Source organism: Actinoplanes sp. NPDC051859, assembly GCF_044452725.1.
Taxonomy (GTDB): Bacteria; Actinomycetota; Actinomycetes; order Mycobacteriales; family Micromonosporaceae; genus Actinoplanes.
Genome location: NZ_JBITBX010000006.1, coordinates 287755 through 403097, shown reverse-complemented (window position 1 = coordinate 403097; position 115343 = coordinate 287755). Strand labels below are relative to the sequence as shown.

Sequence of the window (115343 nt, the reverse complement as noted above, 5' to 3'; positions counted from 1 at the left end):
ATCGCCGAACCGGTCGAGCGCTCGGCCTTGGTTTTCTCGTCGTCGGTGAGCTTGTCGCCGCGCAGAGTCCAGGCCCCGAAGGCCAGGAAGGCGATGCCGGCGACCAGGGAGATCCAGCCGGTGGGCAGGGATGCGCCGAGGCCGTACCCGATGCCGACCGACACCGCGTGCACCACCGCGGTCGCGATCGTGATGCCGATCAGGACCGGGACAGGCTTGAACCTGGTGGCGAAGGTCATCGCCATGAGCTGGGATTTGTCGCCGAGCTCGGCGACGAAGATGACGGCGAAGCTGACCGCCGTCGCGATGAGGAAACCATTCATGCCGTGCTACTCCCGGTGCATTGTCCGACCGGGGCTCAGGCGCGGGGCGACCTCGACCCGGCCAGGATGTCGTCCCGCGCGCGGACGCGCGGCCTTGGCCAAGTCGAAGGTCTCGCTCGCCCCGGTTAACCGAGGCCGCGTGGCCGGACCCATCAGGCCGGAAGGCCTGGTGGATCAGTATGTCGACCACGACGTTGGGAGCTACTCCCCTTCGCAGCTCTCGAGCATAGCCGAACGCCGGCCTGCCGAGGCAGACCGGCGTTCGGGATCACCGTCAGTGCTCGGTGATCAACTTCTGGAGGTCGAGGCGGGTGAGCTGAGTGCCGCTCTCGCGCTTCGCGTCGGCGGCCGACGGGTCCGGTGCGGTCAGCGGCGCGCACCGCTTGTCGGACATGTTGGCCTTGATCCGCTTCGGCAGCTTGCCGCTGGTCAGGTACTCGGCGATGGTGTCGTCGACGCAGGCGTTGCCGAACAGCGAGCCCGAGTGGGTGGTGCCGCCGACGCCCTCGATCAGCGCGGACCGCGGGAAGCGCTTGCGCACCTCGAGGCTGCCCGTGTACGGCGTGGCCGCGTCCAGGGTCTCGCTGATCAGCAGGATCGGCGGGGCGTCCTTGCCGTTCACCTTGACCGGCACGCCGGGCTTGGCGGCCCAGTTCAGGCAGGGCGCGTTGAACCAGGCGTTGCCCCACGTCTCGAACGGCGCCTTCTTGTGCACCTTCCAGTTGTCGGCCTTCCACGTGGACCACGAGGACGGCCACTTGACGTCGGTGCACTGCACGCCGAGGTAGACGGCGTAGCCGTTGTCGGCACCCTCACCCTGCGGGTAGCTGCCGTCGTAGAGCGCCTTCAGCTCCTTGTGGTCGCCGTCGTTCACGAGTGCAGAGAACGCCCGGCCGACCGCTTCCCAGCCGAACACGTAGTAGCCGGCCTGGAGGAAGACGTCGGTCAGCTCGTCCGGGCCGATCACGCCACCCGCGGGCTTCTTGACCAGCTTGGCCTGCTCCTTGTAGAAGCGCTTCTCGACCGACTTGGCCGTCTTGCCCAGGTGGAAGACGTCGTGGTGCTCGGCCAGCCAACCGAAGTAGATCTTGATGTTGCGGTCGAAGGCGATGTCCTGGTCGAGGTTGGCGTCGTACCAGACCCGGCCGGGGTTCACGTTGCCGTCGAGCACCATCCGGCGGACCTTGTCGGGGTGCAGGGTCGCGTAGACCTGGCCGAGGTAGGTGCCGTAGGAGAAGCCGTAGTAGTTGATCTGCTCCGCGCCGAGCGCCTTGCGGATCAGGTCCATGTCCTGCACGGTGTCGGTGGTCCGCAGGTGTCCGAGGAGGTCACCGCCGGCCTTGGCGCAGTCCTTGGCGTACCCCTTGGCCTTGGCCCGCCAGGTCGCCTCGATCTCCGCGGTGCTGGGCACGTACGGCGGCCGGTTGTAGCTGGAGTAGTCGCCGTCGCACGCCAGGGCCGGCTCGCTGGAACCCACGCCGCGCGGGTCGAAGCCGATCCAGTCGTACGCGCCGCCCGCCCCGTTGGGCACGAAGTCGCCGAGCACCGAGAGGGTGAGGCCGGAGCCGCCGGGACCGCCGGGGTTGACCAGCATGACGCCTTGGTACTTCTTCTCGGACACGGTGTGCTTGATCCGGGACACTGCCAGCTTGATCCGCTTGCCGCCGGGCTCCGCGTGGTCGAGCGGGACGCTGATCCAGCCGCACTCGGCCTTGCGCGCCTGCAGGACCACGCTGTCGCACTTGCCCCAGTTGATCTTCGGTTGTCCGGCCGCGGCCCGGGGTGGCTCGGCCGTCGCGGCGGTGGCCGCGACCGCGCCGCACCCCACGAGCGCGAATGTGGCGGCGACCGCCAGAACTCTTCTCATGCCTAGCCCTTCGTGTGGTTTCGCCCCTTATGCTCCGGGGCGGAGCAGCGGATGACCGCTGTCCACGCCGGGGCACTACCACGAAAGAGCCGGTTCAGGCGGCGCTTTCCTCAGATCTGCCGGGCACACCGAATCCGCTGGGCAAACAAGGCGCAACCACCGAGCGCACCCCCGCCGCGGCCAAGACCGCGCGCAGCCTCACCGCGACGCTGCTGACCACCGCTTTGACCTGACCTGCGCAATCAGCGGCGTGGGCAAGAATTCGCCGATATTTCTTGCGATATGCACCCGTACGCGCCCGGGGAATATGCGCCGACTCGGGGTAATCGTGGTGTCACGATGCGGTGATGGAGTTTTGGGGCCGGCAGCCGTGCTGGCTGCACCCGCACATGGGGACGACCGTCGACGGCCGCGCTCCCCAGGCGTACATGGTGGCGTTGCAGCACGTCGTGGTGACACTGGACGCCGACCCGGAGTGGCTGCGGTGGTGGCGGGCGTCCGGCGTACCCGAGTGTGAGCTGGGGATAGTGGCCGAGGAACAGGTCGAGCAGCTGCGGCCGAGCGCCGACATCCGCAAGGTGACCGGCAAGGTCCGAGCCAACTTCACCTGTGCGGCCCCGACCACGCTGGACCGCCGCCCGGCCGAGTTGTTCCCGCTGGCCGTGCGCGAGGTCACCGGCATGTTCGAGGTGATCCGGGAGGCCATCGGGCTCGGCGACCTGCCCCCGGTGCCGGACCTGCCCGACCTGCCCGACCAGGTCGAGGAGCTCGAGGTGACGCGCAAGCCGCTGCAACCCGATGTCAAGCTGACCCAGATCCAGGAGTTCTTCGGCGACGGCGACGGGCCACCTAACGGTTGACCCGCTCCGGCCGATGCGCGCCCGGGGTGCGCGGCCGCGGCACCGATGCGGATGGCGGAGTCACCACGACGGCCGCACCATCGAGTCCGATCCCCGCATAGACAACCGGCCGCACGAACCGCAATGCCAGGCCATAGAGCGCGCCGAGCAAAGCGACACCACCCGCAGCTACGGTCAGGACCGGAAAGTCCACATAGGCCAGGTACGCCAGCACGCCCAGCGCTACGGTCGACACGGCAGGTGCCACGAACCGCCGCCATACACTCTCCCCTGCCGGATGACGGTTGAGGAACAGCAGCGCAGCGAGCGAGGTGGCCGTGAGCAGGAGCACGATGCCCAGGCTGCCACCGATCACGAGCCGACTGCCGAACGTTTCGACCGAGCGACCGGAGAGCACGCCGCCGCCGATGAACAGCCCAGCGGTCAAGCTCTGCGTCAGTGACGCCGGGCGGCGCGCGGCGAGTTCGGCCGACAGCACCCGCTCCCGACCCAGCACGACGAGATAGCGGACGACGGTGTGGTGCAGGGCCAGCATGGCGGCAAGCAAACCGGCCACCACCAGCGCGTGACCGAGCATGGCTGTCCACTGCGGCAGGCGGCTCGCTGACACCGTCCCGCTTGCTGCGGCGTACAGAATGGTCAGGACCAGGACCGCCCACCCGGCCGGACGGGCCGACACTCGGCGGGCTTCTGCGGCATAGGCGGTCGCCGTCTCGACACCCACGAAGGCCACGATGCCGACGAGCAGTTGCCGAGGTTGCCACCCTTCCGCGGCGACCGGGCCAGGGCCGGCGCTCAGCAGATCTGCGGCGCCCCAGGCGACGAGCCCGATCCCACCGAGCACCGGTACGGCCACCAGCCCCACGGTGAGCTGCGGATGCACCATCCCACCCACCGCGACGACGACCCAGCAGGCGGCAGCGACCGCCCACCAGGGCACGTCGATCAGCGGGGCGGCCGCCGCGCCGAGAAGACCGTAGAGCCCGATCTGCGCCGCGTTGTAGGAGACCAGAGCCAGGCAGGCCGCACCGACACCGAGCGGGCGGCCCAGCCCGTGCGCGACGAAGGTATAGAGCGCACCCGGGCCGGGCAGGCGCCGAATCATCGCCGCGCAGCCCACCAGGAAGATCAGCAACACCGCGCCGACGGCCAGGAAGAGCATCGGGAAGGCCGCATCGGTGCTGCCGGCGGTCAGCGGCGTGGCCGCGGCGAGCGCGAGACACGCGACGGACGCGCCACCGAGGCGTCTCGCCGCCGCAGGAGGCGGAGGCACCGCTCTAGCTGAACCCCCGGCACGCTGCGCCAGCAACCCTTTGTCATCAATTACTAACTGCACGTGCGGAAGTTGGCACGAGCCCGTCACCGGTACTTCGTCGCCACCGCATCGGCGAGCCGCTGTCCGTCGGTCAAGGCCTGATCGACGGTGGTGGTGCCCACGATGGCCGCGCTGATCTCCTGCGACACCTTGGTGCCCAGCTCGGCGAACTCGGGGATGCCGACGAACTGGATGCCCAACGCCGGACGCGGTTGCAAGCCCGGATTCTGCGGCTTCGCGTTCTCGATCGAGCCGAGCGTCACGCCGGCGAAGGCCTTCGCGGACTCCTGGTACTCCGGGATCGCATAGGTCGACTCGCGTTTGCCGGACGGGACCCGGGACCAACCGAGGGTCTTGCCGACCAGCTGCTCGTACTCCTTGCTGGTGGCCCAGGAGATGAACTGCCAGGCGGCGCCGTCCTTCTTGGTGGTCCGCGGCATGGCCCACGCCCACGTCCACAGCCACCCCGAATATTCGGTACGCGCCACCGGGGCGTACGCGTAACCGACCTTGCCGGCGACCTTCGATGCCTGTGGGTCCTCCAACGGGCCGGCGGCCGACGTGGCGTCGTACCACATGGCGGCCTTGCCCTGGCCGAACGTGTTCAGGCACTCGGTGAAGCCGGACTGGGCGGCGCCGGGCTGGCCGTACCGCTTGACCAGGTCGACGTAGAGGCTGGTTGCGGTGCGGAACTCCGGTGCGTCCAGCTTCGGCGTCCAGTCCTTCTCGAACCAGGTGCCGCCGTAGGTGTTGACCACGGTGGTCAGCGGGGCCAGCATCTCGCCCCAGCCGGGCAGGCCGCGCAAGCAGATCCCCGCCACGCCGTTCCTCTTGTCGTCGAGCTTGCGGGCAAACCCGACGACCTGCGCCCACGTGGGCTTCTCCGGCATGGTGAGCCCCTTGGCCGCGAACAGCTCCTTGTTGTACATGAGAAAGGACGACTCGCCGTAGAACGGCGCGGCGTAGAGCTTGCCGTCGTCACCGGTCAGCGACTGCACCATCGGCTTGATCAGATCGCCGGCGTCGTACCCGGAGTCGGCGGCGGCCTGCGTCGACAGTTCGTGCAGCCAGCCGTTCTTGGCCCAGATCGGCACCTCGTACGCCCCGACCGTGGCGACGTCGTACTGCCCGCCGGCGTTCGCGACGTCCCGCGTCACCTTTTCCCGAAGCTCGTTCTCGGGCAGCGTGGTGAACTGCACGGTGATGCCGGTCTGTCGGGTGAAGTGCTCCGCGGTGAGTTTCTGGATGTCCGCCATCTGCGGGTTGCCGACCATCAAGGCGGTGATGGTCTTGTCGGCGGTGGTGTCATCGGGCACATCGTCGCCGGTGCACCCGGACAGCGCGAGCACGCCGAGGGCCACGCCGGCGATCGACAGGGCGAACTTCCTGGGTTTTTGCACCGCGAAACCTTCATGGGAAGACAGGTAAAGGACATCATGTCATCGCCGGATAAATGTGGACGAACTTTCGCGGAGGAGATCACCACCGGGAAAAGCTCAAGTCCCGCCGGGCCAGGCCGACAGACGACGTCATGGGCATGCTCGCTACTCAGCAGCAACTGACGGCGTTTCTCTCCGCCGTGGCCGACCGGCCGGACGGACCCGCGGCACAGTACGCGGCCGTCGAGTGTGCTGCGCGTGCCCTGGACACGGACGCCGCCGTCCTGATCATCGACGGCGGGGTGGTCGCCTCCGTGGGCCTGCCCGCCGAACAGGTGCCCGTCGCCGCCCTGCACCGGGCCGCCGACAACGGCAGCGGCACCCTCGACCTGGCAGGCACCACCTACGACATCGCGTACGCCCAGCTCAGCGGCCCGGCCACCGGCATGCTCGTGGTCGGCCGCTACCGCAACCCGTTCTCCGAAGCAGACGTCTCCCTGCTGCGCGGGATGGCCCGGGTGCTCGAACTGGGCCTGCAGGCGTTGCACCTCACCGAGGCGGAACGCCGGCTCGCCGACTCGCTGGACGAACGGCAACGGCTCTTCGAGAACCTCAGCCGGATCCAGCGCCTCATCGCCCGCCGCGCCCCGCTGCAGAAGATCCTCGACTCGATCACCACCAGCGCCACCGACCTGCTCGGCCTCGAGATCGCCTCGCTGAACGTGTTGGAGAAGGACGACCCGTCGCTGGGCAGCATGATCTCCAGCGTCGGCTTTCCGCCCGACATCCTGCCGAAGATGAAACGCGTCCCCTTGGGCTCCGCGGGCGCCGCTGGGCAGGCCGTCCTGACCAACGAACTGATCCTGGTCGAGGACTACGAGAACAGCCCGTACGCCATCCCCGAGGTCGTCCGGTCCCGGATGCGGGCGGTCATGGCGATTCCCGTGCACGAGAACGGGGCGGTGGTCGGCTGTCTCACCGTCGGCACCTACAAGGGCACGCGGCAGTGGGATCAGCACGCACAGGAGATCCTGCGGGCGTTCGCCGAGCACGTCAGCCTGGCCCTGACCGACGCGCAGACCCTGGAGGCGATGCACCAGGCATTCCACGACTCGCTGACCGGGCTGGCCAGCCGCGCCCTGTTCCTGAACCGGCTCGATGAGGCGTTCCGGGCGGCCCAGGAGGCCAGCACCGGGCTCGCGGTCCTCTTCGTCGACCTGGACCGTTTCAAGGTGGTCAACGACTCGCTCGGCCACGCCGCCGGCGACCTGCTCCTCGCCGGGGTCGCCGACCGCATCACGGCCTGCCTGCGCCCCACCGAGTCGGCGGCCCGGCTCGGCGGCGACGAATTCGCGGTGCTGCTCCCGACCGCGGACGACATCGACGAGGCCGTGCCGGTAGCAGAGCGGATTCTCGAGGCGCTGCGGGAGCCGTTCGACCTGGCGGGCAAGGAAACGTACATCAGCTGCAGTGTCGGCATCGCCTACAGCGCGGCTGCCGACATCACCGGCGCGCAGGACCTGATGGTGCAGGCCGACCTGGCGATGTACCAGGCGAAGAAGACCGGCAAGGACCGGCTGGAAATCTTCGAGCCGGCGATGCAGGCCGCATTCCAGGCCGGGCTCCAACTCGAAGCCGACCTGCGCCGCGCGGTCGTACGCCACGAGTTCGCGTTGCGCTACCAGCCGATCGTGCACCTGCGCACCGGGGACATCACCGGCCTCGAAGCGCTGGTCCGCTGGCAACACCCGGACCGCGGCATGATCCCGCCGCTGGACTTCATCCCGCTCGCCGAGGAAACCGGGATGATCGTCCAGATCGGCGAATGGGTGCTCCGCGAAGCCTGCCGTCAGGCCGCCGACTGGAACTCCCGGCGCGCAGGCCTGCGCCCGCTCAGCGTCAGCGTCAACCTGTCGGCCGTCCAACTCGACCAGGCCGACCTGCCCGAGATGGTGGCCGCCGCCCTGGCCGACAGTGGCCTACCGGCCGCCTGCCTGGTGCTCGAGCTGACCGAGTCGCTGGTCGTGGACCACCGACCCGCCACGCTGCGCCAGCTCACCCGGATCAAAGAGCTCGGCGTCCGGCTCGCCATCGACGACTTCGGTACGGGCTACTCGTCGCTCGCGTACCTGCGCCGTTTTCCCGTCGACATCATCAAAATCGACAAGAGCTTCGTCGACGACGTCGGCGACGTCCCGGCCGCGGCCGCCCTGACGCTGGGCATCATCCAGCTCGGCCAGGCCCTCAGCCTCTCCACCGTCGCGGAAGGCATCGAGCACGCCGGACAGCTCAACGAGCTCGCGGACGGCAACTGCGAGCTCGGCCAGGGCTACTACTTCGCCGAACCCCTCACCGACCAGGCCATGAGCGACCTCCTGTTCCCCGAGCAGTCACCCCGCTGATCTGCCGCTCAGTTGGCCGCCCGGGCGATCAGGAAGCCGAGCGTTGCCGCGCCGAGTCCGGTGAGGACACTGCCGAGGGCGTAGAACAGGGCGAGGAAGGGCTTGTTCGCACGGGCCAGGTCCAGGGTCTCCAGGCTGAAGGTGGAGTAGGTCGTCAGCGCTCCGCACAAGCCGGTGCCCAGCAGAGCGCCGAGCGCCGGACTGACCGGCAGGCCGACCAGGACACCGAGCAGCAGCGACCCGGCGACGTTGACGATCAGCGTGCCCCACGGGAACGGCGATTGCTGCCGGGCGCGGAACCATCGGTCGGTGAGGTATCGCAGCGGTGCACCGACTGCCGCGCCCGCCGCGACCAACAGCACCGTCACCGACGCACCGCGACCTCAGTGAGGACGGTGCCGAGCCACACCGCGACGAGCGCGCCGACGAGGGTCGCGGCAAGGTAGCCCACGGCGATGCCCGGGCTGGTGCGGAGAACGTCGACGGTCGCGGTGGAGAACGTCGTGTAGCCGCCGAGAAAGCCGGCTCCCCAGAACGGGCGGATCAGGCGCTGGTGCGGGCGGAAGCGGGTGATCAGCGCGACGAGCACGCCGATGAGGAAGCAGCCGGTCACATTGATGGTCCACGTCGCCCAGGCGAAACCGTCCGGTGCGGCGGGCCAGGCGACCCCGATGCCGTAGCGGGTCAGGGCGCCGAGCACCCCGCCCGCCGCGACCACGACGACCGGCCACAGCTTTCCTGGTGGGTGCACGGTGATCACGCTAGCGCGAGGCGGCCCGCCCGTACTGACGGATCGCGAGGGGCATGAAGATGACGAGGGCGGCGGCTATCCAGATGAGGCTGTAGCGAACGGGGTTCTGCAGAGCCCAGGTGTCGGGGACCAGAACCGCCGGGCTGGTGTTGCCGAAGAGGTCCCGGGCGGCCTGGGTCACCGAGGAAACCGGGTTCCATTCGGCGATGAACTTGACCACCGAGGGCAGGTTGCCGGTCGGCACGAACGTGTTGGCGATGAAGGTCAGCGGGAAGATGACGATGAAGCTGGCGTTGTTGACCACCTCGGGCGTACGGACCGAGAGGCCGACGACCGCCATGATCCAGGAGATCGCGTAGGCGAAGGCCAGCAGCAGCACCACGCCGAAGATCGCCTCGGGCACCGACGAGCGGATCCGCCAGCCGACCGCCAGGCCGGACAGGGCCATGACGACGAACGTCACCAGGTTGATGCCGACGTCGGCGGCTGTGCGGCCCAGCAGCACCGCCGAGGCCGACATGGGCAGGGTGCGGAACCGGTCGATGATGCCCTTCTGCAAATCTTCCGCGAGACTGGCGCCGGTCCAGGTGGCGCCGAAGACGACGGTCTGCACGAAGATGCCGGCCATGAGGAACTCGCGATAGTTGATGCCGGGCACCTGGATCGCGCTGCCGAAGACGTAGGCGAACAGCAGGACGAACATGATCGGCGAGAGAGTCGAGAAGACCAGGACGTCGGGGACCCGCTTGATCTTCAACAGGTTGCGGCGGGTGATGACCGCGCCGTCGGACAGGGCGGAGAGCAGCGGATTCATGCCGTGACCACCTTTGCGGCCTCGGCCGCGTGGCCGGTGAGGGTGAGGAAGACGTCATCCAGGGTCGGCCGGCGGACACCGACGTCGAGCACCGCGATGCCGTCCTCGTCGAACCGGCGCAGCGAGTCGACGAGCACGGCCGCAGCGGGCCGACTGCCGTCCACCGGCGCGGACAGTTTGCGGGTGTGATCGTCCACGCTGACCCGGCCGCCGCACACCGCGCCCAGGGCGTTCATCGCGTCGCGGATGCGGCCCGGGTCGGCGATCACCACCTCGATGACCTCGCCGCCGACCTGCGACTTCAACTCGTCCGGGGTGCCTTCGGCGATGACCCGGCCGCGGTCGACCACCACGACGACGTCGGCGAGGCGGTCGGCTTCCTCCAGGTACTGCGTGGTCAGCAGCACCGTGGTGCCGCCGGCAACCAGCTCGGCGAGGGTGCCCCACATCTCGGTACGGCTGCGCGGATCGAGGCCGGTGGTGGGCTCGTCGAGGAACAGCACCCGCGGGCGGGCCACCAGCGCACCGGCCAGGTCGAGGCGCCGCCGCATGCCGCCGGAGTACGTCTTGACGGGCCGGTTGGCCGCATCCTCGAGCCGAAACTGTTCCAACAGCTCACGGGCTCGGGCCGCGGACGGCTTCCGGCCCAGGTGGTAGAGCCGGCCCACCATGTCGAGGTTCTCGAAGCCGGTGAGGTATTCGTCCACCGCGGCGTACTGGCCGGAGACGCCGATGCGTTCGCGGACCCGTTTCGGCTCGCGCAGCACGTCGATTCCCATGACCTGAGCGCTGCCGGAGTCGGGGCGCAGCAGGGTTGTCAGCACGCGTACGCACGTGGTCTTCCCCGCGCCGTTGGGGCCGAGCAGACCCAGCACCGTGCCCTCGGGGATCGTCAGATGCAGCCCGTCCAGGGCCTTGACCTCGCCATATGTCTTTACGAGGCCGTCCGCTTCCACCGCCATCGTCGTCATGGGCCCGACGCTACGCCCGGCCACCGACAAGTTCCGCCGAATACGACTCGAACGTGGACCAGGAGGCCGGGAGCGGTCGTGGCGGCGCCCACTCCCGGCCTCGTTCCAGACACGCGGGCCGGCACACCCCCTCCGTGTGAACGGTCGCGTGGTCGTCCACTGTAGGCGAGCCGGCCGGGTGGCGCAGCGAGCTTGTCAGCCGACGGCCGTCGATGCGCGTGGGCAGCAAGGCTCGGCCGAAGAGACGCTTGCGGATTCGATGAGGTTGTTGCGGAGGACGACCCCGTCCGCTCGTTCGACGACGATCGGAGCCCAGGAATCGCCGGTGCCGGCCCCGCGGAGGCGGCAGTCGCGGATCGTCGTGTCTCGGTAGTGGAGTTCGCTGACCTGGCCGTCGACCTCGCTGCGGCCCCAGCCGGCGATCCGCACGGCATAGCGGGGGCCGTGCCAGCGTACGCAGATGTCGGAGATGTCAATGGCGGTGCCGATCACGCCGGCGTCGGGGACGAACCGGTCGGTGTTGTCGCCGGGTAGCAGCCGGAAGCCCATGTCGACGTCGCGCAGGCAGGCGCCCGTGACCCGGACGTCGTGCACCGAGCTGAGGTAGAAGCCTTCGACCGCGTCGCTGACCCGCAGGTCGGTGAGCGTGAGCCGGTGCGGGTGGAAGGTGGGGCCGGTAATCGTCGAGACGTCCGCACCGACCGCACCCCAGTGCACGGCAACGCCGGTGTAGCCGCCGCGGATGGTGAGATCGTGCAGGGTGACGTCGTGCACCGCACCCATGAGCGCGACGCAGTTGGCGTGTTTCTCGTCGGTCCGTTCGATGTGGACGCGGCGGATGTCGACGCGGGTGATCCACTCGGGTGGTGCGGCGTAAAGGTAGTCGCCGACGGTGATCGCTGTGCCGCGGTCGCCGCCGTGTTCGCCCGGGTCGGCCGGGGGCGGGCGCAGGCCGAGGTCGCTGATCGACACGTCGGAGCCGGCGACGTGCAGGACCGGGTGCCCGGTGCTGCCGGTCGACGCGAGCCAGGTGCCGGGCGGGCCGCCGTTCGCGCCGGCTACCTCCGTGCCGCGGATGGTCCAGCCGCCGGGCACCCGCAGTCCGTCGTCGATCGCATAGGTGCCGGGTGGCAGTTCCAGCTTGCCGGGCGCGGCCGCCAGCGCGGCACGCAGCACATGCCGGTTGTGGCCGGGGTCGCTGCCCAGGGTCGGCCGGTGGATCATCGGGTCGCGATCCGGCAGGACAGCTGCCGGTTGGCCCGCGCAAGGCCGATCAACACCGGACCCCGGGCCGGGTCGGTGCGACGCAGCTGCAGGGCTCCCGCTTCGCGACCCACCACCTCCACCGCCACGGGTACGCCGGTCAGCAGGTCGATCGCCTGGACGGCCGCACCCGGGGCGGGCCGCAGCACGGTGGAGCGCATGGCGAGGGTACGGATCGCAGCGCGGCGGGCGATCCGGAGCACTTTGAACCCGGCGCGGGCGGGCTTGCGACGGGTCCACCTGTTCGACGGCGAGCGCGGTACGGGCGGCGCCGGCGGCACGGGAGTCGTCTCGAGCCGGAACTGCTCGGGTCCGTCGGCGGGCAGCAGCGCCAGGTCGCAGCCCGTGAAACCGGCCGGCACCGGGCTTGCGGTTGTGGGGGGCTGCGGGCGTACGGAAATGTGGTCTATCCGGACGCCAAGGGCGGGCCGCGCGGCGATCCGATCGTGCACCCACTCGGGTCGCGGGGGTTCGGCGAGCTCGACCATCAGCAGGCCGTCGCCGTCGAGGTCCGCCGCGGCCAGGTCGAACTCGACCGTGACCTGGGCGCCCGCGGCGTGGCGGAAGCCCTGGTGTCGCGCCAGCAGAGCGGCGCCGCGGAGCTTGCCCTGGGCGCGGACGAGGACGAGGCGGGGCAGTTCGGGGGCGAGCCGGGGCGGGCGGACCCGGTCGGCCCACCACCGGGTGGAGGTCTCGTCGAGCTGGATTCCCACCGAGACCCGGGTGGCAACGCCGGGGTCGCGCAGTTTCAGGCCGACCGCACCGTGGTCGCCGGTGACCCGGCCGAGGATCGCGACGCCGCGGACCACCTGGTCGACGATGCACACACCGGAGTCCTGACCGCTGGCGACCTCGATCGGCAACCCGTCGAGGACCTGCGCGGGCTCGTCGAAGTCGGTGCCGAACCAATCCCCGATCATGGGAAATCCGTCCGGGTGAGCATCGGCTCCTGCCGGGTCCACATCCGCTCGACCGCGGCGAACAGCGGGTCGGCGTCGGCTTCGATGTGCCGGAATGCGGCCCGCATGGTTTTGAACAGGGTGTCGGCGGGCCACACTTCCCACTGCGGGACGAGCGGGGTCACCACGTCGGTGCCGCTGCGGTAGAGCCACAGCCACAGCCGCGCCCGCCGTACCTGTTCCTCGCTGACCAGGTCGGTGCCGTCGGCGATTGCGGAAATGCTCTGGTCGAGAGTTTTCCAATATGCGTCCTGATCCTCGACGACCGTCGACAGCCCGCACGAGCTCCACTCCGACCAGCCCGCCTGAATGACCGGGATGCCGTACGCGGGCAGTTCGTTGCTGACGCTGCCCCGCACGGTGACACCGAGGTCGGTCAGGCTCCACAGCGCGTTCTTGCTCAGCGTGGCGCTGGGTCGGAACGCCAGGTGCCGGACGCCCTGGTGGCGCTTGGCGACCGAGTCGAAGAAGCGGGTGGAGTCGTAGAGCGCCTGGCTGGGGTGATCGAGGAAGATCCACTGCGCGCCGGTGTGCTCGGCGGCGTAGGCGGCGGTGTCCGCGAACCAGTCGGCGAGGCTGGGGAACAACTCGCGGTTGGTGCCGAGGGCGTCGGAGACGGCGTGGTTGAAAACGGTCACCACCGGCCGGTCCGGGTCGAAGCCGAGCCGGTCGACGACGTGTTTGCGCAGCCCGGCCCGCTCGGCCGGGTTGTTCAGGTCGACGGAGGCGGCCACTCCCCCGCGCCACCAGCTCGGCCGGCCGAGGTTGACCTTGGCCCGCCAGGCGACCAGTTCGGCGCTGGACCGCAATTCGTCGCGCTTCGGCCAGACCTGGCTTTCGAAGACGTCACCGATCTGCCGGGTCAGTTCCGCGCGGAACGTGCCGGTCTGGGTGTCGTGTTCGGGGAACAGCCCGTATGCCTTGAGGCAGCCGGTCTGCTGGGTGTGAATGATCGGGATGCGTGCCCGGCGGGCCGTCTCGACGGCGAGCCCCCACTGGTCGTAGTCGACGTGGCTGGTCACCAGGGCGACCACGTTGCGCCGCATCAGCTCTTGATAGAGATCGAAGAGCCTGGTCGCGTACGCGTGCCGCAGCCGATAGTCGGACCGCACCCGATAGGAGTCCGGCAGCCGCGGCACTTTGGCCAGCCGGCAGTAGGTCGCATCGGTGTACGCGACGATCGTCTCGTCGTCCCGGGCCGGGGTGTCCTGCCGGCGGACCCGGTCCCAGACGTCGATCACCTCGGTGGCGCCGTACGCCTCGGCCACTTTGCGGACCACGCCGACGTCGAAGCCACTCCACAGCGTCTTGCGCCACTGGTCTTCGACGCCGGTCAGCACCACCAGCCGTGCCGGCCTGATGCGCCGGATGGCGTTGGCGAACGCCAGGTTGCGCAGGTTCACCCGGATGTCCTGGTGGAACGCCTCCACCACGACCACCGCGTCGTCAGCGGGTTGCGGGAGGTGCTTCTCCCAGTACACCGCCGCCGAGTCGAGGAACCACTGGAATTCCTTGCCGTTCGCGTTCAACCACACCGGTGTTCGTGCCTCTCAGATCAGGTCCCAGGACAGCGGTGTGCCCTTGGCCGCGTCCCGCTGGAAGGTGCGCCCGAGCACCGTGCCGATCGTGTCGGGGGCGAGGCCGCCGGCGGGGCGGATGGACCGGACGTTGTGCTCGGTGAGCCGGTCGCCCGCCCGTACGTCGGCCACCACGTAGAGCGAGCGGCGGAACCGTAGGCCCTCCCGTTCGACCTCGGTCGCTCCGATGGTCGCCGTACCCAGCGCCGCCCAGGCCCGTTCGGTCTCGACGACGAGCTCGGCCAGTTCGAACGGTTCGAGGGAGAACGCCGAGTCGACGCCGCCGTCGGTGCGGTCCAGCGTGACGTGCTTCTCGATCAGGCAGGCGCCGAACGCCACGGCCGCCACCGGCACTCCGATGCCGAGGGTGTGGTCGCTGAGCCCGACCGGCACGCCGAACGTCTCGGCCAGCACCGGAATGCGCCGCAGGTTGGTGTGCTCGGGCGGTGTCGGGTAGGACGCGGTGCAGGACAGCACGACAAGGTCGGTGCAGCCGGCGCCGCGTGCGGCGTCCACGGCGGCGGCGATCTCGGCGACGTCGGCCATGCCGGTGGAGATGATCAGTGGCTTGCCGGTGCCCGCGCAGAGCCGGATCAGCGGCAGGTCGGTGATCTCCGAGGAGGCGATCTTGTACATCGGCGCGCCCAGCTTCTCCAGCAGCTCCACCGCAGTGCGGTCGAACGGGCTGGAGAACGGCGTCAGCCCACGCGCGCGGGCGCGGTCGAAGATCGCCTCGTGCCAGTCCCACGGCGTGTGTGCGCGCAGATAGAGGTCATAGAGATACTCATCGCCCCACAGCTCGTGACCCTCGGAGATCCGGAAGCGCGGCTGTCTGACGTCCACGGTCATGGTGTCAGCCGTGTACGTCTGGATCTTGATGGCGTGCGCGCCGGCGTCCGCGGCCGCGTCCACCAGGGCCAGCGCCCGATCCAGCGAGCCGTTGTGGTTGCCGGACATCTCAGCCACCACGTACGGCCGCCGGCCCGCGCCGATCTCCACGTCGTCGACGATCACTGCTCGGTTCCCCTCTCGGTCCACACCACGGTCCGCGGTGTGCCGTCGATCAGCCGTTCATAGCGCCGCTTCTCGACGAAGCCGAAGCGCCGGTGCAACGCCAGCACCTGCGTGTTGCTGGCTAGCGTCTCGCCGCCCAGCCGGGTCAGGCCCAGGTCGTCGAACGCGTACCGGACGGCTGCCTGCTCCAGCCGCAGCCAGGTCGGCAACAGCTCGCCGCCCAGCCCGGCCACGTCCAGATAGAAACTCCAGCTGGGCGGGTCCGCGCGCAGGTCGAAGAGCACGACGCCCTTGTCGTCGAAGATCAGCACGTGTCGCCACGGATCCGTGGTGGCGGCTTCCCACCACTTGGCGTGCTCCTCCGGCGTGATGACGTGGGTGGTCAGGCTGACCGCGCGCACGTCGGGGTGGTTACGCCAGGCCAGTACGGTGTCGCGATCGGTCTCACCAGCAGCACGCAGCACGCGCGTCACCGTAGGGTCGCTGTCGAAGCCGGTTGTGGCGCCGAAGCGATCGCCGGGCGAACCTCAGGTGACGGCTCGGGGTGGGTCTTGGTCAGTCGGTACGCCTGCCGCAGCCCGGCGTACAGCGGGTAGCTGCCGACCCGGACCAGGCGGTGCTTGAGTCCGGGGTGGCCCGGATAGCCGGCGGGCAGGTGCCGGCGGTAGTGGGTGACCATCCGCTTGAAGAACGCCCGGCGCCGGTTCGGGTGCAACCGGCCGTCGTTACCCGCGACCACCAGCAGGTGGTTGACCATCAAGGTGAACAGCTGGTGGACGAGCCACGGCTCGGGGTTGCGCGCGGCGACCCAGGACAGCATCCGGTCGTACTGGTCGAAGGCCTCGAAGTGGCGGTCGCTGCGGGTGGCGGTGATCGCGCCGAGCCGGCCGACCCGGTAGTGGTAACAGACCCGGTCGAGGACGGAGATCCGCTGTGCCGCGATCAGGACCGGATTGCTGAACGGCAGGTCTTCGTACCAGCCGGGGAGGAAGCGCAGGTTCAGCTCGTCGAGCAGGCCGCGGCGCACGATCCGGTTCCACGCCGTGTGCTGCAGTTTGATCAGGCTGGCGAGCTGGGGATCCTTCAGGACGCCGCTGCTCGCGTCGGGCTCCAACTGGCCGTTCTCGTGCACCCGCAGGTGGTCCACGAGCAGGACATCGGGGCGATCGGAACGCAGTCTGGCGAGAACCTCGCGAACTGAACCGGCGGGGAGCCAGTCGTCACTGTCGACAAACCAGACGTATTCGCCCTGCGCCTCGGACAGGCCGGCGTTGCGGGCGAGGCCCAGGCCCACGTTGTGACTCAGGTGCACGACGCGGACGTGACCGTGCCGGGCGGCGTACGCGTCGAGCATGTCTCCGCAGCCGTCCGGCGATGCATCGTTCACCGCGACGACCTCGACCAGCGCCGATTCCTCAGCGGTCAGACCAGCGCGTATCGACTCCAGGCACTGATAGAGGTAGCCCTCGACCCGGTACACCGGCACGACCACCGAGAGCAGCGCGGTATTCATGCCGATCACGCTCGACCCCTTAGGTGACGGGCGTGGAAACAAGGGTTGGCCGGAGTACGTCGGGGGTGAGGCGAGGCGCAAATTCTCACGCCCGGCGCGCCGCGACCGATGGAGGCGTTGTCGGAGCGCATATCTGGGGGGTAGGGACTGTGGGCACAACGGACCGGCTGCTACGCGCCTCAGGCGTCAGTGCGCTGGCGGCGGCCCTGTGGTTCCTGGTCAATCTGGTGCAGCCGGTGGGCCCGCGCTTCCTGCTCTGGGTGCCAGCGGTCGCCGGCGTCGGGCTCGTCATCGCCGGGTTCTGGCGTACGGCGCGGACCGAGACCCTCTCCGACACCACCCGGCGCTTCTGGGGTCACCTGACCGTTGCCGCGATCTTCATCGCCGTGGGCGTCGCCTCGCAGGCCGTCGACGTGCTGGCGCAAGAGCGGCCGCACGGGCCGCAGACCGGCCCGGTCATGCTGGTCACCTGCGGCATCGGCGTCCTCATCATCATGTACGCGCTGTTCCGACTCCCGCTGGACCGGCAGTCGCACGGCGAGCTGTTCCGGGTCGTGCTCGACGCCGGCACCCTGATGCTCGCTGCCGCCGTGTTCTTCTGGCACTTCTCCACCCGCGCGGCGCTGCGCGGCGGCGAGGAGAAGGACCTCTACCTGTCGCTGTTCGTCACGATCATCGCGCTGCTGGCCGTGTTCGCGGTGTCCAAGTTCGTGCTGTCCAGCCACGCCCACATCGCCAACGACGCGCTGCGGCTGCTCGCGGTCGCCATGTTCATCGGTGCCGTGGCACCGATGTTCCGCGCGCCGTTCGAGGCCGTCGACCCGCACCTGTTCCCGGACATGTGGGCCAACCCGGTCGTCTACTTCCTCGCCCTGCTGGCCGCCGCCAAGCAGCGCACGGCGCAGACCGGCAAGCGGCGTGGCGTGGCCGCACCCCGGCGCCGGACGTTCAGCTTGCTCCCCTACGTGGCCGTGGCCGCCGTCGACTCCCTGCTGATCTACGTCACCTGGACGGACGGCGAGGACGAGGCGATCATCGTCGGCTCCGCCGTGCTGCTCACCGCGCTCGTGGTGCTGCGCCAGCTCACCGCGTTCCGGGACAACAGCCGGCTGCTGGCCCGCCTGGACCACACCGCGACCCACGACGCCCTCACCGAGCTGCCGAACCGCATCCTGTTCCACGCCCGGCTGCAGAAGGCCCTGACCGCGGACGGCGACCGGCCGGTGGCGGTGGCGCTCATCGACCTCGACGACTTCAAAGAGGTCAACGACACCCTCGGGCACGAGGTCGGCGACCTGCTGCTGATCGGCGTCGCGAAGCGCCTGGAAGCCTGCGTACGGGTCGAGGACACGGTGGCCCGCCTCGGCGGCGACGAGTTCGTCGTGGTGCTGGACGACGCCGACCCGGCCGCCGCCGACCTGGCCGCCGACCGGATGATGCGCGCCCTGCAGCAGCCCGTCTACGCCGACGGCCACGAGCTGCCGATCCGCGCCAGCATCGGCATCGCCGACGGCCGCACCGGCGACCAGGCCTCCACCCTGCTGCGGCACGCCGACATCGCCATGTACGCGGCCAAGAACGTCCCCGGCACCGCCAGCCTGCACTACGAGCCGAGCATGTCGGTGACCGGCAACGACCTGGGCGCCGAGCTGCGGTACGCCATCGACAACGGCCAGCTCTTCCTGCTCTACCAGCCGATCGTGTCGCTGGACGACGGCCACATCATGGGCGCCGAGGCCCTCGTCCGCTGGGCCCACCCGGTCCGCGGCACCCTCGCACCGGACGCGTTCATCCCGGTCGCCGAGCGCACCGGCCTGATCGTCCCACTGGGGCACTGGGTGATGCGCACGTCGTTCGCCCAGCTCGCCGAGTGGAACGCCGAGCACGGCGACGCCTCCCCGCAGGTGCTCAACGTCAACGTGTCGGCCCGCGACCTGCGCGAGCCGGGCTTCGCCGAGCACGTGGCCGGGCTGCTCACCGAGTTCGACCTGAAGCCGGAGAGCGTGGTCCTGGAGATCACCGAGACGATGGCGCTGGAGCCGGGCCCGTCGGTCATCAACCTGCTTCGGCTGCGGGCCATGGGTGTACGCGTCTCGCTGGACGACTTCGGCACCGGCCACTCGACGCTGACGCTGCTGCACGACTGCCCGATCGACGAGATCAAGCTGGACCGCTCGTTCACCCAGTCGCAGGTCGACGACCGCCCGCCGGTGTCAGCCGCGGTGATCCACCTGGCGCAGGCGCTCGGCCTGCACGCGGTGGCCGAGGGCGTGGAGACGGCGGACCAGGCGGAGCAGCTGTTGTCGCTGGGCTACATCGCGGCGCAGGGCTACCACTTCGCTCGGCCGATGCCGCCGGCCCGGCTCAGCGAGCTGCTGGCTGCCAAGCGGTCCCTGATGCCGTCCGCTTCGGAGACTGTGCCGACGGCCGGATGATTGGGCGGCGCGCACCGGGGTATGGGAGCGGTCGTAGCCAACACCCCACCCCCGGAGGTCATCATGGGCGCCGACGACAAGATCGACAACAAGGCCGAAGAGCTGGGCGGCAAGGTCAAGGAGGGCGTCGGCAAGGCGACCGACAACGAGCGCCTCGAGGCCGAGGGTAAGGCCGACCAGACCAGCTCGAAGCTCAAGCAGGCCGGCGAGAACATCAAGGACGCCTTCAAGAGCTGATGTTTTCCGTACGCAGGAAAGGGCGGTTGCCGATGCGGCGGCCGCCCTTTCGTCAGCTCTGCAGGTAGGCGAGCACGGCCAGGACCCGGCGGTGCTGCTCGGTGTCCGGAGCCAGGTCGAGCTTCGTGAAGATGTTGCGGACGTGCTTCTCGACCGCGCCCTCGGTGACCACGATCTTGCGGGCGATGGCGGTGTTCGACCGGCCCTCTGCCATCAGACCCAGCACCTCGCGCTCCCGCGGGGTGAGGTTGCGCAACGGATCGTCCCGGCGGCGGCGGACCAGCAGCTGGCCGACCACTTCGGGGTCGAGCACCGTCGCGCCGTTCGCCACCCGGCGCAGCCCGTCCAGGAAGTCGGCGACTTCAGCGACCCGGTCCTTCAGCAGGTAACCCACCGCGCCCAACCGGTCGGCGAGCAGGTCGTCGGCGTATTCCACCTCGACGTACTGTGAAAGCACCAGAATCGGGCTGCCGGGCACCTGCTTGCGTGCCTCGACGGCCGCCCGGAGGCCCTCGTCGGTGTGTGTCGGCGGCATCCGAACGTCCACGATGGACACGTCTGGCTTGTGCCGGGCGATCGCGTCGACCAGCGCGGGACCGTCGCCGACAGCCGCGACGACGGTGCACCCGTTCTCTTCCACCAGCCTGACCAGGCCCTCGCGCAAGAGCACGGCATCGTCAGCAATCACCACCCGCATGCCGACGAGCCTAGCTAAGCCGCGCTCCTACAGCGGCAGAGCAACCGTCAGGGTGGTGCCGGCTCCCTCGGGGCTGCGGACATCCATGACGCCACCCGCGGCCTGGACCCGGTCGGCGAGGCCGGCGAGGCCGTGCCCCTTGGCGAGGCTCGCGCCGCCTACGCCGTCGTCGGCCACGGTGATCGTCAGGCCGGTCGGCTCCCGCCGCACGCTGACCTGCACCTCGGCCGCGTAGCTGTGCTTGGCGACGTTGGTCAGCGCCTCGGCTACCACGAAGTAGGCCGTCGTCTCCACCGCGGGCTCGAGCCGTTCCATCGGCGGAGCGTCCAGGTCCACGGGGATCGTGCACCGCCCGGCCAGCGCTGTCAGCGCCGCTTTCAGACCGCGGTCGACCAGGATCGGCGGGGCGATGCCGCGGGACAGGGCACGCAGCTCGTCCAGGGTTTCCCGGGTCTGGGCCAACGCCTCGGCGACCGTGGCGCGCGCCGCTTCCGGGTCGGTGCTGAACTGCTGCTCGGCGCGACCGAGATCCATCGCCAGCCGGACCAGGCGCTGCTGCGGCCCGTCGTGGATGTCGCGCTCCAGCCGGCGCAGCGCGGTGGCCTCGGCCGAAACGGCGGCTGCCTTCTGCGCCTGCGCGGTGTCACGGGCCGCTTCCGCCTCAGCGACCTGCTCGCGCAATTCGTTCACGCCGCTGAGCAGTGCCCGGGCAAACAGTCCCTCGAGCAGGGCCGAACCGCGCAGCACCGGGTACAACGTGCCGGCAAAGAAGAAGCCGATCGCCAGGTGGAAGATGATCCGGGTGCTCATCGCGTCGCCCAGGCCGAGCAGCTCGGGCAGGTCCGAGTTGTCCGGGCCGGTCGGGATCGACCACGCCCACAGCGGGTAGCTCAGCCCGCCGAGAGTCCCGGCCCACCAGGTCACCCCGAAACAGAACGCGATCGTGCTCGGGATGAAGCGCAGGACGCCGTGCAACAGGTCGAGCCAGGCCTGGCCGTCAGTCAGCGGCGTCACCATGCGGCGCACGGCACCCGCGCCGGCGGGCACCCGCTTGTAGGCGGGATGCGGCATCCGGCGGCCGATCACCGGGGCGATCCGCGCCCGCTCGACCGTCGCGAGGCCCCGGGCCAGCATGAGCGTGCCGATCAGGATCGGCAGCCCGACCCAGATGACCACGGTGCCGATACCCACGGCGAAACCGGTCACGCACAGGATGACAGCGACCAGACCGAGCGGGAACCCGAGCAGGATGTACTGGGTGTCCAGCCCGAGCTGCCGGAATACGCGGCGGGCCGGGCTGCGCGGCGCCGCGGGCGCGATCGTGGTGGTCATGTCCTAGAACTTAGGCAGCCGGGGCTCGCACGCCGATCCCGCCTGCCGCCGGATCGACGGTAGGGATAACCCCACCTCCGCCGCCACCTGGGGCGATTCGGCCTCGCAGCGGCCCGCCGGTGCGCGATGCTGGACGACGTGAAGGACTGGACCGACCTCCAGCAGCAGGTTCGGCGGCAGGCCGAGATCCTGGTCGGCTCCGGCCAGGAAATGGGCGTGCAGATCGCCGCCTATCTGCACGGGCAGCCGATCGTGAACGTCGTGGCGGGTGTGGCCGACGAGTTGACCGGCACCCCGGTCACCCCGGACACCACCTTTTTCAGCCCCTCGGTGGGCAAGGGCATCGCCAGCACCGCCGTCCACGTTCTCGCCGAGCGGAACCACCTGCACTATGACCAGCGCGTCGCGGATCTGTGGCCGGAGTATGCCCGGCACGGCAAGCAAGACACCACGCTGCGGCACATCCTGCTGCACGCGGCCGGGGTTCCGGAGCTCCCGTCGTACATGACGGCCGAGGAACTCCTGGACTGGGACCGGATGTGCCGGACGATCGCCGGGGCCACTCCGGCCTGGCCGCCGGGCACCCGACACGGCGTGCACGAGTGGACGTACGGCTGGCTGGTCGGCGAGGTGGTCCGCCGGGCCGCGAACCGGCCGATCAGCTGGGTGCTCGCCGAGGACATCGCCCGGCCCCTGCACGCCGACCGCGAGCTGTTCTTCGGCGTACCCCCGACGCAGTTGCACCGGGTGGCCCGGCTGAAGGACCGCAACTGGACCGCCGCGCAGGACCTGTCCAGCGCCACCCAGCCTAACCTCGCCAAAGTCGTGCCGTCCGACATCCGTCCCGGCCCGGCCCTCGGCAACCGCAAGGACATCCTCCGGGCGGACCTCCCCGCCGTGTCCACGGTGAGCGCCCGCGGCGTGGCCCGCATGTACGCCGCCCTGCTCGGCGAGGTCGACGGCGTCCGCCTCATCTCCGCGGACCGCCTGGACCTGATCAGCACGGTCGCCACCCAGGGCCCAGACTGGACCACCGGCGGCGACCTGCCCAAGACGTTGGGGTACCTGGTCCAGCCGGACTCAGGGCGGATCGGCTGGGGTGGCAACGGCTGCGGCCTGGCCGGCTTCTATCCCCGGCTGGGTCTGACGGTCGCGGCGACGAAGAACTACTTCGGGGTCAGCGACCCCGACCCGTTGGAAGCCTGCGCCACCCTGATCCACGACTCCGTGGCTGCCAGCAAGGTGCCCTGACCTGCAAGCCGTCCACACTGTATCGACGCACATCCCCGTGCCTGCCAGGTGCGGTACCTCATCGGCCCCGGGTCAGTAGGAAAGAGTGGTCAGTCGGGTGAACTCGGCCGGCAGGTCGTAGCCATCCCAGATCGCGCTGAAGGTCAGGGCCGCACCGAACGGGACGATCCGGTCGACGCCGCGCCCGGCCAGGTCCACGGCGAAGGCGCGCAGGTCGGCGGGGGCGAACCCGAAATGGCTGACCGTCTGGTCTTGCCGTTGCAGCCCGGGCACCAGCTCGCCGAGGCTGGTCACGTGCGCAAAGGGAAACGCGCCTGCACCGATCCACCGGCGCGGAGCGGCCGACGGATCATCCAGCGTCAGAGCAGTGATCTCGTTGCTGGGGAACGCCAGCCCGGTCGACGCTCCGGTGGCCGCGAGGCTGTAGGCGTGGACGCGCTTCTCCACCGCCATCGCCGCGTCGACAGTCCAGCCGCGCTGGGCGACGACGGCACTCAGCAAGGTCAGGAACTCGGCCCGCGCTTGTTCGGCTGCGGCCGGCGCACCGCCGACGAGGAACACCGTGCGGGGGGAGGAGCAGGCGGCCTGGTCGAACCAGTACGAGTCGTTGGCGAACCCGGTCACGGCGGCGGTCCGGGTGGCCGGGTCGGCGGCGTGCCAGCCGGGCACGGACAGTGCCGCCCAGGAGGTCCGGTCGGGGAACGTCAGGTCGCGAGCGGCGGGACCCAGCGGGTGGCGGCGGATCGCTTCCACGGCCGCATCCCCGCCCCAGATCACTCGCAGATCGCACCACGCGCTCAGGTTTGCGGTGAGTTGGTCGTCCCGGCCGTAGGTGACCATCCGCTGGGTACGCCCGATCACCGGGTCGGCGTCCGTGGCGTTCAGCGCTTCGAGGACGACGTCGGCGGCGCCGGCCGAGCGGGACGAGATCCGCACAACGTTGTGGTTACCGGCGAGCGCGGACAACGCCCACGAGTACACGAAAATGGTATCTACATTGGCTGGTGGGACATGGAAGACGTTGCCCCGTGGGAAGATCCAGGTGTTGTCGTCGCGGCGCATGCGGTCGACGACCCGGCTCAGCTCGGCGGGACGCAGGAAGTAGCCGAGCGAACCGAGCTCCGGATGACGCCGGGCAACCGCGGGTGCGAGCAGCCGCCGGGCGAATCGGCTCAGGAAGTCCACGACCCGCGGGTCGCCGACACTCAGGCGCTCGCCCGAGGGCGCGGTGAGCTCACCCGGGGCACCGAATCTGATCCTCATGATGCTGTCTCCCGGTAGGTGTCGCTGCACCCGCGGGCCTCAGCGCGGGGCAGCCGACCCAGCACGGAGAACCGCTTACCGGGCCAGTCGCCGTCGTCGATGCCGTCGAGAACGCCCAGGTCCTCGGTGAGCAGCACGTGCCCGGGGTACGAGGTGGGCAGCGTGCTCACCACCTCGATCAGGCCCGGCTCCCCCACCGGCTGCTCGGCCCAGGTGTGCGGATTGCGGATGACGACGTCAGCGAAGTCGGGGCAGTGCAGCGAGCCGCCGGACGGGCCTTCCAGGAAGACCGTGCCGATCTGCTCGACCATGCCGTAGAAGTTGTGCATCCGGGTCAGGCCGGTGTCGTCGCGCAGCCGCCGCCGGAACTCCGCGGGCGGTACGGCCTGGTCGACCAGCTTCTTCCAGCCGCCGGAGTGGACAAGGATGCCGTTGCTCAGGTCGAGCGCATGCTCCCGGGCGACCTCATACAGGTGCAGCCACACCAGGTAGGTGAAACCGAAGATCAGGAACGGCGCGTTGCCGTGCTTCGCCAGAAATTCGCGCAGCGCCGCGACATCCGGCTGGCCGTCGGGGTCGAGCGTCCACGCGTGGTCCCGGCCGAAGGTCGCCATGCCGAGCACCCCGGCGCCGCGGGCGCTGAACGAGCGGCGGTCCTTCAGGATGCCCCGAGAGTCGGCGAGGATCATCGGCAGCCGCTGCGGGCCGAGCACGCTGTGCAGCGTGGCAGCGAGGTGCCGCGTCTGTGCTGCCGCCGCGGCCTTGTCGAGGAAGATCCGGCTCACGTCGCCGGTCGTGCCGCTGGAGGTCAGCACCTTGAAGACCTCGTTGTCCGGCACGCTCTTCAGTGCCAAGTTCTTGAAGAGGCGTACGGGCAGCCACGGCAACTCCGCCACGGTCTGCGCGGAGGTGAAGCCCTGAGCGGCAAGGATCCGGTCGTATTCGATGCAGTGCGCCCGGTGGTGTTCGGTGAGTTCGGCAAGCTCCTTGAGCAGCCTGGCTTCCCGTTCCTCCTGCGACAGAGTAAAGACACTCACACCAAAGCCTCCAGGGACCGGTAGTCGATCTTGCCGGTGGGCAAGAGCGGCAGGGCGTCGATGCCGCGGACGTCGAGGCCGGTGAAGTGGGTGTCGAGGAAGCCCGCGAGCTCGCCGCGGACCGAACGGGCCAGGGCCGCGTCGGCGCCTTCGACGAACACGTGCAGCTTGTCGTCGCCGGCAACCGCGGCAACAGCGCCGTGTGCGGCGAGGGTGCGTTCGACGTCGTCCAGGTTCACCCGGACACCGAACACTTTGCCGATCCGTTTGCGCCGGCCGGTGAGGAACAGGAAGCCCTCGTCGTCCAGGTGGCCCAGGTCGCCGGTGCGCAGGACGCCACCCAGGTCGTCGCCGCGGGCCAGATCGGCGGCGCTGTCGGCGTACCCGAGCATGACGTTTGGTCCTTTGTAGACAATCTCGCCGCCAGCGATCGAGAGTGACCCACCGGGGATGGGCAGGCCGGCGGAGCCGAGCTTGTCGGCGATCCGGTCGCTGGGGAGGACGGTCATGCGGGCGGTCGCTTCGGTCTGGCCGTACATGATGAAGAGCCGGCCGTCGACGGCGGCCATGCGCTGCGCGAAGTCCTCGACCAGCTCGGGTCGCAGTCGCCCGCCGGCCTGGGTGAGGGTACGCAGGCTTGGGTACACGGCCGGGTCGAACCGCAGCCGCCGCAACATCTCGTATTGATACGGCACCGCCGCCAGCGACGTGACGCCGTGCGTCTGCACCGCTGACCAGAAATCGCGTTGGAGCATGCCGCCGCGTTCCAGCACCACGGTCGCACCACGCAGCAGGTGGCTGTTCAGCACCGACAGGCCGTACGTGTAGAAGAGCGGCAGTGTCGTCGGCGCGACGTCGGCGGCGGTGATGCCCAGGCTTTCGCCGATCGCCGCCGCGTTGGCTTCGACGGCCGTGCGGGACAACCGAACCAGTTTCGGGTCGCCGGTCGAGCCGCTGGTGGTGAGCAGCAGAGCCAGCTCGGGGTGCGGCACCACCGCTGGCGTCTCGCGGATCCACGTGTCCGCCTCGGCGCGGTAGCCGGTCGGCGGCTCGGTGCTGACCCCGGTGACCTGGATCGGCTCGAACCGGGTGACCAAGGCGAGCAGGGCCGACCGGTCGATGCCGGGGTCGAGCAGGGCGATCGGCCGCTGCGCGGCGAGTGCGCCGAGGTAACGCGCAACCGCACCGACCTCGGTCGAAGTCAGCGCGAGGACGATGCCCGGCGGCAACGCCGCAAAGGCAGCCGCCGCGGCGTCGACCTGGCTGGTCTGCAGAACCTCGCCGGTGGCGGCGTCGACCACGCGGGCGCCCGGATGGAGCAGGTTCACAGCACGAGTCCTCCGTCGACGCCGAGCACCTGCCCGGTCACGAACCGGGCCTGCTCGGACAGCAGGAAAGCGACGACGTCGGCAACGTCGTCGGCTTCACCGAGCCGGCCGAGGGCGGTATCGGCGATCCGCCGGGCCCGGCCGTCGTCGTCGAGCGTGTCCAGCATGTCCGTGGCGATGAAGCCGGGCGCCACCGCGTTGACCCGGATGCCGCGCGGCCCGAGCTCCTTGGCGGCCGAGCGGGCGAGCCCGCTGACCGCGGCCTTCGACGCGGCATAGACAGCCTGACCCGCGATGCCTTCCGTGCCGGTGATCGAGGAGAGCAGCACCACCGCGGGTTGGTCACCCCGACGGAGCAGCCGCAGGCTTTCCTGCAAGGTGTACGCCGCGCCCGCCGCGTTGACGGCGAAGAGCCGCTGCACGGTCGCGGGGTCGGTCATGCCGAGCATGCCGCCGGCGTGGATCCCCGCGTTGACCACGAGCGCGTCGAGCCGCTTGAACCGTTCGAAGGCGATCCGCACCAGCGTCCGGCTGGTCTCCGGTTCGGCGATGTCGCCGTGGGCCGGTACGACGGTGCCGCCGTGCTTGGCGGCGAGCTCGGCAGCAGTTTCGGCGATCGCCTCGGGGCGCAGGCCGTGCACGACGAGGTCGTGTCCCTGCTCGGCGAGTTTGTGGGCGGTCGCGCGGCCGATGCCCCGGGAGGCACCGGTCACCAGCGCGACCCTAGGCATCGAAGTCCACCCCGTATTTACCTAGAATTCGCATCGCCTCACCGAAGCTGGACAGGTTGATGACGTCATCGGTGTCGATCATTACCGAGAATTCATCTTCAATGGCCGCAATGAGCGACATGTGCGCCAGCGAATCCCACTTGTCGTTGTCCTGGTAGTGCAGGTCGTCGACGGGCGCATCCGGTGGCAGGTCCAGTGAAGTGCGGAAAGTCTCCCGCAACCTGTTCAGCTCAATCACGTCGCCCACCATGCCGGAGCCGGCGCGACCGGGCGACAAATCGAAGCTGAACACCGCGTGAATAGCCCCTGGCAATTGTCGCGACCACTGGAATCAACGGCGTACGCGGTTATGCTCCGCTGGCGTTCGTTCGCACATTCCCCCTCGCCCGTGACACCCCCGGGAGCAATCACCCATGAGCGTCTTGAGTGGATCGTCGATCCTGGTCACCGGTGCGACCGGCTCGTTCGGCCGGGCCTTTCTCGGCCACGCACTGACCCACCTCGACCCGCAGCGCATCGTCGTGTTCAGCCGCGACGAGCTGAAGCAGTACGAGGTCCGCCAGATGTTCGGCGACGACCCGCGGCTGCGTTTCTTCCTGGGCGACATCCGCGACAAGGCGCGGCTGGACCGGGCCATGCACGGCGTGGACCACGTGGTCCACGCGGCGGCCCTGAAGCAGGTCGACACCGCCGAGTACAACCCGTCGGAGTTCGTGGCGACGAACATCAACGGCTCGCAGAACGTCATCGACGCCGCGATCAGCGCGGGGGTGCAGCGGGTCGTCGCCCTCTCCACCGACAAGGCGTCCAGCCCGGTCAACCTGTACGGCGCCACGAAACTGGTCGCCGACAAGCTGTTCATCGCGGGCAACCACTACGCCGCCACCCACCCGACCCGGTTCGCGGTCGTGCGCTACGGCAACGTGATGGGCAGCCGCGGCTCGGTGGTGCCGTTCTTCCGCAAGCTCAACGCCGAAGGCAAGAGCCTGCCGATCACCGACAAGCGGATGACCCGCTTCTGGATCACCCTCGACCAGGCGGTCCGGTTCGTCGTCGACTCGTTCGACGTCATGCAGGGCGGTGAGCTGTTCGTGCCGCGCATCCCCAGCATGCGCATCCATGACCTCGTCGAGGCGGTCGCGCCGGACGCGCCCACGCACGAGACCGGCATCCGGCCCGGCGAGAAGCTGCACGAGGAAATGATCGCCGCCGACGACAGCCGGCGGACGCTGCGTTTCCCCGACCGCTACGTGGTCCAGCCGGTCGTCGCAAGCTGGGGCTACCGGACCCCCGCGGGCGGCGAGGCGGTCGCCGACGGCTTCAACTACCGGTCCGACAACAACGACCTGTGGCTGGAGGTCGACGAGATGCGCGACCTCATCGGAGACAAATGATGCTTCCGTACGGGCGGCAGAACGTCACCGACGCCGACCTCGAGGCGGTCTCGGCGGCGCTGCGCAGCGACTGGCTCACCACCGGCCCGCGCGTCGACGATTTCGAGCGGGACCTCGCCGCGGTCGCGGGCACGGGGTGCGTGGCGGTCAGCAGCGGCACCGCGGCCCTGCACACCGCTTACGCCGCCGCGGGCATCGGCCCCGGCGCCGAGGTGATCACCACCCCGATGACGTTCTACGCCACCGCGGGCACGGCCTCGATGCTCGGCGCGACAGTGGTCTTCGCCGACGTCGAGGAGGACACCGCCAACCTCGACCCGTACGCCGTCGAGGCGGCGGTGACCTCGCGGACCCGGGCGATCGCGGCGGTGGACTACGCCGGACATCCCGCCGAGTACGACGCGCTGCGCAAAGTGGCGGACAGTGTCGACGCCGTGCTGATCGCGGACGCGGCGCACGCGATCGGGTCGGCGTACCGGGGCCGACCGGTCGGCTCGCTCGCCGACCTGACCACGTTCTCGTTCTTCCCCACCAAGAACCTGACCACCGGCGAGGGCGGCGCGGTCGCCTCGACCGATCCTGAACTGCTGCGTCGGGCCCGGGAGTTCCGCACGGTCGGGCTGGTCCGCGACCGGTCCCGGATGCGTTACCCGGACGAGGGCGCCTGGCATCAGGAGGTCCACGAGTTCGGGCTGAACTATCGGCTGCCCGATGTGCTGTGCGCGCTGGGCAGCTCCCAGTTGCGGCGGCTGGCCGCGTTCAAGGCCCGGCGGGCATGGCTCAGCGCCCGCTACGACGAGTTGCTCGCGGGAGTGCCGGGGCTGCGGCTGCCGGTGACGCGGGCGCACGTCGATCCGATGCGGCACCTCTATCCCGTACGCATCCTCGACGGTCGGCGCCGTGAGGTGTTCGACCGGATGCGCGCGGCCGGCATCGGGGTGCAGGTCAATTACATCCCGGTGTACTGGCACCCGGTCTACGAAGACCTCGGCTATCGGCGGGGCATGTGCCCGAACACGGAGGCCTTCTACGCCGAGGAACTGTCGCTGCCGTTGTTCCACGATCTCAGCGATGGCGACCAGGAACGCGTGGTCGAGACGCTGCGGACCGTACTGGAGAGCTGAGACCGTGCACCACGGGAACCACTTCTACGGCCACGCGCACATTCTGGCCGCGTACTGCGGGCTGGGCACCGATCCGCCCCGCATCAACGGGTACGTGCAGCACGGCTGGAACGTCGTGGACGGACTGGGGGCGGGCACGCCGTACGTGTCCGGCCGCCCGATCTTCGTCTGGTCGGAGCAGACCCGGCGCCGCGCCTGGTCTCTGGGCCGCCGGTACGCGACCACGATCGGGGCCCCGTTCCAGTACCTGCTGGCGATGGAACCGGATGAGGCGACACCGCGCGAGGGCACGATCTGGTACCCGTTCCACGGCTGGGAAGGTCAGCACGTCGCCGGCAATCACCAGCGCCTGATCGACGAGATCCGGGCGACCGAGGACGGCCCGATCACCTTCTGCCTGTACTGGCACGAGTTCCGCGACGACCGCATCCGGCGGCGCTACGAGCGGGCCGGGCGGGTGATCTGCCACGGCTATCGCGGCCTGCACTGGCACGACACGAACACCCGGTTCCTCTACCAGCAGCTCGCCGAGCTGCGTCAGCATCGCCGCGTTGCCGCCAACCGACTGAGCAGCGCGGTCCTCTACGGCGCGGCGGCCGGCTGTGAGCCCGCCGTCTACGGCGACCCGATGCAGCTAGCCGGCGAGGATCGCGCGACGGCCGGGCGCATCCGTCGCCAGTGGCCGGAACTGCACGGCACTCATCCCGATCCCGTGTCGGCCCGCGCCTCGGCCCAGGCCGAGCTGGGCGCCGACGTCCTCGCCTCCCCCGCCGAACTCCGCGCCACCCTGGGCTGGTCGCGATGACACTCCGATTCATCGGTGGCGAGATGGCCGGCTGGTCCGACCCAGCGCCCGCCGGCGGTGCCACATACCGCTGTCTCGTCCGCGCATTGCATCCTTTGCTCACCGCGGGCTCCCGGGTGCTCGTCGCCGGCCCACACCAGCCCGAGCTGATCGCGGCCCTGCCCGCAGCCGCGGACGTGACGTGTCTGATCCGCGGCGACCGCGACGCCAAAGCACTGCCACCCGACCGCAGCAATGTCCTGTGTGGATCTGTTGCCGAGCTGACCGATTCGTTCGACGTCATCATCGCCCTCGACGGGGTAGCCCGGCTGTGCACGGTCGAAGGGCCGCAGTACCGCTGGACCGAGAGCCTGCAGGTCTTGCGCCGGCTGATCCGGCCCGGTGGCGTACTGCTGCTCGCCGTGGAAAACGAGCTGGGTGTGCACCGGCTTGTCGATCGCCGCCCCGCCACTTCGGCACCCCAGGACGCTGACTGGCATCCCCTCGGCGACTACGACACCAAGCCGAGCAGCCCCGCCCGGCTTCGCGAGCACCTCGCCGCGGCAGGGCTCACTGCCTCCTGGCTGTCCACCGCCTGGCCGCTGCCCGCCACCCCCACGGTCCTCGTGGCCGAACCGGCACTGCGGACCGACGCGGCTGATCCGGCCGGCACGACGGGCGCCCTCGCCGCCACCGTGTCCGCCGCGACGGGCGCCGCCTTCGCCGGGCTCCCGGTCCTCAGCGATCCCCGGCGCCTCGCCGCCGCGGCAGTCCGCGGCGGAATCGGCCCCGAGCTGGCACCCGCTCTGGTGGTGCTCGCCTTCCACGGCCCCGCGCAGACCGTGACCCTGCCGACCGTACTCGTCGGCGACGGGCCGCCAGCCGCGTTACCGCCAGGCCGGATGTTGGAGGAGCTGCTGATCGGCGCCTGCCTCCGGCATGACCTGCCGACGATCCGGCGACTGCTGTCGGAATGGACTACCCGGCAGCCCGCGGCCACTGCCGACAACGTGCTGGTCGACGGCGACGCGTTCGCCGTGCTCGACCCGACCCGACCCGAACTCACGCCGGAGGCGGCGGTCCGGCGGTTCGCCGCGACGCTCCTCGAAGGCGGCTACGAGCATCCCTGGCCCGCCACGGACGACCTGGCAGCGATCCTGCTGGCGGCCGCCGGACTCGACCCTGCGCCATCCGGCGGACCCGCTCCCGTCCCCCATTCGTTGCGTGAGAACGGCGACCCGCTGCCTGTCCCGCATTCGTTGCGTGAGAAAGGCGACCCGCTGCCTGTTCCGCATTCGTTGCGCGAGCAAGGCGAACGGCTGCGGCGGCTGGAAGTGCAGCTCGCGGACTCGACCGCGCAACTACGACAGGTCGAGGCCGAGCTGACCGAGCGAGACGGCGAACTGCGCCGGGCCCGGCTGCAGATCGACCTGTTCCGCGACCGGGCCAGCTACCGCCTCGTCACGTTCGGGGTGCGCGCCGCCCGCAAGGCTTTCCGAACCCTCCGGCACCGATAGGACCCCGGCATGCGAAACCTCGGCATCATCCAGGCCCGGATGGGCTCCACCCGGCTGCCCGGCAAGGTGCTGCGCCGCCTCGGTGGGCGTACGGTCCTGGACCGTGTCGTCCGCGCCGCCCGGGACAGCGGAGTGCTGGATGATCTGGTCGTGGCAACCACCACCGAGGACCGCGACGACGCGGTGGCGGCCGAATGCGCCGCCCTCGGTGTGGCCGTCCACCGGGGGCCGGTGGACGACGTGCTCACCCGGTTCCTGGGCGTGCTGGACGAGCGGGACGACGAGGTCGACGCGGTGGTGCGCTTCACCGCTGACTGCCCGCTGCTCGACCCCGAGCTGGTCATGCTGGCCGCCGACGTGTTCGCTGCCACGCCCGGCCTGGACTACCTGAGCACCTCGATCGCGCGCACACTGCCACGCGGCCTGGACGTGGAGATCGTGCGCGCAGAGGTGCTGCGGGAGATCGACTCGCTCGCCACCGCGCACCACCGCACACACGTCACGTCGTACGTGTACTCGCACCCGTACGATTTCGAGGTGCTGGGTCTGACTTTGCAGCCGGATCTTTCGCACCTGCGGCTGACCCTGGACACCGAGGACGACTGGCGGCTGATCGAGGCGGTCGTGGCGCACTTCGGGGACCGCCCGGTGCCGGTTCGCACCCTCGCGACCTGGCTCGCCGACCGGCCGGAGCTGGTGAACCTCAACTCGCACGTACGGCAGAAAGAGCTGGCACAGGCTTGAGCACGCGCATCCGCGTCGGTATCCGCTGCGACGCCGGACCACACACCGGAGTGGGGCATCTCGTCCGCTGCGTCGCGTTGGCCGAGGAGCTGACCGCGCGCGGGGTGGCCGTGCACTTCCTCGCGGACCTCGGCGGCTTGGACTGGGCGTTGCAGCAGCTCACCCGCCGAGGGCTGCCCCTGCACCCGGCGCCGGGCGACCCCACCGGGCTGGTCGCGGCCGCCGACCGGCTCGGGCTGGACGCCGTCGTGGTGGATTCCTACGTGCTGCCGCCGGAGCACTCGGCCGCGCTGCGGGCCGCCGCCCGCACGGTGTTCGCCATCGTCGACGGCGACCGACGCGGCCAGGAAGCGGATCTCTACGTCGACCAGAACCTCGACGCCGAGCTGAGCCCGCCCCCCGACCTGCCGCCCGGTGCGATTCGGCTGGCCGGGCTGGAGTATGCGCTGCTCCGGCGCGCGATCCGCGACCTGCGCCCGGCGGCACCGCCGTCCGCGTCGGCCTGCGCCGCGCCGCGGGTGAGTGGTACCGCGCGGCGGATGGGCGGCGACGTGCCGCGGGTGGTGGCGTTCTTCGGCGGCACTGACGCCTACCGGGCGGCGCCGGTGGTGGCCCGACTGCTGCGGGACACCGGCGCTGCCTTTGCGGCCACGATCGTGGCCGCGGACGCCGGGCTGCGCGCCGAGCTTCAGGCCGTGACGCCCGCTCCCGGCCAGCGTCTGGAGATCATCGACCCGACGGACGAGCTGCCGAAGGTGCTCGCCGACGCCGACCTGGTGCTCAGCGCCAGCGGCACATCGACCTGGGAATTGCTGTGCCTGGGACTACCCGCCGCGCTGGTGTGGGTGGTCGACAACCAAATCCTCGGGTACGAGCGCACCACCGCTCGCGGCCTCGCGGCCGGCCTCGGCCACCTGCCCGCACTGCGCGACTCAGCCGCCGGCGCCTCGGCAGCCGTGACCGTGCTGCGGGACCTGCTCACCAAGCCAGCCGACCGGGCCGCGCTGGCCGCCCGCGCGTGGGCCGCCGTCGACGGGCGAGGCTGCGCCCGAGTGGCCGATGCCCTCATAAACGCCGTCTCGTAGTTTATGCCCGGTTCACCGAGGTGGGTCGGGCGGAACCGCTAAGCGGTATGGCGGGCAGGCCGAACAGTCCTGCGAACCGGATCCCGGATGGAGGTGCAGCCATGGCGACCGTACTCATTGCCGACGATGACGTGGACCACCGCGAGCTGCTGACGCTCGCCCTGCACCGGCTGGGGCACGAGGTGGTCGCAGCCGCCGACGCCGAACAGGCTCAGGCGGCGGTGACGGCCGGCGGGATCGACGCTGCCCTGCTCGACGTCCGCATGCCCGGCGCCTCCGGTATCGACCTGTGCCGTGAGTTGCGGCAGGACCCGGACACCGCCCGAATGCCGATCATGCTGGTCAGCGCCGACGTTTTCAGCGAGCGGATCACCGCCGGGCTGGAAGCGGGCGCCGACGACTACCTGACCAAGCCCTACCACCGGGCCGAGCTGGCCGCCCGCCTCGACACCCTGCTGCTGCGCGCCACCCGGCCGAAGCCGGTCACGGCCGCCGCGGCGATGGCTGCTCTGGTCGCCGCCCGCGCCGCTGTCCGGTGCCCCGCGCCTGTCGCCGTACGTTCCGAGGAGCCGTTGCGCCGCACCGCGTAAGGTCGCTGGCATGGCTCTGGAGCTGGTGAAATATCGCAGCGCGACCGGCCGCTGGGTGCTCTTGGCAACCGTCCTCGGTTCCAGCCTCGCCTTCATCGACGGCACCGTCGTCAACATCGCGCTCCCGGCAATCGGCACCGAATTCGACGCGACCGCCGCCGGTCTGCAATGGACCGTCAACGGGTACGCCCTCAGTCTCGCCGCCCTGATCCTGCTCGGCGGCTCCCTCGGTGACCGATACGGCCGCAAGCGCATCTTCATGATCGGCGTGACCTGGTTCGCCGCGGCCTCCCTGCTCTGCGGCGTGGCCCCCTCGATCGAGCTGCTGATCGCCGCCCGGGTCCTGCAAGGCATCGGCGGCGCCCTGCTCACCCCGGGCGCGCTGGCCATCCTCGAAGCCTCGTTCGTGCCCGAGGACCGCGCCCGGGCCATCGGCGCCTGGTCCGGCCTCGGTGGCATCGGCGGCGCGCTCGGCCCGTTCCTCGGCGGCTGGATCGTCGAGGTCGCCGACTGGCGACTCATCTTCCTCATCAACGTCCCGATCGCGGCGCTGGTGCTGCTGGTCACCGCCCGACACGTCCCCGAGTCCCGCAACGCCTCGGCCGCCCGCTCCCTCGACGTCACCGGCGTGCTCACCGGCGCGGTGGGGTTGGGCGGCCTCACCTACGGCTTCACCGCCTGGCCCGCCGCCGGTCCGGGCAGCCCGGTCGTCCTGGTGTCCCTGGCCGTCGGCGTCCTCGGCATGGCCTGGTTCGTCGTCGCCGAACGGCGATCCCAGCACCCGATGCTGCCCCTGGACATCTTCACGTCCAAAGCCTTCACCGGCGCCAACCTCGTGACCTTCCTCGTCTACGGCGCCCTGGGCGGCGTGTTCTTCCTGGTGGTCCTCAACCTCCAGGTGGTGTCCGGCTTCAGCCCCCTCGCCGGCGGCCTCGCCCTGCTCCCGATCACCGTCCTGATGCTCTTGCTGTCCGCCCGCGCCGGCTGGCTCGGCGGCAAAATCGGCCCCCGCATCCCGATGACCGTCGGCCCCCTGATCTGCGCAGGAGCCCTCATCTGGATGTCCCGCATCGACGCAAGCGCGTCGTACCTGACGGACGTCCTCCCACCGGTGATCGTCTTCGGCCTCGGCCTGTCCCTGCTGGTGGCACCCCTGACCGCGACAGCCCTGGGCGCGCTGGACGACGCGCACGCCGGCATCGCCAGCGGCGTCAACAACGCGGTGGCCCGGGCCGCCGGTCTCCTCGCGGTCGCGGTGCTGCCGCTGGCCGCCGGCATCGGTACGGGCGACCTGACCGACCCGACCGCCCTCGCCCCCACCTACCGCACGGCCATGCTGATCGGCGCCGGACTGATGGTCGGCGGCAGTATCCTCGCCGTGACCATGGTCCCCCGCCGGATGCCCACCAAGGACGCCTCCCAGTAGTCGGCCGGTGATTCAATAACCGGATGCGCCCCGCCATGACCACCCCGCCGAAGCTCTCGCCCGGCGACCGCGTCGCGGTCCTCTCGCCGTCATCCGCCGCGCCCGCCCTGTTCCCCGCGGTGCACGAGCAGAGCCTGCGACGTCTGCGGGCGGAACTGGGCCTCGAACTCGTCGAGTTCCCGAGCACCCGGCGGCAGTCCACGCCGCAGGAACGGGCCGCCGACCTGACGGCCGCGTACGCCGACCCGACGATCCGGGCAGTCTTCGCGACCATCGGCGGCGACGATCAGATCACCGTGCTGCGGCACCTCGACCCGGCGCCGTTCCTAGCCGACCCCAAGCCGTTCTTCGGTTTCTCGGACAACACCAACCTGCTCAACTGGCTGTGGCACCACGGCATCGCCGCCTATCACGGCGGATCCACGATGGTCTTCTTCGGCCGCGCCGCCGGCCCCGGACCGCAGATGTCGGCGTCACTACGGGCCGCACTGTTCACCGGCGGCGAGCTGGAAATCGCTCCCGCCGAGACGTTCCGCGAAGAAGAGTTGGACTGGGCCGACCCGATCGCGCTGACCGGTTCGGTGCCGTCGTACCCGAGCCCCGGCCGACACTGGCACCGCCCGGACCGGGTGGTGAGCGGGCCGACCTGGGGTGGCTGCCTCGAAATTCTGCACTGGACACTCGCAGCCAACCGGTGGATGCGGCCAGTCGAGGACTACGCCGGCTGCGTCCTCCTGCTGGAAACCTCGGAGGAGATGCCGTCCGGCGCTGAGGTCTTCGACATGCTGCGCAACTTCGGCGAACGCGGCCTGCTGGAACAGTTCCCGGCCGCCCTCGTGGCAACCGCCAAGGCGACGGCGTTGTTCAATCCGCGCACGATCGAGCAGCGGACCGCCTTCCGGGAGGAGCAGCGGGAAGCCGTGCTGCGAGCGTTCGCGACGTACAACCCGGAGGCGATGGTGGTTTTCGGGGTGGACTTCGGCCACACGGATCCGCAGTGGGTGCTCCCGTACGGCGGTCGGGTAACCATCGACGGCCCGGCCCGGCGAATCACCGCTGCCTACTGAACGAGACATCTCGCTGTCGGCGCCGCCATCGGACAGCAACGGTGATGGCGGCTGCGCTCCAGATCACCGCGTGGACGATGAGCAGGCCGTGTAGGTAGTTCAGCGGCAGGATCGACGGGTTGTCCGGCACCCGTCCTCGACCCAGGGCCAGGGGCAGCGCCACGATTGTGACGGCGAGGCTGAGCACTGCGGCGACGCGGACCGGCGTACGGAGCTGGGGTGGGTGGAGTCGGTTGATGAGGACGCCGGCGCCGATGGCGAGCGGCAGGAGGAGAGCGTCGTGGGCGACGAGGACGGCGACGAGGAAGACCAAGGCGCCGGCGTCGAGGTCGGTGTCGGCTATTGCGCCGCTGAGGGCGTACGCAATAACGAGCGTGCCCGACCCGATCAGCATGCGTTGGACGGTTTTCATGGGGCGCTCCGGACCGTGATCCGGTTGACCCACTTGGTTTGCAGCACTCCGGGACGGTTCGGCGCGATGAGCCGGGCCGGGTAGCCGTGGTCGGGGTGCAGGATTTCCCCGCCGAGGCGCAGTGCGATGAGGGTGTACGGGTCGCGGGTGTGCGGCGGCGGCACGGTCGTGGACCGGTATCGGCCGCGGGTCTCGAGAGACTCGACGTAGGCCTCCGCGTCGTCCGGATCGACGTCGACGAGGGCGACCAGGTCTCGGAGCCGTACCCCGGTCCAGGTGCCGGTAGAGCTCCAGCCTTCGACGCAGCTAATCGGCAGGACCACCGTGTGTTGGGGTAGCGCGGCGAGTTCGGCCAGCTGCAGCGTCCGGCTTTGGGCCGGCCCGATCACGGTCAGGCGGTACGCGGTGGTGAAGATGGCGTCGCGGACGCCGGCCGCTGCTGCTGTCTTGTTGACCGGAAGGTGTTGGGGTCCGGTCCGCGGGCGACGTGGGGCGAGTACGGAGACGGGTGCGAGCGGGGCGACGGTCTGCCCGACGGTGGTGACAGTGATGACTCCGGCCGCCGCGGCGACGGTGCCGAGCAGACCACGTCGGCTGAGGGCACCGGGGCGGGTTCGGTCCGGGGTGTTGCGGGCGAGTGCGGCGCGGACGATCGGCAGTTTGACGCCGATGTGCGTGATCAGGGCGCCGACGGCGAGCCACGCCGACCAGTAGTGCCCGGCCGTGAAGAAGAACGGCATCGGGGTGTACCAGCGCGCGATGTTGAGGACACCGCTGATCAGCTGGAACAGGGCGGAGGCGACCAGCGCCGCGATGCTGGCCCGTTCGATGGCGTGGGCGAGGTTGCGGGCGGGCGGCCAGCCGAAGAGGCGGGGGTAGACCGACCAGAGTTTCGCGCCGAGCAGCGGCACCGAGGCCAGGCCGGTCGCGACGTGCAGGCCCTGGGTGACGCGGTAGAGGCCAACGGGTCGCGACGGCCACCCGAACCAGCCTGGTGGGTGCTGAATGAAGTGACTGAGAACCCCGGTTAGGAAACAGACGGCGAAGGCCACGGCCAGGGCCAGCCCGAGCAGGCTGGTCAAGCGGGGTGAGCGCAGCCGGGAGTCGAAAGCTCCCCGCTGCAGCGGACCTCGGCGCAGCGCCGCCGGCGGCGGAGGTAGCGGCGCCTGCATCCAGTGGTTGGCTCTTCTCGCCCACTCGGCGAGCCGGGCCGGCAGGGACTTTCCGGTCAGTGGCGAGCCAGCGTCGCGAACCATCGGTTCGCCTCCGTCCATTCGGTCAGGATCCGCAGAGCGCTCGCGTCGGCAATAGCCGCCAGGTCGCCGGCGGCCAGCTGACCCCAGCGGAACGGGGCAGGCGCAAGCCCGGCTCCGTCGCCGATTCGGGCCTCGCCACTCCAGCTCCGGGTGCCGGGTGGCGCCAGTTCGACATGGAGGCGACCGTCGGCGTGCAGGAGTTCCCGGCATCGGCGAAACAGCATCACTGGATCGCCGCCGATGCCAACGTTGCCGTCGGCCAGCAACACGTGTCGCCAACGGCCCTGGCCGGGCAGCGGGCCGAAGACGTCTCGGCGGAGGGCCACGGCACCGCGGGCGTGGGCGAGCCCGATCGCCGCTGCGCTCACGTCGATGCCGAGCGCAGGATGTCCCCGCCGATTCAACGCGCTGGTCAGCCGACCTGGACCGCAGCCGACATCGAGGGTGGGGCCGACGCACCGCGCGATGAGTCCGCGGTCGCCCGGCAGCTGGTCGCGACACCAGGCGGCGGCATCCACGCGATGATCGCGACCATGATCGTCGGTGAGTGTCAGGACGGCCGGCTGTCCCGCCCCGGCTTTGCCTAGGACAGCGTCGAAGATCGCCAAAGCGGTGGGTGCGGTCGCTGTTTTCACGCGAACTCCAGCGGTGAGATCAGTTCGGCGACCGTGCGCGCGAATCGGCTGTCGGGGGAACAAAGCTTGGCGACGGCGGACGCGTCCGCCGAGGTGTCCACGTCACGCTGGGCGGGCAGCTCGACGATCCGAAGCCCCCGGTCGGCCAGCGCGGCACGGGTCAGAGCGCCGGTGTCCGATCTGGACATGGGTACGTGGCGCAGCGCTCGACCGTGGGCAGGGTCACGCAGTCCCAGCACCCACCAGCCGCCATCCTCCGCGCAACCGAGCACCGCGTCGGCATCGTCTTCAGCCAGCCGCCGAGCGGCAGCGCTGAGCAGTCCCGCATCGACCTGCGGGGTGTCCATACCGATCAGCAAGCTTCCGGTGCCGCTGACTCTCGTGTCAGCGAAGGCGTGCGCCAGGCGCTCACCCAGCGACACACCCCGCTGGGCTACGCGATGCCATCCCTCCGGCGCCGGATGATCCCCCTCGACGACCAGGCAACGCCGCTTGATCGTCGCCGCGGTGCCGGCATCCAGCGTGTCCGCGAGCGACGCTGCGGCGATCCGTGCTGCCTGCTCGGGGGTGCACGGCGGGCAAAGCCTGGTTTTCACCCTGCCAGGCACGGGCGTTTTGGCTAGGACAAGCAGTTGCGCATTCACCGGGCAAGCACCACGCTCATGTCGCGGATGGCCCGGGCGGTGCCGCGCACGCTGCCGGTGACTTTGGACTTCGTGCCGACCGTACGACGCAGGTAGGTCACGTCGACCTCGGTGACCGTCCAACCCGCTCGAGCCGCTCTGATCAACAGTTCGAGTGGGTAGCCGAAGCGACGATCCTGGAGCTGAAGAGCGATCAGGTCGTTTCGGTACGCGGCGCGCATCGGCCCGATGTCGTGCACCGGAAGACCGGTGGTGTGGCGCAGCCGGTGAGCGAGCACGGCGTTGCCGAGGCGCGCGTGCGGCGGCCACACGCCACGACCGACCGGCCGGCGCCGGCCCACCACCAGATGCGCGGCGCCCGCCCGGATCGGATCGGCGACCAGCGGCAATTCCGCCGGGTCGAAAGATCCGTCGGCATCCATCACGCAGACCACCCCGTCCGCCGGGTCAGCAGCAACAATTCCCGCATGTACGGCGGCGCCATAACCCGGCTGCGGCACGATCACCACCCGGGCGCCGAAACTGCGGGCAACATCAACGGATCCGTCCGTCGAGCCGTTGTCGGCAACGACGGGACGATATCCAGCCGGCATGCGTTTCAGCAGCCAGGCCAGTGCGGGAGCCTCATTGAGGCAGGGCAGAACAACGTCGGTCACGGACAGAACCGTAGTCCTGTTCTTGCGGCCAAAAGGGCCCGAGAAATCTTACGAAGCTCTTACGAATAGCCAATTCTTACCATCTACTTACGAGCCTTATCGGCCCGCTGTCGACGTACCGTAAAGCGGTTAAGGTCCTTCGAATGACTCGCGTTCTTGTGACCGGTGGCGCCGGATTTATCGGCACCCAAGTGACCTTCGCTCTGCAGGAAGCCGGGCATCAGGTCACCGTTCTCGACCTCGGCCATCCGGCCGCCCACCGGGCTCCGCTGCCAGCTACCATTCACGATGCGCCAGTACGCCGCGCGGACGTTCGCGACCGGCACGCTGTCGCCGAGTCCCTGCGCGGGATCGAAGCAGTCGTGCATCAGGCAGCCATGGTGGGTATGGGCACCGACCTGGCCGACCTGCCGGAATACGTCGGCTGCAACGATCTCGGCACCGCGGTGCTCCTCGCCGAGATGACCCGCGCCGGCGTCCGGCGTCTTGTGCTGGCCAGCTCGATGGTCGTCTACGGCGAAGGCGCCTACGTGTGTCCCGTCGACGGCCCCACCCGCCCGGCCGCCCGCACCGTCGCCGACCTCGCCGCGGGACGATTCGAGCCCAGCTGCCCCCACTGCGGGCGTGAGGTCGCCTCGGCCCCGGTCACCGAGGACGCACCGCTCGACCCCCGCAGCGTGTACGCGGCCACCAAACTCGCCCAAGAGCACCTCAGCGCAGCCTGGGCCCGACAATCCGGCAGCGCGGTGGTTGCCCTGCGTTACCACAACGTCTACGGCCCGGGAATGCCCCGCGACACGCCCTACAGCGGAGTCGCCGCGATCTTCCGTTCGGCGTTGGAAGCCGGCCGCGCACCACACGTCTTCGAGGACGGCGCCCAACGCCGCGACTTCATCCACGTCAGCGATGTGGCCCAGGCAAACGTCGCCGCACTCCAGGCAACGGCCAGGGCAGAATTTCGGGCGTACAACGTGGCCTCGGGAACGCCCACGACGGTAGGCCAGATGGCGACGGCGCTGGCCGACGTCATGGGCGGCCCGGAACCCGTCGTGACCGCCGAGTTCCGGCCCGGCGACGTACGCCACGTGGTCGCTTCGCCGGCCCGCGCCGCTGACGAGCTGGGATTCCGGGCTGACGTCGACCTCAAGGCCGGGCTCACCGAATTCGCCCACGCAGCTCTGCGCGGATGACCCACAGCCCTCGGTCCACACGCGCCGACATCATCACCGCCGCCTCCGCATTCGGGCTGATCGCACTCGCCGCCGTGGTCGGTGCCGTTCTGTACCTCCTGGGAGATCCGGTACGCGCAACATCCGCACCGTTCACAGCCCAGTGGCTACCCCACGTTGGTCCCGGCACACCGCTCGCCATCGCCGTCGCCGCCTTAGTGGTGTGGCACGGTCCCCGCCTCACGAACGTGTTGCGGTGGCGGTGGCTGATGCTCGCGGCGTACGCAACGGCGGTTGCCTGGATCCTCTCCCTCGCCCTGGTGGACGGCTGGCAACGTGGGCTGGCAGGCCGGCTCACCACCCCCCACGAGTACCTCAGCGAGGTCGATGGCGTCACCGACGTACCCGCCATGCTGCGCGGATTCACCGACCGCATCCTCGACTTCCAGCCCGACTCGTGGACCACCCACGTCGCCGGCCACCCGCCAGGCGCCCTCCTGGTCTTCATCGGCCTCGACCGAATCGGCCTCGGCGGCGGGGCCTGGGCAGCACTGGCCTGCGTCGGAGTCGGTGCGCTGATCGCGGTCGCCGTACCCGCCACGATCCGCACCCTCGGCGACGAAGGCACTGCCCGCGCTGCTGTGCCATTCCTCGTACTGTTCCCCGGCGCGGTCTGGATCGGCGCCTCGGCCGACGGCCTGTTCGCCGGCGTCACCACCACCGGTGTGGCCCTGCTCGCCATTGCCTTGACCCGCCGGCGCATCTGGGCGGGCCTGGCCGCCGGAATCCTGCTGGCCTTCAGCGTCTACCTGTCCTACGGACTCGTCCTGATCGCCATTCCGGTCGTTGCCGTGGTGCTTCTTGCCCGCCGCATCGGCCCGCCAGCCTGGCCTGCGCTCGGTGCGGCAGCCGTCGCAGTCGTCGCCGTGGTCGGCGCGTTCACGCTTGCCGGCTTCTGGTGGCTCGACGGCTATGACCGCCTCGTCGTGCGCTACTACCAGGGCATTGCGAGCGACCGGCCGTACGCATATTGGGTGTGGGCGAACCTGGCTTTGGTCTTCGCCTGCGCCGGACCGGTCGCGGCGGTAATCCTGCGCCGAGCCATCCTCCGCACCGAGCCGATGATGCTCCTGCGGCATCCGTCGAAGCTGTTCACCATCGAACCGGTCGCGCTGCTGCCCCTCGCGGGCCTCGCGGCGATCCTGGCGGCGGACGTATCCGGCCTCAGCAAGGCTGAAGTCGAACGGATCTGGCTCCCCTTCGCCGTGTGGCTGCTAGCCGGTGCCGCTTTGCTCCCGTCGCAGAGTCGGCGGGGCTGGCTGGGTCTGCAAGCGGCCGTCGCGCTGGTGGTCAACCATCTGCTCTTCACGACCTGGTAACCAGCGGCCGCGCGCGGCCGCTGAACGACTAGCCTCCAGCCACGATGTTCGGACAATCCGGGTCGTGGGCGCCTCGCGCGCTTGGCGCATCACCGTGCTTCCCGTCTGGCGCTACTCAAAATCGGATTCTCCTCCCGGGCTGCTTCGCACCCAGCCGAGGAAGCGCTCGTACAGGTTGTCGACTCGACCCCACTCGTGGTCGGTGATGGCTTCACGGAGCGCGCTGTCCATGTAGGTGCCCAGGTAAATCGTCAAACCTGTTCGATTGCCGTGGAACTCCTCGGACAGCTCGACCTTGGCCGGGGCGCAGGGCCAGGGTTGATCGCATACCGAGCAGTCGAGGCTCGGCTGGCGAGGGGTGTGCGTCAGCTCGCGCACGACGGTTACTTCCCGCCGCGCGCACGCTGATCGCCGAGTCGGGTCAGGTAGCCCGCTTGGCCGATCTGCGCGGACGGCGTCGGGTCCGGCCATGCGCCGGTCCGACCATGCGCGGCGATCGACAATCGGATGCGCGCCAGTTTCGCTTCGTCGCACGGCCAGTGCACGCCGCACGCCGCGCAGCGCCGCTGACGCCACCAAGCCAGCCGTTCCCACCATGCATACGTTCGGGGGCAATGCATATAGATCACCTCGATCGCGACTCGAGCAGGTGAATGTTCCGCGCCAGAACAGGCCGCACAAAGATCGAATCCTGTCCATCGCTCGGCGATAGCAAGACCGTACGCATAGCAAGGTCTATCTGCAAGCTCGCACAGAGTGCAAACTCGAGAGAGGTCGACCGCGGCTTAAGGCCATCGACGGAATTTGCAAGACTGGACACCAAGTTGTGCAACTGGCGCAGCATGCACAGGAGGTGACAGTGGGTTCAGCAAGCAGCCGCAGCCTTGGCGCCGCCCTGCGCAAGCTGCGCACCGAGCACAATCCGCCGCTCACGCTGGACGACGTGGCGAAGCACATGGAGTGGTCGCAGTCGAAGGTGTCCCGCATCGAGCGCGGCCTCATCGGGGTGGCTGCCCGTGACGTGCGATCACTGACAGCTTTCTATGGCACCGACGACCAGGACATGGTCGACACCATGGTCAAACTGGCGACCGCCGGACGTCGTCGCAACGACTGGCACCAGTACACAGACGTCTTGCCCAGGCAGTTTGCGACCTACCTCGGCCTGGAACCGGAAGCCAAAAGCTTGCACTCGTGGGAGCCGAACTTCGTTCCCGGGCTCTTGCAAACGGAGTCATATGCTCGCGCCCTGGTCGCGGTCTACCGCAAGGGACAGACTGAGGCAGAGGTAGCTCGACGTGTCGAGGCACGCATGGAACGGCAGGCACTGATCAGGGGAATGAGCGCACCGCTGCTACACGCCATCGTCGGCGAGAGCGTTCTGCACCAGGTTGTCGGCGACCGGGAGATCACCCGAAATCAGCTCGACAGTCTGATCACGATCGCGAATCGCCCGAACGTCGACGTGCAGGTCCTACCCTGGGCGGCTGGGGCCGCCATGCCCACCGAGGGCGGGTTCCAGATCCTTAGGTTCGCCGACGACGCTGCCGGCGAGGTCGTATGCGTTGACCTGCGAACACAGGTGAGCTACATCGACAAGCCGGCCGAGGTAAGCGCCTACCGGGATGCCTGGGAGGATCTATTGTCGAAGGCCGCGCCACCGCAAGATTCGCTCCGGATGATCAGGGCGGCAGCCGAGGAGTTGGACCCATGAACGAGAAGACGTACGCCGAGACGTTCGACCGCGATGCGGTCACCTGGCGCACGGGAAGCCGTACCAATGGCGGCGGCAACTGCGTCGAGGTTACCGACCTGCCCGACGGCGGTTTTGCCGTCCGCGACAGCAAGGACCCCAACGGGCCGATCCTGTTCTTCACACCCGGCGAACGCGAGGCGTTTGTCCTGGGCGTCAAGGACGAGGGCTTGCTTGGTTGACATACTTGTCACAAGTCTACGAAAGCGCCCCGGCTACCAGCGATGCCAGCGGGGCGCTTTGCGTGATCTAGATCAGGCGCCGGACGCAGACGTATCCCAGGTCCTGCGCCTCGCCGAGAGCCCGGCCGCGGAAAGCATCGTGTCCTGATTTCCTTAAGCGGCCCGAGTATGTGGACGATCCCAAGGAAGTCGAGCAATATCGATACTTTGGGAAGGCGTTCCGGGTAGGGCACAAACCCTCCGCCATGAGGTTCGCGGCAGGCAAGGAGTTGAAGCAATGAACGACGAGATCAATCAAGGTCCAGTTGACCCGACTAAGGGATACGGGCACATCGACCCGAGCAGCCTGGCCTGGCGAAAAGGTGAACGCTCGAACGGGAACGGCGGGGACTGCGTCGAGGTGGCCGACCTCCCAAATGGCGGCTTTGCGCTACGAGACTCGAAGAACCCGTCGAGCCCGGCGCACTTCTTCACGCCTTCAGAGAAGGCGGCGTTCGTACACGGAGTGAAGTTCGAGGGTCTTCTCGACTAAGCCGCCGACGCGCTCCAGTCCCAACAAATGATCGAGAGGGCGGCCGAGGAGATGAAGCGATGAATACCATGGATCTCTCCCAGGCGGTGTGGCGTACGTCCAGCCGCAGTACCGATAACGGCGGGGCATGCGTCGAGGTAGCCAGGAATCTACCCAGCATCGTCGCTGTCCGCGATACGAAGGACCGCAAGGCGGAAGCTTGATCTTTACCCGCGAAGAGTGGGCTACGTTCCTCATCGGAACCAAGAACAGCGAATTCGACCTCTAGGATCTTCAGACCGAAAGTGCCCCGCTGGCAGCGCTGCCAGCGGGGCACTTTCGGTCTGAGACGGCAACCGCGACCGACTAAGACAGGTAGCGGCGCGGGACGCGGGCGCCGATACCCGTCAGGATCTCGTGCGGGTTGGTGCCGGCCCAGCCCGCCCACTCCCCCGCAGTCGGCTCGCCCTGATCGCCAGGACCAAACATGACGGCCCAGTCGCCCGCACGGACCGGCAGGTCGCCCACGTCCAGCACGATCTGGTCCATGCTGACCCGCCCGGCGATCGGGCACCGCACCCCGCCCACCGACAGCGCCGCCTGCCCTGCCGCCACCCGCGGCACACCGTCGGCAAAACCCAGCGGCACCAGCGCGAGCGTCGTCTCCCGGTCGGTGTAAAAGTCCGGCCCGTACGAAACGCCGGTGCCTGCGGGCACACGCTTGGTGAGCAGGATCTGCGCGCGTACGGTCATCGCGGGCCGCAGGCCGAAGGTTTGACCTGGCACCGGCTCGATGCCGTAGAGGGCGATCCCGGCTCGCATGAGGTCGTGGCGGGCCGGCGGCAGGTGCAGTGCGGCGGCCGAGTTGGCGAGGTGCAGGATCGGCGGGTCGAGTCCGGCGACGGCGGCGGCTTCCCGGCCGAGGTCGAATTCGCGGAGTTGGGTGTGCAGGCCGGGGTCGCTGCGGTCTTCGGCGTTGGCCAGGTGGGACCAGAGGCCGCGGATGTGCAGCAGCCCGGCGTCGGACAGCTTACGGGCCCAGGTGAAAAGTTCGGACCATTCTTCGACGGGGGCGCCGCCGCGGGACATGCCGGTGTCGAGCTTGAGGTGCACGTTGGCGACGAGCCCGGTGCGTTCGGCCGCGGCGGCGAGCGCTTCGAGGGCGGTGACAGATCCGGCGGATACGTCGATGTCGGCCTGGAGGACCTCGTCGAAGGTCTCGGCGGGTGAGTACAGCCAGCACAGCGTGGGAGCGGTCAATCCCTGAGCGCGCAGGGCGAGGGCTTCGGCGACGGAAGCCACGCCGAGCCAGGTGGCGCCGTGGTCGAGGGCCGTGCGGGCGATCTGCGGGGCGCCGTGTCCGAAGCCGTTGGCCTTGACTACCGCCATCATCCCGGCGGGGCCGGCGGTGGCGGCGAGGACGCGGGCGTTGTGGGCGATCGCGGCCAGGTCGATGACGGCTTCGGTCATCGCCGTCATCGGCGGGTTCCGGGCAGCGTTGACGTCGACATCCGGCGGATAGTGGCCGAATGATCTGCTCATTCTGAAGACCATTTACTGGTCAATCGGCAACACCGTCACGGACAGTTCCCAAACCGCCACGCGGTTGCCCTGCCGGGGCATCATGAGAGGTTCTGGCCTGCGCGGTCGCTCGCATGCGCGCGATTGACGAAAACCATACAGGCCGGCGGGAAGAATGGCGGCTATGTCTGGTCAGGAACGCGCGGTGACGCGGCTGGAGGAATATCTCCGGTCGGCACGCGATCGGGCATTCGTGGGCCGGACGGCCGAGCTGGGTGCTTTCCGCTCCGCCCTCACCGGCGAGCCCGTTTTCACCGTTTTGTTCCTGCATGGCGCCGGCGGTACGGGTAAGACCACCCTGCTGCGGCGCTTCGCGGTGGAAGCCGAGCGGGCTGGGCGACTCGTGGCTCGGGCTGACCGCTTCGAGCCCGGCGGCCTCATCCCGGCGCTGCTGGCGGCGGTCCCGCCGGTTGCCCCCGGACCGGCCGGCCCGGTCGTGCTCATCGACGAGTTCGACCAGTGGCAGCCGGCCGAGTCGTGGCTGCGTGAGGAGTTCCTGCCCGGCCTGCCGGTGGGCACTGTTGTCGTGCTCGCCAGCCGCACCCCGCCGGGCCTCGAATGGACCACAGATCCCGGCTGGAACGAGGTCCTGCGCGTCCACGAGGTCGGTGACCTGTCGCCGGCCGAGGCCGAGATGCTGCTCGACCGGTACGCGGTCCCTCGCCGCCGGCAGCCGTTCCTTCTCGAGCTGGCCGGCGGCAACCCGCTGGCGCTGCGGCTGGCGATGGAGGCGGCCGGGGAGGACGACGAGGTTCGGCTTTCCGTGGCGCAGGCCGTCGTGCGGCAGGTCATCGGGGAGCTTCCGTCGGCCGCGCACCGGCAGGCTCTGGAGGTCTGCGCCTACGCGGAGCCCACCACCGAGGCGATCTTGCGGGCCACGGTCGCCGACGCCGACGCGGTCGAGTTGTTCCGCTGGCTGTGCGAGCTGCCGTACGTGGAGTGCGGCGCGAACGGCGTTCAGGTGCGGCCTTTTGTGCGTACGGCGGTGCGGACCGAGTTGCGGTGGCGGGACCCGCAGCGGCACGAGGCGGCGCAGGCTCGGCTTGCGGAGGATGCGCCGGTTGTCGAGACGCTGCCTCGGCCCGAGTTTGACGTGGCTGTCCGGGACGCGTTGCGGTCCTGGCGCCGGCCTGACCTGCTCGCCGACAATCCGCTCGCCCACAGCCGGATGGTGGCCGCGGCGGAGACCGCGGCGGAGCCGGTGGAGGCGCTGCGCGGGGTGTTGCAGTCCACTCTGGACGCACTCGGTGAGGATCCGCGGCAGGGCAAACCGCATCGGGCGCTGATCGCCACCTATCTCGGGGGTGCACCCACCCAGGAGGCCGCGGCGGAGCGGCTGGGGCTGCCGTTCAGCACTTACCGCCGACACTTGAACCGCGGCCTTGAAGTGCTGTGTAGCCTGCTGTGGCGACGCGAGTCGACCGGTCTGGACCTGATTTAGCGGCTCCGGCAAGCGCGGTGGCGATCATCAGGTCCAACAGCTCCGGGTACGTCGTTCCGGCGGCCTGCCACATCCGCGGGAACTGCGACGCCGCGGTGAAGCCGGGCATCGTGTTGACTTCGTTGACGGTCAGCCCGTGCACCGGGTCGACGAAGAAGTCGACGCGGAGCAGTCCGGCGCAGCCGAGCGTACGGAAAACGCGGATTGCTTCGGCGCCGAGCCACTCGGTGGTGTCCGGGTCGAGGTCGGCCGGGACGACGAATTCGGTGCGGCCTTCGCGGTATTTGGCGTCGAAGTCGAAGAAGCCCTCGCCGACCATCCGGATCTCCAGCGGGGGGCTCGCCACCAGCCGGCCGTCCGGGAGTTCCAGCACGCCCACGTCGATTTCGCGGCCGGGTACGCCGGCCTCGACCAGCACTTTGGTGTCGCAGAGCTGCGCGGCTTCGAGCGCGGCGGGCAACTCGGCCCAGTCGTCGACGCGGGAGACGCCGATGCTCGACCCGCCGCGGGACGGTTTGACGAAGGCGGGCAGTCCGAGCCGGCTCTGCTCGGCGCGGGTCACCACGTCCTGCTCGCTGCGCAGCACGACGCCGGCGGCGACCTGGATGCCCTCCGCGGCCAGGATCTTCTTGGTGAACTCTTTGTCCATCGAGGCGGCGCTGGCCAGGACGCCGCTGCCGACGTACGGGATGCCGGCCAGTTCGAGCACGCTCTGCACCGTGCCGTCTTCGCCGTACGGGCCGTGCAGGATCGGCATGACGACGTCGACGTCGCGCAGGGCTTCCAGGGCGCGGAACAGGCTTTCGACGACGGCGGGGCGCGGGCCGGGCGGTTCCGGGGTCATCGCGCGCAGTGCGGCGTCGTCGACGGTGCCGGCGGCCTGGTCGGTGCCGACGATCCACTCGCCGTCGACGGTGATGCGGATCGGGACGACCTCGTAACGGTCACGGTCGAGGCTCTGCACCACGCTGGCCGCCGACTTGCAGGAGACGTCGTGCTCGGTGCTGCGCCCGCCGAAGAGAACCGCTACCCGGGTCTTTGGGGGCACGTCGCATCACTCCAGGCTCGAGGTCGACGCCCGCGGGCCGGGCTCGTCGTCAGCGTGGATCGTGCGCCATCCGGCTGCTCACCCGGAAGGTCAGTTATTGATCAATCGAGCGGACCTCGGCGGCGAAGAGCAGGTCGGGGTCGAGGCCCATGGACCGAAAGTTGCCTTCGATCTCCAGGCTCACCAGGCCGTGCAGGCGGCTCCACGCGGTGATCGCGCGCAGCAGCGCGGCGGGGTCCGTGGCCGCGTTGTGGGCGGCGAGCTGCCGGGCGAGCGCGGGATCCGGAGCAGGCCCGGGGCCGACTGCTTCGAGCAGCACGTTCATCGCCTGCTGAGCCGCGGTGACCAGGCGCGGGTCTTGCGCGTCGTAGCCGGGCAGCGGCGCGGCGAAGAGCAGCCGGTAGCGGTGCGGCTCGGCGACGGCCCAGGACCGGTATGCCGCGGCCAGCTCGGCGGGCCGGCGCGGCACGGCGGTGATCACCGCCGTCAGATCCGCGTACGCGTCCAGGATGAGTTCGGTGAGCAGCGCGTCCCGGCTGGCGAAGTAGCGGTACAGCGCGGGGCCGGAGACGCCGAGTTCCTTGGCGATCGCGTTGAGCGAGAGCGCCTGCGGGCCGCCCTCGGCGAGCTGGCGGAGCGCCGATTCCTTGACCTCCTGCCGCATCTGCGCCCGGAAGCGATCGCGGATCCCACTCGAAGCCATGCCACGACGCTACAACCCCTGCGTCAGGCGAGAACCTCTAGCGGTCGGGAGCGGTCAGATCATGCCGGTGCGCAACGCGTACGCGACGGCGTGTGACCGGTTGCGCAGCTTGAGCCGGTGGGTGAGGCCGTAGATGACGTTCTTGACCGTGCGCTCGGAGTAGCAGAGCTCCCCGGCGATCTCGGCGGTGTCGAGCCCGTCAGCCATCAGCCGCAGCACGTCGATCTCGCGGGGCGTGAGGCCGGAGGAGTTGAGTCCGTGCGGGGTGAGCACGTCGCGCTGCAACCGTTCAATGTGCTTGAGCAGCTCGCCCACGAGGTTCGGCGGCATGACACCGCCACCGGCGGCAGCGGCGAGCACAGAGTGGGCGAGCCGTTCGGGGGTGACCGCCGCGCGCGGCAGCACCGCGACGACCCGGCACTCGACCACGGTCAGCAGCTCGGTCTCGTTGATCTCGTTGGTGACGAGCACCACCGGGACGCCGATCTCGGCGGCGGAACGGCGCAGCGTGGCAACCACCTCAGTGGTCAGCCGGTCGGCTGCCACCACGAGGACCTTGGCCGCGGCGCGCTCGGCGGTGGGCAGCAGCACGATCTGGGGCCGGGACTGAAGAAGACTGGCCAAGCCGGCTTGACTGACCGCGTCCATCGCTTGCAGGGCGACGGTGACCTGCTCCACTGCTACCTCCTCGGCTGGTGTCGATGCGGGAGCAGTCTGCAGGAAACAACCTTCAGAAAAGCTTCACAGCCGGCGCGTGGACCTTCATTCTTCGCGTACGCCCAGGTCAGCACGCTTGCTGGCGCGGCGCAACGCCATGATGTACTTCGGCAGCTCGATCGCCGCCAGCTCCAGCTGGCCCGGTGCGAGCTGGTCGATGAAGAGTGCCTCGACGACGTCGTGCGCTAGTTCGTCCGGCAGTTCCCCGACCCGCCGCATCGGGGTCTGCTGCCAGATGTGCCGCACCCGCATCCGGGATCTGACCTGGTCGAGCGTGCGTTCCAGGTCGGCGATCACCGCGTCCGCCCGGTCCGGGTCCACGACGAGCCGCCCCTCGTCAGCCAGGGTGAGGAACAACTCCCCGGCAAAGTGAAGGGGAGAGGTGTCGCCGCTCATGCCTTCCCCTCTCGTACGGCTGCCCGCGAGTCCACCAGATACGGTGGCCGCTCGGGAACCCTCCGATGGTCGAATGTGCCCCGCTCGACCGGTAGCTCTGCCCGGGACCGCCGAATTATTAGCCCCATTGCCAATCATGAAGATCACTCACGACCGCCGCGCGCCCGACAAGTCGCGACGATATGCTTGCCCGCGCTGGCACGTGATCGGTTGCGGGCGTCGGCTAGAAAGTGACCCGTGGATCGGCGAGCAGCGGTTCCATCTGACGCGGGGGAACGTCGGCAATCCCACGACCACGAGATTGGGTGGCCATGTCGGGTGCGCGCGAAGGCATGGACCTTCGCCTGCTGGGTCCCGTACGAGCCTGGCGGGACGAAGCCGAACTCCCCCTCGGTTCGGCGCGGCGGATGGCAGTTCTCGCCGTGCTGGCCTTGCACGCCGGGCACGCCGTTTCTCGGCAACAGCTCGTCACCGCGCTGTGGGGCGACGATCCGCCGGCCAGCGCCATCGGCAACGTCTATACCTATGTGTCGACGCTGCGTCGCGTGCTGGAGCCGGCCCGTGACCGGTGGTCCGCCGGCCAACTGCTCACCTCCGGCGGCGGCTCGTATTGCTTGCACATCCGCAAGGAAGATGTCGACGTCTTCCGGTTCGAAGCCCTGCGCGAGGAGAGCCGCCGGCACCGCGCCGCGAACGACCGGCTCGCCGAACTGGCGGCGCTCGAAGTTGCACTGGGGCTGTGGCACGGCGATGCCCTGTCCGGCCTGCCCGGCCCGTACGCCGAAGCGCAGCGGTTACGGCTGGCCGAGCTGCGGCTGGCAACCGCCGAGCGGCATGCCGCGGTCCTGATCGAACTGGACCGCCACGACCAGGCCGTCGGCACCCTGCACACGCTCGTCGAGGCGTACCCGTTGCAGGAGAACCTGCACGGCATGCTGATGGCGGCGTTGCAGGCGACCGGCCGCCAGGCCGAGGCGCTGCGCGTGCACGACGACCTGAGCAAGATGCTCCTCGAAGAGACCGGCACCGAGCCCAGCGCGCCACTGCGAGCCATCCGCGACCAGATCCTCACCGTCAGTACGCGCGACCAGCAACCGGCGGCGCGGCCCAGCAGTACGAGCGATCCGGTGGCGCTGGTCGGCCGGGATGCCGAACTGGACCTGTTGCGGCGTGCCGTGGCTGACGTCGCCGCCGGAAACGGTGGCAGCATCCGGGTCGAGGGCGCCCCCGGCCTGGGCAAGTCGGCGCTGTTGACCGTGGCGCTGCGCACCCGCACGCCCCGGGGTTGCCGCACCGGCTGGGGCGCCGGCGACGAACTGGCCCGCCGCATGCCGCTGGGCGTTCTGCTGGAATGCATGGAGTCAGCGATGTCCGGCGACGCCCCGCCGGACGTGGTCCGTCAGCTCTTCATGGTGGCCGCGGACGCCATCGACGGTCCACACCCGCGCATCGTGGAACAAGCCGTCGACCTCGTCCGGCAGGCCGCAACAGCCGCGCCCCTGATCCTCGTCGCCGACGACCTCCAGCGCGCGGACGTCACCACGTTGCGGGTGTGGAGCGCGCTGCACGAGCTGACCCGCGAGTTGCCGCTGCTGCTGGTCGCGGCCACCCGGCCGGGCGCACCAGAACTGGCCGGCGTTCCGGCCAGCCTCATCGTCACACTCGCACCGCTGGCGATGGGCCCGGCAGGTGCCCTGGCCCGTGCGGTGGCAACGGGTCCGCGCGACCGGCAGGCACTGCACCGCCTCCTCACTGACGCGGGGGGCAATCCGTATTACCTGCGACTACTCGCCGCCGGCGGTCGCGAGACGCTCGCCCCCGAGCTCATCGCCGCGGTCAATGCCCATCTCGCGGCCTTCGGCGAGGGCGCCCGACAACTCCTCCGCGCCTGCGCGTTCCTCGGCGACAACTGCACGCTGGCCGAGGTCGCCGCGGTGACCGGACGGGCCGCCGCCGAGCTGGCCCGCGCCGTCGCACCGGTCCGCACCGCGGGCGTGCTCACCGCCGATGAGGAAACCCTGACCTTCCGGCATCACATCGTGGCCCGCGTCCTGCACGAGAGCACCCCGATGGCACTTCGCGTCCTGCTGCACCGGTCCTTCGCCGAGAAGATCGCCGAACAGGACGGCGCAGCGGACAAGGTGCTCGACCAGCTGCAGGCCGGCCCGGTGCCCCTCGACGCGGCGGTCACCCGCTGGCTCACCCGGTTCGTCGAACGGCTCGCCGGCCGTACGCCCCGGGCGGCGATCGACATGCTGCGCCGGATCCGCACGGACTTCTCCCTGGACGAGCCCACCCGCCTGCGGCTGACCGCATGCCTGGCCCGGTTGCGTTACGGCCAGGGTGACAACGCGGTCGCCGACGCCGGCTGGGTGGTCGCCCGCACCTCCGATGTGGACCTAGAGGCCGAGATGCAGTGGATCATCGCGTGCAGCCTCGGCCGGCACAACGACCACGCCGCCGCCGCGGACGTCGCCCGAGCTGCCCTGAGCAGCCGCGCCTACCCGGAGCCTTGGCTCGGCCGGTTCCGGCTGCTGATCGGCCGGCTTCGCCCGCACCTGCCCGGCCCGCCCACCGTGCCGCACCTGAGCAGGTCGGAGCTGTTCGGGGACTACGCCCCGGCCACCCGCTGATGGCGGGCACGCCGGCCGCGCAGCTCCGGGTCTCGGTGCTCGGCCCGGTCCGCGCCTGGTCCGGCGACCGCGAACTGCAGCTCGGCCCGGCCCGGCAGCGGGCACTCTTCGCGGTCCTGGCGGCCGACGCGAACCGACTGGTGAGCCGGGAAGAAATCATCGCGGCGGTCTGGGGCACGACGCCGCCCGCTACGGCGTCCGGCAGCGTCTACACGTACATTTCCGGGCTGCGCCGGGTGCTCACGCCGGGCCGGGACCGCAGCGCAGCGGCGGAGGTGCTCACCTCAGGTCCGAAGGGCTACTCGCTGCACATCGCGGCGGGCCGGCTCGACAGCGAACGGTACGAACAGCTCTGCGTCGAGGCAGCGAAATGCCACGACGCGGGTGACGTGCCGGGTGCGGCGGCCCGGCTCGACGAAGCCCGCCGGTTGTGGCACGGCGAGGCGTACGCGGGGCTCACCGGCGACCGTATCGAGGTGGAACGCACCCGGCTGGTCGAGCGCCGGCTGACCGCCGCCGAGTTGCAGGCCCGGATCGCCATGGAGTTGAACGACGACGGCCTGGTCGGCGACCTGGCCGGCCTGGTCCGGGACTACCCGCTGCACGAGCCCCTGCACGAGCTGCTCATGCTCGCGCTGTATCGGGCTGGGCGGCCCGCCGAGGCGTTGGAGGCATTCCGGGCGGCCCGCCGGACGCTCGTGGCGGAGCTCGGCGTGGAGCCCGGCGCCCGCCTGCGGGAACTGCACAGCCGGGTGCTGGCCGGCACAGTGGACGGCGACCCCACCCCGGCGCAGGGTGCCGCGGTCGTGCCGACCCAGGTGGCTCGGGCCATCCGTGAGGGGGTGGCGGAACAGCCGCTGTTCGGGCGTACGGTCGAGGTGACGCTGCTACGGGAACTGGCCCGCCGGGCAGCCGGCGGTCAGGGCGCGGCCGTCTGGATCGAGGGCGAGCCGGGTATCGGCAAGACCGAGCTGCTGACCCGCGCGCTGTCCGGTGCGAACGCGGAAGGCTGTCAGCTGTTCTGGGGTGTGGCTGACGAACTGGACCAACACGTGCCGCTGCAGGTGATCACCCGGGCGCTGGGTCTGGCCGCCCCGTCGACGGGTTTCGCCGGCGACTTGCACGCGGCGTCCCGCGGCGACACTGATGACGCGGGGCCGGGAATCGCCGCCGAGCGCATCCTGGCGTACCTGCGGACCGCTTGCGCTGCCCACCCGGTGGTCCTGGTGGTCGACGACCTGCAGTGGGCGGACGAGGCCAGCGTGCTGCTGTGGGACCGTCTGGTCGCGGCCACTCGGCACCTGCCACTGCTGCTGGTGGCGGCGACGCGGCCCGAGCCGAACGGGCGAGACCTGGCCCGGGTACGCCGCGTCATCCGGCTGGGCGACGGTCACGTGCTGGTGCTGGACGCGCTGCCGCCGGACGCCACCGAGGAGCTGGTCGCGGCGGTGGTCGGCGCCCCGGTCGGCCCGCATCTGCGCGCAGTGGTCGGCCACTCCGGCGGAAATCCGCTGTGCGCCCGGGAGATGGCGGCAGCGCTGGTCCGCCGCGGCGCGGTGACGGTGACCGACGGCCGCGCGGACATCGACGGGTCGGTGCCGGTGGAAGCCCCGGATTCGCTGCTGTCCGTCGTACGCACCACATTGGACTTCCTGGGCGAGGAAACTCAGGAAGTGTTACGGCTGGCCGCGTTGCTCGGCGCCGAGTTCGCCGTCGAGGACGTCGTGGCGGTCACCGGCCGTACGCCGTTCGAGCTGCTGCCGCACCTGGAGGAGGCACTGGCGGCGAACGTCGTGGTTGACGCGGGTCACCTCTGGGCGTTCCGACACCCGTTCCTGCGGGCAGCGCTGTACGACGGCATCCCGCGGCAGGCTCGCACCTTGTTGCACCGCCGCACCGCCGAGGTGTTGGACCGGGGTGGCAGTCCGGTGACCCGGGTGGCGGAGCAGCTGGCCGCGGAGACACCGGTGGTCGACGAGTGGGTCGTGTCGTGGCTCGCGGACCATCACGCCGAGGTGGTGAAGCGGGTGCCGCAGATCGCGTGCACGCTGATCCGGCGGGTGCTGGGCACCGAGCTGCCCAGCCCGACGCAGCGCGAGGCTCTGCTGATCGCCTTGGTGAAGCTCGACTTCCGGTACGAGCGCTATCCCGTCGAGGAGGCGCGGGCGGCGTACGGCATCGCCACCGATCCGGCCGACCGGGCCGAGATGCTGCATCTGTTGTCGGCCATGCGCTTCCGGCAGGGGCACACCGCGGAGGCCATCGACCTGTTGACCCAGGCGGTGGACGATCCCGGCTCACCGGAGATCTGGCGGACCCGGCACCGGGTGCTGCTGGCGAACTTCCGCCGGGGCGCCCTGGACGATCTGGACCGGGCTGACCGCCGCGCCCATCAGGTGTACACCGAAGCGATCGCCACGGACCACCCGTACGAGGCGGCGTTCGCGTTGCAGACGACGTGGCTGACGAACTCGATCCGGCGCGACCACGAACGGGCCCTCGAATACGTCGACCACGCGCTGGACATCATGCGCGATCACGCCGAGTTCGCCGGCATGTATTTCGACCTGCTGGACAACCGGATGTTCACGTTGCAGAACCTGGACCGGCTGGACGAGGCCGAGCGCACGTTGCGCGAGGCGGCGCTGTTCGCGATCCGGCACCGGTTGCCGGCCAGCCTGCAGGTCGCGTCCGCGGTGCAGTTCTTCTGGCTGGGCCGGTGGGATGACGCGACGGCCGAGGTGAGCGCGGTGGCTGAGGACGGCCCGGGGCTCACCTTCCTGGGCATGCGCGAGCCGGGTGCGGTGGGGATGCTGCTGCACGGCGTCGCGGCGCTGATCGCCGGGCACCGGCAGGACCAGGCGTTGGCCGCAGCGCATCTTGATGCGGCGAACGCGTTGCCGGTCACCGACGCCGAGCGGGAGAGCTGCGACTTTCTGCTGGTCGCCCGGGCACTGATGGCGGAGCAGCAGGGGCGCCCGGCGGATGCGCTGACGGAGATCGGCCCGCTGCTCACCCCCGAGTACGCCCCGATGATGTTGCGACACCAGTGGCTGCCCGACGCCGTCCGGCTCGCGTTGAGCACCGGTCAGCGGGACGTGGCCGAGGCAGCCGCGGCGATCTGCGCGACCGAGGCGGCCAAGGAGGTGCGGCCGGCGCGGGCGTTCGCGGCGTCGGCGCGCTGCCGAGCCCTGCTGTCGGATGATCCCGCGCCGGCGATGCGGGCTGCCGGGCATTACCGGGCGGTGGGCCGGGTCCCGGAGCTCGCGGCTGCGCTGGAGGACGCCGCGGTGCTGCTTGCCGCCGCCCGCCGCCCGCACGAGTCGGCTCGGGCCGGCGCCGAGGCGGCCGAGCTCTACACCGTGCTCGGTGCACAGTGGGATTTGCGCCGCGCGCGGGAGCGGCTGGATGCGTACGGCATCGACGTGCGTCGTGATGCGGTCGCGCCGCGCGGTCTCCGCTGAGGGCAGCCGCGTTCATTTCTGGTCGGTTACGACGTTAACCTTGACAGGAAAAGTTCGATAGTGCGTGAATGTGTTTCTGTATGGAAAGACTTCGATGTCAACCCCCACAGGAGCACATGCCATGAGCGCCATGTCCGGTCGCTGGAGGCCGGCTGTCACCGCCCTCGGGGCGACCCTGTTGCTGATCAGCGCCTGCGCGAAAGCCGAGGACAGCGGCGCGCCCGCACCCGGCAGCGCCAATCCGTCCGCGGGCGCGCAGGTCGTCCAGTCCGCCGCGCCCGGCGCCAAGACCTGCACGTTGACCCAGTTCGGCGGGCAAAAGGTCGATCTCAAAACCGCACAGATCGGCTTCTCCCAGTCGGAGAAGGAGGCCAACCCGTTCCGCATCGCCGAGACTCAATCCATCAAGGACGAGGCGGCGAGGCTCGGCATCCCGGCCGGCAACCTGCGGACCACGAACGCAAACTCACAGTTCAACAAGCAGATCAGCGACGTCGAGCAGATGCTCGATGCGGGCGTGCAGCTGCTCATCGTCGCGCCGCTGAACTCCGACGGCTGGGACTCGGTCTTCGCCAAGGCCGCCGCCAAGAAGGTCCCGATCATCACCATCGACCGCAAGATCAACGCCACGCCTTGCAAGGACTACCTGACCTTCATCGGCTCGGACTTCGCGGAGCAGGGCAAGCGTGCCGCCGACAAGATGGCCGCGGCGCTCGGCAACAAGGGTTCGGTGGCGATTCTGCTCGGCGCGCCGGGCAACAACGTCACGACGCTGCGTACTCAAGGCTTCAAGGACCAGATCGCCAAGATCGCGCCCGACGTCAAGATTGTCTTTGAACAGACCGGCCAATTCTCCCGCGAGGAAGGCCAGAAGGTCACCGAGCAACTACTCCAGTCCAACTCGGACATCAACGGCATCTACGCCGAGAACGACGAGATGGCCCTCGGCGCGCAGGTCGCCCTCAAGGGCGCGGGCAAGACCAAGGGCGACGTCAAAATCGTTTCGATCGACGGTACGCGCGGCGCCGTCCAAGCCATCGCCGACGGCTGGATCTCCGCGGTCATCGAGTCCAACCCGCGATTCGGCCCGCTGGCCTTCGCCACGGCCACCACGTTCTTCGCCGGCGAACCGATCGCCGAGGACATCGTCATCAGCGACCGCGAATACGACGAGAGTACCGCGAAAACCGATCTGAACAGCGCCTACTGAGCCTCCTTTCCCCGACAAGGAGAACCGCAGTGAGAGCATGCATTGCTGCCCTGATCTGCGCGGCGAGCACCCTCGTCGTCGCCGGTCCGGCCACGGCAGCGCCGAAGCCTCCCCCGCTCAGCACGCCGTGGACCGCTCAGGTGTCCACCACCAACCCGCTGCCGGAGTATCCTCGCCCGCAGCTCACCCGCACCGAGTGGCAGAGCCTCAACGGCACCTGGCAGTTCGCGGGCGCCAGCAACCTGAACAACCCGCCGGTGAACACCCCGCTCGGGGAGGAAATCCTGGTGCCGTACCCGATCGAGAGCGCGCTCAGTGGGATCGTGCGGCGCCAGGACCACTCGTACTACCGGCGTACCTTCACCGTTCCGGCCGGCTGGTCCGGCCGGAACGTGCAGCTCAATTTCGGCGCCGTGGACTGGCAGTCGAAGGTGTGGGTGAACGGCCGGCTGCTCGGCACCCACGAGGGCGGCTACGACAAGTTCTCCTACGACATCACCGCGGCACTGCGGTCCGGCGCCAACGAGCTCATCGTCGGCGTGTGGGATCCCACGAACAGCCAGGACATCCCGGTCGGCAAGCAACGCCTGCAACGCGGCGGCATCTGGTACACGCCGTACTCCGGCATCTGGCAGACCGTCTGGCTGGAACCGACGCAGGCCGCGCGGATCACCCGCCTCGACACCACCCCGAACCTCGCGGCGGGCGGCCTCGACCTGGTCGTGCAGACCGCGAACGGCAGCGGCCGGGCGGTCACCGCCCAGGTTCTCGCCGGCGGCACGGTGGTCGGCCAAGCCACCGGCACCGCCGGCACGTCGTTCCGCGTCCCGGTCCCGAACGCCCGGCTCTGGACCCCTGACCAGCCTTTTCTGTACGACCTGAAAGTCACCCTCGCCGGCGGTGACACCGTGGGCGGCTACTTCGGGATGCGCTCACTCGGCAAAGCCATGCTCGGCGGCGTCCTGCGGCCCACCCTCAACGGCAAGTTCGTCTCCCAGCTCGGCACCCTCGACCAGGGCTACTGGCCGGACGGCATCTCCACCGCGCCCACCGATGCCGCCCTGCGCTTCGACCTGGAACAGCAGAAAGCCCTCGGCTTCAATATGGTCCGCAAACACATCAAGGTCGAGAACGACCGCTGGTTCTACTGGGCCGACCGCCTCGGTCTGATGGTGTGGCAGGACATGCCCGCCCTGGCCAGCGGCCGCGAACCGTCCACGCTCGGCCGTCAGCGCTTCGAACGCGAGCTCAAAGAACTGATCGACGAGCACAAGGGCATCACCTCGATCGTCCAGTGGGTGCCGTTCAACGAAGGCTGGGGCGAATACGATGCCGGCCGCATCGCCGACCTGGTCAAGAGCTGGGACCCCACCCGGCTGGTCAACCACAACTCCGGCTCCAACTGCTGCGACTCCGACCCGGACCCGGGCAACGGCGACGTCATCGACGACCACATGTACGTCGGCCCCGGCATCACCCGCGCCCCCACCGCCACCCGCATCGCGGTCAACGGCGAATACGGCGGGCTCGGCCTGCGCGTCCCCGGACATGAGTGGCCGACCAGCGGCAAGTTCGCGTACGAGTGGCTGCCGACTCCGACCGCGTTGACCGACCGCTATGTGCAGATCACCAGCAAGCTCGTCGACCTGATCAACGGCAACGGACTGTCCGGGTCTGTCTACACCGAACCGACGGACGTGGAGGAGGAACTCAACGGCTTCTACACGTACGACCGGCGGGTGCAGAAGATGGACTTCGCCCGCGTGCGTGCGGTCAACCTTCGGGTGCTCGGCGCAGCCCAGGGCACGACTTTGCCGACGAACCGGCTGGCGTCGCTGCGGGTCACCACACCCGGCTACACCGACCGATATCTGCGGCATCGCGACGGCCTGGCCCGGACCGACGTGATCAGCCCGGCAAGCGGCAGCACCGACCGGCAGGACGCCACGTACTTCGTTCGGCCCGGCCTGTCGAACAGCGCGTGCTACTCCTTCGAGTCCCGCAACTTCCCCGGCCGTTACCTGCGCCACCGGGGCTACCGTGTCTACAGCGAGGCCAGCACGGGCGGCAGTTTCACCGCGGACGCCACGTTCTGCGCCCGGCCGGGCCTGTCCGGCGGCGGGACCTCGCTCGAGTCGGCCAACCTGGCCGGCTACTACCTGCGGCACCGCAACGCCGAGATCTGGCTGGACCGCGACACCGGCGGCTCGTTCCGCGACGATGCCACCTGGGCCGTCTCAGCGCCGTTGTGGCGCAGCGGGGCCACGCTCGCCACCGGGCAGAACCGGTCGTTCCGGGTCACCACGGCCGGCTACGACGACCGCTACCTGCGGCACTACGACGGGCACGTGCGCACCGACGTCATCACGCCCGCCAGTCCGGCCACCGATCGGGCGGACGCCACCTTCACCGTACGGCCGGGCTTCGCCGACACCAGCTGCTATTCCTTCGAGTCGGTGAACTTCCCAGGCGAGTACCTGCGGCATGCCGGCTATCGGCTGCAGCGGGCGGCGAACGACAACTCGCCGGTCTTCCAGCAGGACGCCACGTTCTGCGCGCAACCACCCCTCACCGCCGTCCCCGGCCAGGTTTCCCTGGAATCGATCAACTACCCGGGCTACTACTGGCGGCACTACGCGGAGGCGGTCTACATCGCTACCAACGGCGGCGGCAACGCCTGGGACAACCCGGTCAGCTATGCCGCGGACGTCACCTGGGCCGACTCCACCCCGCTGGGCTGAAGCGATGGCGCTGCTCGAAGTGGTCGACGTGACCAAGACCTTCCCAGGTGTCCGCGCCTTGGACGGCGTCTCGTTCACCGTGCAACCGGGCGAGGTGCACGCCCTCGTCGGCGAGAACGGGGCGGGCAAGTCCACGCTGATCAAGGTGCTGACCGGCGTATACCAGCCGGACAGCGGCGAGCTGCGCTACCGCGGCGAACCGGCTCGCTTCGACTCCCCGCTGGGCGCGCAGCGGGCCGGTGTCTCCGCGATCTATCAGGAGGTCAACCTCATCCCACTGATGAGCGTGGCTCACAACCTCTTTCTGGGTCGCGAGCCCCGCACCAGACTGGGGTTGCTCGACGAACGCCGCATGTTCCGCGAAGCTCACGACGTCCTCCGCCAGTACGGCGTCAGCACCGATCCACGCCGCCGCCTGGGCACCCTCCCGCTCGGCGGCCAACAGATGGTCGCCCTGGCCCGAGCCGTCATGATCGACGCCCGCGTCGTCGTGATGGACGAGCCGACCTCGTCCCTGGAACCCCGCGAGGTCGACACCCTCTTCGAGGTGATTCGCGCCCTGCACGCCCGCCAGATCGGCGTCGTCTACGTCAGCCACCGCCTCGACGAGCTGTACCAGATCTGCGACGCCGTCACGATTCTCCGTGACGGTCGGGTGGTGCACACCGGGCACCTCGCCGACCTGCCTAGGCTGCGCCTCGTCTCCCTCATGCTGGGCCGCGACATGTCCACGGTCCGCCAGCAGGGCTTCACCACCTTTCACCAATCGGCCGAAGAGACGTCGCCAGCGCCGGCCGACAGCGGCCCGGTGCTGCGGGTGAGCGGGCTCCGCAGCCGGCACAAGCTGCACGACATCGGCTTCGAGGTGCAGCCCGGTGAGGTGGTCGGGCTGGGTGGGCTGCTCGGCGCCGGACGCAGCGAGACACTGAAGGCGATCGGCGGTGCGTACCCGGTCGAGGCGGGCGCGGTCACCGTCAACGGGCACAAGCTGGGCCGGCTCAGCCCAGTCCGAGCCGTACGGGCCGGAATCGCGATGCTGCCCGAGGATCGCAAAGCCGAAGGGATCGTCCCCGGCCTGTCCGTCCGCGAGAACATCGCGCTCGCCGTCCTGCCGCGTCTGGCGCGATGCGGCCTGGTGTCGGAGCGCCGGATCGACGAGATCGTGCAGTACTACCTGACCCGGCTGCGCATCAAGGCGTCCAGTCCGAACCAGCGCGTCGGCGACCTCTCCGGAGGAAACCAGCAGAAGGTCCTGCTCGCCCGGTTGCTCGCCACCCGGCCGCGGGTTCTGCTGCTCGACGAGCCGACCCGCGGCATCGACGTGGGCGCCAAAGCCGAGGTCCAGGCCCTCATCGACGAGCTGGCCGCCGACGGCCTCGGCGTCGTCCTGGTCTCCTCCGACGCCGAAGAACTGGTCGAAGGCGCCGACCGGGTCCTCGTCCTGCGCGACGGCACCATCGTCGGCGAACTGCACGGCGATACCGTCACCACCGAAGCCCTGCTGGAAACCATCGCGGCCGCGGCGCAGCCCGCGCCGGACAGCGGCGAGGTGACCAGCCGATGAGGACAGAAACCACCGCGGTGCTCCGGGCCTGGCTCCCGAAGTACGGCGTCTACGCCGCGATCCTGCTACTGATCGCCTACAACCTGTTGTTCACGCCGAACTTCCTGACCTGGAGCAACCTGCGCATCCAACTCGTCCAGGTCGCCCCGATCGTCATCGTGGCGCTCGGGATGGCGCTGGTCATCGGCACCGAGGGCATCGATCTGTCGGTCGGTTCGGTCATGGCCCTGGCCGCCGCGCTGATCCCCCTCTACCTCGGGTACGGCGTCGGCGCCGCGTTCGCCGTAGCTCTGCTGGCCGGCATCGCGGTGGGCCTGGTCAACGGCGTCCTGGTGGCCCGGGTCGGCTTACAGCCCATCGTGGCGACGCTGGCCTTGTTCGTCGGCGGCCGGGGCTTGGCCCTGGTGATCTCGGACGGCCAGTTGAAAGACATCCGCAACGAGAGCCTGATCTTTCTCGGCTCGGGCGACCTGCTCGGCATCCCGGTCCTGGTCTGGATCGCCGCGCTGCTGGTCGGCGTCATCGCCTTCGTGGTCCGCCGGACCGTGCTGGGTCGCCGCCTGCTGGCCATCGGCGGCAATCGCGCTGCCACCACCCTGGCCGGAGTGCCCGTCACCCGGGTGCTGATCACCGTCTACGTGCTCTGCGCGGTCCTCGCTGCGCTGGCCGGCCTCCTGGCCGTGGCCCGGATCCAGTCCAGCGATGCCTCCTCGGTCGGCCTGCTCATCGAGCTTTCCGCGATCACCGCGGTGGTGGTCGGCGGCACGCCGCTGACCGGTGGCACGGTCCGCATCCTCGGCACCGTCGCCGGCGCCCTGCTCATGCAGCTCGTCATCGCCACGATGATCAAACACAACCTGCCCGCCTCCACCACGGAAATGATCCAGGCGGTCATCATCCTGCTCGCCGTCTACGCCGCCCGCGAACGAAAGACCGGGGACCGAAGGACCAGCGCCCGGGAGCGAAGAGCCACCGCCCGCCCACGCCGGCACGTCGCTGCCCCCGCGGAGGAGACGAGATGACCACGCTGGCAGCCGACGAGCGCCGGGCGCAGCGCGTCGACCACCTCGTTGCCCTGGTGCAGCGGCACGGCGCTGTGGCCGTACTCACCATGGTGCTGGTCGTCGGGGCGGCCGCGTTTCCGCACTTCCGCAGCTACGACAACGCGGGCACGATCCTGGTCGCCGCGGCGCCGCCCGCACTGATCGCGCTGGGCATGACGTTTGTGATCATCACAGGCGGCATCGACCTTTCCGTAGGTTCGCTGTATGTCCTGGGTGGAGTGACGTCGGCGTACGCCTCGCAGTGGGGTTTCGCGCCAGCCTTTCTCGCCCCGCTGGCCGTGTGCGGGTTGATCGGCCTGCTCAATGGATTGCTGATCGCCCGCACCCAGATGGCGCCGTTCATCGTCACGCTGGCCGCACTGCTCGGCGCGCGGGGGCTGATGCGGGCGGTCAGCAATGAGGGCTCGACCACCTATCTGGTCAGCAGCGACGCGTTCCGCCAGTTCGGGACGGGGGCATTCCTCGGCATCGGCTACCCGGTGTGGCTGGTGGCGGCGGTCTTCGGCGGGGGCATGGTGCTGTTGGCCCGCACTCGGTTCGGCCACGCGGTCTATGCGGTCGGCGGCAGCGAGGACACCGCGCGGCTCATGGGCGTGGCGGTCGGGCGTACGAAAGTGTGGGTTTATGTCCTGTCCGGTCTGCTCGCCGGCCTGGCCGGAGCGATAAATGCCGCCAAGCTCGGCTCCGGGGTCACCGTGCTCGGCATCGGCCTGGAGTTGGACGCGATCGCGGCCGTGGTCATCGGCGGGACGTTGCTGACCGGCGGCGCGGGCACGATCGCCGGAACGATCGCCGGGGTGCTCCTGCTGGGTGTCATCCAAAACCTGATCAATCAGGTCGGCTCGGTCCCGAGCAGCTACCAGCAGGTGATCAGCGGCAGCTTCCTCGCCGTGGTGGTCGTGGTCCAGACCTACCTCGCCAGGCTGCGCCGGATCACCTGACAGGATGCCTGCATGAGCAAGCCCACCTTTGTGTACGACGGCGACTGCGCGTTCTGCTCCGCCTGTGCCCAGTTCATCGAGCGGCGGATCCCGACCCGCGCGACCATCGTTGGTTGGCAGTTCGCCGACCTCGCCGCCCTCGGGCTGACCACCGCACAGACGGAACAGGCCGTGCAGTGGGTGGGCGAGGACGGCACGATCGCCGCCGGGCCGGACGCCATCGCGCTGCTGCTGCGGGACGCCGGCCGGTTCTGGGCGGTGCCGGGCCGGGCGCTGCAGACCAAGCCGGTGGGGCTGCTGGCCTGGCCCGCCTACCGCTGGGTCGCGGACCATCGGCACCTGATGCCCGGCGGCACCGCGGCGTGCTCCCTGCCGCAAGCCACCCGGGACCGGCTTTACGGATGAAGGCGCGCGGTGCCGAGCACGTGCCCTCGTTCGTCGGCGACGGCGACCGTGCTCACCTCGCCGAGCTGAATCGAGCTGGCGCCGGTCACCTTGGCGTTCCCGCTCGGCGTCGGCCCCCAGGTGGCCGCCTGCTCCACCGCGCCGCTGGCCTTGCGCACCTGGCACACGAACGGGCCGCGGCCGGCCAACTGTGACACCTGCAGATCGATGGACACTCCCCAGGTCTTGCCGGTGAGCACCGCCTGACCGGCAAGACCGCTGCCGGCCTCGGGCTGGAAGACCGCGGTGACCTGCCTCGCCGCGGACGGGCTGGGTGCGGCCTGCGGAGCCGGCGGGGGCGTCCGCTGGACCACGAGTCCCGCCGCAGCACCGCCCAGCAACACCACGGCTGCGGCGACAAGCCAGCGCGTGCCACTGCGGCGCCGCTGCCGCGATCGCTCCGCACGCATCCGGCCCAGCAAACCTTCGACCCGCTCCGAGCTGGGCCGCGCTCCGGGGGCCACCACCGGCTGCGGGGCCTCGGGCAAAGATCGCAACAGCTCGGGTACGGACCCCAGCCGCTCCAACTCGGCACGGCAGTCCGCACAGTCCACCAGGTGCGCGTCCAGCTGATCGGTGTCGGTGTCGTCGAGGCCGCCGAGCAGGTAACCACCGAGCAGCCGGCGTAGTTCGTCGTGGCCGGTGCTCATCGCAGCACCCCCATCTCCTCGAACGCCTGCCGCAGCGCCCGTACGGCGTAGTAGGCCCGCGACTTCACCGTGCCCTCGGGGACGGACAGGTTCCGGGCCGCGTCCGCGACGGTCCGGCCTTCGTAATACATGGCCTGCACCACCGCCCGATGATCGGCGGACAACCGTTCCAACGCCTCGGCGACGAGCCAGCCTTCGACCAACTGGTCGACGTTGTCGTCGGTCGGCGCCGCTGCCACCGCCGCATCGTCGGCGACCAGGTGCGGCCGTCGTTGCTCAGCCCGCCAGGCGTTGGTGACCACGTTCCGGGCGATGGTCAGCAGGTAGGACCGGGTCCGCCCGGGATTGGGGTCGAGGTGGTCGATGTGCCGCCAGGCCCGCAGCAGGGTTTCCTGGACGTGGTCTTCGGCCCGGTGCCGGTCGTGCACGTAACGCGAGACGAAGCTGAGTAGCACCGCGTAGTGCTCGGTGTAGAGCGCGGTCATCAGCTCCTCGTCGGGTCCGGCCCGTCGCCGCATCGCTGCCTCCCGTCGGGTGCCTCGCCCAGTTGTACCCCGGCTTGCTGTGCCCCGGCTTGCTGTGCCCCGGCTTGCTGTGCCCCGGCTTGCTGTGCCCCGGCTTGTTGTACCCCGGCACGGCCACTCTGGTTCGATCGCGCTCACGACGGCGCGGCCCGGTCCCCCGAACGGGACCGGGCCGCGGTGGGTGCTTCAGCGGCGACAGCTCAGCAGGCTCCGACGCCACCGAACCGGAAGGTGCGCTCGCTAAGTGCGTACACCGAGTAATGCGGGCTGGTGCTGCGAACATTCGCCCGCGGCTCCGGCCCGTTGGTCATCGAGATCGTGCCGATCCGCGACGCGCTGCCGTCCAACATCGGCAGGCCGTTGCCCATGTCGGAACAGGGGTCAGCGCTGGCCGCAGCGACCTCGCCGAACCACTGGGTGTACCCGCCCCGGGTGTAGGTGTAGTCCCAGAGCCGGTCCGGGAAGTAGCCGATCCACTCCGAGTCGTACGCGATCCACCACACGCCGTTGGCATGTTGGATGCCGAACCGCTTCTGCACCCCGGTCGGCAGGGTGTCGCCGGGCTTGATCGACGCCGTCTTGTAGACCTCGAATCCGCAGGCGTTGTAGCAGCTGGGCTCGCGGTTCTTCCAGTAGTACACGAACAGGTGCGGGTCGTCGTCGCCGTTGACCGTGCGGTCGACGGTCCAGCCGACCTCGACGATCTGCCGGCCATCCGCGGACTGCACCGTGATCTCGGCGAGGGTGTGATAGTCGTCGTGGTCCAGTTCGGGCTTGGCGATGCTGAGGTTCGCCCACGTGCCGTCGGTCTCGCCGGTCTGGCTGCCGACCGCGTAGTGGAAGAACACGTCGTTGGTCGGCGCCTTGTTCGTCTGCCCGGCGGACGGCGGCGCGGGCGGGACGATCGTGGTCCGCGCCCGGCTGAGGATGCCGGCTGCCCGCGAGTTGCGACCCTTCGGGGCGTATTCCGGGACCGGGACCAGTGATCCGCTCGGATCGGCAGATGCCGCATCCGCTCCGGCGGCGGCGACCGCGGCACTGCTGGCTCCGGCCCGCGCCCTGGTCAATTTCGACGGCCGCGCGCCCCACGGCAACAGCTTCGGCGGCGCGGGATCCTGCGCTGTTTCGATCTTGTCCAGCGCGGCGACAGCGCCGCCTGACTCTTTTTCCACAGAGTCGATCAATTGTTCCGTCGGCGCGGTTATCGCCGCGGTCGTGCCGGGTGATTCTTCCGCATTCGCATTGAGGGTCCAGACGATCCCCAGGGAGCCGACTACGACGGTGGCAAGGCCGGCGGCGAGCACACCGCGGCGGGAGTTCGACACGTGTCCGTCCTCGTTCTTCGGGGGGCCTCGGAGGCGTGGGACGAGGGGAAACCTCCGGGTTACCGGCTCTCGCAGGCGAGGCCGACCATATAACGCTGCGGATACTTGTGGCTGCGGTCAAAGCGCCATTCCGCCTGATCGGTTGAGGTCATGGGCCGATCCGGTGAATCCTCCGGCAATTCGGTCAACCGTGCGTATTCAACCCGTTGCTCCGAGCGCTTTTCCGGTCCTCATGTGAAAGAGGCAAACCAGCATGAGACTCTTTCGGGTAGCGCAGCGTGCAATGGGCCGGGGAAATTGCACGCCAGACCACCGTTGATCAATTTCTGGTCGCCTACCCGCGTCTCACATCGCGGAAGATCCGGCGCGGCGCGTCCACCAGGGCTCCGGTGACGCTATAGCCTATCTAACTCATAGGCTTTGTATGCGACAGAGGACCGACATCAGGGAGTAGCCCGTGACCGCCGTGGACATCCGCCTCGACCACCTCGCCATCGCCCAGCGCCTGGCCGCGCACCCGGAGTCCTGGCCGGTGACACCCCGCTTCCACGCGACCGAGCGGTGGTATCACCGGCTCGCGAGCGAGCCCGACTACGAGGTATGGCTGTTGACCTGGCTCCCCGGTCAAGGCACCGACCTGCACGACCACGGCGGCTCAGCCGGCGCATTCCACGTCTTCGCCGGCGCACTGATCGAGGAGACCGTCGCGGCAGCCGCCACCGGCACGCCCCGGGTCACCGCCCGCGAGCTCGGCACGGGCGCCGGCCGCCGGTTCGGCACCCGACACATCCACCGGATCACCAACCGCTCCACCCAACCCGCCGTCAGCATCCACGTCTACGGCCCCGCCCTCAGCACCATGACGCGATACCGCATCGGCGCCACCAGCCTGGACGTCGTCACCGTCGAACGCGCAGGAGCCCAGTGGTGACGGCGCACCAGCCACCACCCGGCTCCAAGGGCATCGACGAGCTGCTCGCGGAGGCACGGGCCCGGCTCACGCGCGTCGGTCCGCAAGAGACCCACCAGGCACTTGCCCGCGGCGCGGTGCTGATCGACATCCGCCCGGCCGCCCAGCGCGCCGAGTACGGCGACATCCCCGGCGCACTCGTCATCGAACGCAACGTCCTCGAATGGCGTCTGGACCCGCGCAGCGACGCCCGGCTGGAATTCACGCACTACGACCTCGAGGTGATCGTCACGTGCCAGGAGGGCTACACGAGCAGCCTGGCGGCGGCCGCGCTGAAGGACCTCGGCCTGCACCGGGCGACCGACCTCGACGGCGGCTTCAAGGCCTGGCAAGAAGCCGGACTGCCCACTGTGTAGCGCGCAGCCGCGTGCCGGCACCCGCGAGGAGTTCAGGTGCCGGCACGCGAAAACTCACACCGAGACGGTGGTGTACTGCTTCCCCGTCTCGGTGACCACCCGGACGGAGGCGACCTGGTCCGGCGGCACCAGCGCACTACCGTCCAGGGTCGTACCCTCGTCGGCACCGGCCTCGGAGACGACCCAGCTTCCGGCCAGGACCGACGTACCGTCCTTGGCTACGACCTCCAACCGGCACCGCTCGCCGCGAGGGATTCCGGATACCGCCGCCTTGACCCGCACCCAACCGGGCGCGGGCGCGACAGCGACCGAGATCTCCGCCTTGGTGTCCGGGTCCTGCGCCACCGCCGTCCGGGTGCCCGGCACGGACACCGGGATCGTCGGCAGTGCACGAGGCGGCGATTCCGGCGCCGTCGACCGGCCGACCAAGGCCCCACCCCCGATAGCCACCGCCATCACCACGGCCGCCGCGACGCCCACCAGAGCGGTGCGCCGCTGCCGCGTCCCGGCCGACTCCTTCCGGATCTGCCGCAGTGTGCGCTGCAACAGCAGATCCGCGTCATCCGGCGGGCCGTCCAGCAGCATCGCCTCGGGCACCGCTTCGAGCGCCATCGTCCACTCCCGCAGGGATTCCACCTCGGCCCGGCACTCGTCGCACTCGGTGAGGTGCTCCTCGACCGCGCGATTCTGTTCCGCGTCCAGCGACTTCGTCAGATAGCCGGTGAGGTCCACGTGTTCCGTCATCATGATGCAGACCGTTCCGTTCCGGCGGGGCGCAGCGTCTTCAGCTCGCGAAGCGCCCGGAGCGCATAGAAAGAACGCGACTTGACCGTTCCGGGTGGAATGCCCAGCGTCTTCGCCGCCTCTGACACCGTGCAGCCCTGCAGGTAGAGCTGCTCGAGGACCTCGCGGTGCTCGGCGGAAAGCCGGCTCAGCGCGTCCACGACAACCATCGAATTGACGACCTGTTCGGCGTGGTCGTCGTCGCCGACCACCTCGACCGGCGTCTCCCGCACCTCGGGGGCGCGGGCGTTGCGGGCGCGCACCTGATCCACGACGATGTTGCGGATCACGGTGAGCAGCCAACCGCGTACCGAGCCCTTGCCGTTGACCAGGCTGTCCGGGTGGCGCCAAGCGCGCACCAGAGCCTCCTGGACCACATCCTCCGCCGCCGCGCGATCGCGGGTCAGCTGCGTCGCGTACGCGAGCATCGCCCGGCCGTGTTCCTCGAATAACGTCCTGACCAGTGCCTCATCAGCCACCTCCCGGCGACGGTGGAGTCTCAACCCCGGCATCTCTTCCCCCCGGTGACGGCAACCACCCGCACACTCCGTTTCGTCGGTCCGACTCTCCTGACACGTACACCGCCGGGATGCGGTTCAAGAAAAGTTCCGTGAACCGGATCCGGCTCCCCTGCGTGTGGAGGACATCCGCTTCGCAAGGGGGAGAAATGAAGCGCACTACCATCGCCGTCGCGGCCCTCGCCGTGACCAGCGTTATCGGCTTGTCCGCATGTGCCCGACCGATCGACTCCGCGGCTGTCGCAGTCGCCGTCGCCGCCGAGCCCACCGCACCGCCCACCGTCGACGACACGCCGCCGGACCCCGAGCTCTCCGCAGAGCCGGAGACCGGCGGGGAGGCCGGAGTTGCCGTGGAGACACCGGCTGCACCGGCGACGCCGATTCCCGAGCCGACCGTCGCCAAGACCCAGCGGTGGGTGAAGATCTACAGCGGCCCGTCGCGCAAGGACATCGAACCACCCACCAGCATCCGTACGGGCAGCAAGACGGTCGAACTCACCGCGACCGAGAACGCGCAGATCGGCACCTACGTCACTGACGGGGCCGGGCGGACGCTCTACCGCTTCGACAAGGACAGCAACCAGCCGCCGCAGGCCACCTGCAACGGTGATTGCGCGCAGGCCTGGCCGCCGCTGCTGATCAAGTCGCCCGGCAAGATCTTCCCGGCGGGCCTGGACCCGAAGATCCTCGGGTACGTCGAGCGCGCGGACGGCACCTGCCAGGTCACGATCAACGGCTGGCCGGTCTACTACTTCGCGAAGGACACCAAGCCGGGCGACATCCTCGGCCAGGGCGTCAACGGCACCTGGTTCGCCGTGAACCCGAAGGGTGGCAAGACTCAGCCGCTGCCGGACTCGATCCAGCCCGCCCCGGAGGGCGCCGGCTCCGGCGACTGAGGCGTCCGGCATGGACTCACCATACGGACTCCGCGGGTCAGGCGGTCGGATAGACCACGGGCGAACGGCCGCTGTACGGGTGCCGCGTGCCGTCCCGTTCGTGCCCCGAGTCCGGCGCGTCCAGCCACACCACGTACGGAATCTTCGGTGTCAGCCCGCTGATCGTGGCCGTGACCGTGCACCCGCCGGTCGCGGTCACGGTCTGCCACGTGTAGGCGGGCTGGTTGCCGGAGACCAGCGGCTGCTTGACGGCGGTGATCCGGTAGGTGGAGCCGTAGGCGTTGGGCCAGGTCACGGTCAGCTTGCCGGCACCCGGGGTGACTGTGAGCGGGATGAGGACCGGGTCGACGGTCCACTCCCGTTTGCATTCCTCGGCCAGCGGCGGCGGGAACGAGACCGGCGGCAGAGCAGGCGCCCGGGTCCCGGAGTAGGTGACCTTGGGAGTCGGCGTGGGGCTACCGGCGGCGTACACCGTCCAGCCCTCGCCCGGCTCGGCCGCGGCACTCGCCGAGGTTGACGGCGTCCCCGGAGCGGAACCGAGACCGAGCGCACTGCAGCCGCCCAGAGCGAGCGGGACGGCGAGCATCGGGAGCAGCAGCTTCAGGATCCGCATGCCAGATGGTTCGGCCTGAGCGGCAGATCCGTTAGCCGCCGGCGTCACATGACCTTGAAAAGCTGGTGTCCGGCCATCTCCAGGCAGTACTCGCCCCGCTCGACCCGGGTCCGCAGGCCGGAGTCGTCGCTCAGCATCAGCCCGGCACCGTCGATCCGGTAGGTGCCCCGCGCGCCGCGGCGGCGTCCGGCGACTGCGCCCTCGAAGGACCAGTCCTCGGCCAGGAAGAGCCGCACGGTGTCGTCAGCGCTGCGCCAGTGGCCGGCGTATTCCCCGGGACGTCCGGTGGGCCGCGGGGCGGCCGTCGCGACGGCGTCCCCGGCCTCGCCCACGGAGGCGAGTGCCAGCAGGGATGCCGAGGTGAAGATGGTCGCGTCGAGGCTGTCGGTACGCATGATGCTCCGGGGGCGTGCGGGGGCGGGGGACCTCTCCCATCGGCCGCCTTGATCCGTTCTTGAGCTACCCGCCGCGCGAACCTCAAGCGGGCGTAAAGCTCAGACCGCGTCCGGCCGGGCCGATTCTTCGTGCCGACACCACCGTTATCGGCTCGCTCGAGGGAGGAGAGACCATGAAACAGCGCCGTGCTGCCGCATCTTTCCTCGCACCCGCCGTCATGCCGATCGCCGCAGGACTACTCGGCCAGGCTGCCGCCCGCATCCTGCGCAGCCGGCTCGACGCCGCCAACCTCGCGCTGCACCGCGCGGAGCTCCGCTTCCACCTGCTGACCCGCAACTCCACCGACGTCGTGACGATCACCGACGGCGGCGGAAAGTTTGCGTACGTCAGCCCGGCGGTCCACCGCGTGCTCGGTGCCGATCCCGCCGTGTTGACGGGTACGACGTTCGGCAGTCGGGTGCACCCGGAGGACTTGGCGGGTGCTGCCGCGCACCTGGCCGAGGTCGCCGCGCGCCCCGGTGCCAGTGCCACCTGCCGGCTGCGCCTGGCGCACGAGGATGGTGCGTACCGGACGCTGGAGATCATCAGCACCAACCTGCTGGACGAGCCGAGCGTGCTGGGCATCGTCAGCAACTGCCGGGACGTGACCGAGACGGTCCGGGCGCACGAGCGGCTGAGTTACGAGGCCAGTCACGACGTGCTCACCGGTCTGGCTAACCGGGCGCTGTTCGGCGCCCGGGTCGCGGACGGCGTCGCCCGAGCCGGGCACCAGCCGATCAGCATCGTGCTGGTCGACCTGGACGACTTCAAGACGGTGAACGACACCCTGGGTCACCACATCGGCGACGGCCTGCTGGTCGAGGTCGCCGAGCGCATGCTGGCCAACGTACGCCCGACCGACACCGTGGCCCGCCTCGGCGGCGACGAGTTCGCCATCCTCTTCGAGGGCCTCGGCGGCGAGGACGTCGACCGGGTGTTGGACCGGATCGCCGACGCGCTGGCCGTGCCGGTGGAGGTCGGCGGGCACCTGCTCGCCGTCCGCGCCAGCTACGGCGTGGTCGACGGCCGCGGCGGTGACGACGCCGGCGACCTGCTGCGCCAGGCCGACATCGCCATGTACGAGGCGAAGGAGCGCGGCGAGGGCGGCTTCCAGCGCTACCGGCCGGGCACCGAGGCGCCGGGCGCGGAGCGCCGCCGGATTTCGACTGCACTGACCGCGGCGCTGCAACGCAATGAGTTGGTGCTGCACTACCAGCCTGTGGTGGCGCTGCCGGAGGGCAAGCTCACCGGCGTCGAGGCGCTGGTGCGCTGGAACCACCCGGAACGTGGCCTGCTGGGACCGGGCGATTTCATTCCCGGCGCCGAGCTGACCGGCATGATCGTGCCGTTGGGCCGCTGGGTGCTGCGGGAGGCGTGCCGGCAGGCGGTGGCCTGGCTGGCGGAGTTCGGCGACCAGGCGCCCGGAACGATGTCGGTGAACGCTTCGGCGCGTCAGCTCAAGGAAGCGTCGTTCGCGGCGGAGGTCGCGGCGGTTCTGCGCGAGACCGGGCTGGATCCGGCCCGGCTGACGATCGAGATCACCGAGTCGACCGCGGTCGGCGGCGGCGCAACGCAGGAGACGCTGCGGGCGTTGCGGGCGTTGGGCGTACGGCTGTCGCTCGACGATTTCGGCACCGGGGCTTCCACGCTCAGCCTGCTGGCGAACTGCCCGGTGGACCAGATCAAGCTCGACCGGTCGTTCGCGCCGGTGCCCGGTCCGGATGCGATCGCCGGCGCGGTGCTGCAGATCGCCCAGGCGATGGGCGTCGAGGCGGTCGCGGAGGGCGTGGAAACCTCGGAACAGGCGGCGAAGCTGGGTGATCTCGGTTACGTCCGGGCGCAGGGCTTCCACTTCGCCCGGCCGATGATCCCGGAGCAGATCGCGCTGGCGATCAGCGAGCCGAGCTCCCTCGCAGCGCCGCGATGACCGCCCCGGCGAGCTGCTCCAGGTAGTCGTCGCCGATCGGGGTTCGGGCCACCGCAAGCCGCCAGTAGAGCGGGCCGACGATCAGGTCTACGGCCAGGTCAGGGTCAGTGTCGGCGGGCAGTTCACCGCGCTCGACGGCCTGCCCGACGATCTTTCCCGCGACCGCGAGCTGGTGGGTGCGCAGTGCCTTCTGCAGCGTCTCGGCGATCTTCGGATTGCGCGCCGCCTCGGCCATCAGGTCGGGCACGATCTGCGAGGCGATGCGGTGCTGGAGGGCCTTGGAGACGACGAACAGCAGCAGCTGGAGGTCGGTCGCGAAGCTTCCGGTGTCCGGCATCGGCACGCTACGCTCCGCGACACCCGAGACGATCTCGAGCACCATTTCGAGCTTGTTGCTCCAGCGGCGGTAGATTGCGGTCTTACCGACGCCGGCCCGGCGCGCGACTGCCTCGATGGAGAGCCGGCCGTAACCGACCTCGGCCAGCTCGTGCATCACGGCGTTCCGAATAGCCTTGGTGATGTCGCCGCGGAGCACCGCCGCTCCGGCGGGAACACGTTTAGCTGTCGCCACGGGGGACACTATACGCGACGACGCGACGGTTGCGTTTCGACGTACGGTCGGCTACATTTCGAGCCAACGTCGATACGATGGCGTTTCATCGCGGCAGACTGATTAGGGTGTTGCCGCTTAGTGTGTTTGCCGCGTAAGACAGCCAGGTCCCACCCCTGACGGACCGATCAGGACGGAGTGCCACCCCATGCCCGAGACGGCGGTCGCCGATGCCGACACCGGTCTGGAGTTGCGAGAGCTGGCCCGCCGGCACGGCCTAGCGGCGGCGGGCAAGCTGCCCAGCCTGCCGGCCTACGCCCGGCTGCTGTGGTCGTACCGGCACTTCATCGCGTCGTACGCCAACGCCAAGGTCACGTCGTCGCTGGGCAAGACCCGGCTCGGCATGGTGTGGCAGGTGTTGACGCCGCTGATCAACGCGGCCGTCTACTACGTGATCTTCGGGCTGGTGCTCGAACAGGCCCGGGGGATGGACAACTACAAGTTCATCCCGTACCTGTGCACCGGGGTCTTCGTCTTCCAGTTCACCCAGTCGGTGGTGCAGACGGGCATCCAGTCGATCAGCGGCAACCTCGGCCTCATCCGGGCGCTGCACTTCCCTCGGGCGAGCCTGCCACTCGCGATCACGATGGTCGAGATCCGCAACATGATCGCCTCGATCACCGTGCTGATGCTGATCGTGCTCGGCTTCCAGGAGCCGCTCACCCTCCAGTGGCTGCTGATCCTGCCGATCTTCCTGCTCCAGTCGATCTTCAACGCCGGCCTCGCCATGGCCCTGGCCCGGCTGGGCTCCAAGGCCGCCGACTTCAAGCAGCTCGTGCCGTTCATCATGCGGATCTGGCTCTACGGCTCCGCGGTGCTCTACCCGGTGAGCAAGTTCGAGGAGCTCACCGGCGGCTGGAAGCTCGCCATCGTCGAGGCCAACCCGCTGCTCGTCTACATCGAGCTGATGCGCCACGCCCTGATGGAGGACGTGAAGCTCGCCGCACCCGCCCCGGTGCTGTGGCTCGAAGCGATCGGTTGGGCACTGGTCGTGGGGCTCGGCGGCTTCGTCTACTTCTGGCGCGGAGAGAAGGGCTACGGCCGTGGCTGACCAGCGCGAACCCACCGTGGTCGTGGACGACGCCCACGTCGTCTACCGGGTGCACCAGGCTGCCGCCGCGGGCACGCACAGCCCGCTGGCCAGCTTCAAGCGGCTCGTCACCGGCACCCGGCCGGGCACGCAACGGGAGGTGCACGCAATCAAGGGCGTGAGCTTCGTCGCGTACAAGGGCGAGGCGATCGGCCTGATCGGCACCAACGGCTCCGGCAAGTCGACCCTGCTGCGGGCGATCGCCGGGCTGCTGCCGGTCGAGAAGGGTGCGATCTACGCGGCCGGCCAGCCCTCGCTGCTGGGCGTCAACGCGGCCCTGATGAACGACCTGCCCGGCGAACGCAACGTGGTGCTCGGCTGCCTGGCCATGGGCATGAGCCCGGACCAGGTGAAGGCCCAGACGCAGGAGATCATCGACTTCTCCGGCATCAACGAACGCGGCGACTTCAGCTCGCTGCCGATGCGGACGTACTCCTCCGGCATGGCCGCCCGGCTGCGCTTTTCCATCGCGGCGGCCAAGAAGCACGACGTGCTGTTGATCGATGAGGCGCTAGCCACCGGCGACGCGAAGTTCCGCAAGCGCAGCGAGCAGCGGGTGCGCGAACTGCGCGCCGAGGCAGGCACGGTCTTCCTGGTCAGCCACAGCGAGCAGTCGATCCGGGACACCTGCGAGCGGTGCATCTGGCTCGAGTCGGGCGAAATCCGCGGCGACGGCCCCACCTCGGAAGTGCTCAAGGAATACGAGGCGTACACCAAGCGGTAAGAAAAGGGCGGCCCGCGGGCCGCCCTTTCCGTCAGTCCCGCGTCAACGCATCGACAGATGCACGTGGTTGGTGTGATCGCTGCTCGGATCACCGTTGCCCCGTGTGTACGCCTGCCAGCCACTGCCCGGCAGCCAGATCTGCTTGAACCAGATCACGTACAGCACGCCCAGCCGATCGGCGTTGTTGACGAAGTACGTCGCCAGACTGTCGCCGTAGCTGCGGCTCTTGCCGGTGGCGACGCCGCCGAAGCCCTTCTCGTCCGCGGCGAAGTCGCAAGCCTTGCCGCGCGGATGCTCACCGCCGTCCTCCTCGGGGCGGTAGCACGACACGAAATGGGTGAAGCCGTCTTTTTTCGCCTCGTTCATGGCGTGCAGGGTGCGGGGCGAGATGCACCCGTTTGTCGTGGGGTCGTCCACGCTGCATCCCTCATCCGGCAGCCCACCGTTGGCGGTCCGCTGCACAGCGCCGGCCTCGGCACTGCTGCCGCTGAATCCACCGGTGCCACCGGCCGGCGCACCGACCGCCGCCAGCGCGTCCTGGGCCTGCTTCTTGCGCTTGGCCATGACGGTGACCTGCTTCTGCTGGTCGCCGATTTCCTGGCCGATCGCGACCTTGGCCTGCTCCTGCTTGGTGCGGGTGTCGGTCAGGTCCCGGATCGTGTGTTCCTGCTTGATCGCGACGGTCTCGAGTGTCGAGACGCGGTCCAGCATGCCGCCCGGAGTGCCAGCCGACAGCAGGGCGCTCATCGGTCCCAGCCGGCCGGTCCGGTACGACTGCCGGACGACGTCGTTGAGCGCGACTTTCTTGGGGCCGAGTTCGGCGTCGAGCTGTTTGAGGCTCGCGGTCAGCGCGGCCTCACGCTTCTTCGACTGGGCCAGCTTCTCCTTTGCTTCGACGAAGCCCTTGGAGGCGTCCTCGAGCTTGGTGCGCAGGGACTTGGAGCCACCTTCACTGCCCGGTGCGGCGAGCGGCGGGGGCGCGGCGGTGGCCGCGCCGGGGGCGGCGAGCGCCAGCCCCGAGGTGGCGACGAGGACCGCGAGCACGGTCGCCAATCGTCGCCGGAGCGGGTCGTGCCTCACGTACTTTCCTTCCGTCGGCCGCCGACCGGGTTAGCTGACGGGTTCGGGACGGAAGCGATCCCTACCGCTGCACGCAGCGGATTCACCCCATTACGTAGTGGGTCCCCGGCTCGCCTTTCGGCGATTAAGCGGCGGCTCCGTGATGGAACCGTGACGAAGACTACCCACGCTTTGTCAATATTGACAGGTGTCGCACCAAGCGCATTTATCCGACCACGGACGGTAAGAATGCGAGCGAGAGTGCAACGACTCACATTGATCTCGTGACACGGGCTTGACCAGCGGCAACCCATCGAGAAGTGACGCAAAGTCGTTGCGCGGTAACGCTTTTCCCGACCGCTCGGGCACTGATTCGAGGGCCGTCGTCAGGTAAGCTTTCCGCCGGTCACTGCCCGGAAGGCACTGCCCCCAAGGTGCCGGCCGACCACCGCTTAATCGCCGAAAGGCGAGCCGGGGACCCATCGCACCATGGGGTGAATCCGCCGAACCCGCGCGGTAGGGATCGCTTCCGTCCCGAACCCGTCAGCTAACCCGGTAGGCGGCAACACGGAAGGAAACTGCATGACGGCAAGACCCCGCCGGTGGCTGACGCTGGCCCTGGCACCACTCGTCGCGATCACCATGATCGTGACCCCGGCCGCCCCCGCGGCCGCGGCGCCCGGCGGTGGAAGCACGGCGACCCCGGACGACGGCGACGACAACCCGCTGCTCAACGACGTGCTCGACAGCACCGGCCGGCGCTTTCTGGCCGCCAAGGCCGCGGTCGAGAAATCGACCAAGGCCCAGGCCAACCTGGCCGTTCAGGTGAAGAACGCGGAAACTCAACGGGACAAACTGCGGCCCCAGGTGGGCGCCATCGCGTCCCAGCAATACCGCACCGGCGGCCTGTCGACACTGGGCTTCCTGCTCAACACCCGCACGCCCGGCGGATTCCTGGAGAAGGCGGTCTCGCTCGAGGAGATCAACGCTCTCAACGACGGCAAGCTCCGCCAGCTCACCGCCGCGATCAACCAGGTGGCTACCGCCAAGGCCCGCCTGGACCAGGAACTCAAAGCGCAGCAACAGAACCTGCAGGCGATGAAGAAGCAGAAAGAGTCCGCCGAGAAGGCCCTCAACCTGGTCGGCGGCGAACAGGTCACCGGCGGATTCGTGACCGCCGAGTCCAAGGTGGCCGCGGCTGCGCCGCGCAACGGGGACAACGAGTTCGCCCCCGAGGGCTGCAACGTCGACGATCAAACGACGGGCGGCTGCGTCACTGCCCGGACCATGCACATGTTCAAGGAAGTCAAGAAGGCCGGTTTCGGCCGTTTCGTCGGCTGTTTCCGCCCCGGCGGGCCGTTCGAACACCCCAAGGGCAGAGCCTGCGACTGGTCCCTGCAGAAGAGCGGATTCTCACCCTGGCACAACAGGGACACCCGCGAGTACGGCAACAACCTCATGGCGTTCCTCGTCCGCAACGCCGACCGATTAGGCGTCCTCTACGTCATCTGGAACAAGATGGTGTGGTTCCCGGCCACCGGATGGAGTTCCTATTCCGGCGACAGTGACCATACGGACCACGTACACGTCTCGATGCTGTAGCGAAAGCCCCCGCCTCCCTGGTCTGCACCGGGGAAGCGGGGGCTTCGTCGTGTGTGCCGTAGCTACTTGTTGTTCGCGCGGCGCACCGGCGCCCGACCGGCGGGCTGAGTCGGGGCCGGACCGGTCGGCGCAGCCGGCGGGATCGCCAGCACCACCGGCTTGACCTGGGTAACCGTGACTTCCTTGCCGTGGTGCAGCAGCTCCAGCCGGGCCGAGCCGCCGCCGTTGCGCAGCGAGTAGGTCACCTCTTCTGGCGAGACCTCGACCCGGACCCGCAGCCCCCGCCACAGCAGCGAGAACTCCAGGCTGTTGATCCGGTTTGGCAGCCGCGGCGAGAAGGACAGCTGGCCGTTGTAGTCGCGCATGCCGCCCAGCCCGGCGACCAGGGCGATCCACGAGCCGGCCAACGACGCCACGTGCACGCCGTCCCGCGCATTCTGGTGCAGGTCGTGCAGGTCCATCAGGGCCGCTTCGCCAAGATAGTCGTGCGCCAACTCCAGGTGGCCCACCTCGGCGGCCAACACCGCCTGAATACACGCCGACAACGACGAGTCACGTACGGTCCGCGCCTCGTAGTAGGCGAAGTTGCGGGCCTTCTCCTCCGGGGTGAAGGCGTCACCGCGCACGTACATCGCCATCACCAGGTCGGCCTGCTTGACCACCTGCTTGCGGTAGAGGTCGAAGTACGGGTAGTTCAGCAGCAGCGGGTACGCCTCCGGCGGAGTGTTCTCGAAGTCCCACTCCGCCAGCCGGGTGAAGCCCTCCGACTGCTGGTGCACCCCCAGCTCCCGGTCGTACGGGATGTGCACGGCGGCCGCCGCATCCCGCCAGGACGCCGACTCCTCGTCGTTGACGCCCAGCTTGCGGGCCAGGTCGGGATGCCGCTGGGCCGCATCCGCCGCGGCGAGCAGATTCTGCTGCGCCATCAGGTTGGTGTAGACGTTGTCGTCCACCACCGCGGTGTACTCGTCCGGGCCGGTCACACCGTCGATGTGGAAGCGGCCGTGCCGGTCGTGGTGCCCCAGTGAGCGCCACAGCCGGGCCGTCTCCACCAGCAGTTCGAGGCCGACCTCCCGCTCGAAATCGAGGTCGTTGGTGGCTGACACGTAACGGCGCACGGCGTCGGCGATGTCGGCGCCGATGTGGAAGCCCGCCGTGCCGGCCGGCCAGTACGCCGAGCACTCCTGGCCGCGGATGGTGCGCCACGGGAACGCCGCGCCCTGCAGCCCGAGCGTCTGCGCCCGTTCCTTGGCGAGGTCCAGCGTCGAGTGCCGCCAGCGCAGCACGTCCGCTGCGGCCGACGGCTGGGTGTACGTCAGCGCGGGCAGCACGAACGTCTCGGCGTCCCAGAACGTGTGGCCGTCGTAGCCGGGACCGGACAGACCCTTGGAGCCGATCGGGCGCTTCTCGGCCCGGGCACCGGCCTGCAGGGTGTGGAAGAGGCCGAAGCGGACCGCCTGCTGCACCTCGGGGTCGCCCTCGACGCGTACGTCGGAGTGGTCCCAGAACTCGTCGAGGAACTCGCGCTGGGCCTCGATCAGGCCTTCCCAGCCGTCCAGCCGGGCGCTGGCGAGCGCGGCGCCGACCTGGTCCCGGACCGCCGGCAGGGAGCGGTTGCTGGACCACCCGTACGCAGCCAGTTTCACGACCCGTAGCTTCTGGCCCGGCTCGAGCTTGCAGGCGACGGTGGTCCGCAACCAGTCGGGGTGTCCCTCGGTGGTGACGGCGTGCTTGCCGGGCGCGTTGACGAGGTGTTCCATCGCCGCGGCCATCCGCAGGTCGCTGGCCTTGGTGCGGTGCACGAGCAGGCCGCCGGTGCGCTGCTCGAGCATCTCCTCGGCCTGCAGCGGGTGGTCCAGCACCGCGGCGACGCGCGGGTCCTTGCTGGTCGGCGGGAGTTGCTCGTTGGCGACCAGCTCGGACTGCAGGATCAGCCGCGCGGTGGAGTTGATCGGCTCGACCTCGTAGAGGAAGGCGACGACCGACCGCTGGGTGAAGGACACCATGCGGACGGTGCGCACCCGGATCTCCTGGCCGGACGGGGAGACCCATTCGACGACCCGTTCCAGGGTGCCGGCGCGCAGGTCGAGGGTGCGTTCGTGGGAGCGCAGCTCGCCGTACCGGACGTCGAACGGCTCGTCGTCGACGAGCAGGCGCATGAGCTTGGCGTTGGTGACGTTGACCATCGTCTGGCCGGATTCGGGGAACCCGTAGCCCGCCTCGGCGTACGGCAGCGGCCGCAGCTCGTAGAACGAGTTGAGGTAGGTCCCGGGCAGGCCGTGCGGCTCGCCCTCGTCCAGGTTCCCGCGGATGCCGATGTGGCCGTTGGACAGGGCGAATACCGACTCGGACTGAGCCATGAGCTCCAGGTCCAGCCGGGTCTCCCGGATGTGCCAGGGATCGACGGGGTAGGCCCGTTCACGGATCACGGTGGTGCCTCTCGCAACTGAGAAGAGAAGAAGTCAGATGGGATCTACCGGGTGAGGAGCTCGGCGAGGTCCTGGACCACGATGTCCGCGCCGTGCTCGCGCAGCGCGTCGGCCTGACCGACCCGGTCCACGCCGACTACGATGCCGAAGCCGCCGGCCTTGCCGGCCGCGACGCCGGCGAGGGCGTCCTCGAAGACCGCACAGTTCTCCGGGGGTACGCCGAGCAGCTTCGCGCCGAGGAGGAAGGTGTCCGGCGCGGGCTTACCGGGCAAGTTTTCCGTACGCGCGGTGACGCCGTCCACCCGTACCTCGAGATAGCCGTCGATCTTGGCGGCTTCGAGGACGTCCTTGCAGTTGGCGCTCGCCGACACGACCGCCCGGCGCAGACCTGCCGTTTCGGCGGCGCGCAGGTAGTCCACCGAGCCGGGGTAGACCTGCACGGCTCCCTCTTGAATTTTTTGCAAAACCAGCAGGTTCTTGCGGTTGCCGATGCCGTTGACGGTCTCCTCGTCGGGACCGTCGGTGGGCTGTCCCTCGGGCAGGGTGATGCCCCGCGAGGCGAGGAAGGTGCGGACGCCGTCGGCCCGTTGTCGCCCGTCGACATAAAGGTGGTAGTCGGGGCCGGGGTCGAACGGCACGAAGGGCTGCCCGGTCTGGGCCGCCCACCTCTGTAGATAGGCGTCGAAGGTCGACTTCCACGCCGCGTTGTGCACGAGTGCGGTCTGGGTCAGCACGCCGTCAAGATCGAAAAGGCATGCCGTCACATGAGGAGGTAGTCCGAGCACCGGCCTAATGTAGTCGCCTCGGCTGTTGAACACGCTTGAATGCGGATGACGACATTTCCACGGCGTTTCATGCCGGGTTCAACCGGTGGCTGCTAGCCCGTCCAGCAGGTCAGCCCCGGTGGCATGCCGAGGAAGATCGATTCGCAGCCCCAGTGTGGTCCCGATCGGACCGGTCGCCATGGTGACCTCGTCGCACAGCTGGTACGCCAACCAGATGCCCCGACCGCCGTCAGCGAACCCACCGGGCACCGCGGGTGGGCGCCGAAACTGCTCAGGGATGCCGGGGCCCCGGTCGGTGACTGTGCACCAGACTGCCGTCGCCGTGCGGGTCAGCCGGAGCCGCCCACTGCCGCCGGCGTGCAGCACCACATTGGTGATCACCTCGTTGACGGCGAGCACGAAGCCGTCCAGCCGGTCGCCCAGCAGCCCGGACGCGAGCCGCTGGGTGACCTCGTGGCGGAGCACGGTGATGTCTTCGGGGCCGAAAACCCGGTCGAGCAGGTCACCGCCACCGATTTTTGCCTGCGGCGACGGAGCGTCCGACGACTCCCTGCTCGGAGCCGGACGCAGCACTTCTCGGCCGACAGTTTCCTCCACCGCCGAGCAGCCTACGCTGTGTGCCGCCGCCATAACAGACGTCGTAACCGGGATTTGATCAGAACAGGTGGGACAGCGTGCGCAGGATCTCGGCGTAGAAGTTGCCGTCGATCTCCCGGTACAGGCTGAACTTCATGCCCGGGCTGCCGAAGAACGGCCGCAGCGTCCACGCGAGCTGGGTGCCGACGAAGCCGAACAGCATGATCCACACGTACAGCAGGGTCATGCTCGGGGGTGCGGGCTGCCGGAGCGGCAGCTGAGCGGGCCGTAGCTGGGCGGGCGCGAGCGGGTGGCCGGCCGTCATGGCAGGAGCCGGGGCGAGGGCCGTTCCGTTGGCCGGGGCGCCGGCGGTGACCAGTGCCGGGGCTGGGGCCGGGGCCGCCGCGACCGGAGCCGGGTCTTCCTTCTTTTCGGGCGACAGCAGGCCGTTCTCGTTGAGCACCCGCATGCCCCCGGTGAGGAAGCGCAGGCCGACCAGCGCCGACAGCGCCAGGATCACCACGTTCAGCAGCTTGAAGAAGCCGTAGTCCGGCGCGGTGATCAGGAAGAACAGGGCGATCGGCGCGAACGCCAGCGCCAGCATGGCGGTCACGGTCAGCGCCACCATCACCAGGGCGAGCGACTGGCGTACGGACAGCCGCGCCCCGAAGACCAGGTTGAACAGGTACAGCGTGGGCAGGCAGATAGCCAGCGTGACCAGGAACAACAGCGGCAGTTTCACCGCGGAGGTCAGCGCCATCAGCACACTGTGGAACGAGCCCAGCACCGCGCCGTAACAGGCGAGGGCGATCACCGAGCTCAGCAGCATCTGGCCGGTGAGCTTGGCGAGGGATCGGTCCTCAACGACTTGCTGCCAGATCCCTTGCCTATCCCGCAGGATCCGTTCGATCACCAGCAGCCCGGATGCGTTCGCCATGATCGTCACCCCTTCGAAAGATGACGTCGATACGCCTTCGCACCGACGTGCGGCGAACGATACGGCACCGTGTCAACGACACTGGATCGTCTCAACGCAATGGGCGGATTGTCGGTTCTAGCGCCAACCGACATCGATGCGATCGCCGCGCTCATCAAAGAAATGCAGAGCCGCCATCCGTACGCCCACAGCCAGCGGATACCCCGGCGCCACCGCCGGATAGGGCGCAAGCCGCACCGCCACCTCCGCAGGCCGCCGAAGGTGCCGCCCGGGATCGCCCAACACCGAGGTCTTGCCCGGCCGCACGGGCTCCGGTCGGGCCCGGCCGGACATCCGGCGCAAGGCACCCTCGACCCGGCGCAGCGGCCCAGCCGCCGGCTCCGCCGCCCCGGCATCTCGACCGAGGTCGTCCACCAGCACCGCGGTGGCACCGATGTCGAGAAAGGCCAGCGACTCGTGTCCGTGGTGCTCGAGATAGCGAATCCGCCCGCGCAGCACATCACCTGGAGTTTCCGGGGCAACCGGGGTGAACGCCTCAGCCCGGGCACCCACGACGATCCGCTCACCGTGATAGCGCGCGATCGCCCGAGCCCGCAGGTCGGTCCAGGGCAGGTGCAAAACCTGATCGCCGAGATCCAGGACGACATGCCGGTCGAGGTGGACGTACACCGACGCTTCGAGCAGGTTCATCCGGGGCGAGCCGAGGAACGCCGCGACGTAGAGGGTGGCCGGGCGACCGTACACCTCGGTCGGGGTGCCGACGTCCTGGAGCACGCCGCCGCGCAGGATAGCGACCCGGTCGGCCATGGTCAGCGCCTCAGCCTGGTCATGCGTGACATACATGGTGGTGACGCCCAGCTCGCGAGTCATGCCGGTGATCTCGGCGCGCAGCTCCGCACGCAGACCACTGTCGAGATTCGACAAGGGCTCATCCATCAGGAAAAGCCCCGGGCGACGCACGATGGCCCGACCCATCGCCACCCGCTGCCGCTGCCCACCGGACAGCTGGGCGGGCTTGCGGCTCAACACATCACCGATGCCCAAGGCTGCGGCTACGGCGCCGATCCGCTCACCGCGGCCCTCCCGGTCCACACCGGAGAGTTTGAGCGGAAAGTCGAGGTTGCCGCCGACGGTCATGTGCGGATAGAGCGCGAAATCCTGAAAGACCATGGCGATCTGCCGGTCGCGCGGCGCCAGCTCGGTCACCGGCTCGCCGTTCAGCAGGATCGTGCCGTCCGTCGGATCCTCCAGGCCGGCGATCATGCGCAGCACCGTGGACTTGCCGCAGCCCGACGGACCCAGCAGCACCAGAAACTCGCCCTCGCGCACCGCCAGATCGAGCCGATCGACCGCCACCGTGCCATCCGGCCAGACCTTCGTGACGTCCTCGAGCGCGACGGTCACAGCCATGACCGACTGCACCGCAGCGAAGCAAGGGCCAGGAGGGCTGGCCCAGCCGACTCAGACACCGTCCACCTCCTGCAAGCTGACCTGCGACGATGGCCCAGCTTCCCGAGAGGCATCGATGGCCGCCATCGGGTGAACGGCTAGTAGCGGCCGGTCACTCGCCCAGCAGCACCCGGCGTACCACCCGCTCGGCGGCCTTGCCGTCGTCCAGATAGCAGAACCGCTCCCGGAACCGCCTGCGCTGCTCAGTCGCCGCTGCGCTCGCATAACGCCGGTCAGCGAAGAGCTTGACCAGCTCGGCGAAGGTCGTCTCCACCTGCCCCGGCGGCAACGCCATCAGGTCGAAGTAGACCCCGCGCAGTTCGGAGTACGCCGCCCAGTCCGGCGCATAGATCACCAGCGGCCGATCCAGCACCGCAAAGTCGAACATGGCTGACGAGTAGTCGGTCATCAGCACGTCCGCCGCCAGATACAGGTCCTCCACCACCGGGTACGCCGACACGTCCACGACCCGCCCCCGCCGTCGCTTCGGCTGCTGGTCGGCGGTAACGGCGAAGTAATGCGCGCGGACGAGCAGCACGGTGTCGGACCCGAGCGTGTCCGCGAACGCATCCACGTCCAGCACCTGCCGGCCCAGCGGCAACCACTCGCGATAGGTGGGCGTGTAGAGCACCACCCGCTCGTGTGGCTCGATCCCGAGCTCGCGCCGAGCCTGCGCGGAGTCCGCCGCCGTCGCGTTGGCTAGCCGGTCGTTGCGGGGGTAGCCGACCTCGAGGGTTTCGTGCCCGCACGGGTACGCGCGCTCCCAGGCGATCGTCGTGTGCGCATTGGCGCTGACACTGAAATCCCAGCGGTCCGCCCGGCGCATCTGCGCGGGAAAATCCGCGTCGAGTGCCGCCGCAGGGTGATCCGCCTGGTCCATGCCCATCATCTTCAGCGGCGTGCCATGGTGCGTCATGACGTGCGTGGAGCCCGCTCGCTTACGCACCCAGTTCGGCCAGTTGACGTTGTTGATCAGCCAACCCGCCCGAGCCAGCGCCCGGAAGTACGCCGGGGTTCCCGCGATCACATAGTCCGTGCCCGGCGGCACAGCCCGCTCCCTGCCCCGGCCGATCACCCACACCGTCCGGACGTCCGGGGCCAGCTCGGCCGCCTTGCTGGCGATCGCGGCCGGGTTGCAGGCCACACCGCGATACCAGTACGCGGCGTACAGGGCCAGCTTCCGGTCCACCGGCAGGTGCAGCTCCAGCCGGTAGTACGCCCGGTACGCGGCCTGCCGTACCCGGGAAGCGATCCTCCTGGCCTGCACCACCGGCCGGCGCCGCAGCCGATCGGCGGCCCGGGCCAGCACAATGGCCTGCTCGAACGCGCGGTACGACACGAACGAGCCGCGGGCCACCAACCGGTGCCGCAGCCCCATTGCCCGCTTCGGCGGCCGGTAGCCGACGACGGGGCGGTACCGGTGGAAATCCTGCGTGATCCGGTCGAAGAACCGCCGCCGCGACGCCTTCGGCACCCGCTGGGCGTTGCGCAGCACCACGAAGTAGTGCCACATCATCCGCCGGAACAGCACCGGCCGCAGCGCCTCGGCCCGCTCCGGGTCCCGTTCCACCAGCGCCATCGCCTGCGCCCAGTGGTCGAAGACCTCGAAATGCCGGTCCCCCACCGTACGGGTGATCGCCCCGGTCCGCCGCTGCCGGTAGTGCACGCAGACCCGCCGCAGCAGACTGATCCGCGGCGCCGCGGCGAGCAGCGGGAACGTGAAGGAGACGTCCTCGTACCAGCCGGTGGCGAAGCGCAGCTCCAGCTGGAGCAGCAACTCGCGGCGGACCACCTTGTTCCAGGCGACGTGCAACACGTTCATGATCCGCGGCCATTCGGCGGCGGTGAAGACCCGCGGCGTCTTCGCGGGCAGACCACCGTCGCCCGGGAGCTCCACCCGACCGTCCCAGTGCACCCGGTCGTAGCCGACCAGCAGCACGTCGGCGGCGGTCTCGGCGAGCCGGTCGACGACGGCGGTCAGGGCGCCCTGGGCCAACCAGTCGTCACTGTCGAGGAACCACACGTACTCGCCCACCGCGTGTTCGAGGCCCACGTTGCGGGCCTGGCCCAATCCCGCGTTCTCGGCCAACGTGACGACCCGGACGCGTGGGTCGCGGGCGGCGTACTCGGCGAGGATCGCGCCGCTGTGGTCCGGCGAGCAGTCGTCGACGGCGACGATCTCGAAGTCGGTGTAGACCTGCTCAAGCAGTGAGTCGAGGCATTGCCGCAGGTAGCCCTGCACCTTGTGGACCGGCAGCACCACGCTGAGCAGCGTCATCGCTTCGCCGCCAACCGCCGGTCACGGAGCGCCCCCGCGATGAACTGGCCGGTGAGAACAACGGCGACCAGCAGCTCACCGGCGACTGCGGCACCCGACATGGCGCAGACCACCAGCACCGTGACCCGGCCGTCCCAGCCGAGCAGGGCAAGCTTCGCGGAGGTGCCGGGCGCGCCTTTCTCCATCCGGGCCGTGAGGTCGTAGTGGTGCAGAGCCAGCGCGAAAAGCAGCGCGTACAGCACGGGGGGCGGCACCGCGCAGATCATGGCGATCGCCACGACCAGCAGATACTCCGCCGCGCGCAGCCCGGCGGGCACCAGCCAGTCGAGCGGGCCGTCGTGCCGCGACCGCGCGGACAGCCCGGCTCCGAGCACTAGCACCGCGACCACCAGCAGCGCGGTCGACGCCTCGCCGGCCCGGACCAGTTCGACGTGCGTGGGCACGTCCCACCAGAAACCCCAGGTCGTGCCGCGCGGCACCCAGCCGGCGGCCACGGCGCCGATCAGCACCAAAGGTGCCAACGCCGCGACACCCGCCCACAGCAGCGGCTGCGCCAGGTCTGCCGCACTCACTGTGCCGCGGACCATCCGACCGTCGTCCCGGTGCCGCGTGGTGTCGACCGTCGCCAGCACCCCCACGCGCATCGACAGCGACCGCAGCGACCGCAACGCCAAGGTGTACGCCGCCGCGAGCAGCCCCCAGCCCACGACCGCGATCAGCGCCACCCGACCGTTCGTCAGAGCCGCCAGAATCGCGATCAGTGCCCAGCGCTCGCCGATCGGAAAGACCACGATCCGCTTCAGCCAGTACGCGGCCGACCCGGTGTCCGCCTGCACCTTGTTCGAGGCGCGGCTGAGCCGGGCACCCACCCCACCTCCGGCGTCAGCGTTGCCCGCGCTGCCGACTGCCTGCCGGGCGGACGCCTCGTCGTGCAGGGCGCCGTACCAGGTGTCGGTCATGTGCCGAACGGTTTGCAGCACGATGGCGGTGATGGCGAGCGGCCACGCGTACGGCAGACCCATCCGTTCAGCGCCGGCGGCCAGCCCGGCATAGACGGCGTATTCCTTGGCCCGGTCGGCCATCGTGTCCAGCCAGCCGCCGAACGCCCCGAACTGCCGGGTGTAGCGAGCGAGTTGGCCGTCCACGCAGTCGAGCACGAAGCCGAGGTAGAGCAGCACGGCGCCGGCCACGAGCGCGGGCCGCGACGCCTCCCAGAAGGCCAGCGCGGCGGCCACGGCGAACAGCACCGACACGGCCGTCACGCCACTCGGTGTCAGGCCCAGTCGGGCGCAGAGCTTCGTGACCAGCGGCGACCAGGTGCTGACCGCGTACGTGGTGAAGAAGTCGTCTTTCTCTTTGACCGCGAGTCGCAGCAGCGCCTTGTCCTCGTCGACGGCCGCGACTGCCGCCTGGGCGGCGCGCAGCTCGGCGTCGGTGCGCACGCGGGCGGCGTGCAGCAGTCGCACCCGGGTGGCGATCGGCACCAATCCGGCTTCGAGCAGCGCGGGCAGCAGGATGTCCAGCGCGTTTCCAGCCGTCCTCCCCGCGACGGCCGCCTTCTCCGCAACAGCGGCGAGGAGAGCTAGGTCACCGGGGGCGATGCAGAGGGCACCGGCGAAGCGAGTGGGCCCGTCGGCGGCCGGGACCAGCCGACCCCGATCCTCCCTGAGATCGCCTCCGGCGCCACTCTCCGTGGCGACGACGAGGGCGGTGCTGCGCCCGGCCGGCTCGGTGGCGAGGGTCCACAGCAGACTCGGATGCGCGACAAGATCATCGGCACAGAGCAGCACGGGCGCACGCGCCCCGGCGGCGATCCGGCTGATCTCCCGGAGCTGCCCGGGCAGGTCGGCACCGGCCACGGCCTCGACGACCGGAGCACCGGCCGCGATCAGCCCGGCGGTCAGCTCTTCGGCGAGCCGGGCCGCGGCGGCCGGGTCGAGAGCCTCGCCGGTGCTGCCGCACAACACGGCGAGCGTCACCGCGGCATCCCTCCCACCAGAACCGCCCGATCGCAGAGAGTAGGGGCGGAATTCGCCCCGATGTTAACAGCGGAGCGGCCCAGGGTACGGGGAGCCCTTACGGGAACGAGGGCCGTCGTCTCCCCCTGCGGACCGAGGGCGGAGCTGCGCGGCGCACCTACCGTGGATTGCAGGTCGGGCACTTTCGCCCGGCCGACCGGTCGGGCCCCTCGCCCGGCCGACAGTTGAAGGAGTGGATGACATGGCCCGCCGTCTGGCCCGCCCTCGCGACGACCGTTGGATCGCCGGTGTGTGCTCCGGCCTCGCCCGCCGCTTCGGCATCGGGTCGGGGACGATGCGCCTGATCTTCGTGGTCTCCTGCCTGCTGCCCGGCCCGCAGTTCCTGATCTACCTGATCCTCTGGGCACTGCTGCCCAACGAGTGACCGCATGACGAAGGCCGGCGTCCCGTGCGGGGCGCCGGCCTTTTGGGCGAACAGACAGTCGCCCACCTCAGGGAGGCACGTCCAATGTTTCGCCCCACGCACACGCCGGCGCAACGGCATTCGGGCGGCGCTCAAGGCTTATTTCTGGGATTCCTCGAGTTCAAGAGAAGCTGCTCGCGACTATGCGATTCGGCCCGAAGGCCGGGCGATAGGGAAATAACCTCCCTACCGCCCGGCCTTCTAGTCTGGGCCAATGATCAGGTTGGCGCCGCGACGTCTAATCAAACTGGGGCATATGCATGCCCGAGCGAGCCACTCAGGACCGGCCCAAGCCTCTGGTCGCCAACGACTTCTCCAGCCCAGGTCGCGATCGCATTGAACTGGTCTCTCGTCAGGCCAGCAAGCTCGCCGAGGCGGCCGCTGGTGACGAGCTCCCAGAGGGGACCCTCCAAGAATTGGAACCAAGGAAGGTACGGGTTGGGATGGTCGCCGCGGGCTGCCGAGATCGAGGCAACCGAGCCGAGCAACCAAGCGACCGAAACACGTGCAGTGTAGAGCCCGAAGTTCTTGAACAAGGCCCGGTATCCGCTCCAGAACGGGACCGCTTGCACCCGGTATTCCATCACGTAGTGCAACTGATGCATGAGATCCATGTACTCGAGCGCCAGAACAGTCAAGGCGATCGCGTAGTTGTTTTCTTCGAAAGCGGGCGACCGACTGAGATCGACTCCGAAGAGACCTGCCACTACCCCCATGATGATGAGCGTCATGTAGATGTGCATCCGGTATCTCTGCCAGAACCGGGGGTCAGCGCCGCCTCCGTCAGGAACAAGCGCTCGGATAGGAATCCGGAAAGCCTTCAGGGTCAGATATACCGTAGAACCCACGAAGTAGCTGATTGCCGCGCCAACCTGTGTGCCGAAGGCTCCAAAGAATCCCTTGCCCAGGGGGGAGAAGCAAGCGAGCGAATAGGGCATGTCCGGCGGCGCCGCCGACCCGGTGACGTTGACCCAGTTTGTCGAGTACGGCCAGGTCACCGAGATGGGTTCCAGGGTGGTCGCGTTGCTGTACGCGGGTGTGCTGTTGGGGATCGGCCGGGCCATTGGTCCGGCCACACCAGCGGCGGCCATCGACTCTTGGCACTCTCTGGCCTGATATTTGACCCCGAAGCGGCAACCCGCATACATCACCGAGGCAACTAGGAGTGCATATGCGCCCTGCCGAAGCCAATAAATTTGGCCGGCGTTCAACACCATCCGCCGATGCGCGGGGGCCAGCCAGAAATTGTAGGCAACGGTGATTCCCGTGCCCTTCCAGATTTCCCGGCGAGCCACCCAGTTGAGCGCGTTCTCCGCCGCGGCGCGGACGGCGATGAGGCCGTCGGTGTCGATGTTGTTGACGGGGTCGGCGTTGAATGCGGCGTAAGGGCTGGGGCCGCTTCGCGCGGGGTCGGGGGTGGTGAATTGGGCGATTTCGGGGGCGTATTCGCGGTAGGGGTAGTGGTAGGTGGTGTGTTGGTCGAGCCAGTTCTTGAGGCTGGTGGTGTCAGCGCTGGTGGTGGTGATGGTGGCGGTGGGGTAGGTGTCTTGGTACTGGTTTTGGTAGCGAGTGCCGGGTGCGGGTCCGGTGGGTGTGCCGGTGATGGGTGTGCCAGTGGCGGAGGTGGTGGTGGGGCTGATGGTGGTGGTGGTGTCGGGTGCGCTCTTGGTGGCGAGGGTGGTGGTGGTGTCGCCGTAGTCGCTGTAGGTGTATTGGGTGAGGTTGTTGTTGTTTAGGACCACCACAGTGTTTTCTGTGTGGTCGGTGAAGGGGTAGTAGAAGCGGGTTTTGGTGTCGGTGCTGGCGGTGGTGGGCCGGGTTTGGTAGGCGGTGGTGGCGCCTTGGGGGGTGTAGATGGTGAGGTTTTCGGTATTGGTGTCGGTTTGGGTGGTGACCAGGGGTTGCAGGCCTTGAGCGCCGTAGTAGTGGGTGTGGTTGATGGTTTTGTTGTTGCCGGTGACGGTGCGGTTGGCGCGAAGGCCGTTGGGGGTGTAGTCGATGGTGGCGGTGCTGTTCACCGCTGAGGGGGTGCCGCTGTACACCTTTTGGGTGAGGAGTTGGTTGGTGTTTTTGTCGTAGGTGGTGTCGATGCGGGATTTGATGCCGGTGCTGAAGGCGATGCGGGTTTGGTTTCCGTTGCTGTCGTAGGTGGTAGTGGTGGAGGAACCGTCGTTGGTCCAGCCGAAGTCGGTGGGTTTGTTGGTGCCGGCGGTGTAGTCGATGGTTTCGGTGTAGTTGCCGTTGGTGACTGCGGTGTCGCCGGTGACAGCGTTCAGGCTGGTGGTTCCGGTCTTTTCGGCAGTGACGTTGCTGTTGGCGTCGTAGTCGTACGCGGTGCCGTCCTGGCCGGTCCAGGTGCCGTTGACTTTCTTGTAGCGGCCGCTGGTGGTGAGTCGTCCGGCGCCGTCGTAGCGGAAGCAGGACCAGATGTCGCGGTCGGTCTTGGAGATCCAGGTGCCGTAGAGCTGGCGGCCGAGGAGTTTGCCGGGGGTGGCATTGGAGTCGTCGTCGGAGGTGCCACCGCAGGCTGAGTCGGTGCTGCTGACGGTTTCGGGACGCATGTGGAGCTGGGTTTCGCCGGCCACGGTGGTGCCGGTGGTGTCTCGGAGCTTCTTGTCGAGTTGGTTGCCTTGCAGGTCGTAAGTGACGGTTTCGGTGTAGCCGTCACCGCGCTGGGTTTTCAGGATGCGTCCGGCCCAGTCGGAGTTGACGAGTTTCCACCAGGTGTTCGCGTCCGGGTCGCTGTCGGTGGCGGAGTCGTCGGCGTCCGCACCGATCGCGGGGTAGGCGGTCCCCGCCTCCACCCGCACCGGGGTAGCCGTCGCGTCGGACCAGTAGGTGATCGAGGTCTGTCCACTGGTGACAGCGAACGCGGCGGTGGCGTTCTTGTCGGGGTAGGTGATGGTGGTGGCGAGGCCGCCGTACTTGTAGTCCAGGGTGGTGGTGCGGCCGGTGCCGACGGTGCCGCGGGTTTCGTAGGTCGCGGTGGTCCGGCCCAGGTCGTCAACCTTGACGGCGGTGCTGTTGGTGGTGGGGCTGGTGGCGCAGGCGGTGGTGCTGGTCGGGGAGCTGTAGTTGGTGGCCTTGACGACGCTGCCGCGTTGGTTGCTGTAGGCGGCGAGCGCGCCCGTGCTCGGGTCGACGTCGTATTGGTAGGCGGTCAGGGTGCAGCTGTTGCTGGCCGTGACGGCCGGGTCGGAGTCGAGCCGGGCCGCCGCCGCGTAGGCGGCGAGGTCAGCCTTGTGGACATTGACCAGGGCGCTGATTTTGGTGAGGCGCCCGTACTGGTCGTAGCTGTAGTACAGGGCCCCGTCGGAGGTGGCGGATGCGCTGATGCCGGTGGTGTTGAGGGTGTAGCGCACCTTGCCTTCGTCGTCGCGGAACACGTGCTGCGCCCCGGACAGGTCAGGTTCGGTGTCGAAGGTGTGCTGGCCGAGGATGTCGGTGGTGCCGGCGCGTTTGACGTGTTTGTCGCTCGAGGTGACGTTGCTGAAGTAGTTCGGGGTCATCACCTCGTTCATCGCGTCGGCTTTGGTGACACCGGACGGCAGGTTCGTGGTGCGGTCGAAGGTGGTGGCCGATGCCTGGGTGAGGCTGGACCACGACGTGTCGCTGCTGGTCTTCCACGACACCCGGCTCAGCGTGGTCGTGCCGGTCAGGTCCTGCACCGACTGCGACACGATGTTCTGCCCGGAACCGGCGGTGACACTGCTCGCTGATGTCACCAGTTCATCTTGCTCACCGGACGAGGCGTCCACCGCGGTGCCCAGACCTGCGGTGTCCCACTGGTTGTAGGTGGTGGTGGTGGTTTTGCCGGATCCGGTGCCGTAGGCGGCGCCGGCGCCGGCGGATTCCCCGCTGCGGGCCGCGGGTTCGGCACGTGACGAGTCGTACGTCAGTGCCTTCTTCGCGTCGTTGCCACGTGTCGCGTAGGTTTTGCCTGCCCCGGACAGATAGAAGGTGTACAGCTCGCTGGCGGAGCCCAGCGTGCCGCGGTTCCAGTTGAACGAGCCGAGGACACCGCGGTAGGTCATGACGCTGGTGCCGCTGCCGGGCGTGGTGTACATCGGCAGGGTGCGCACGGCAGCCTTACCCCAGCCGTCGTAGGCGGTCGCGGTCACCGTGTCGGTCAGCGCACCGGTCCCGTTGGTGTACATCGTCTGCATCTGGTGTGTCTCGATGCTGCGCAGCTCCGCGTCCAGGTGGTCGACGCTGACCTGCGGGGCGCTGCCCGCGAGGACATTGGTGGCGGTGCTGGGCTGGCAGTACTTGACGCTCGTGTTGGTGGACGGGTTGGTGGCGGTGGTGAGCGTGGCTTCGTTCTTCATCGACAGCACCGGATAGCCATCGGCCAGGATCAGGACCTGGTCGCCGTAGGCGATCACCGCCATCTGACGCACTGTCGAGTCAGCGCCGGTCGACTTACGCGTTGAGGTGACGGCGCACGACGCATTGCTGTTGTAGACCCCGAATTTGTTGCTGTAGAACCCGGCGGCGACGGTTCGTCCATCCGCCGCGGTCCAGGACACCAACGATGTCGAGGTGCCCGATTTGATGTCGGCGCGGATCGCCCACGCATTGCCGGGCAGGCTGAACGTGTTGGACGAGCACGCCGTCCACGGTGAACTGCTGTCGGCGAGTTTCGGGCAGAACGATGCGGTGTCCGCGCCGTAGGTGACAGTGGACAACACGTTGGGGATGGTCCGCTGGTAGCTGGCCGCGTCGTTGCCGATGGAGATGCCGTGGCCGCCGAAGCGGGAGAAGCCGCCCATCGAGAATCCGGCCGCCATCTGGCTGCCCACGTTGCGGGTCGTGGTGTTGAGGCGTTCGGTGTACGGGGTGGGTTCGCCGGTCGGCCCGTAGGCCACCTTGGTGGTGATCCCGGTGTCGCCCAGCTCGCCGATGGGCCGGTAGCCGTTGGCCGGGTCGTAGACGACCGCGGCGAACTGGCCGTTGGCCGGCCCGTAGCGCACGTCGTCGAGCACGGTCGCGGACGCGCAGTCCACGGTCGGGGTGATCGACGTGCCGGCGGTGGTGGTGAACGGCACCTCCAGGTACTGCCAGGTGGTGGTGTTCGACGTGTCGCTGGACTTACCGCCCGCGGTCAGTTTGCAGGAGCCGCCCTTCACCCACGCCGACATCACATACGGCACCCCGGCACCGGACGCGTCCGTGGGTGGCGTGAACGCGGTGGCGGTCAGCTTGCCCGACCCGGTGCTGGACAGGCCGTACCCGACGTGCCCGGACGACGACGCCGCGACCGACGAGAACGTGCACGACCAACCCGCCGGCAGGAACGCCGCGCAGGAGGTCTTCGTCGCGTCGGTCACTTCATACGATTCGAAGCCGAGGTAGCCGGCCTGCGACGCGTTCGCCCCACCGAACGAGGCCACCGACAGGCCCCGCCCGTCCACGGAATACTTCACCGCCATGCTCGTCGACCGGCGCGACGTGCCACTCGTGCCGGCGTACGACACCCCGGCGGTGGGCAGCAGGGTGGTGCTGTCCCACGACGTGGTCGTCGCTGACTTCACCCACACGTCCTGACTCGCCGCGATCACCGCGGGCACCGGGACACCCTGGGTGACACCGGTGGTCACGGTTTCGTCGGGGTCCGGCGACACCGCCCAGGCGGAATCGTCGAAACAGTCGCCCCAGTCGTCGTCGGCGACGGAATCCCAGCACTGCCAGAACCGGTCCGTCATCTCATACCAGCCGGAACTCAGGTCCTTGTAATACGGTGCGAGGACCATGTCGTAGTCGTCGGCGTTGCTACCGGCGGTGCTGCCACACACGACCAGCACATCCGTGACGGGCTTCAGGCAGTAGCCCAGGTAGGCCACCGACTCGATCGACCCGTCCGTGTGCAACACGAACAAGGTCTTGTCCGCAGCGGTCGAGTCACCCGACACGCACGTCGCCGACGCGAAACTACTGGCCGACGTGGTGGTCAGGCAGCCCTGCACACCCGCACTGGTACTCGCGGTGTCTTTGATCTGCACCTGCGGGTACGACACCAGCCGCAGCACCGTGTTGGTGGCCGACGTGGTCGTCGACCGCGAGCAGCCACCCCAGCCGTCGAACTTGCTGCCCGACGCGGTGCTCGCCAAACCGGACAGGCACGTCGTGGCGCCGGCGCTGGTCCACTGCTTCAGCGTGCTGACATAGCCGACCTGGTCCTGCTTGGTCTCACTGATATTCGTCACCTGCTGAGCGCTCGCCAGATTGCACGTGGCCATGCCCAGCCAGTCTTCGTCTTCGGTCACCGTCTTCAAGTCTGCGTCCACCGCCATCAGGCACATGCCCGGCTTCGACACCGATTCCAGGACGTAGGTGGTGGTGGCCCGCTGATCCGCATCGCCGTACACCGGGTTCCCGGCCAGTACATGCGGAATGAACAACGAGCTACCCGCATCATCGACCGAGCAACTGTCCCCTGCCACACTCGACAGATAGTTCTGCGAGTTGCTGGTCGTGACCGCCGCGCAGTACCGGCTGCCCGGCACATTGTTCGCGATCTTCTGCCCGGCCAGGGAGATGGCCGGCATGATCCCGGTCAGTTGCGCGCCCCGGGCCTGGTACGCCGCGGACGGCATCAGCACCGACGACCCCGACGGCGTCGCATACGTCTGCACCGACGCCGACTCCACCACCGGCGCCTTACCCCCACTCGAGCGGGTCGTGTACGTCAGATACGGCAACCCGTCCAGGCGGTTGTCGGCCAGCAACGCCTGCCGGTACTCGGCCATCTCCCACGCCTGGAACACCGTGGTCGTGACCACCTGATCCGATATCGACGTTTTCGCCGTACCCGCCGAGCTGCCCGCCGACACCGCCAGAGCCGACGTACGCTGCTGCACCGTGCGGATCTGGTTACGGGCGTTGTACCACTTCGACGTGGTCGTGATGACACCATCCGAGGTGGACCGACCGCTGATCTCCCGCACCACCGGCTGGCGCAACATGCCGCCCGTGGCATACGCCGACGCGGTACTCAGCCAGCCGATCTCCACCCAGTTCTGCGTCTTCGCGACACTGCCCGACGACCCGGACAGCCCCGTCTCGGTCCGGGCATAGATCTGGCCCAGCAACGCATCCCGGTACGTCGTCCACGGCTTCGCACTACGGTCCGCGGCGAACTCCACCAACGGCACCCCCGCCGCGCTCGCGCCCCCGTCCACCGCCGCCGCCACATACACGTCACGCGAAGTGTCCGCGCCCGCGTACGCCGCATACGTGACCGTGCCCGCACCGTCACTCTTGTCCGTGCCGGCCAGCGTCACCGTCGTCGACCCGTACACGATTTCACCCGCCGGCGTCATCTCCGGATCGTCATACGAGTAGGTACGCGACTGCTGCGAGGTCCCGTCATCCGACGTCACCTTGACCACCGTCACGTCCATCGCGGTCTCGTCCATCGCGACCCGGTTGTCGGTGTCGAAATCCAGGACACCACCGTCGAGGGACACCAGCCAGAAGCCACCGGTCGAGGACACGAAGTTGCTGCCCGAGCTGCCGCCGTTCGACTCGTACACCATGAACCCGCCGTCCGAGGACAGGTCATCCACATCCGACGCCTGCTCCGTCGACGGATACGTGTAACCCAAGCCCGCCAGCTCAATGTTCACCAGGTACGAGGCCCATACGTCACTGACGCTGGTCGCGTTCGCCTCGGAATACCGCACCGCCCCGTTACGCAACGGTGTCACACCCACACTCGACGACGACGAACCCACCACCCGATACGGGATGAACGCATCCGCGATGCCCGTCGCGCCCTGCACACCGGACTGCGTCGTCCACGACATCGCCGCCGACAACGTGCCATCCGGCTGCCGGTACCGCACCTTCGACCCCGCGATCACATACCGCGAATCACTGCCATACGAGCCCGCAAACGAACCACCCGACGTGTCGGCACCCACCGCCACCGGCGGCGTATCCCCGTGGACGGAGTAACCAGGGCTATCAGTGTCGGAGGAAAAAGCGCCGTAGACAATCTGGAGCAGATCGGACCACCAGCTGCCTCCTCCCTGCGTCTGCCGAGAGGCAGGTTCGGTGGTGTCCGATTCCGCCGTGTCATTGACCACCGACGACCACGCATCCGTGCCGCTCAGGGCGACCATCGTCTCGGTCTTCGGGTCGTACTGCCAATACTGAGCGTTGCCGGCACTGTTACGGGTCACCACGAAATCGTCGTCCAAGGCCCGCATCGACGCGTTCGAGAAGCCGTCCGTGCTCGCCGCTGTCCCATACAGACAGTTCGAGTCACCAGCCGACGTCAACGGCGTCGCCACCCCGGACGGTGTCACCGCCGCATACCCGCACACCGCCACAGACCCGTACTCGGTCGTGTTCGTCACCGACTTCGGATACTTCGTGCCGATACTGCCCGCGACCATCACCGCTTCGTTGCTGGACAGCACTCCCGGCGGCATCGACGTCGCCGACCCCACCGTGCCGATATTCGTCGCGTTTGGCACGTTGCTCGCCGCGGGCAGCACCGTCAGCGTCACATCCGCCGCCTTCGACGGCGCCGCCTCCACCGCGGTGAACACACCCCGGATCACCACCGGCCACGAGAACTCCGTCGGCGTCGTCGACAACGAATACGTCGTACACACCCCGGCCGGGCAGCTCGACCACGTCGCACAACTTGTCTTACTCGTCGGCCCGTCCCACCGCATCGTCGCCACCAGGTTCGGGTTGCTGCCCGACCCGGCCAGGTCCGCGATATAGCCGTAAATCTTGCACGTCGTCTTGTTGTTCAACGAGCTGATCACCCGCGGCACCGTCACCGACTTCGACACCACCGACGACGACAACCCCGTCTCCGTCACAAACACGAAATCGGTGTTCACCGTCTGCGCCGTCGTGTCCGTCGTCGACGACCGAGCCGTGTTCGACACGCTGAAGCCCACGAACCCCGAACCGATCTGCGCCGCCGTGATCGGATAGTTGCCCGACATCGGCGTCGTGAACGACTTCGACACCGTCTGGGTCGCCGACGAATCCGACCAGTCACCCGTCGTGTTGCGCCACACCGTCCACGCCTGCCGCGTCGTGTCCGCGTGTACCGCCGCCACCGCGACCATGCCATCACCGACCGCGACCGACGTCGACCCGCACACCGACTTCGAGATCGGCGCCGCCGCCCACGAATTGCGGTCCTGCGCGTCGCGTGCCACGACCACCACGTCATTGCAGTTGTTACGTGCCAGCGCCGCGTTCGTGTAGGACGGCAGCAACACCGCGATCACGCCGTCACCGGTAGCCGCCCACCGGGTACTCGACACATCGAACCCGATCGCATACCCGTTCTGGTCCGTGCCGTTGAAATAGCCCGTGGAATCCTTCGACCACACCTTCGACCAGCCCCGCGACCCCCACGCGTACAGGATCACCCGGTTCCGGGTCGACCCTGACACCGTCGCGTTACCGCTCACCAGCACATAACCCGGTCCCCACTTCACATGCCGGTTCCCGGTCAGCCCATGCGACGCCGCGGACACCTCGAAACCGACCTTCGCGGCGTCCGCCCGCTGCTGACGCTCATACTTGTACGTGGTCGTCGCACCCGCCGGAGTCGTCACCGACCGCAGCAAACCGAAAATCGCGCCCGTTCTCGAGTCCGTGACATCCGCCTCGGTCAAGCGCCGCACCGTCACCGAATCCGAGTCGGACTGCCCGCCATACGTGAACCCCCACGGCGGCCGCGACACAAACGACGACTTCTCCGTATCCCACACCTGCTCGGTGACATTCGTCAGCAAACGCTTACCCATGTACTGCGGCGACGACGACGAATCCGCATCAGCATTCACAAACTCATACGACAACGACTGACGACCCCGCGCCACCGTCCCCGACGCCGTCGCCCGATACGCCGTCACCGAGCCCAGATACAACACATCCAGGTGTTCCTGATAGGCGTCCGGCTCCGCCGCCTGCGCCTGCGGGTCAGGAATCTCCTGCACCTTCTTCGTCGACCACGACAGCTGCAGCTCGTCCTTGTCATCGGTACGCACCAACGCCAGATAACGGCCCTTCGTGTAAAACAAGCCGGCCGTCACCGACGCCACCGCCTGTGTGTGCTGCGCATAGAACAGAGTGGTCCGCTTACCCCCGAGAGACTCCACCGCCGACAGGCCCCACGCCGTCGCGTACCGCTCCTGACCCGACGTCCGATACGACGGGCCTACCCAATTCCCCCACCGGACTCCGTACTCCGTCGCGCCCGCCGCGCATTTGTCCGTGCCGTTGAACACCAGGATCGCCGCACACGCCTGCGCGTACCCCGCCGACGCCGTCACCGTGCTCGACGCATACCCATCCGACGATCGGTACGCGGCATCACCGAAATACCACACCGTCCCCGTGGAGTCCGTCACCGTCCACAACCCCGACGAGGTGTTCAAGGCGATCGTCGTCGCGTCCGACGCCCCCGCCGAGTAGTACTTCGTCGTCCCCGCCTTGTCCCGGCCCACCAGCGACAACACCGACGACGAGCCATCCACCCGCACCAGCCGGAACCGGTCGTCCCACTCCGCGCCCGAGTCCGCGTTCACCCGCTCGATTCGCGCCTCCGCCGCCGGCAGCGACCAGCCCAAACCCGCGAACTTCGTCGGCGCCGCATAGTTGTCCAACGCGACCTGCGCATCCACCCCCGTGCTGGAATACCGCGCCGTCAACCCGTACGCCGGACTCAAACCCCCGCCCAACGCGCCCAGACCCACCGACATCGATACATCACCCGTCGTCGGATCCACCAACGCCGGACCCACTCCCTCAGCACCACCCGGCACACAATTCTCCGACGACGACACCGACCCCAGCGCTTCCGAATACGCCACCGCATTCGAAGAACAATCCGTATCCACCTGACGCACCGGCGACGACGGCGCCGCCACCGCACCCGCCGGCACCAGCGACGCCGCCAGCGTCACCGCCAACGGACCCGCGACCCACCCCACCGCTCTGCCACGCCATCCCACCCGCCAACGCCGCAACCAACCCCCCGGCCACACACCACGCCCAGACAGCCGGCCCGCCGGCACCAAACGCACCACCCGCCGCCGAGCGGCCGTGCCCACAGCCCGGCCCAGCGTCCGGCTGCGCCGAGCGCTGCGCGCATTGATCATCCGCAAACCGGCGCCGACGACCGCCACAATGAGCGGAAGGACGACGAACGCGACTACCGACATGAATTCCTCCGCGGAGCGAAAAAGATAATGCCCACCTGAAACCAGCCATCTCAGGCACCGGGCGACGTCGATCATCACGCATTCCGTCCCGCGGGCCGTTTCGGCGCAGAAGCCAGCCAAGGAAGCGGTTCGGGTGTCTGGAGTGCGTGGCGTCAGCGGCGCACTGAGGCTCGGAATATCGAACCTGTGCATCGATGTAGGAGCAGTTTCGAAGGGCGCCCGACGATCCGCAATACGCGCTCCAGGCAATCGAGCTCACATCAAAGGATCTGCATACTGGCCGTTGACATGGGTGTGGACCGACCCGACCGGCGTCCGCTTCTCATGCGGAATAGCGAAAGAGGAGAGGCAGGGCCGGCGAGCAACTTCGACTGAAGGTCGACCCACCATCGCACCCGGCCGAAGCGCGATTCGCATGCGTCAGCGACTAGCCGGGGTATCTCACCTGGCGATGGTCGAAGTGTCGAGCTGCGATCTCGGCGCCGCAATACCAGCCATCGAGAAGGTGTCGAGTATCAACCGATCTAGATGATCAGGGCGTGGCGAACTCGACCGTGACGGTGGTGTAGCCGAGCCGGTTGAACAGGCTGATCAGCATCTTCTGGGTGTTCTCCCGGGCCCGCTGGTCCAGCCCGCTGCCCTGGGCGGCCTCGGTGATCCGCTGCTGGGCGAGCTGGTAGACCCGCTGCTGCTGAGCGGCGTCGCTGGAGAACGCGTCGCCGATCCGGTTGAGCAGGCCCCGCTCCTCGGCCACGACGTAGCTGCGCTGCATGTCCAGGGCGGCCTGCCCCTGCTGCGGGGCGGGCAGCTTCATCCGCACCGACTTGTTCGCCTCGTCCACGGTCAAGGACTCGGACGCGATCTGGCCGAAGTCGACGTACTCCTCGACCGTGCCGGAGCCGACGAACAGCGTGCGCTTGTTGACCAGGAAGTCCGGGATGTTGTCCTTGTTCTCCTGCAGGTCCACGATGACCTGGAAAGTGCCGTCGGCGGCCACGAACCGGCTCAGGTCCCGCATCGACTGCAGCAGGACGGGCTGACTGCGGTCGGTGGTCTTGTCGGCGAACGGGTTGTCGAAGCTCGGCAGCACGTTGATCGCCCGCAGGCCGAGACAGAGCGCCACGATCACCGCGAAGACGACGCCGGTGAAGAGCAGCACCCGCACGAAGGCACCAGGACCGCGGGGCTGGGGCTCGGGGGCGGGCGCGACCACTGGTGCCGCGGGCTCGTCCACTGCCGGGTATTCCCTGGTCGGCTCGTCGATTGCCATCTCGGTCACCCCTCCTTCTGTGGGCTCTGATTCCCACGGTACGGAAGAGGTACGACAGGCGCAGCGGCTCACCCGGCGAATGCGTTCAAACCAGTCAATTTCTGCCCGATGACCAGCTGGTGCACCTCGGAAGTTCCCTCGTACGTGAGCACGCTCTCCAGATTGTTGGCATGCCGGAGCACCGGGTACTCCCCGCTGATGCCGTTCGCGCCGAGGATCGTGCGGCACTGCCGGGCGATCGTGAGCGCCTCCCGGACGTTGTTGAGCTTGCCGACGCTGACCTGCTCGGGCCGCAACCCCCCGGCGTCCGCGCGCCGCCCGAGGTGCAGCGCCAGCAAGTAACCCTTCTGCAACTCCAGGGTCATGTCGGCCAGCTTCGCCTGGGTCAGCTGGAAACCGGCGATCGGGCGGCCGAACTGCTCACGGGCACCCGCGTACGCGATGGCGGTCTCCAGGCAGTCCCGGGCCGCGCCCAGCGCACCCCAGACGATGCCGAACCGGGCCTCGGTGAGGCAGGTCAGCGGCCCCTTCAGGCCGTGCGCGAGCGGCAGCCGGGCGGACTCGGGCACCCGGACGTCGTCCAGAGTGATCTCGCCGGTGGCCGACGCCCGCAACGAGAGCTTCTTGTGCACTTCCCGTACTGAGAAACCGGGCGTGTCCGTCGGCACGGCGAAGCCCAGCACCCCGTCGTCCGCGCGGGCCCAGATCACCGCCACGTCGGCGAGCGGCGCGTTGGTGATCCACATCTTGCCGCCGTGCAGCACCCAGTCGTCGCCGTCGCGGCGGGCGCGGGTCGCCATCGTGCCCGGGTCGGAGCCGTGGTCCGGTTCGGTCAGCCCGAAACAGCCGATCAGCTCGCCCGCGGCCATGCCGGGCAGCCAGCGCTGCTTCTGCTCCTCGCTGCCGAACTTCCAGATGGCGTACATGGCGAGCGAGCCCTGCACCGACACCAGGGAGCGGACGCCCGAGTCGGCCGCCTCCAGCTCCATGCAGACCAGGCCGTACTGGACCGCGGACGAGCCCGCGCAGCCGTAGCCGGTGAGGTGCATGCCGAGGAAGCCCAGCTTGCCGAACTCGAGGGCCAGGTCGCGGACGGGGACGGTGCCGCGCTCGTACCAGTCGGCGACGTGCGGGCGGACACGTTCGTCGGCGACCCGGCGGGCCAGCGCGCGGACGTCGCGTTCCTCGTCGCTCAGCAGGTCGTCGAGGTCCAGCAGATCCAGCGGGGAGACGGGCATGCCCATAAAACTAACAGCGTTAGTTGTCCAGGACGAGCACTCGCGCGTGGATCTGGTTGCGCTGTTGCAGGGCCGCCCGGAGCGCCCGGTGCAGGCCGTCCTCGAGGTAGAGACCGCCGTTCCACTCCACGACGTGCGGGAACAGGTCGCCGTAGAACGTCGAGTCCTCGGCGAGGAGCTTGTCGAGGGCGAGTTCACGCTTGGTGGTGATGAGGTCGGCCAGGCGGATCGGCCGCGGCGGGATCTCGGCCCACGCCTTCAGCGTCGTGTGATGGTCGGGGTACGGCGCTCCGTCCCGTACCGCTTTGAAGATCACGACGGCACGCTCCCCTCCGGTCCTCGTCTGGTCCCTCGCCGGGCGGACGGCCCAGACGCCTGTCAGCCTAGCGAGCCGATCCGGCCGGCGACCGGCGCCGCCCGCGACGGTGTCACCGGAGAGTCAGCGCTCATGCGCGCGGCGCATCCTCAGGTGTCATCCATCGGCCATGATGCACCACCTCGTCCACCGGACGGTGTCCCCGGCGAAGTGACGGAGACCTCTTGTCGGCCACCGGATAGCCCACGGCCAATGCCCCGACCGGCGAATATTCCTCTGGTATGCCGAAAGCCTCCTGGAAGGCCCCGATCCGCTCCGCGGGCAGGCCGAAGAACAGCGAGCCCAGCCCTTCGTTCACCGCGGTCAGGTGCATGAGCAGCGCCGCGAAGCCGGTGTCCACATCCCAGTACGGCACAGGCCACCGCGCCTCGTCCCGGTCGGTCCAGCCCTTGTCGGCCTGCGCATAGCGGTCGAGGTAGGCCGACTTGTTCGACAGCGCGACGATGATCAGCGGTGCGGTGCGCATCCGGGTGAGCCAGGCGTCCCCGGGCCCCGGCGCGGCGGTGACCGCCCAGTACCGCTCCCGGTCCGCCGGTTGCCGCAGCACCAGGAAGCCCCAGCCCTGGGAGAAGCCCGCCGACGGCGCCCGCAGCGCATGCTTGATCAGCTTGTCGACCAGCTCCGGCGGCACCGGCCGGTCGGGATCGTAGGTGCGGACCATCCGCCGCTTCCGCAGCACCTCGTCGAACTCCACGGCGTCAGCCCGCCGGTCCGCGGCCGGTCGGCTCGGCGCCGGTCAACGCGCCGCCGCCCGGATCCCCCACGCCGCCCGCCAGGTCTGTCCGGGCGCCAGCACGACCAGGTCGCGGCCGGACCGGAAGGCGTCCGGCGGGCAGGTCATCGGCTCGATCGCGAACGACCGGCGGAACCGCGCGCCGCTCAGCGAGTCGCCGGTGAACACCTGCCACCACTTGAAGTTCCCGTCGCCCCAGACCGTCACCGCGGGCCCGCCGCCGGGCGCCGCGACGGTCACCGAGGAACCGCCGTCCGGGTCGGTGACCAGGTCACCCCAGGTCGTGTCGAGCCGTTCCGCACCGAGGCGGCGGGGCTCGACGTAGTCGGATTCACTCCCGGTCACTTTGACCAGACCGATCGGCAGCAACCGGTTGTCGGTCATGACCTTGCTGCGGCCCGGCACCCTGAGCAGGGTGTCGTCCACCGAAACCCCGGGCAACTGTACGTACGGATGCACCGAGAAGCCCCACGGCGCGTTCCCGTCGCTGGTGTTGGTGACCTCCTGCTCGGAGCGCAGCCCGTCGGCGCCGACCCGCCACCGGGTCCGCAGCGTCAGCGACCACGGGTAGCCCACCTGCGCGGGCAGGTCGAACTCACAGGTCACGGCGTCCGGCGCCTGCTCGGCGAGCCGCCAGCGCGCCCAGTTGCTCAGCCCGTGGATCGCGTTGTGCTTGCCGGGCTCGGTGAGCGGCAGCTGGTACGCCGTGCCCTCGAACGTGTAGCGCCCGTCCCGGATCCGGTTCGGCCACGGCGCGAGCAACTGTCCCGCCGAGGCGGGCGCGATCTCGTCCGGCCCGAACCCGTCCAGCACCTCGTGATCGCCCGCCGCGTACTCCCGCAGCGTCCCGCCGATCTCCGCGACCGTCGCACGCTGACCACCGGCCTCGATCGTCCACTGCAACCCAGACTTCGCCGCCACGACAGTGCTCACGCCACCGCCTCGCTTCGCTCCCCGGTGCCGCGAGGCACGAGCAGGCTGAGTTTGCTGATGCCCTCGCTACGCTCGGTCATGCGAGAGACATTATCTGTTCGGCTCAGCGTCAGCCGGAGGTCGGTATTTCAGCAGGGCGGGAAACGCCAGGCCCAGCGCCACGGCCAGGCCCGCGGCGGCGAAACCACCGCCCACCCACGACAGCGTCGGCCCGGTGACCTCAGCGGTCGCACCCGCGCGCAGGTCACCCAGGCGCGGGCCGCCCGCCACGACGACCGTGAAGACGCCCTGGAGCCGTCCGCGCATCCGGTCCGGGGCGTACACCTGCAAGATCGATTGTCGATAGACCGCACTGACCAGGTCGGCCGCGCCGCCGATCGCCAACAGCAGCACCATGAGCCACAGTGAGCTCGCCATTCCCGCGAAGCCCACCGCGACACCCCAGCCGACCACCGCCAAGACCAGGGCCACACCCTGGCGCCGGACCCGGCCGATCCAGCCGGAGGTGAGCCCGCCGACCACCGAGCCGATCGCGATCGCGGCGAACAGCCAGCCGACCGCGGCACCGCCGCCGAACCGGTCCGCCGCGATCTCCGGGAACAACGCCCGCGGCATCGCGAACACCATGGCCACGATGTCCACCGCGAACGACAGCAGCAGCACCGGCTGGGTCACCAGGAACCGCAGGCCGTCGATGATGCCCCGCAGCCCCGCGGTCGGCTTCTCGCCCTCGGCGTCGTCGTGCACCGGCGGGATGGCCGGCAGCTTGTAGGCCGCCCAGAACGAGATGGTGAAGAGTGCGACGTCCACCGCGTACGCGACGGTCACGCCGGTGCCGGTCGACCAGGTGGCGAAGATCAGGCCCGCGGCCAGCGGCCCGAGCACCCCGCCCGCGGTGGTCGTCGTGTAGGAGAGCGTGTTCGCGGCGGGCACCAGCGCGGTCGGCACGATCCGCGGGATGATCGCCTGCCGGGTCGGCGAGCTGATCGCGAACCCGGCCGACTGCACCGCCGTCAGCGCCAGCAGCAGCACACCGCTACGTGCGCCCGCCAGCGCCTGCACGAGCAGGCCGATCGTGGCGATCCAGGCCAGGGTGGAGCTGGCGAGCAGCAGCTTGCGGCGGTCCACCACGTCGGCGGCGGCGCCACCCCACAACCCGAAGATCAGCAGGGGTACGAGCCCCGCGATGCCGAGCAGTCCCACCCAGGCCGAGGAGCCGGTGATCGCGTACATCTCCACCGGCACGGCGACCGCGGTGAACTGGAAGCCGAAGAAGGACAGGCCGTTGCCGAGCCACATCCGCCGGTACGCGACCTCGCGCAGCGGCCGCACGTCGATCATCCAGCTCTTGCGCTCCGGCGCCTCGACGACCTTCTCGGCGGCCTCGACGGGCTCCTGGCTCACTTCGACGGCTCCCGGCACAACTCGACCGGCTCCCGGCACAACTCGACCGGCTCCCGGCTCACGGAGCGAGCCGCTCGACGATCCAGCCCTCGCCGACCCGGCGGTAGCGCAGCCGGTCGTGCATGCGGTTGCTGCGGCCCTGCCAGAACTCGACCGTCTCCGGGGTGACCCGCAGGCCGCCCCAGTGCGGCGGGGCAGGCACCTCGTCGTCCGTGCCGAAATGCTCGGTGACGGCGGCGAGTCCGGCGTCGATGGCGGCCCGGTCGGGCACCACCGTGCTCTGCGGGCTGGCCCAGGCGCCGAGTCGGGAGCCGCGCGGCCGGGTCGCGAAATAGGCCTCGGTCTCGGCGCGGTCCACCTTCGCCACACTGCCGCCCACGATGACCTGGCGCTGCATACCGAACCAGGGGAACACCAGGCTCAGCTGCGGGTTCGTCAGCGCCTCGACGCCCTTGCGGGACGTGTAGTTGGTGAAGAACACGAAGCCGCGCTCGTCGAAGTCCTTGAGCAGCACGGTCCGGGCACTGGGCCGCCCGCCGGGGTCCGCGGTGGCGACGATCATGGCATTGGGCTCGGGGAGCGCGTACTCCAGCGCGTCGGCGAACCAGCGCGCGAACTGCTCGGACCAGGTCGCGGCCAGGTCCGTCTCCAGCAGCGCACCACGCTCGGTGTAGTCACGCCGCATCGCGGCGGGCGACGGTTGATCGGGATCCACCCAACGAACCTAAGTCGTGTACGCCGCCACGTCCCCTCGGCGAGGATAGGTGTCGCAGACAGCACATTCCCGCGGGTCGACCGGCAGGTCACCGGCGGGCAAGATGAGACACCCACGGCTTCGCACGGGCCGGGTCCCCCAGGAGGCGTCGTGTCCGATTTCAAGCCCGGCCTGGAAGGCGTCGTCGCCTTCGAGACCGAGATCGCCGAGCCGGACAAGGACGGCGGCGCGCTGCGCTACCGCGGGGTCGACATCGAGGACCTCATCGGCCAGGTGTCTTTCGGCAACGTCTGGGCGCTGTTGGTCGACGGCCGGTTCGGGCCTGGGCTGCCGCCCGCCGAGCCGTTCCCGGTGCCGGTGCACTCCGGCGACATCCGAGTCGACGTCCAATCCGCGGTGGCGATGCTCGCGCCGTACTGGGGACTGTCCCAGTTGCTGGACATCGACGACGAGCAGGTCCGCACCGACCTGGCCCGGGTGTCGGTGACCGCGCTGTCGTTCGTGGCGCAAGCCGCCCGCGGCCTGGGCCTGCCCGCCGTGCCGCAGAAGGACATCGACAAGGCGCAGACCATCGTCGAACGGTTCATGAAGCGCTGGCGCGGCGAGCCCGACCCCCGCCACGTCAAGGCGGTCGACGCCTACTTCATCTCCGCCGCCGAGCACGGCCTCAACGCCTCCACCTTCACCGCCCGGATCGTCGCGTCCACCGGCGCCGACGCCGCCGCCTGCATCTCCTCCGGCATCGGCGCGCTCTCCGGCCCGCTGCACGGCGGAGCGCCCTCCCGCGTACTGCACATGATCGAAGCCGTCGAGCGCAGCGGCGACGCCGAGGGGTACGTCCGCGGTGTCCTCGACCGCGGCGAGCGCCTGATGGGCTTCGGCCACCGCGTCTACCGTGCCGAGGACCCGCGCGCCCGCGTCCTGCGCCGTACGGCCAAGGAGCTCGGCGCGCCCCGCTTCGAGGTGGCCGAGGCGCTGGAACGCGCCGCCCTCGCCGAGTTGCAGGCGCGCAAACCCGACCGGGTGCTGGCGACCAACGTGGAGTTCTGGTCCGCGGTGGTGCTCGACTTCGCCGAAGTGCCCGCGCACATGTTCACCTCGATGTTCACCTGCGCGCGGGTGGCCGGCTGGAGTGCACACATCCTGGAGCAGAAGAAGCTCGGTCGGATCGTCCGCCCCAGCGCCCACTACGTGGGACCGCCCACCCGCAAGCCGCAGGACGTGGAGGGCTGGGACGCGGTCCGCCATAATCTGTAGCGCCGCATCGCCGTCCGAGAGGCCCCCCGTGACTGATCCGATCCGCATCCCCGACGACCTCAAGCCCGTCGACGGCCGGTTCGGGTCCGGGCCGAGCAAGGTCCGCCCCGAGGGTGTCCAGGCACTGGCCCGGGTGGCCGAGTCCTTCCTCGGCACGTCACACCGCCAGCGCACGGTGAAGGACCAGGTGGCCCGGCTGCGCGCCGGAGTCGCCGAGTTCTTCGCCCTCCCCGACGGCTACGAGGTGGTCATCAGCAACGGTGGCACCAGCGCCTTCTGGGAGACCGCCACTTTCGGACTGATCCACGACAAGGCCCAGTTCGCCGAGTTCGGCGAGTTCGGCGCCAAGTTCGCGAAGGCGGTGACCGACGCGCCGTTCCTGGCCGAGCCCACCGTGCACAAGGCACCCGGCGGCAGCGCGGCCTACCTGCGCGCCGAGTCGGGCGTGGACACCTATGCCAGCGTGCACAACGAGACGTCGACCGGCGTCGCCGTACCGGTGAAGCGGGTCGATGGCGCCGACCCGGGCGCGCTGATGCTGACCGACGCCACCTCGGGCGGCGGCTGTCTCGAGGTCGACCTCACCGAGACTGATGTCTACTACCTCGCCCCGCAGAAGGCTCTGGGCTCCGACGGCGGCCTGTGGATCGCCCTGCTGTCCCCGGCAGCGATCGCCCGGGCGCACGAGATCAAAGCCTCGGGTCGGTACATCCCGCAGTTCCTCGACCTGGTCACCGCGATCGAGCAGTCCCGGCTCGACCAGACCTACAACACGCCCGCGCTGGCCACTGTCTTCCTCGCGGCCGAGCAACTGGACTGGATGAACGCCCAGGGTGGTCTCGCCTGGGCCGCCAAGCGCTGCGCGGACAGCGCCACCGCCCTGTACGGCTGGGCCGACCGCTCCGAGGTGGCGGCCCCGTTCGTCAGCGACCCGGCGTTGCGGTCGCAGGCGGTCGCCACGATCGACTTCGCCGAGGGGGTGGATGCGGCAGCACTCGCCGGAGTGCTCCGCGCGAACGGGATCGTGGACACTGAGCCGTACCGCAAACTCGGCCGTAACCAGCTGCGCATCGCCCTCTACCCCACGGTGGACCCCGCCGACGTCGAAGCGCTGACCAGGTGCATCGACTACCTGATCACCCGGCGGTGAGCTGGCGGACCATGACGATCTCGCCGTCGTCGAGCTCGCCGGTCTCGACGAAGCCGGCCGATCGGTAGAGCGCCCGCGCACGGTCGTTCGCGGGCACGAAGCTCAGCCGGACGGACCGGGCCGCATGCTCGGTCGCGGCGTAGGCGACGGCTGCTTCGAGCGCCTGCCGCCCGAGCCCGCGGCCCTGGAAACGGTGGTCGATCATCAGCCGGACCAGGCAGTGTTGCCCGGGGTCATCGCCGGGATGCAGCAGCACGAAGCCGACCAGCTCGCCGTCCGCATACACTGCTCGCGGCTCGGCCTGGGGGCGGATGTGCGTCTCGGCGATGCCGACGACGTTGGGTGACACGAAGTCGGACTGCTCGGGTGTGACCTCCAGCTTGATGACAGCCCGGAAGTCGTCCTTGGTCACGGGGCGGAGTTCGACGGTCATGGGTGCCTTTCTAGAACTCCGGCGCCCACGCGGCAAGGTGTTACCCGTTGAAGATCATCTTTGCTGGTCAATGACTTCGACGGCGTGGCATACCACCATTGGGTGACCAAGGCGCGTACCGTGTTGGAGAAACGCGCCCGGGTGGCTGACGCTCGGGATCAGGCCAGCGAACCGACGGAGGCAACGCATGCGGCCGGTACGCTTCGTGGCCCTCTCCGAGGACGGTCAGGCTCTGGTGCTCGCCGACGAGGTGGGCCGGCTCCTGGCACTCCCCATCGACGACCGGATCAGCGGCGCCCTGCATCACGAGGGCGGCACCGGCACGGTGGTGACCACCAACAGCTCCGCGGTGGCGGTGACCGGGGAGAGCATGGCGTCCCTGTCCCCGCGCGACATCCAGGCCCGGATTCGCTCGGGCGAGTCCGCCGAGGACGTCGCCCGGGTTGCGGGCGTCCCGGTCGACCGGGTCCTGCGCTACGCCGGCCCGGTGCTGCAGGAGCGCGCGATGTTGGCCCAGCACGCCCGGCGCACCCGGCTGAAGACCTCGGACTCCGGCGCCCCGCTGGCCGAGGTGGTCGACAGCCGGCTCGCCCAGCACGGCATCGACACCGAAAAGATCTCCTGGGACGCGTTCCGCCGCGACGACGGCACCTGGCGGATCGTCGCCACCTGGCCGTCCGGTAAGGCAACCGCCCAGGCCATGTGGGACCTCGACCGAGCCCGGCAGGTCGTCTCCCCACACGACGACATGGCGCAATACCTGTGTGCCGAGCGTCCGACGCAGATCCTCGGTCAGGAGCCCGCCCCCGAGCGCATTCCGCATGAGCGTGGCGGCCACGGCCTGCCCGGCCCGATGCGCACTACCGAGCCTGCTCGCGGGCGCGGCCTGCCGGTCGCTGACTCGCCCCGCCCCACCCGGGACCCGATCCGCGCCGGACGCGACGCCTTGCTGGCCTCTCTCGACCGCCCCTTGAGCAGTGAGCGGCACGGTCGCGGGCTCGACCCGGCGGCGAGCGAGCCCCGGCGGCCCGTTGCCGGCGGCGCGGCGGCCCTGCTTGGCGGCGGCGCCGGCTCAGCCTTCGACGACGACGCGGACCTGCCCAAGGAGGTCCCGGCCGTCCCCAGTCTGGCCGTCCTGCGCCCGCGGCGCACGGTGGGCGCCCAGCCGGGCGAGACCGAGTCCGAAGAGCCGGCCAAGCCCCGCAAGCGCCTCCCCAGCTGGGACGATGTCCTCTTCGGCGGTGGCCCGGCCGCCCGCGAAACCTCCTGACCGAGCCCGCCGGCGCCACCGCCAGCTCTACGCGCGCCAGCACCCGGGCAGCCCTCGCCGGACCTCCTGCTGCCCGGGTTATCTGAGACGGCCACTCTCCGCTGCGTCCGCGGAGCGACGAGCGACGAGCGACGAGCGACGAGCGACGAGCGACGAGGAAGCCACATCAATCCCCGTGCCGCGGCCCATCGACTCGCGCGGACAGCGCGCTCCGCCATATGCGGATGAGTTGATACTCGGTCGGCGGCCGTAAAGGCCATTGCCAATTCTGCGAACCAGGCCAAGACTTCGTTCAGTTCCACACTGCATGCCTAGTCGACCAGCGCGTATGAGGACCAGCACCCGCCGCAAGACGACGGGCAAAGCGCGTGTCCGGCGCATGAGTTGAGGATGTGAGAGCCGATGATGCGCGTGTCGAACTCGCGGCCGTTCCGTGCCGCGGCCGCGGCCATGGTGTCATTGGTAATCGCCACGCTGATTGCCGTTCCGGCCGCCGCGGCGAACGAGATCGTAAACTACGAGAATCAATACAGCTACGACGCGGCCACCGACTATGCCTTCTTCTTCAGAAACGCCTACAAGTCAACGGTCAAGGTCGCCTTCTTCAAGGATGACGACAGCGGCAAATGTACCTCCGGCGTGCAATACCCATCCGGTGCACAGTCCACCAAAACCGCTGCCAACTACATCAATGTCACCCCAGGCCAAATCCTTCCGCTCATAGCCGTTACCGATGCCTCCTGCCGCTCGAAGGCGAGCAGATGGATGGTTGACGTGCGGGGGCCGGGAATCAATCCGGCAACCAGCACCTGGACCGCCACCTCGGACTATCTGATCGGACGATTCTGGTTCTTCGGCGATGGCCGGATCTCCGGAAATGCGGACCTCACTTCCAAGTTCGTAGCACCATGGGATCAGTCCTCGGCGCAAACCCGGACATTTTATGTTAAGGCATCCGAGTCCACGACCTCCTGGAAGTACGCCTTGTCACTGGGGACGACCGGATCATTGTCCGCAAACGGATCGACGATGACTTTGGCCGGCACGTATCCGAGTGCGGCAGCCGAGGACGGCAGATTCGACGGCGCGGCTCCCTGGCCGTCCCGGGACAGTTCGGACGCCAACGCGCTGACCGTCACCAGCTACGCCGCCAATCTCGACACGCGACTCCTGGACGACTGGTGCGAACGCGCGAAGTACCTCGCGAGCTACCTCGCGAGGTTGGATAGTGACGTGGTTCTGCTGCAGGGAATGAACATGCGCTCGTCGAGCTGCACCACCGACGCGACCGCTATCGTCGCCGGCCTCTGGAGTTCGGGCAGGAGCATTTCTGCCCTGGGCACGTACGGCAGCGGCAGCGACGGCACCGGGTCGAGCCCGAATGGATCCAATCCCGCCGACCGCGTGTATGCCAACTCGAGCTTTCCCTACGTCAGTCAGTTCGTGGGTGGTGCGCCCGTGGCAGATCAGCCTGCCAGCACGGGCGGCGCCGTGATTCTCAGCAAATATCCGCTCACCATGCTGTACAACAAGACCTTCACCAATCAGAGTGTCGCGGGCGACAAGCGCGGGTTCGTGATCGCCAGCATATTGAAGGCGGACAAAAAGTACGTTCTGATCAATGCTGGCATGGATCCAAACAATGACGACTCTCGCACCGATCAGCTCGACCAGATCGGCAGGGCGGTCGCCGACGTCGTTCCGGACGGATCCCGGCTGATACTCGGCGGCAACCTGGGTGTCACGCTCGGGACAGCGTTCAACAGCAACACCTCTAGATACCTCAAACCTACCAACTACGATCCCGACCAGCTCGGCATCTACCGCGGTAATGCGACCGATTCGAAGACGCACCTATCAGCGGCACGGTCGGATTCGCGTTTTCTCTACAACCTGGATTCGTTGACCAACTTCTACAATTACGCCGGCGGCATCGAAGAAGTACGCAACCCCGCCGCCCCCTTCGGCACCGAGATTACCTGGAGTGGAACCACCACGACGCAGACCAGCTACATCGCACCCGTACGGACACTGCCCAAGACCTCGGTCTCGCCGTATTCCACCGCCGACTTCGACTCGGCGCGCTACGAAGCGCCACTCACTTTCCAGTGGTGGAACCACGAGGCCGCTCACCCATCGTTCAAGAACTGGCACCTCTCCAACCAGTATGCCGTGACATCGAAGCTGACTTTCAGCACGAGGTCATGGACGCCTTCCCTGACGCTGGAACCCACGATGAACGAGACGCTGGCACAGGGCAGCTACACCTTCAAGAACGTCACCTCAGGTTGCTCTACCGCGACAAAGTTGTTCACGACCAGCACCGTCCGCCAATGGCGATTCTCAGCTAGCGGAAGCAACGCCTTCCAGTACGTGACAAGTAGCCTTCAGGTCGGCAGCGACGGCACCTCATGGAGCACGGTGGACTCCGCTTTCCAAAGCTCAACAGTGTTCGACAGCGGATCGGTGGGCAGCGATCGCGCCGTCACTTCCACCCAGGCGCAATATGTCCGATACTGCGTCAGCTATCCCGACGGGCTGTTGAAGAAGCTCAACCTGAGCGTGGACGTGACAGTGTCCGGAACGGGAATCACGCTGCGTGGATACTACACAGATTACGGCGTGAGCAGCGGCCAGAGTAGCACCTCGTCCTACGTGGAAGACCCGAGCAGTCCAGCTAAGATCACGTTGAACTGGTCCGCGCAGCAAAACGCCTGCCTGCTGTTCCGCAAAGCGGAGAACAGTGCCGTCATCGAGCGGACGAACCTGATGCTCAAATCCGCGACGC

The 115343-nt window shown here is 69.1% G+C and carries 97 protein-coding genes, 1 pseudogene and 2 riboswitches (2 of these 100 only partly in view); of the genes and pseudogenes, 41 read left to right on the top strand and 57 right to left on the bottom strand.

The annotated features are described in order from the left end of the window. Together ACIA1L_RS18500 and ACIA1L_RS18495 are read right to left on the bottom strand one after the other, a co-directional pair. Nucleotides 1-323 carry the 5' portion of a TMEM165/GDT1 family protein gene (locus tag ACIA1L_RS18500; RefSeq protein ID WP_396073986.1) on the bottom strand. It extends 265 nt beyond the left edge of the window, so 323 of the gene's 588 nt are visible here — the first part of the coding sequence; its start codon is at nucleotides 321-323; its stop codon lies beyond the left edge, outside the window. A 274-nt stretch (nucleotides 324-597) separates the two neighbouring features. Continuing rightward, entirely contained in the window at nucleotides 598-2190 is a 1593-nt protein-coding gene (locus tag ACIA1L_RS18495) for an alpha/beta hydrolase (RefSeq protein ID WP_396073985.1), read from the bottom strand. Between the two features lie 347 nt (nucleotides 2191-2537). Here ACIA1L_RS18495 and ACIA1L_RS18490 point away from each other — a divergent pair, with 347 nt between their 5' ends. Next, nucleotides 2538-3050 carry a hypothetical protein gene (locus ACIA1L_RS18490; protein ID WP_396073983.1) on the top strand — a complete coding sequence of 171 codons (513 nt, stop codon included), beginning with the start codon at nucleotides 2538-2540 and terminating at the stop codon, nucleotides 3048-3050. Here ACIA1L_RS18490 and ACIA1L_RS18485 read toward each other — a convergent pair. Continuing rightward, on the bottom strand, nucleotides 3040-4323 hold the full coding sequence (locus ACIA1L_RS18485; RefSeq protein ID WP_396073982.1) for an APC family permease: 1284 nt from the start codon (nucleotides 4321-4323) through the stop codon (nucleotides 3040-3042). The genes ACIA1L_RS18490 and ACIA1L_RS18485 overlap by 11 nt on opposite strands. A gap of 86 nt (nucleotides 4324-4409) precedes the next feature. Beyond that, a complete protein-coding gene (locus ACIA1L_RS18480; RefSeq protein WP_396073980.1) occupies nucleotides 4410-5765 on the bottom strand; it encodes an ABC transporter substrate-binding protein in 1356 nt (451 codons plus the stop codon). Between the two features lie 131 nt (nucleotides 5766-5896). Here ACIA1L_RS18480 and ACIA1L_RS18475 point away from each other — a divergent pair, with 131 nt between their 5' ends. After that, entirely contained in the window at nucleotides 5897-8146 is a 2250-nt protein-coding gene (locus ACIA1L_RS18475; RefSeq protein WP_396073979.1) for a putative bifunctional diguanylate cyclase/phosphodiesterase, read from the top strand. Nucleotides 8147-8154: 8 nt separating this feature from the next. Here the strand turns inward: ACIA1L_RS18475 and crcB are convergent, their stop codons facing one another. From crcB to ACIA1L_RS18425, 10 genes are all read right to left on the bottom strand, one after another. Further along, the gene (gene crcB / locus ACIA1L_RS18470) at nucleotides 8155-8514 is read right to left on the bottom strand and encodes a fluoride efflux transporter CrcB (RefSeq protein WP_396073977.1); all 360 of its coding nucleotides are present in this window, start codon (nucleotides 8512-8514) and stop codon (nucleotides 8155-8157) included. Then, nucleotides 8511-8897 carry a fluoride efflux transporter FluC gene (locus ACIA1L_RS18465; protein ID WP_396073975.1) on the bottom strand — a complete coding sequence of 129 codons (387 nt, stop codon included), beginning with the start codon at nucleotides 8895-8897 and terminating at the stop codon, nucleotides 8511-8513. Before ACIA1L_RS18465 ends, crcB begins: the two co-directional genes overlap by 4 nt. Nucleotides 8898-8907: 10 nt before the next feature. Further along, nucleotides 8908-9711 carry an ABC transporter permease gene (locus ACIA1L_RS18460; protein WP_396073974.1) on the bottom strand — a complete coding sequence of 268 codons (804 nt, stop codon included), beginning with the start codon at nucleotides 9709-9711 and terminating at the stop codon, nucleotides 8908-8910. Further along, nucleotides 9708-10682, bottom strand: a complete 975-nt coding sequence (locus ACIA1L_RS18455) for an ATP-binding cassette domain-containing protein (RefSeq protein ID WP_396073972.1) — start codon at nucleotides 10680-10682, stop codon at nucleotides 9708-9710. Before ACIA1L_RS18455 ends, ACIA1L_RS18460 begins: the two co-directional genes overlap by 4 nt. Nucleotides 10683-10877: 195 nt before the next feature. Further along, the gene (locus tag ACIA1L_RS18450; protein WP_396073970.1) at nucleotides 10878-11906 is read right to left on the bottom strand and encodes a hypothetical protein; all 1029 of its coding nucleotides are present in this window, start codon (nucleotides 11904-11906) and stop codon (nucleotides 10878-10880) included. Continuing rightward, a complete protein-coding gene (locus ACIA1L_RS18445) occupies nucleotides 11903-12865 on the bottom strand; it encodes a hypothetical protein (protein WP_396073969.1) in 963 nt (320 codons plus the stop codon). The genes ACIA1L_RS18450 and ACIA1L_RS18445 overlap by 4 nt, the downstream gene beginning before the upstream one ends. Continuing rightward, the gene (locus ACIA1L_RS18440; protein WP_396073968.1) at nucleotides 12862-14439 is read right to left on the bottom strand and encodes a hypothetical protein; all 1578 of its coding nucleotides are present in this window, start codon (nucleotides 14437-14439) and stop codon (nucleotides 12862-12864) included. The genes ACIA1L_RS18445 and ACIA1L_RS18440 overlap by 4 nt, the downstream gene beginning before the upstream one ends. 15 nt (nucleotides 14440-14454) lie before the next feature. After that, the gene (gene pseI / locus ACIA1L_RS18435; protein ID WP_396073967.1) at nucleotides 14455-15495 is read right to left on the bottom strand and encodes a pseudaminic acid synthase; all 1041 of its coding nucleotides are present in this window, start codon (nucleotides 15493-15495) and stop codon (nucleotides 14455-14457) included. Continuing rightward, a complete protein-coding gene (locus ACIA1L_RS18430; protein WP_396073966.1) occupies nucleotides 15492-15968 on the bottom strand; it encodes a GNAT family N-acetyltransferase in 477 nt (158 codons plus the stop codon). Before ACIA1L_RS18430 ends, pseI begins: the two co-directional genes overlap by 4 nt. Then, nucleotides 15965-17008 (bottom strand): glycosyltransferase family 2 protein, encoded by a 1044-nt coding sequence (locus tag ACIA1L_RS18425; RefSeq protein WP_396073965.1) that lies wholly within the window; start codon nucleotides 17006-17008, stop codon nucleotides 15965-15967. The genes ACIA1L_RS18430 and ACIA1L_RS18425 overlap by 4 nt, the downstream gene beginning before the upstream one ends. A gap of 149 nt (nucleotides 17009-17157) precedes the next feature. On the opposite strand from ACIA1L_RS18425, the gene ACIA1L_RS18420 reads away from it, so the two are divergent. Continuing rightward, nucleotides 17158-19443 (top strand): putative bifunctional diguanylate cyclase/phosphodiesterase, encoded by a 2286-nt coding sequence (locus ACIA1L_RS18420; RefSeq protein ID WP_396073964.1) that lies wholly within the window; start codon nucleotides 17158-17160, stop codon nucleotides 19441-19443. Nucleotides 19444-19506: 63 nt separating this feature from the next. Continuing rightward, nucleotides 19507-19680, top strand: coding sequence for a CsbD family protein (locus ACIA1L_RS18415; protein WP_396074082.1), 174 nt, complete (start codon nucleotides 19507-19509; stop codon nucleotides 19678-19680). Between the two features lie 52 nt (nucleotides 19681-19732). Here the strand turns inward: ACIA1L_RS18415 and ACIA1L_RS18410 are convergent, their stop codons facing one another. Next, nucleotides 19733-20377 (bottom strand): response regulator, encoded by a 645-nt coding sequence (locus ACIA1L_RS18410; protein ID WP_396073963.1) that lies wholly within the window; start codon nucleotides 20375-20377, stop codon nucleotides 19733-19735. Nucleotides 20378-20404: 27 nt separating this feature from the next. After that, nucleotides 20405-21709, bottom strand: coding sequence for a sensor histidine kinase (locus tag ACIA1L_RS18405; protein ID WP_396073961.1), 1305 nt, complete (start codon nucleotides 21707-21709; stop codon nucleotides 20405-20407). Nucleotides 21710-21835: 126 nt separating this feature from the next. Here ACIA1L_RS18405 and ACIA1L_RS18400 point away from each other — a divergent pair, with 126 nt between their 5' ends. Beyond that, on the top strand, nucleotides 21836-22960 hold the full coding sequence (locus ACIA1L_RS18400; protein ID WP_396073960.1) for a serine hydrolase domain-containing protein: 1125 nt from the start codon (nucleotides 21836-21838) through the stop codon (nucleotides 22958-22960). Between the two features lie 72 nt (nucleotides 22961-23032). Here the strand turns inward: ACIA1L_RS18400 and ACIA1L_RS18395 are convergent, their stop codons facing one another. From ACIA1L_RS18395 to ACIA1L_RS18375, 5 genes are read right to left on the bottom strand one after another with little or no spacing between them, the layout of a single operon-like run. Next, nucleotides 23033-24223, bottom strand: a complete 1191-nt coding sequence (locus ACIA1L_RS18395) for an acyl-CoA reductase (protein ID WP_396073959.1) — start codon at nucleotides 24221-24223, stop codon at nucleotides 23033-23035. Continuing rightward, nucleotides 24220-25260, bottom strand: a complete 1041-nt coding sequence (locus ACIA1L_RS18390; RefSeq protein WP_396073957.1) for an acyl-protein synthetase — start codon at nucleotides 25258-25260, stop codon at nucleotides 24220-24222. The genes ACIA1L_RS18395 and ACIA1L_RS18390 overlap by 4 nt, the downstream gene beginning before the upstream one ends. After that, nucleotides 25257-26588: an AMP-binding protein gene (locus ACIA1L_RS18385; protein WP_396073956.1), complete on the bottom strand. Its 1332-nt coding sequence runs from the start codon at nucleotides 26586-26588 to the stop codon at nucleotides 25257-25259. The genes ACIA1L_RS18390 and ACIA1L_RS18385 overlap by 4 nt, the downstream gene beginning before the upstream one ends. Then, complete coding sequence (locus ACIA1L_RS18380) at nucleotides 26585-27319, bottom strand: SDR family NAD(P)-dependent oxidoreductase (RefSeq protein ID WP_396073954.1); 735 nt, start codon at nucleotides 27317-27319, stop codon at nucleotides 26585-26587. Before ACIA1L_RS18380 ends, ACIA1L_RS18385 begins: the two co-directional genes overlap by 4 nt. Further along, nucleotides 27312-27611, bottom strand: a complete 300-nt coding sequence (locus tag ACIA1L_RS18375) for an acyl carrier protein (protein WP_396073953.1) — start codon at nucleotides 27609-27611, stop codon at nucleotides 27312-27314. Before ACIA1L_RS18375 ends, ACIA1L_RS18380 begins: the two co-directional genes overlap by 8 nt. Before the next feature lie 121 nt (nucleotides 27612-27732). Here ACIA1L_RS18375 and pseB point away from each other — a divergent pair, with 121 nt between their 5' ends. The 9 genes from pseB to ACIA1L_RS18330 all read left to right on the top strand — a co-directional run bounded on the left by pseB (nucleotide 27733) and on the right by ACIA1L_RS18330 (nucleotide 37050). Beyond that, nucleotides 27733-28713: a UDP-N-acetylglucosamine 4,6-dehydratase (inverting) gene (gene pseB / locus ACIA1L_RS18370; RefSeq protein WP_396073951.1), complete on the top strand. Its 981-nt coding sequence runs from the start codon at nucleotides 27733-27735 to the stop codon at nucleotides 28711-28713. After that, nucleotides 28713-29837, top strand: coding sequence for a DegT/DnrJ/EryC1/StrS family aminotransferase (locus ACIA1L_RS18365; RefSeq protein ID WP_396074081.1), 1125 nt, complete (start codon nucleotides 28713-28715; stop codon nucleotides 29835-29837). The genes pseB and ACIA1L_RS18365 overlap by 1 nt, the downstream gene beginning before the upstream one ends. A gap of 4 nt (nucleotides 29838-29841) precedes the next feature. After that, entirely contained in the window at nucleotides 29842-30642 is an 801-nt protein-coding gene (locus ACIA1L_RS18360; RefSeq protein WP_396073949.1) for a hypothetical protein, read from the top strand. Then, a complete protein-coding gene (locus tag ACIA1L_RS18355) occupies nucleotides 30639-32138 on the top strand; it encodes a hypothetical protein (RefSeq protein WP_396073947.1) in 1500 nt (499 codons plus the stop codon). Before ACIA1L_RS18360 ends, ACIA1L_RS18355 begins: the two co-directional genes overlap by 4 nt. Nucleotides 32139-32147: 9 nt before the next feature. Then, nucleotides 32148-32882, top strand: coding sequence for a cytidylyltransferase domain-containing protein (locus ACIA1L_RS18350; protein WP_396073946.1), 735 nt, complete (start codon nucleotides 32148-32150; stop codon nucleotides 32880-32882). After that, nucleotides 32879-33967, top strand: coding sequence for a PseG/SpsG family protein (locus ACIA1L_RS18345; RefSeq protein ID WP_396073945.1), 1089 nt, complete (start codon nucleotides 32879-32881; stop codon nucleotides 33965-33967). Before ACIA1L_RS18350 ends, ACIA1L_RS18345 begins: the two co-directional genes overlap by 4 nt. Nucleotides 33968-34068: 101 nt before the next feature. Then, entirely contained in the window at nucleotides 34069-34557 is a 489-nt protein-coding gene (locus ACIA1L_RS18340) for a response regulator transcription factor (RefSeq protein WP_396073943.1), read from the top strand. Nucleotides 34558-34567: 10 nt separating this feature from the next. Then, nucleotides 34568-35983, top strand: a complete 1416-nt coding sequence (locus tag ACIA1L_RS18335; RefSeq protein WP_396073941.1) for a DHA2 family efflux MFS transporter permease subunit — start codon at nucleotides 34568-34570, stop codon at nucleotides 35981-35983. Between the two features lie 23 nt (nucleotides 35984-36006). Further along, nucleotides 36007-37050 carry an LD-carboxypeptidase gene (locus ACIA1L_RS18330; protein ID WP_396073940.1) on the top strand — a complete coding sequence of 348 codons (1044 nt, stop codon included), beginning with the start codon at nucleotides 36007-36009 and terminating at the stop codon, nucleotides 37048-37050. Here ACIA1L_RS18330 and ACIA1L_RS18325 read toward each other — a convergent pair. Genes ACIA1L_RS18325 through ACIA1L_RS18305 form a run of 5 tightly spaced genes read right to left on the bottom strand, consistent with a single transcriptional unit; the run spans nucleotide 37034 to nucleotide 40653 of the window. Next, nucleotides 37034-37462 carry a hypothetical protein gene (locus tag ACIA1L_RS18325; RefSeq protein ID WP_396073938.1) on the bottom strand — a complete coding sequence of 143 codons (429 nt, stop codon included), beginning with the start codon at nucleotides 37460-37462 and terminating at the stop codon, nucleotides 37034-37036. The two genes, ACIA1L_RS18330 and ACIA1L_RS18325, sit on opposite strands and share 17 nt — an antisense overlap. After that, entirely contained in the window at nucleotides 37459-38718 is a 1260-nt protein-coding gene (locus ACIA1L_RS18320) for a molybdopterin-dependent oxidoreductase (protein WP_396073936.1), read from the bottom strand. The genes ACIA1L_RS18325 and ACIA1L_RS18320 overlap by 4 nt, the downstream gene beginning before the upstream one ends. After that, nucleotides 38691-39353, bottom strand: a complete 663-nt coding sequence (locus ACIA1L_RS18315) for a class I SAM-dependent methyltransferase (protein ID WP_396073934.1) — start codon at nucleotides 39351-39353, stop codon at nucleotides 38691-38693. The genes ACIA1L_RS18320 and ACIA1L_RS18315 overlap by 28 nt, the downstream gene beginning before the upstream one ends. Continuing rightward, nucleotides 39350-39997 (bottom strand): DUF2064 domain-containing protein, encoded by a 648-nt coding sequence (locus ACIA1L_RS18310; RefSeq protein WP_396073932.1) that lies wholly within the window; start codon nucleotides 39995-39997, stop codon nucleotides 39350-39352. The genes ACIA1L_RS18315 and ACIA1L_RS18310 overlap by 4 nt, the downstream gene beginning before the upstream one ends. Further along, a complete protein-coding gene (locus tag ACIA1L_RS18305; RefSeq protein ID WP_396073931.1) occupies nucleotides 39994-40653 on the bottom strand; it encodes a glycosyltransferase family 2 protein in 660 nt (219 codons plus the stop codon). The genes ACIA1L_RS18310 and ACIA1L_RS18305 overlap by 4 nt, the downstream gene beginning before the upstream one ends. 143 nt (nucleotides 40654-40796) lie before the next feature. Between ACIA1L_RS18305 and ACIA1L_RS18300 the strand changes: the two genes are divergently transcribed. After that, complete coding sequence (locus ACIA1L_RS18300) at nucleotides 40797-41843, top strand: NAD-dependent epimerase/dehydratase family protein (protein ID WP_396073930.1); 1047 nt, start codon at nucleotides 40797-40799, stop codon at nucleotides 41841-41843. Further along, nucleotides 41840-43201 carry a hypothetical protein gene (locus tag ACIA1L_RS18295; RefSeq protein ID WP_396073928.1) on the top strand — a complete coding sequence of 454 codons (1362 nt, stop codon included), beginning with the start codon at nucleotides 41840-41842 and terminating at the stop codon, nucleotides 43199-43201. The genes ACIA1L_RS18300 and ACIA1L_RS18295 overlap by 4 nt, the downstream gene beginning before the upstream one ends. 111 nt (nucleotides 43202-43312) lie before the next feature. Here ACIA1L_RS18295 and ACIA1L_RS18290 read toward each other — a convergent pair whose 3' ends face one another. Beyond that, the gene (locus ACIA1L_RS18290; protein ID WP_396073927.1) at nucleotides 43313-43579 is read right to left on the bottom strand and encodes a hypothetical protein; all 267 of its coding nucleotides are present in this window, start codon (nucleotides 43577-43579) and stop codon (nucleotides 43313-43315) included. Between the two features lie 448 nt (nucleotides 43580-44027). Between ACIA1L_RS18290 and ACIA1L_RS18285 the strand changes: the two genes are divergently transcribed. From ACIA1L_RS18285 to ACIA1L_RS18270, 4 genes and pseudogenes are all read left to right on the top strand, one after another. Then, nucleotides 44028-44915, top strand: coding sequence for a helix-turn-helix domain-containing protein (locus ACIA1L_RS18285; protein WP_396073926.1), 888 nt, complete (start codon nucleotides 44028-44030; stop codon nucleotides 44913-44915). Beyond that, the gene (locus tag ACIA1L_RS18280) at nucleotides 44912-45136 is read left to right on the top strand and encodes a DUF397 domain-containing protein (RefSeq protein ID WP_396073924.1); all 225 of its coding nucleotides are present in this window, start codon (nucleotides 44912-44914) and stop codon (nucleotides 45134-45136) included. Before ACIA1L_RS18285 ends, ACIA1L_RS18280 begins: the two co-directional genes overlap by 4 nt. A 277-nt stretch (nucleotides 45137-45413) precedes the next feature. Continuing rightward, nucleotides 45414-45668 carry a DUF397 domain-containing protein gene (locus ACIA1L_RS18275; RefSeq protein WP_396073922.1) on the top strand — a complete coding sequence of 85 codons (255 nt, stop codon included), beginning with the start codon at nucleotides 45414-45416 and terminating at the stop codon, nucleotides 45666-45668. A gap of 68 nt (nucleotides 45669-45736) precedes the next feature. Then, nucleotides 45737-45936 (top strand): annotated as a pseudogene (locus tag ACIA1L_RS18270) (DUF397 domain-containing protein). Nucleotides 45937-46013: 77 nt separating this feature from the next. Here the strand turns inward: ACIA1L_RS18270 and alr are convergent. Continuing rightward, on the bottom strand, nucleotides 46014-47126 hold the full coding sequence (alr, locus tag ACIA1L_RS18265; RefSeq protein ID WP_396074080.1) for an alanine racemase: 1113 nt from the start codon (nucleotides 47124-47126) through the stop codon (nucleotides 46014-46016). A 226-nt stretch (nucleotides 47127-47352) separates the two neighbouring features. On the opposite strand from alr, the gene ACIA1L_RS18260 reads away from it, so the two are divergent. Further along, nucleotides 47353-48669 (top strand): AAA family ATPase, encoded by a 1317-nt coding sequence (locus tag ACIA1L_RS18260; RefSeq protein WP_396073921.1) that lies wholly within the window; start codon nucleotides 47353-47355, stop codon nucleotides 48667-48669. Here the strand turns inward: ACIA1L_RS18260 and ACIA1L_RS18255 are convergent. The 4 genes from ACIA1L_RS18255 to ACIA1L_RS18240 form a co-directional block, all read right to left on the bottom strand. After that, nucleotides 48578-49717, bottom strand: a complete 1140-nt coding sequence (locus ACIA1L_RS18255; protein WP_396073920.1) for a D-alanine--D-alanine ligase family protein — start codon at nucleotides 49715-49717, stop codon at nucleotides 48578-48580. The two genes, ACIA1L_RS18260 and ACIA1L_RS18255, sit on opposite strands and share 92 nt — an antisense overlap. Nucleotides 49718-49811: 94 nt before the next feature. After that, nucleotides 49812-50420 carry a TetR/AcrR family transcriptional regulator gene (locus ACIA1L_RS18250; RefSeq protein ID WP_396073918.1) on the bottom strand — a complete coding sequence of 203 codons (609 nt, stop codon included), beginning with the start codon at nucleotides 50418-50420 and terminating at the stop codon, nucleotides 49812-49814. A gap of 54 nt (nucleotides 50421-50474) precedes the next feature. Beyond that, on the bottom strand, nucleotides 50475-51098 hold the full coding sequence (locus ACIA1L_RS18245; protein WP_396073917.1) for a LuxR C-terminal-related transcriptional regulator: 624 nt from the start codon (nucleotides 51096-51098) through the stop codon (nucleotides 50475-50477). Between the two features lie 84 nt (nucleotides 51099-51182). Further along, complete coding sequence (locus tag ACIA1L_RS18240) at nucleotides 51183-51533, bottom strand: hypothetical protein (protein ID WP_396073915.1); 351 nt, start codon at nucleotides 51531-51533, stop codon at nucleotides 51183-51185. A 332-nt stretch (nucleotides 51534-51865) separates the two neighbouring features. Between ACIA1L_RS18240 and ACIA1L_RS18235 the strand changes: the two genes are divergently transcribed. The 8 genes from ACIA1L_RS18235 (at nucleotide 51866) to ACIA1L_RS18200 (ending at nucleotide 65555) form a co-directional block, all read left to right on the top strand. Continuing rightward, a complete protein-coding gene (locus tag ACIA1L_RS18235) occupies nucleotides 51866-54166 on the top strand; it encodes a BTAD domain-containing putative transcriptional regulator (protein ID WP_396073914.1) in 2301 nt (766 codons plus the stop codon). Next, complete coding sequence (locus tag ACIA1L_RS18230) at nucleotides 54166-57630, top strand: BTAD domain-containing putative transcriptional regulator (RefSeq protein WP_396073913.1); 3465 nt, start codon at nucleotides 54166-54168, stop codon at nucleotides 57628-57630. Before ACIA1L_RS18235 ends, ACIA1L_RS18230 begins: the two co-directional genes overlap by 1 nt. Before the next feature lie 121 nt (nucleotides 57631-57751). After that, on the top strand, nucleotides 57752-58840 hold the full coding sequence (locus ACIA1L_RS18225) for an ABC transporter substrate-binding protein (protein ID WP_396073912.1): 1089 nt from the start codon (nucleotides 57752-57754) through the stop codon (nucleotides 58838-58840). A 29-nt stretch (nucleotides 58841-58869) separates the two neighbouring features. Continuing rightward, a complete protein-coding gene (locus ACIA1L_RS18220) occupies nucleotides 58870-61581 on the top strand; it encodes an AbfB domain-containing protein (protein WP_396073911.1) in 2712 nt (903 codons plus the stop codon). 4 nt (nucleotides 61582-61585) lie between these two features. Then, nucleotides 61586-63145, top strand: coding sequence for a sugar ABC transporter ATP-binding protein (locus ACIA1L_RS18215; RefSeq protein ID WP_396073910.1), 1560 nt, complete (start codon nucleotides 61586-61588; stop codon nucleotides 63143-63145). Beyond that, nucleotides 63142-64167 carry an ABC transporter permease gene (locus tag ACIA1L_RS18210; protein WP_396073909.1) on the top strand — a complete coding sequence of 342 codons (1026 nt, stop codon included), beginning with the start codon at nucleotides 63142-63144 and terminating at the stop codon, nucleotides 64165-64167. Before ACIA1L_RS18215 ends, ACIA1L_RS18210 begins: the two co-directional genes overlap by 4 nt. Further along, a complete protein-coding gene (locus ACIA1L_RS18205; RefSeq protein WP_396073908.1) occupies nucleotides 64164-65150 on the top strand; it encodes an ABC transporter permease in 987 nt (328 codons plus the stop codon). Before ACIA1L_RS18210 ends, ACIA1L_RS18205 begins: the two co-directional genes overlap by 4 nt. A 12-nt stretch (nucleotides 65151-65162) precedes the next feature. Then, complete coding sequence (locus tag ACIA1L_RS18200; RefSeq protein ID WP_396073907.1) at nucleotides 65163-65555, top strand: thiol-disulfide oxidoreductase DCC family protein; 393 nt, start codon at nucleotides 65163-65165, stop codon at nucleotides 65553-65555. On the opposite strand, the gene ACIA1L_RS18195 is transcribed toward ACIA1L_RS18200, so the two are convergent. From ACIA1L_RS18195 to ACIA1L_RS18185, 3 genes are all read right to left on the bottom strand, one after another. Further along, nucleotides 65546-66244: a zf-HC2 domain-containing protein gene (locus tag ACIA1L_RS18195; protein ID WP_396073906.1), complete on the bottom strand. Its 699-nt coding sequence runs from the start codon at nucleotides 66242-66244 to the stop codon at nucleotides 65546-65548. The two genes, ACIA1L_RS18200 and ACIA1L_RS18195, sit on opposite strands and share 10 nt — an antisense overlap. Next, nucleotides 66241-66762: a sigma-70 family RNA polymerase sigma factor gene (locus tag ACIA1L_RS18190; protein ID WP_396073905.1), complete on the bottom strand. Its 522-nt coding sequence runs from the start codon at nucleotides 66760-66762 to the stop codon at nucleotides 66241-66243. The genes ACIA1L_RS18195 and ACIA1L_RS18190 overlap by 4 nt, the downstream gene beginning before the upstream one ends. Nucleotides 66763-66968: 206 nt before the next feature. Next, complete coding sequence (locus ACIA1L_RS18185) at nucleotides 66969-68093, bottom strand: neprosin family prolyl endopeptidase (RefSeq protein ID WP_396073904.1); 1125 nt, start codon at nucleotides 68091-68093, stop codon at nucleotides 66969-66971. Between the two features lie 457 nt (nucleotides 68094-68550). Here ACIA1L_RS18185 and ACIA1L_RS18180 point away from each other — a divergent pair, with 457 nt between their 5' ends. Together ACIA1L_RS18180 and ACIA1L_RS18175 are read left to right on the top strand one after the other, a co-directional pair. After that, a complete protein-coding gene (locus tag ACIA1L_RS18180; RefSeq protein ID WP_396073903.1) occupies nucleotides 68551-69024 on the top strand; it encodes a cysteine dioxygenase in 474 nt (157 codons plus the stop codon). Further along, entirely contained in the window at nucleotides 69021-69419 is a 399-nt protein-coding gene (locus ACIA1L_RS18175) for a rhodanese-like domain-containing protein (protein ID WP_396073902.1), read from the top strand. The genes ACIA1L_RS18180 and ACIA1L_RS18175 overlap by 4 nt, the downstream gene beginning before the upstream one ends. Before the next feature lie 54 nt (nucleotides 69420-69473). On the opposite strand, the gene ACIA1L_RS18170 is transcribed toward ACIA1L_RS18175, so the two are convergent. Both ACIA1L_RS18170 and ACIA1L_RS18165 read right to left on the bottom strand, forming a co-directional pair. Further along, complete coding sequence (locus ACIA1L_RS18170) at nucleotides 69474-70166, bottom strand: anti-sigma factor family protein (protein ID WP_396073901.1); 693 nt, start codon at nucleotides 70164-70166, stop codon at nucleotides 69474-69476. Further along, nucleotides 70163-70714: a sigma-70 family RNA polymerase sigma factor gene (locus tag ACIA1L_RS18165; protein WP_396073900.1), complete on the bottom strand. Its 552-nt coding sequence runs from the start codon at nucleotides 70712-70714 to the stop codon at nucleotides 70163-70165. Before ACIA1L_RS18165 ends, ACIA1L_RS18170 begins: the two co-directional genes overlap by 4 nt. Before the next feature lie 155 nt (nucleotides 70715-70869). Here ACIA1L_RS18165 and ACIA1L_RS18160 point away from each other — a divergent pair, with 155 nt between their 5' ends. Beyond that, nucleotides 70870-71616: a hypothetical protein gene (locus ACIA1L_RS18160; RefSeq protein ID WP_396073898.1), complete on the top strand. Its 747-nt coding sequence runs from the start codon at nucleotides 70870-70872 to the stop codon at nucleotides 71614-71616. A gap of 37 nt (nucleotides 71617-71653) precedes the next feature. Here ACIA1L_RS18160 and ACIA1L_RS18155 read toward each other — a convergent pair whose 3' ends face one another. Then, a complete protein-coding gene (locus ACIA1L_RS18155; RefSeq protein ID WP_396073897.1) occupies nucleotides 71654-72229 on the bottom strand; it encodes a hypothetical protein in 576 nt (191 codons plus the stop codon). 44 nt (nucleotides 72230-72273) lie between these two features. Further along, nucleotides 72274-72624 (bottom strand): hypothetical protein, encoded by a 351-nt coding sequence (locus ACIA1L_RS18150; protein WP_396073895.1) that lies wholly within the window; start codon nucleotides 72622-72624, stop codon nucleotides 72274-72276. 173 nt (nucleotides 72625-72797) lie between these two features. Here ACIA1L_RS18150 and ACIA1L_RS18145 point away from each other — a divergent pair, with 173 nt between their 5' ends. Continuing rightward, nucleotides 72798-74591, top strand: coding sequence for a putative bifunctional diguanylate cyclase/phosphodiesterase (locus ACIA1L_RS18145; RefSeq protein ID WP_396073894.1), 1794 nt, complete (start codon nucleotides 72798-72800; stop codon nucleotides 74589-74591). On the opposite strand, the gene ACIA1L_RS18140 is transcribed toward ACIA1L_RS18145, so the two are convergent. After that, nucleotides 74557-75162, bottom strand: coding sequence for a TetR/AcrR family transcriptional regulator (locus ACIA1L_RS18140; protein ID WP_396073892.1), 606 nt, complete (start codon nucleotides 75160-75162; stop codon nucleotides 74557-74559). The genes ACIA1L_RS18145 and ACIA1L_RS18140 overlap by 35 nt on opposite strands. A 187-nt stretch (nucleotides 75163-75349) precedes the next feature. On the opposite strand from ACIA1L_RS18140, the gene ACIA1L_RS18135 reads away from it, so the two are divergent. Together ACIA1L_RS18135 and ACIA1L_RS18130 are read left to right on the top strand one after the other, a co-directional pair. Then, on the top strand, nucleotides 75350-76252 hold the full coding sequence (locus ACIA1L_RS18135; RefSeq protein WP_396073891.1) for an ABC transporter permease: 903 nt from the start codon (nucleotides 75350-75352) through the stop codon (nucleotides 76250-76252). Beyond that, a complete protein-coding gene (locus ACIA1L_RS18130) occupies nucleotides 76245-77015 on the top strand; it encodes an ABC transporter ATP-binding protein (protein WP_396073889.1) in 771 nt (256 codons plus the stop codon). The genes ACIA1L_RS18135 and ACIA1L_RS18130 overlap by 8 nt, the downstream gene beginning before the upstream one ends. 42 nt (nucleotides 77016-77057) lie before the next feature. On the opposite strand, the gene ACIA1L_RS18125 is transcribed toward ACIA1L_RS18130, so the two are convergent. Then, on the bottom strand, nucleotides 77058-78095 hold the full coding sequence (locus ACIA1L_RS18125) for a coiled-coil domain-containing protein (protein WP_396073888.1): 1038 nt from the start codon (nucleotides 78093-78095) through the stop codon (nucleotides 77058-77060). 3 nt (nucleotides 78096-78098) lie between these two features. Next, nucleotides 78099-78236: riboswitch (cyclic di-AMP (ydaO/yuaA leader) on the bottom strand. A 277-nt stretch (nucleotides 78237-78513) separates the two neighbouring features. Continuing rightward, nucleotides 78514-78652: riboswitch (cyclic di-AMP (ydaO/yuaA leader) on the top strand. A gap of 4 nt (nucleotides 78653-78656) precedes the next feature. On the opposite strand from ACIA1L_RS18125, the gene ACIA1L_RS18120 reads away from it, so the two are divergent. Next, entirely contained in the window at nucleotides 78657-79676 is a 1020-nt protein-coding gene (locus tag ACIA1L_RS18120; RefSeq protein ID WP_396073887.1) for a coiled-coil domain-containing protein, read from the top strand. Between the two features lie 62 nt (nucleotides 79677-79738). On the opposite strand, the gene ACIA1L_RS18115 is transcribed toward ACIA1L_RS18120, so the two are convergent. The 7 genes from ACIA1L_RS18115 to ACIA1L_RS18085 form a co-directional block, all read right to left on the bottom strand. After that, nucleotides 79739-82105 (bottom strand): glycoside hydrolase family 65 protein, encoded by a 2367-nt coding sequence (locus ACIA1L_RS18115; protein ID WP_396073885.1) that lies wholly within the window; start codon nucleotides 82103-82105, stop codon nucleotides 79739-79741. A gap of 44 nt (nucleotides 82106-82149) precedes the next feature. Next, nucleotides 82150-82890: a beta-phosphoglucomutase family hydrolase gene (locus ACIA1L_RS18110; RefSeq protein ID WP_396073883.1), complete on the bottom strand. Its 741-nt coding sequence runs from the start codon at nucleotides 82888-82890 to the stop codon at nucleotides 82150-82152. 78 nt (nucleotides 82891-82968) lie between these two features. Continuing rightward, nucleotides 82969-83487, bottom strand: a complete 519-nt coding sequence (locus ACIA1L_RS18105; RefSeq protein WP_396073881.1) for an ATP-binding protein — start codon at nucleotides 83485-83487, stop codon at nucleotides 82969-82971. 58 nt (nucleotides 83488-83545) lie between these two features. After that, a complete protein-coding gene (locus ACIA1L_RS18100; RefSeq protein WP_396073880.1) occupies nucleotides 83546-84403 on the bottom strand; it encodes a hypothetical protein in 858 nt (285 codons plus the stop codon). Between the two features lie 117 nt (nucleotides 84404-84520). Further along, a complete protein-coding gene (locus ACIA1L_RS18095) occupies nucleotides 84521-85813 on the bottom strand; it encodes an ABC transporter ATP-binding protein (RefSeq protein WP_396073879.1) in 1293 nt (430 codons plus the stop codon). A gap of 151 nt (nucleotides 85814-85964) precedes the next feature. After that, on the bottom strand, nucleotides 85965-88130 hold the full coding sequence (locus ACIA1L_RS18090; protein ID WP_396073878.1) for a CDP-glycerol glycerophosphotransferase family protein: 2166 nt from the start codon (nucleotides 88128-88130) through the stop codon (nucleotides 85965-85967). Next, nucleotides 88127-90109 (bottom strand): DUF5941 domain-containing protein, encoded by a 1983-nt coding sequence (locus ACIA1L_RS18085; RefSeq protein ID WP_396073876.1) that lies wholly within the window; start codon nucleotides 90107-90109, stop codon nucleotides 88127-88129. The genes ACIA1L_RS18090 and ACIA1L_RS18085 overlap by 4 nt, the downstream gene beginning before the upstream one ends. Before the next feature lie 241 nt (nucleotides 90110-90350). On the opposite strand from ACIA1L_RS18085, the gene ACIA1L_RS18080 reads away from it, so the two are divergent. Continuing rightward, nucleotides 90351-90533 (top strand): PspC domain-containing protein, encoded by a 183-nt coding sequence (locus tag ACIA1L_RS18080; RefSeq protein WP_396073875.1) that lies wholly within the window; start codon nucleotides 90351-90353, stop codon nucleotides 90531-90533. 281 nt (nucleotides 90534-90814) lie between these two features. On the opposite strand, the gene ACIA1L_RS18075 is transcribed toward ACIA1L_RS18080, so the two are convergent. The 8 genes from ACIA1L_RS18075 to pdxH all read right to left on the bottom strand — a co-directional run bounded on the left by ACIA1L_RS18075 (nucleotide 90815) and on the right by pdxH (nucleotide 108445). Then, nucleotides 90815-101776, bottom strand: coding sequence for an RHS repeat-associated core domain-containing protein (locus tag ACIA1L_RS18075; protein ID WP_396073874.1), 10962 nt, complete (start codon nucleotides 101774-101776; stop codon nucleotides 90815-90817). Nucleotides 101777-102308: 532 nt separating this feature from the next. Beyond that, nucleotides 102309-103046 carry a DUF4230 domain-containing protein gene (locus tag ACIA1L_RS18070; RefSeq protein WP_396073873.1) on the bottom strand — a complete coding sequence of 246 codons (738 nt, stop codon included), beginning with the start codon at nucleotides 103044-103046 and terminating at the stop codon, nucleotides 102309-102311. Between the two features lie 68 nt (nucleotides 103047-103114). Beyond that, nucleotides 103115-104284, bottom strand: coding sequence for an acyl-CoA dehydrogenase family protein (locus ACIA1L_RS18065; RefSeq protein WP_396073871.1), 1170 nt, complete (start codon nucleotides 104282-104284; stop codon nucleotides 103115-103117). Nucleotides 104285-104303: 19 nt separating this feature from the next. Next, the gene (locus tag ACIA1L_RS18060) at nucleotides 104304-104600 is read right to left on the bottom strand and encodes a type II toxin-antitoxin system VapB family antitoxin (RefSeq protein ID WP_396073870.1); all 297 of its coding nucleotides are present in this window, start codon (nucleotides 104598-104600) and stop codon (nucleotides 104304-104306) included. Nucleotides 104601-104730: 130 nt separating this feature from the next. Beyond that, nucleotides 104731-105354: a nitroreductase family protein gene (locus tag ACIA1L_RS18055; RefSeq protein ID WP_396073869.1), complete on the bottom strand. Its 624-nt coding sequence runs from the start codon at nucleotides 105352-105354 to the stop codon at nucleotides 104731-104733. A 42-nt stretch (nucleotides 105355-105396) separates the two neighbouring features. Then, nucleotides 105397-106326, bottom strand: a complete 930-nt coding sequence (locus tag ACIA1L_RS18050; protein WP_396073867.1) for an aldose 1-epimerase family protein — start codon at nucleotides 106324-106326, stop codon at nucleotides 105397-105399. A 90-nt stretch (nucleotides 106327-106416) separates the two neighbouring features. Continuing rightward, nucleotides 106417-107730 (bottom strand): MFS transporter, encoded by a 1314-nt coding sequence (locus ACIA1L_RS18045; RefSeq protein WP_396073865.1) that lies wholly within the window; start codon nucleotides 107728-107730, stop codon nucleotides 106417-106419. Nucleotides 107731-107788: 58 nt separating this feature from the next. Beyond that, the gene (pdxH, locus tag ACIA1L_RS18040; RefSeq protein WP_396073863.1) at nucleotides 107789-108445 is read right to left on the bottom strand and encodes a pyridoxamine 5'-phosphate oxidase; all 657 of its coding nucleotides are present in this window, start codon (nucleotides 108443-108445) and stop codon (nucleotides 107789-107791) included. A 150-nt stretch (nucleotides 108446-108595) separates the two neighbouring features. Between pdxH and ACIA1L_RS18035 the strand changes: the two genes are divergently transcribed. Beyond that, the gene (locus ACIA1L_RS18035) at nucleotides 108596-109702 is read left to right on the top strand and encodes a citrate synthase 2 (protein ID WP_396073862.1); all 1107 of its coding nucleotides are present in this window, start codon (nucleotides 108596-108598) and stop codon (nucleotides 109700-109702) included. Nucleotides 109703-109730: 28 nt separating this feature from the next. After that, nucleotides 109731-110852 (top strand): phosphoserine transaminase, encoded by a 1122-nt coding sequence (gene serC / locus ACIA1L_RS18030; protein WP_396073860.1) that lies wholly within the window; start codon nucleotides 109731-109733, stop codon nucleotides 110850-110852. On the opposite strand, the gene ACIA1L_RS18025 is transcribed toward serC, so the two are convergent. Next, nucleotides 110839-111285 (bottom strand): GNAT family N-acetyltransferase, encoded by a 447-nt coding sequence (locus tag ACIA1L_RS18025; protein ID WP_396073859.1) that lies wholly within the window; start codon nucleotides 111283-111285, stop codon nucleotides 110839-110841. The two genes, serC and ACIA1L_RS18025, sit on opposite strands and share 14 nt — an antisense overlap. 187 nt (nucleotides 111286-111472) lie before the next feature. Between ACIA1L_RS18025 and sepH the strand changes: the two genes are divergently transcribed. Together sepH and ACIA1L_RS18015 are read left to right on the top strand one after the other, a co-directional pair. Beyond that, nucleotides 111473-112555, top strand: coding sequence for a septation protein SepH (gene sepH, locus ACIA1L_RS18020; RefSeq protein WP_396073857.1), 1083 nt, complete (start codon nucleotides 111473-111475; stop codon nucleotides 112553-112555). 402 nt (nucleotides 112556-112957) lie between these two features. Next, on the top strand, nucleotides 112958-115343 hold the 5' portion of the coding sequence (locus tag ACIA1L_RS18015) for a hypothetical protein (RefSeq protein ID WP_396073856.1). The gene runs 956 nt beyond the window's last position; the window shows 2386 of its 3342 coding nt (coding positions 1-2386); the start codon lies at nucleotides 112958-112960; its stop codon lies off the right edge, out of view.

What these genes read in the sequence shown, in the direction of transcription:
- ACIA1L_RS18445 (WP_396073969.1), bottom strand. Translation starts at nt 12,865, where the DNA reads ATGATCGGGGATTGGTTCGGCACCGACTTCGACGAGCCCGCGCAGGTC.
- ACIA1L_RS18225 (WP_396073912.1), top strand. Translation starts at nt 57,752, where the DNA reads ATGAGCGCCATGTCCGGTCGCTGGAGGCCGGCTGTCACCGCCCTCGGG.
- ACIA1L_RS18355 (WP_396073947.1), top strand. Translation starts at nt 30,639, where the DNA reads ATGACACTCCGATTCATCGGTGGCGAGATGGCCGGCTGGTCCGACCCA.
- alr (WP_396074080.1), bottom strand. Translation starts at nt 47,126, where the DNA reads ATGACGGCGATGACCGAAGCCGTCATCGACCTGGCCGCGATCGCCCAC.
- ACIA1L_RS18190 (WP_396073905.1), bottom strand. Translation starts at nt 66,762, where the DNA reads ATGCGGCGACGGGCCGGACCCGACGAGGAGCTGATGACCGCGCTCTAC.
- ACIA1L_RS18380 (WP_396073954.1), bottom strand. Translation starts at nt 27,319, where the DNA reads ATGCCTAGGGTCGCGCTGGTGACCGGTGCCTCCCGGGGCATCGGCCGC.
- ACIA1L_RS18300 (WP_396073930.1), top strand. Translation starts at nt 40,797, where the DNA reads ATGACTCGCGTTCTTGTGACCGGTGGCGCCGGATTTATCGGCACCCAA.
- ACIA1L_RS18195 (WP_396073906.1), bottom strand. Translation starts at nt 66,244, where the DNA reads ATGAGCACCGGCCACGACGAACTACGCCGGCTGCTCGGTGGTTACCTG.
- ACIA1L_RS18495 (WP_396073985.1), bottom strand. Translation starts at nt 2,190, where the DNA reads ATGAGAAGAGTTCTGGCGGTCGCCGCCACATTCGCGCTCGTGGGGTGC.
- ACIA1L_RS18320 (WP_396073936.1), bottom strand. Translation starts at nt 38,718, where the DNA reads ATGGTTCGCGACGCTGGCTCGCCACTGACCGGAAAGTCCCTGCCGGCC.
- ACIA1L_RS18135 (WP_396073891.1), top strand. Translation starts at nt 75,350, where the DNA reads ATGCCCGAGACGGCGGTCGCCGATGCCGACACCGGTCTGGAGTTGCGA.
- ACIA1L_RS18065 (WP_396073871.1), bottom strand. Translation starts at nt 104,284, where the DNA reads ATGCCCGTCTCCCCGCTGGATCTGCTGGACCTCGACGACCTGCTGAGC.
- ACIA1L_RS18160 (WP_396073898.1), top strand. Translation starts at nt 70,870, where the DNA reads ATGAAGCGCACTACCATCGCCGTCGCGGCCCTCGCCGTGACCAGCGTT.
- ACIA1L_RS18260 (WP_396073921.1), top strand. Translation starts at nt 47,353, where the DNA reads ATGTCTGGTCAGGAACGCGCGGTGACGCGGCTGGAGGAATATCTCCGG.
- ACIA1L_RS18215 (WP_396073910.1), top strand. Translation starts at nt 61,586, where the DNA reads ATGGCGCTGCTCGAAGTGGTCGACGTGACCAAGACCTTCCCAGGTGTC.
- ACIA1L_RS18365 (WP_396074081.1), top strand. Translation starts at nt 28,713, where the DNA reads ATGCTTCCGTACGGGCGGCAGAACGTCACCGACGCCGACCTCGAGGCG.
- ACIA1L_RS18335 (WP_396073941.1), top strand. Translation starts at nt 34,568, where the DNA reads ATGGCTCTGGAGCTGGTGAAATATCGCAGCGCGACCGGCCGCTGGGTG.
- ACIA1L_RS18145 (WP_396073894.1), top strand. Translation starts at nt 72,798, where the DNA reads ATGAAACAGCGCCGTGCTGCCGCATCTTTCCTCGCACCCGCCGTCATG.
- ACIA1L_RS18025 (WP_396073859.1), bottom strand. Translation starts at nt 111,285, where the DNA reads ATGACCGTCGAACTCCGCCCCGTGACCAAGGACGACTTCCGGGCTGTC.
- ACIA1L_RS18455 (WP_396073972.1), bottom strand. Translation starts at nt 10,682, where the DNA reads ATGACGACGATGGCGGTGGAAGCGGACGGCCTCGTAAAGACATATGGC.
- ACIA1L_RS18410 (WP_396073963.1), bottom strand. Translation starts at nt 20,377, where the DNA reads ATGCGGGTGGTGATTGCTGACGATGCCGTGCTCTTGCGCGAGGGCCTG.
- ACIA1L_RS18475 (WP_396073979.1), top strand. Translation starts at nt 5,897, where the DNA reads ATGGGCATGCTCGCTACTCAGCAGCAACTGACGGCGTTTCTCTCCGCC.
- ACIA1L_RS18240 (WP_396073915.1), bottom strand. Translation starts at nt 51,533, where the DNA reads ATGAGCGGCGACACCTCTCCCCTTCACTTTGCCGGGGAGTTGTTCCTC.
- ACIA1L_RS18090 (WP_396073878.1), bottom strand. Translation starts at nt 88,130, where the DNA reads ATGACGCTGCTCAGCGTGGTGCTGCCGGTCCACAAGGTGCAGGGCTAC.
- ACIA1L_RS18080 (WP_396073875.1), top strand. Translation starts at nt 90,351, where the DNA reads ATGGCCCGCCGTCTGGCCCGCCCTCGCGACGACCGTTGGATCGCCGGT.
- ACIA1L_RS18165 (WP_396073900.1), bottom strand. Translation starts at nt 70,714, where the DNA reads ATGCCGGGGTTGAGACTCCACCGTCGCCGGGAGGTGGCTGATGAGGCA.
- ACIA1L_RS18490 (WP_396073983.1), top strand. Translation starts at nt 2,538, where the DNA reads ATGGAGTTTTGGGGCCGGCAGCCGTGCTGGCTGCACCCGCACATGGGG.
- ACIA1L_RS18210 (WP_396073909.1), top strand. Translation starts at nt 63,142, where the DNA reads ATGAGGACAGAAACCACCGCGGTGCTCCGGGCCTGGCTCCCGAAGTAC.
- ACIA1L_RS18395 (WP_396073959.1), bottom strand. Translation starts at nt 24,223, where the DNA reads ATGAGGATCAGATTCGGTGCCCCGGGTGAGCTCACCGCGCCCTCGGGC.
- ACIA1L_RS18450 (WP_396073970.1), bottom strand. Translation starts at nt 11,906, where the DNA reads ATGATCCACCGGCCGACCCTGGGCAGCGACCCCGGCCACAACCGGCAT.
- ACIA1L_RS18405 (WP_396073961.1), bottom strand. Translation starts at nt 21,709, where the DNA reads ATGACCACCACGATCGCGCCCGCGGCGCCGCGCAGCCCGGCCCGCCGC.
- ACIA1L_RS18415 (WP_396074082.1), top strand. Translation starts at nt 19,507, where the DNA reads ATGGGCGCCGACGACAAGATCGACAACAAGGCCGAAGAGCTGGGCGGC.
- ACIA1L_RS18350 (WP_396073946.1), top strand. Translation starts at nt 32,148, where the DNA reads ATGCGAAACCTCGGCATCATCCAGGCCCGGATGGGCTCCACCCGGCTG.
- ACIA1L_RS18070 (WP_396073873.1), bottom strand. Translation starts at nt 103,046, where the DNA reads ATGGCAATCGACGAGCCGACCAGGGAATACCCGGCAGTGGACGAGCCC.
- ACIA1L_RS18330 (WP_396073940.1), top strand. Translation starts at nt 36,007, where the DNA reads ATGCGCCCCGCCATGACCACCCCGCCGAAGCTCTCGCCCGGCGACCGC.
- pseB (WP_396073951.1), top strand. Translation starts at nt 27,733, where the DNA reads ATGAGCGTCTTGAGTGGATCGTCGATCCTGGTCACCGGTGCGACCGGC.
- ACIA1L_RS18205 (WP_396073908.1), top strand. Translation starts at nt 64,164, where the DNA reads ATGACCACGCTGGCAGCCGACGAGCGCCGGGCGCAGCGCGTCGACCAC.
- ACIA1L_RS18235 (WP_396073914.1), top strand. Translation starts at nt 51,866, where the DNA reads ATGGACCTTCGCCTGCTGGGTCCCGTACGAGCCTGGCGGGACGAAGCC.
- ACIA1L_RS18400 (WP_396073960.1), top strand. Translation starts at nt 21,836, where the DNA reads ATGCTGGACGACGTGAAGGACTGGACCGACCTCCAGCAGCAGGTTCGG.
- ACIA1L_RS18425 (WP_396073965.1), bottom strand. Translation starts at nt 17,008, where the DNA reads ATGAATACCGCGCTGCTCTCGGTGGTCGTGCCGGTGTACCGGGTCGAG.
- ACIA1L_RS18155 (WP_396073897.1), bottom strand. Translation starts at nt 72,229, where the DNA reads ATGCGGATCCTGAAGCTGCTGCTCCCGATGCTCGCCGTCCCGCTCGCT.
- ACIA1L_RS18280 (WP_396073924.1), top strand. Translation starts at nt 44,912, where the DNA reads ATGAACGAGAAGACGTACGCCGAGACGTTCGACCGCGATGCGGTCACC.
- ACIA1L_RS18250 (WP_396073918.1), bottom strand. Translation starts at nt 50,420, where the DNA reads ATGGCTTCGAGTGGGATCCGCGATCGCTTCCGGGCGCAGATGCGGCAG.
- ACIA1L_RS18170 (WP_396073901.1), bottom strand. Translation starts at nt 70,166, where the DNA reads ATGATGACGGAACACGTGGACCTCACCGGCTATCTGACGAAGTCGCTG.
- sepH (WP_396073857.1), top strand. Translation starts at nt 111,473, where the DNA reads ATGCGGCCGGTACGCTTCGTGGCCCTCTCCGAGGACGGTCAGGCTCTG.
- ACIA1L_RS18150 (WP_396073895.1), bottom strand. Translation starts at nt 72,624, where the DNA reads ATGCGTACCGACAGCCTCGACGCGACCATCTTCACCTCGGCATCCCTG.
- ACIA1L_RS18295 (WP_396073928.1), top strand. Translation starts at nt 41,840, where the DNA reads ATGACCCACAGCCCTCGGTCCACACGCGCCGACATCATCACCGCCGCC.
- ACIA1L_RS18460 (WP_396073974.1), bottom strand. Translation starts at nt 9,711, where the DNA reads ATGAATCCGCTGCTCTCCGCCCTGTCCGACGGCGCGGTCATCACCCGC.
- ACIA1L_RS18200 (WP_396073907.1), top strand. Translation starts at nt 65,163, where the DNA reads ATGAGCAAGCCCACCTTTGTGTACGACGGCGACTGCGCGTTCTGCTCC.
- ACIA1L_RS18095 (WP_396073879.1), bottom strand. Translation starts at nt 85,813, where the DNA reads ATGGCTGTGACCGTCGCGCTCGAGGACGTCACGAAGGTCTGGCCGGAT.
- ACIA1L_RS18075 (WP_396073874.1), bottom strand. Translation starts at nt 101,776, where the DNA reads ATGTCGGTAGTCGCGTTCGTCGTCCTTCCGCTCATTGTGGCGGTCGTC.
- ACIA1L_RS18100 (WP_396073880.1), bottom strand. Translation starts at nt 84,403, where the DNA reads ATGGCGAACGCATCCGGGCTGCTGGTGATCGAACGGATCCTGCGGGAT.
- ACIA1L_RS18120 (WP_396073887.1), top strand. Translation starts at nt 78,657, where the DNA reads ATGACGGCAAGACCCCGCCGGTGGCTGACGCTGGCCCTGGCACCACTC.
- ACIA1L_RS18230 (WP_396073913.1), top strand. Translation starts at nt 54,166, where the DNA reads ATGGCGGGCACGCCGGCCGCGCAGCTCCGGGTCTCGGTGCTCGGCCCG.
- ACIA1L_RS18275 (WP_396073922.1), top strand. Translation starts at nt 45,414, where the DNA reads ATGAACGACGAGATCAATCAAGGTCCAGTTGACCCGACTAAGGGATAC.
- ACIA1L_RS18325 (WP_396073938.1), bottom strand. Translation starts at nt 37,462, where the DNA reads ATGAAAACCGTCCAACGCATGCTGATCGGGTCGGGCACGCTCGTTATT.
- ACIA1L_RS18340 (WP_396073943.1), top strand. Translation starts at nt 34,069, where the DNA reads ATGGCGACCGTACTCATTGCCGACGATGACGTGGACCACCGCGAGCTG.